We start from the raw sequence: 113,845 nt of genomic DNA on the forward strand, positions 1-113,845 counted from the left end.
CGATCTACCTGCCCACCGGAACGCTCGCGAACCACCTCGCGGTGCGCAAGCTCGCCGGGGACGATCGTCGCGTGCTCGTGCAGGCGGAAAGCCACTTCTACAACGACAGCGGCGACTGCGCGCAGACCCTGAGCGGGCTGAACCTCGTGCCCCTGGCCGAAGGAGGCAGCACCCTCCCCATCGAGGACGTGGAGCGCTGGCTGGCGCGCTCAAACAGCGGCCGGGTCGAGACCCGCGTCGGCGTGATCGGGATCGAATCGCCGGTGCGTCGGCGCCATCACGAAATGGCCGACTTCGAAGAGCTCCGCCGCGTCAGCAGCCTCGCCCGCGAGCGCGGGATCCGCCTGCACCTGGACGGCGCACGGATGTTCAACCTGCCGCTCCATTCGGGCAAGAGTCTCCACGAGTACAGCGCTCTGTTCGACACCGTGTACGTCTCGCTTTGGAAGCACTTCAACGCCGCCTCCGGGGCGATCCTCGCCGGGGATGCCGGCTTCATCGAGGGTCTGTACCACCAGCGGCGCATGTTCGGCGGCGCCCTGCCCCACGCCTGGCCGGCGGCCGCGGTGGCCCTGCGGTTCGTCGACAGCTACCTGGCGGACTACGCGAAGTCCTGGCAGGTGGCTGACCGGGTGATCGCACTGCTGCAGGACGACAGCCGGTTCTCGTTCGAGAAGCTCCCGCAGGGCACCAGCCGTTTCTTCATGACGGTGACCGGGGTGGGCGCTGACCTGCTCCGCGAACGCCTCGCGAAGCAGGATGTCGTGCTGTCCCACGGCCATCCGGACCGCGGCAGGTTCGCGATGCAGGTCAACCCGACGCTGTTGCGGGTATCGGCGGAAACCCTGGCGGGGAAGTTCATCAGTGCGGCTGGTGGTAGAGCAGGTTGATCCGGGCGAGGACGGCGCATCGGAAACAGCCGTCAGGCGACCACGCTGCGGCGCGAGACCCAGGCATGGATCAGCCCGGCCTGGAAGAACTGGACTGGCGTGTCGAAGCCGCCGGAAGCGATGATGGATGCCACCTCCGCCGGCGGCAGGACCGCCACGTCCCGGGTGTAGGCGACGCGGGCGCGTTCGATGGCCTCTGCCGGCACCTCCGCCGCGGACATCATCCGCAGCCAGGCCGGCAGCAGCACCCCGTAAGCGGGCGAAGCCACGTCGGAGGCGAGGTCCGAACTCGCCAGCAGGCCGCCGGGGCGCAGGCGGGCGGCGATGTCGGCGAAGAAGCGCACGCGCTGCACGCGGTCGACAAGGAACTGCGACACCAGGAAACAGGTGGCGGCGTCGTAGTTCGTCCCGGCCGGCAGCGAGTCGACGAAGCCTTCGTGGAAGTGGCAGCGATCGGCGAATCCCTCCGCCGCGGCGCGGGCGCGGCAGGCCTCGAGCATCCGGCCCGATGGCTCCAGCGCGGTAAAGGTCCACTTCGGGAACGCCCGCGCCAGGTGCGCCATTTCCACCCCCGTGCCCACGCCCACGCACAGCACCCGTGCATCGGCAGGCAGCCCGGCGAGCATGGGATCGAGCAGGAAGTAGAGGCAGTCGCGGATGGCGACGGTGCGCGACCACTGCTGGTCGTAGCCCGGCGCCTGCTGGTCGAACAGTTCGACGATCTGAGTGGCATCCATGCGGGCGACTTTAACCGCCCGCAGGCTACAGCCGGAACCGACCGGGGGTCGGGCTGGGCGGGTGCGAATCGCGCACGCAAAACCCGCAGCCTGGTGTCGGGACGGCTGGGCTATTCTCCAGTCGGGGAACGAGGAGCAGGCGTTGAACGGATCAGCCAGGAAGTGCGCCTGCGCGAAGACGCGCGCGCGAAGGCCGTGGCGGATGCGCGCGAGAAGGCAGGCGGCCTGGCGACGGCGTTTGGCGGGCGACTCGGGCCCGTGTACAGCATCAACAGCCTGAACTCGATGCAGTCGGATGGTTACGGGAACACCACGCTGGATCGCATCCAGGTCACGGGCTCACGCATGGACAGCGGACGCTACCTGCAGCCGACGATCGAATTCACCGAGCGGGTGTCGGCGGTGTTCGAAATTTCGCGGTGAGGCCGGGTGCAGGTGTTTGGGCAAGGCGGGCCGATGCCCGCCTCCCCGGTGACGGTCAGTCGTCCTGCGTGCAGCCCAGCGAGACCCGGGCATGCGAATAGCCGGTCGCCGGGTCGATCCATTCATCGAGGACGGTGATGTCCTGGTCGGACTGGCCCCAGCTCAGGTAGCACTGCCTGTCGGCGTCGCGCCACGCGTTGTCGATCGCCTCTTCGGCGCTGCGACCGTAGGACTCGCCGATCACCTGGATGTAGTGCCGCGCAGCCATCGCGTCCGCGCTGTAGCCGGCGGCCATCAGGACGACCGCCGCAGAAAGGGTCCACTTGTTCATCGCACGCTCCTTGCCTGGTTGGGAGCCTCACCCTAATCCAGCGCGAACGGCGCGAACCGTGCACAACGCATGAAATATCGATGACAAGCATGACCCGGATCCCGTTTCCGGCTTCCGGCTCCCGCCCGCGTGTGAGCCATGCTGGAGAACAGACCGTGGCCAGGAGCACGCTTCCAGCGCGGGACGTATTCGAATGGAGCTGGGGTCTACCCTACCTGTTGCGTGCCCATGCCCGCCGCGAACATGGGACACCCCACACCGGTCGAATATCTGCCATGTACGACATCCTCATGACCCCCGACGCAGGGGCGCCAAGCCCGACCACTCCGTCCTGCAATGCGGTCGATGTCGACCAGGCGGTGGACAACGTCCTGGAGGCACAGGGACGCGGCGACCCCACGGCCGTACTGCTGGAGGAGCTTTCCAAGTGCTGCACGCCCGAAGAGGCCAAGGCGATCCTCGACGAACTGCAGCGCCGAGAGCCGGATCGCTGGACCGATATCATCAACACATCCAGCCTCGCCGCCCAAGAAGGCAGCGGCTACCCGCGAAGCGGCATGACCGCCCTTGCCGACGCGATCGCCGCCAAGCACGCGGAAGGTTCGCTCAGCCAGGACGAACTCTATGACGTGTTCGGCCTGGGCATTGGCGGTTTCGGTCCGCAGCAGGAGCGTGGCGCACAGATGCTGTTCGGCGCATCCAACAGCCAGGTCATGCAGGATTTCGAGGAGGCGATGGCCACCCAGGCACTGGACACCCTCGCCGGTGCCGATCGCCACAAGGCCGCGCACGGCACCGAGGTACCGATCACCGGTTGGGCGAACATCGTGGTCGCAGGCTTGGGCGGCGACGGACTGAGCCGCCAGGCCCTGTACAACGCCTATGCATCCCCCGAGCGCAGTGCCGCCGAGCGCCAGCACATCCGGGAGCTCCTGGCCGACAAGGATTCCGTTGGCTATGACACACATTCACCCGATGCCCTCGCCGGCCTGATCGTCGCCGTCGCCGAGGCCGGTGGCCCCCGAAGCACCGAGCTGGCCGTGGAGATAGCCAACTGGGCCGGCGACAACCAGGAATACTTCGTCCAGAACGACGTCTTCTCCCAGCGCACCTCCGACCCCCGGACCGAAGCCCTGTCGCGCCTGATGATCAGCCATTCCGACGCGATCTTCGACGACCTCACCGACGGTTACGAAAACCCGGACCAGTACGCCGCCGACGACTCCCGGCGCCTCGGCTTCCTGCTCGGCGTGACCGCCTTCAACGGGGACAATGCCTACGGCGAAGCCGTGGCCAACAAGCTCGATGCCTATACCCAGGAACAGGCGGACATCGTGGGCGTGGATCCGCGGTCCGCCGAAGCACAGGACGCACTGGGGCGCCTGGAGATCCTGTCACCCGCCCTGCTGATCGCGCAGGCCATGCCCTTCCTGGGCGACCTGGAATCGAACGAGGCCCGCGTCAACGGCATCCTGCGAATCATCGACACGGTGGTCACCATCGGCAGCCTTGTCCCGACCGGCAAGTTCGCCGACTTCCTCATCGACCTGTACGGCACCGCCGAAGGACTGAGCGATTCCCAGATCGAGGCGGGCCTGAGGGAGTACCTCACCGAGCTGATGTCCGGCTCGCCCGAAGAGATCGAGGCCGGCCTGCAGGAACTGGCGGACATGGTCGATGCGGGCATCCAGGCTGAGTACGGCGACAACCCGGTGGTCGCGGGCGCGATGTCACGCCGCCTGGAGGACACGCTCTACGGCATGTTGCTGGCCATCGCCAATAATGATGTGTCGGGTTATCTGGAGACGCATCACGACGGGTGATGCCGCCGAGCGAACCCCAGACGCACAACGAGGACCTCCAGCATGGAACCCCTGAAGATGCCGTCGGGACAGCTCACTGTCTCCGTGGGTCGACCGGCAGTTCAGGCGTCGATTCCCGCAAAATTTCCATGGATTCGGCATTACGTTTCCGCCATGCCTCCATTTCGGCTGGCGACTGCTGGTGGATCACTGGAGCGCTTGGCCTCGACTGGTACGCATTCGCGCTGCTTCTCCGTGCCGCTTCAGCCCCTGCCCCAGGACTCGAAGGCGCCTCCGCGGGCTGCGTCTTATCAACAGCGGCGGCAGGTGTCGGCGCGATGTTCCGAATAGCACGCTGAAGAATCGTGCTCCCGAAGTAAAGCAGTGCCAGCGCGAACAGCAGCTTCAGCAGGATCACCGCAAGCCCAGCCCCGACGCTGCTGGCGATCATTGATCTCCCGCGTCGCTTTCCGCCGTGGCGGATCCGCTCTTCCGCGGCAGAAACAAGCCGCTCCGCCGCATAGACGCCAAAGCTTCCGGCCGTGGTTCCCCAGCGTCCACCGCTGTCCCGGCCCTGCCCCTGCACCGTGCGCTCGAAGCCCTCCATCTGCGGCCCCAGCATCCGACGGAGATCTCCACCGTCGACCAGCTCGACATGGCCATGCCGCCTGGCCGCCTCGATCGCGGCCCTTGTGAACTCGCCGCTGGTAACCAGAATCGCCGCGGTCGCCTGTTCATTGACCATGACCCCAAGCAGTTCATGGACGGCGTTGTGCGGCACCTGGTAGACATTCCAGTGCTTGCACTGCACCACGACGCGCTCGGCATCGCGCTGCAGACGAAGGTCCACGCCACCATCGAAGCGGGTTCCACTTGCGCCAGTGCCGCAATGATCCACGGCGTAGCCCTGACGGCGGTAGTAGTCCGCAAGCAGCTGCTCGACGCGCGCCCAGCCCTCTCCGGCCAAGGCGTCGTTGCGCCGCTCCTCGACGCGTTTCAGTCCAGATCGCATGCGTTTAACCATCCTTGAGACGAGAGTGTTGTCCTTAGAGACGCGCCAGGATCTCAGCCTTCTTCCCGGCAAACTCTTCAGGAGTGATCAGCTCGGCGTCCAGCAACCGCTTGAGCTGTGCGAGAGCTGCCAGCGGGTCTTCGGCAGGGATCGCAGCAGCAGCTGGCAGCTGCGCAGCCACGGGTGCGTGGAGGACGACGCCACCAGCGGAAGCCCGCATTTTCTCCAGCTCGACCTGCTGACGCTTCTCGTAGGCCTGCTCCTCGATCTGCTGGGCGTACGAATACACGCGCCGCGCCTGCTTCTTGGGCAGGCTCTCAAGCGCGACGGTCTTTCCAGTCGTGGTCTTGCAGGTCAGCGTCGCACCGAGCATCTGCTCGCTCATGTGAACGTTGTCGACCTCACGCCACGGAAAATCCTGGAACTTCATCCCGAACATGCTCGGCTGCACCAGGATGAACCGCTTGTTGGTAAGCACGATCGCGTCGGGCGAAAGATTCACGACAAGTTTCTTCTGCACCGCGATGTACTCGACGGTTTCATCCTTCGTGAGCAGCTCGGACACCTTCGGCAGGATCTTCCGAACTGCGGATTCGTCCTGCTCGTCTGACAGGAACTGCTTGATCGATTGCATATCTCGCCCCCTTCCACATGTACGTGCTTGAGCCCCTTGGCCCGAAGGCCGATGTAGTCCAAGCAAGGAGCGGGCCAAGCCAGGAGTTCAATCCACCACACCCCCAAACGGCTCCGGCCCATCAATATCCACCCCCAGCACCTTCGCCATCAGCTCTTCACTGCGGTCGGTGGTGAACTCCACCCACAGCGGCAAGTGGTCGCTCACGCGCGGTGAGACCTGGGCGTTAGACAGCTCCCGGAACACAGCGCCTGCGAAGTCGATGCTGCCAGCCCGGCCGCTGGGCCGCAGACCGAAGTCCTCGCCTTGGAACCAGGCGATGCGTGCTCCATTCCCGGAGCACATGGTGTGGCATGCAACAAACATGCCAGCGCTGTGGGCAGCTACCCTTCACCGCACATCGGCGTGTCGAGCTTCACCCTCGGGACTACAAATCGCAGTTCGGCGACAGTGCGACGTCCCACTTGCCCGCCGCCGTCTGCATTCGGCTCACCATCAATTCCACTGAGCCCCACACGTTTAGGGTGAAGTCTTCGCGCTTGGCCGGTCGCAGTCCCAGGAGCTCATGAAAGGCGTGGTCAAGGTCCGAGGGGTCTTCGCCCACAGACTCCCAGTGCGCCTCGCACAACGCCGGGACACCGATTTGCTCGGCCACGAACTGATCTGCCCATTCCAGACAGGGACGGATGGCGCCTTCTGCGTGCGGATCCTGCCCGGAGAGCAACAGGCACCCTGCCGTCTTGAAGTTGCCTGCGTCCCGGTACACGTACTCAAACACTGTGAACTTTCCTTCCATGGTGCTCTCCTCCCAAGTCGTGCGAATGGGAGGAGGGTAAGAAGCGGCGTTCTCATAGCCTGCGAAGGGGGCCAACGATCTTGGTCCCCAAACTGCTAGCCTGGACGCCATATGTCAGGACTCCACCGCGGGCTCTACGAGCAACTAGTCACCGAAGGGCTCGAAGAGGCCCTGTCGGCGCTGGACCCGAAGCATCGAGCCCAGCGTGTCGATCTCCACCCGGAGGAGGCCGCCGACCGGATTGCGTTCCATTTGGCCGCTCTCGTCCGCCGCAGCGTTGCCGCGCTTGACGCCCGCCAGCGCACTGAGGTCGGAGCCCGGCTCGCGCGTGAGGTGACCCGACTGCTGGCGGCCGAGAGCAAGGGCGTCGACGCCACTGACGCTCTCTCAGCAACCGGCGACGTTCTCCGCGCCATTGGCGCCCTCCGCCCCGACGGCCAGCCCGAGGAGGTCCCGCTCCCGGCCACTCCGCTCCTTGACACCACGCTGCTGACCAATGCACCGGGCGAGCCGCGCATTGGTTACCAGCTCAACTCTGAAGTGGCTTCGGCCGACCGCATCGACGTGCTGATGGCCTTCGTGCGCCAGACGGGCATCCGGCCGATGCTCGACCTCCTGCGCCGGCACGTCGACGGCGGGCGCCCGCTGCGTCTACTGACTACCACGTACACCAACTCCACCGAACTCGCCGCGCTCGAAGCCCTGCGCGACCTTGGCGCCCAGATCCGCGTGTCTTACGACACCTCCACCACCCGGCTCCATGCCAAGGCCTGGCTGTTTCACCGCCATACCGGGTTTTCCACCGCGTACATCGGCTCGTCCAACCTGACCTACTCAGCCCAGGTCACCGGCCTTGAGTGGAACGTCCGGGTGTCAGGAGCCCGTAACCCCGACGTCATCGACAAGTTCTCGGCGGTCTTCGAAAGCTATTGGCAAAACGACGACTTCCGTGAGTTTGACGTTGAGGAGTTCCGCGAGCTCACCAAGACGCGAGCCGATGGCCCGCGGATCTACTTAAGCCCCGTCGAAATTCGCCCGGAGCCGTTCCAGTCACGCCTACTGGAACTGATCGAGCTCTCCCGCTTGCAGGGCCACCACCGGAACCTGCTGGTCTCGGCGACCGGCACGGGAAAAACGGTCATGGCCGCCCTGGACTACCAGCGGCTGCGGAAACGCCTGCCTCGCTCGAGGCTGCTGTTCGTCGCCCACCGGAAGGAGATCCTCGACCAGAGTCTGGCCACCTTCAGGCACGCGCTCCGCGATGCAGCCTTTGGCGAGCTGTGGGTGGGCCGCGACCGCCCTACCCGCTTCGAGCATGTGTTCGCGTCCATCCAAAGCCTTAGCGCCCAGGGACTGAACAACTTGCCGCCCGACCACTTCGATGTCGTGATCATCGACGAGTTCCACCATGCGGCAGCACCAACCTACAAGGCACTACTGGATCACCTGCTGCCGCGAGAGCTGCTCGGATTGACCGCCACGCCCGAGCGCGGCGATGACGAGCCCATCCTGCAATGGTTTGGCGGCCGGATAGCCGCTGAGCTGCGGCTCTGGGATGCGATCGACCAGCACCGGCTGGTGCCGTTCGCCTACTACGGGATCGCCGACGGCGCCGACTATCGAAACGTCAGCTGGCGCCGAGGGCGCGGGTACGACCCGCAGGAACTCAGCCAGCTCGTCACCGGCGACCACATCCTCGCGCGGCGGATCATCGCCAACGCGCTCAAGACGGTCCCCAACCCGGACACCATGCGCGCGCTCGGGTTCTGCGTCTCCGTGGCGCATGCAAGATTTATGGCGCAGCAGTTCAACGCGGCCAACCTTCCCGCCGTGGCAGTTTCAGCCGACACACCGCGCGAAGAGCGAGAGCAGGCGCTACAAGCACTGGCCGCGGGGGAGGTCCGCATCGTCTTTTCGGTGGATCTCTTCAACGAGGGCGTCGATATTCCTTCGGTCGACACCTTGCTGCTCCTGAGGCCTACCGACAGCCCCACGGTGTTCCTGCAGCAACTTGGACGCGGGCTGCGGCGCGAACTCAACAAGAGCGTCTGCACTGTGCTGGATTTTGTCGGCCAGCACCGCAAAGAGTTTCGGATGCACCGTCGCTACGCCGCCCTGCTTGGGGGGAGCCGGAAACAGATCGAACGCACCATCGAACAAGGCTTCCCGTACTTGCCAAGCGGCTGCCATATGCAGCTCGACGCCGTGGCGTCGCAGCACGTGCTGGCGAACATCCGCCAGAGCATCCCGAACACCTGGCCGGCCCGTGCACAGGAGCTGCGACGCGTGGCCGAGGCTGACCCAACGATCACGCTCAAGAACTTCCTTGAACAGACTGGGATCGAGCTGGGGGAGATTTACTCCAACAACAGGAGCTGGTCGGATCTCCTCGAAACCGGCGGCGTCCCCACGATTCCTTCCGGACCACACGAAGCAACGCTGCGCCGGGCTGTCGGGCGCCTGCTGCACATCGACGATGCACTGCGTATCGACCAGTACCGGGCTTTTGCCAAGACTCCGACTGCGCCAAACGTGGGCGCACTGGACGTTCGGACACGCCGACTGTTCCACATGCTCGCAACAGTGCTCACCGAGGCCGTGCTGAAGAGCAATGAGACGCTACAGGAGGCAGCCGACCTCATTTGGGCACATCCGCAAGTCCTGGCCGAGCTCTGCCAGCTTCTGGATGTGTTGGCAGACCGCGTCGAGCACGTGCAGCAATCTCTTTCGACGCACCCTGACGTACCTCTCTGCGTCCACGCCAGGTACACCCGTCGCGAAGCGCTGGCGGCCTTCGCGACTGGATACGGCCTGAAGGTCCCCGAATGGCGCGAAGGTGTGCGCTGGCTGGCCGAGGCCCAGGTCGACTTGCTGGCGTTTACTTTGGACAAGACTAGCGGCCACTTCTCGCCTACTACTCGCTACCGGGACTATGCGATCAGCCCGACGCTTCTTCATTGGGACAGCCAGTCAGGAACTCGCGAAGCAAGCGAGGCAGGGCGGCGATACCAGACCCATGAGGCCCATGGCAGCGTGGTGCTGCCTTTCGCCCGCCTGACTACCGATGATCGTGCATTCTGGCTACTGGGCCCGGCTACCTATGTGAGCCACGAGGGTGAGCGGCCAATGGCCATTAACTGGCGTCTTTCGCACGAACTTCCCGGGGACCTATTTGCCAGCTTCGGCGCAGCAATTGCTTAAGTCCCAATTGTTCGCTGGGTAGTCGTCTCGCCCGGCCCTGCATCATCGCTGGGCAACACCGTCCCATTACCAATACGCTTCTGAGCCATTTTTAGTCCGCGCTATGCTTGCCCGATGGCGGTGCGAGCGGTGGCTCATGCCAGTCCTCCTGAAGCCCCACTAGCGCATCGCCCCAGCGACGGTCATCTGCTTGAGTTTTTCTCGCGAGCCACCTGACGCCCTACGCACTCGCTCTGGCGATGTCCACGGAAGGAACCTGCCCGACGCCTGGACCTCCGACGCCTCGTCAGAAAAGTAAATTTGACCCATTCTCTTTCTGGCAATCAGATCCCGACCGAGGCCATCTCCGAGCTAGCACGCGCCCGAATTGAACGCTGATAAGTTCGATAGGAGTTATAGGCGATACCCGAGTGACCGTCCTCACCACTTAAACGAAACAGTGCAAACAACGATGTAAACCTTGCTTTGTCGTTAGACCAAGTCCCGTCAAGAACGCCAAAATCCACCCATCTGTCGACCGCCTGATCGGCAATAGACCTGTTGACCGCGCGCACGACATTATGCGCGACCTTGAGAACCTCGAAGACGAGTGACTTCCTGAACAATATCTTCCGAGGTGACCTTCCCGGCAAGCCTAGCTCTCTACTTGCCTTCAGACCGACATAGCCGTTCGCATGGACCAGGCAGTGGCGCAACTCGCAAAGCTTGTCGAAGTCAGCAAGCACAACCTCTACTGACCGATCCGACGCTATCTTCAAGCCCAGGTACTTCTCGCAATAAGCCTTGATTTTCTTCGAGTCTGCCAAGCTCTCGTGCTCAAAAGCACTAAGCAGGTATGGATGCCCAGTGCCGGCATGGAAAGAGAGGCCGCCCAAGGGGGCCGCAACAAGCTCTGAGTGGCGCTGGGAAAGCGGGCACAACAAGTAGACGTGCGCAAACAGGCTTCGAATATAAAACTCAAGAGCAGAGATCACTCCGATTACAAGAAGCCCCAAGGTTGCCGCATCTTCCTCTCCCGCACTCAAGAGCTTTCTCTTCAGGTGCTCGGTGACCTCAAAGTATCGGGATATTGGATTTTGTCCGTCGCCGCCTGAGAGCTCCACCAAGAACTCGTCAATTATCCAAGCTACCGACTCTTCACTCGAACAGACCTCCAATTGTCCGTGCCTAGACACTGAACCACTCCTCCGCAGCGTTCACGATTCTGGCTGCCCAAACCTTACCAATTGAGCTTCCTTGCTTCCTAAAGCCCTGGCTCTCATCCGAAACAACTTGTGCCACTTTTAAGTAGCCTTGATCTTTCAACGCGGCTATCTTTCTCTGGGGAAGAGGTAGCCGATCGACTGTTGCGTCTAATAGATCTTTGTACACCGACGCAGATTTGAGTTCCTGCCCGCAGTTCATACAGAACTTCTGGCCTTCCGATGTCCGCAATGTGCTGCAGTTAGGACAAGGGGGCAATGCGAGAACGCATTCGCTGGCATAGTTCTTCCCAAGCAAGGTCTCCGCTCGGGTCTTTACCAGAGAATGTGAGTTAATCTTAGCTAGGGCCTCAACGATGTCGGAAACCCGATAACTTCGACCCAAGGACAAACTATTACTTGATATCAAAAGAGAATAATGAACCACATATCTCTTATACGAGCCCTTTATTCCCTTCGACAGTGTTCCCTCGAGCGGTCTCAGCAAGCCCGCGTACTCCATGAATCTGATAACTCGCCGCAGCCCTTCTTCGATCGGCTCGGAAAGAGCAACAACGACAGCTTTCGACCGCAGGTCTTTATTCTTGTTGAAATCCCTGAGCGCAGAGAGCATCGCGCGATCCAGACTTTCGCCGACCTCAATATAGTGCTTGAATCTAGGCAGCCTATCCGCAATATTCTGAAAAACGGTCCTTGTTATCTCCGCAGACGTCGCCACCGTCGAAACAAGCGATGCACGAACATTGGTATTGACCTTTGACTCTTCATGCAGGTCGTAACACAAATTGAGGAAGGAACGCGGAAGCCCAAACGAAGCGAGAGCCAACGCATCCACCACGGCCGGGTCTTTGGGTTTGAACTGCGGGAAACGAGAGGCGACGACCTGTCTCATCGTTCCGAGATAGCCCGGCTCATCTGGTCGGAACCAGGCTTCCAGCAGCTCGGCTTCATGGCCAACTTGAAACATTGGAGAAAAGCTAGTGACCCCAGGATATATTGCGGCTTTTCCTGACAGTTCTCTCGATCTAAGCTCGCGAAAAATCTCGAAAAACTCTTTCTGCTGAGGTACGGAGAACGCATGCGCTGCGTCGTCGAGCAGTAGTACGCAGCGAGTTACCCCAGCACGCTTAGCGAGCCCCACCAAGATCTCTGCCACCACGGAAGGCCCTAAGCTCCCATCGTTGGTAGCATCGCCAGATTGCAGTGCTTTTATGTAGCAATCGCACTTGTGTACTAGCTCGGCCTCCGCCGTCGTCAGCGCGATTCCCCAAATATTGGTGGCTTCCGCAACTGCGTAAATTATTTTCGCAAGCACCCATTGCCGAAATATGCCAGTGGCGTTCGCGTGCGTGTGAAAGAGCGGCTCAATGGCCAAGGCTCTTGAATAGTTTACATATACTGCGAATGAAGCCTTGGTCTTAAAAGCTTCGTAGAACGCCGTTCTGAGAAGCGTAGACTTTCCACTTCCGCGGGGCCCCGACAATAGCTTCGCCCCTGGGCCAACCAGTTTCCTTACTATTCTTCTTTCAGCATCAGAAAGAACCGTCCACTGCTCCAGTTCGGTCCTCGACAGGTTTTCCGCACGTTCCTCGAAAGACACCTCGGACTGCAGCGGCTGATTCATTCCGTTCCCCCGAATCTATAAATGACGTCACATATTCCGCCGATATTCCCCACCCACGTCATACAGCGCATGACTGATCTGCCCCAGGCTATGCGTCTTCACCGCCTCCATCAGCGCCTCGAACACATTGCGCCTCTCCCGCGCCGTGTTTTGAAGGTACGCCAGCCCATGCCCGTCGTGCACCATCTCCGGCTCCTCGTCCGACGCCGCCTGATGCGCGTGTGACGTCTCGCCGGCCGGCGCCAGGGCGTTGCGCCCCTGCTGCCACAGCTCCACGTTGGCGATCTGCTGGCCCTTCTCTTCTTCCGTGCTGCGGATCAGTTCAATCTCGGTGGCGATCTCGCCGGCGTGCTCCTTCGGCAGGAACGTGTTCACGCCCACCAGCGGCAGGCTGCCGTCGTGCTTCTTGTGTTCGTAGTACAGGCTCTCTTCCTGGATCTTGCCGCGCTGGTACATGGTGTCCATGGCGCCCAGCACGCCGCCGCGCTCGCTGATGGCTTCGAACTCCTTGTACACGGCCTCTTCCACCATGCCGGTCAGGTAGTCGACGGCAAAGCTGCCCTGCCAGGGGTTCTCGTTGAAGTTGAGCCCCAGCTCCTTGTTGATGATCATCTGGATGGCCACGGCGCGGCGCACGCTCTCTTCGGTCGGCGTGGTGATGGCTTCGTCGTAGGCGTTGGTGTGCAGGGAGTTGCAGTTGTCGAACAGCGCGTACAGCGCCTGCAGCGTGGTGCGGATGTCGTTGAACTGGATCTCCTGCGCGTGCAGGCTGCGGCCGCTGGTCTGGATGTGGTACTTCATCATCTGGCTGCGTTCGTTGGCGCCGTAGCGCTCGCGCATGGCGCGCGCCCAGATGCGGCGGGCCACGCGGCCGATCACGGTGTACTCGGGGTCCATGCCGTTGGAGAAGAAGAACGACAGGTTGGGCGCGAAGTCGTCGATCTTCATGCCGCGCGCCAGGTAGTACTCGACGATCGTGAAGCCGTTGGAAAGCGTAAAAGCGAGCTGGCTGATCGGGTTCGCCCCGGCTTCGGCAATGTGGTACCCGCTGATGCTCACCGAGTAGAAGTTGCGCACGCCGTTGTCGACGAAGTACTGCTGGATGTCGCCCATCATGCGCAGCGCGAACTCGGTGCTGAAGATGCAGGTGTTCTGCGCCTGGTCCTCTTTCAGGATGTCGGCCTGCACGGTGCCGCGCACGGTCTTGAGGGTCTCGGCCTTGATGCGGGCGTAGGTCTCGGCATCCACCATCTCGTTGCCGGTGACGCCCAGCAGGCCCAGGCCGAGGCCGTCGTTGGTGGGCGGCAGGTCGCCGTGGTAGCGCGGGCGCTCCTTGCCTTCAAACACCTTGGCGAGCTTCTGTTCGGCGGCCGCCCAGCGCGCGGAGTCGGCCTTCAGGTATTTCTCCACCTGCTGGTCCACGGCGCAGTTCATGAACATCGCCAGGATCATCGGCGCGGGGCCGTTGATGGTCATCGACACGCTGGTGGTGGGCGCGCACAGGTCGAAGCCGGAGTACAGCTTCTTCATGTCGTCGAGCGTGGGCACGTTCACACCGGAATTGCCGATCTTGCCGTAGATGTCGGGGCGCGGCGCGGGGTCTTCGCCATACAGCGTGACCGAGTCGAAGGCAGTGGACAGGCGCGCGGCGGGCTGGCCGACGGAGAGGTAATGGAAGCGGCGGTTGGTGCGCTCCGGCGTGCCTTCGCCGGCGAACATGCGGATCGGGTCCTCGCCGGTGCGGCGGTACGGGTACACGCCGCCGGTGTAGGGGTAGCTGCCCGGCAGGTTCTCCTTGCCGAGGAAGGTCAGCAGTTCGCCCCAGGACTTGTAGGTGGGGGCGGCGATCTTGGGGATCTTCTGGTGGCTCAGGGACTCGCGGTAATTCTCGACGCGGATCGCCTTGCCACGCACTTCGTATTCGGTGACCTCGTCGGTGATCGACTTCAGGCGCTGCGGCCAGGCGCGCAGCAGGTTGAGCGAATCCGGGGTGAGGGACTGGAGGGCGTCGTTGTAGCGCTGGCGGAGCGTCAGGAGACTGCGGTCACTCGCGCCTTCGGGCGCCACGTCGGCGGCGGCGTAAAGGTCCAGCGCGTTCGGCAGCCTGTCATCACCGAGCTCGTGCAGCGACTGCCAGAACGCCTGAGCACGATCCGCGGCTTCGGCCTGCTTCTCGATGCTGGCGTTGATGGCCCTGCCCTGCTCGGCGATCTCGGCCAGGTAGCGCACGCGGGCGCCGGGGATCAGCACGGTGGCGCGCGGCTCTTTCAGGGTGGTGTCGAGGTTCGGGGTCCAGCGTTCGGCGGGCAGCGACAGCTTCTCGCGCAGCAGGCGGCACAGGTTGGCGAACATCCAGCTGATGCCGGGGTCGTTGAACTGGCTGGCGATGGTGGGATAGACCGGGACGTCCTCGTCGGCGGTCTTGAACGCCACGCGATTGCGCTTCCACTGCTTGCGGATGTCGCGCAGGGCGTCTTCGGCGCCGCGCTTGTCGTACTTGTTGAGCACGATCAGCTCGGCGAAGTCGATCATGTCGATCTTCTCGAGCTGGCTGGCCGCGCCGTAGTCGCTGGTCATGACGTACATCGGGAAGTCGACCATGTCGACGATCTCCGAGTCCGACTGGCCGATGCCGGCGGTCTCCACGATCACCAGGCCAAAGCCGAGGCCGCGCAGGTAGGCGATGCAGTCCTTGAGCACGGCATTGGTGGCCACGTTCTGGCGGCGCGTGGCCATGGAGCGCATGTACACGCGGTGGCTGCGCAGCGAGTTCATGCGGATGCGGTCGCCGAGCAGCGCACCGCCGGTGCGGCGGCGGGTGGGATCAACCGAGACCACGGCGATGCGGATGTCCGGGAAGCTGGCCAGGAACCGGTTCAGCAGCTCGTCCGTCACCGACGACTTGCCGGCGCCGCCGGTGCCGGTGATGCCGATCACCGGCGCATGCGTGCCCACGGCCCACTGCTTGCGCAGGGCGGTCAATTCCGTCTCGCTGTAGGTGCCGGCTTCGATCGCCGACAGCGCGTGGCCAATGGCGACCTGGTCCGGGTCCGCGTGCGTCGGACCGATGCGGGCGATGACGTCATCCGCCGGCGGCAGGTGCGCCTGGCCGCGCTGCTCGCGGGCGGCGGTGACCCGCGCCACCACGTCTTCGATCATCTCCACCAGGCCCAGCTTCATGCCGTCGTTGGGGTGGTAGATGCGCTCGACGCCGTAGTCCTGCAGCTCGCGGATCTCTTCCGGGGTGATGGTGCCGCCACCGCCGGCGACCACGCGGATGTGGCCGGCGTTGTGCTCGCGGAGCATGTCGACCATGTACTTCATGTACTCGACGTGCCCGCCCTGGTAGCTGGACAGGGCGATGGCGTCGGCGTCTTCCTGCAGCGCGGCACGCACCACGTCTTCCACCGAGCGGTTGTGGCCCAGGTGGATCACCTCCGCGCCCTGTGACTGGATCAGGCGCCGCATGATGTTGATCGCGGCGTCGTGGCCGTCGAACAGGCTCGCGGCGGTGACGAAGCGCAGCGGTGCGGCTTCGGCGCGGGCGGTGGCGATCGGGTGGCTGGCGGGGACGCTCATGAGGCAGTTCCAGGGGCGAAAACGGATTCATTCGATTGTAACCCGCGCCCCTGCAGGCGCTTTCGCGTGACGATCGGCCCGGGAAACGGCCTGCCCCGTCCGCCTAGAGTGGCGCCTGGTCCAGTCCGGAACACGCCGATGACCCTCACGTCGCTCCTGCGCTCCCTTGCCGTAGCCGGCGCGCTCGTCACGGCCGCCTTTCCGGCGTCCGCCGCCCCGCCCGAGCCCCTGTCCGTGGAAGCCACCGAGGCGCTCGCCGCCATCGAACGCGCCGGGCGCGACAGCCACAGCGATGCGCTGCTGGTGATGCGCGATGGCGACGTCCTGCTCGAGCAGTACGGCGAAGGCGAGCGCGGGCCGATCGAGCTGATGTCGGCCACCAAGTCGGTGGTGGCGCTGGGCATCGGCCTGCTGCTGGCCGATGGCCATCTGGACTCGCTCGATGCGCCGGTGTCCACCTGGTATCCGGAGTGGCGCCAGGGCCGCAAGGCCGACATCACCGTGCGCATGCTGCTCGAGCACACCTCGGGCCTGCAGAACAGCCCCAACGCCGGCGCCGAGATCTATCCCGCGCCGGACGTGGTGCAGCTTGCGCTCGCTGCCGAGCTCACCACTGCGCCAGGCGAGGCGTTCGCCTACAACAACAAGGCCACCAACCTGCTTGCCGGGGTGATCCACCGCGCTTCCGGGCAGCCGATGGACCAGTACCTGGGATCGCGCCTGTTCGCGCCGTTGGGCATGCAGGCCGGTGAGTGGCATCGCGACGACGCAGGCAACCCGCATGCCATGGCCGGCCTGCCCCTGAGCGCGCGCGATGCGGCGAGGCTCGGCCAGCTGCTGCTCGATGGCGGCCGCCTTGCCGATGGCACGCGACTGCTGCCGGAAGGATTCGTGCACGACCTGTTCGCACCGTCCGCCCACTCCCAGCGCGTGGGCCTGTTGTGGTGGCGCCTGCCGGAATGGGAGCGCGTCACCCTGCGCGACGGCGCCGCCGATCGCATGGCCGCGAAAGGCGTGGATACCGGACTCATCACGGCCCTGGAAACGCTCGACGGCCGCAGCTTCGGCAGCGTGACTGACGCCCTGCAGGCCGCGCTGGGCGACGACTACGCCGATCGCTACATGTCCGGTATCGCCGCGCGCGACCTGAAGCGGGCGGACCTGTTCGACGAGACCCTGGGCCCGGTGGTGGCGTACGAGGCCAACGGCTACCTGGGCCAGTACATCGTGGTGGTGCCGGAACAGCGCCTGGTCGCGGTGCGGCAGATCCGCAGCCGCGAAGCCAAGGGCACGCACCCGGCCGACAGCGGCTACGCACGCTTCTCCCGCGATGTGATCGCGCTGGGGCAGGCGCTGGCCGGCGACGCCGCCGGTCCCCGGGCCTGGCTGGTGCGGCACGCCGAAGCCGGCAGCGGTCCCGACCCCGCGCTCACGCCGGCAGGCGTCGCCCGCGCCGACGCGTGGTACGCCACGCTGGGATCACCCGCGCTGCGCCGCGTGTATGCGACCGACACCGGCCGTTCGCGCGAGACCGCGGGCGCAATCGCGGCCGACGCCGGGGTCGAAATCGACATCTACGACCCCGCGCACCCGGAGGCGCTGGTGCAGCGGCTGCTGGAACGCGGGGAGCCGGCGGTGGTGGTGGCGCACTCCAACACGCTCAATGAGCTTGCCCAGGCCATGGGCGCTGACCTGCACCTGCCGGCGATCGCCCACGACGAGCACGACCGTGTCTACGCGATGCCGCTCGGCAAAGCCGCGAAAGCGCGGGCGCAGGACGCGCGCGACGCGCGGTAGCCGCCGGCGCCGGCCAGCACGCCCCTGACTGCACCCAACCCCGCCCCGCCTACGAACCCACCTCCACCAACCCCTCCAGCACCCGATTGCGATGCCCTTCCAGCGCACCCGCCGTGCGCTTCACGTCCACATCCGCATCCCCCGCCGCCCGGCCGAGGATGAACGCGATCAAGGCCTGCACCGTCGCCGGATCATCATCGAAACCGCCGTGCGTGGTGGCGCGCGATGCACCGGCATCCCCCAGCGGCCGGTCGTTCGGCGCCTGCACCCACGCCAGCCGCCCGCGCGCGATCAGGTCCCCCACGCGCTCGTGGCCCCAGGCCTGGTCGGCGGGTGTCGCGGCCTCGATGAAGCGCGCCATGCCGGCGATCGGCGTGCCCTGGCGCAGGCGGTTGTCGATCCAGCTGCGCGGCTGCTTCTCGAACGCGCGCGCCACCAGGTACAGCAGCGACTTGTTGTAGATCCGCAGGCAGTGGTCGTCCTGCTCGGCGCTATCGGTGAGGGTGAAGAGCGACGCCCGCGCCACCGCACGCGATGAGATCGCCGGGACATAGGCCTGGATGAAGGTGTCCATGTCGACCGCCGGCGCCCACAGGGTGAGGCTGGCCAACCGCCCGCCCATGCCGAGCATGCCGCGCGCGGGGCCACCAATGACCTGGCCGGGGCGCGTGAACAGCTGCACCAGCGGCGCCATCAGGATGCTGCCGGCGCTGTGCGCGGCGACGTGGATCTCGACCGAGGGATCCTCGCCCCGCCATTCGTTGAGCAGGCGCGCCACCTGCGCCGCGCCGCCGTGCTCGATGGTGCCGCCGCCAGGCTGCAGGCGCACGGCGGTGGTGGCGAGCAGCGCGTTCTCCTTCATCTCGTCCCACATCGCCTTGCCGCCGATGGCGCGCGCCAGCGGCTCGATGGTGTCGTCGAGGCGGTCGAGCAACAGGTCCTTGGCCTTGTCGAACAGGCCTTCGCTGCGCGGGTGCGCGGCGTCTTTCAGGATGTTGCCGAGGGTGGTCCAGAGGTCGGTCTTCCAGACGAAGCACAGCGGGTAGATGTCCTCGCGCAGCATGGCTTCGCGGTAGTCGGCCACGCGCTGGATGGCGGCGGCCTCCGGCACCAGGCCGCCGTGCGCGTACAGCAACACGCGCTTCTTCTTCCAGTCCTTCGTGATCGCGCGCATGTCGCGGCGCACGATGTTGCGCACGTCGTCCTGGGTGCAGGCGAAGCGGCCTTCGCAGCGCAGGGCACCGTTGTTGCCGAGGCTGATGACGTGCGGGCGCAGGTCTGCCTGGGAATAGCCGACCGACTGCCGGCCCAGCGGTGAATTGCTGACCGCCACCGAGCTTGCGCGGTCAAGCTCCACCGGCACCGCCAGGCGTGCGACCCAGACGTCGCTGCCGCGTTCCAGCCATTCGTCATAGCTGACGTGGCCGTAACCGGCGCGGCCCCAGCGCGTGCCCCAGGAATTCTGGATCCAGAAGCCGTTGCGGTCGTAGCCGATGACGGCGAAGGCGTGCCAGCCGACCACCGGCTGCCGCGCCCAGGCGATGCGGCCGTTGTCGGGCGGCGCGTGCCAGCCTTCGTGCACGGCGGACGAGGCGTAGAGCACGCCGGTTTCGGCGAAGGCGGCGTGCATGGCGACCAGGTCGCGGTGGTTCACGCGCGCGTAGGCGCCCAGCGGATTGCGCAGGGCGTCGCGCGCGCGTTCGTCGGTATACGGCTCGACGTGCAGGCCCGGGGTCCAGGGCCAGAGGTCTTCGGCGCAGACACCATGGCGGTGCCAGGCCTTCATCGCGCCGCGGCAGCTGGAGCCGGAATAGCTTTCGCCCTCCCACTCGTCATAGCGGCGGGCCATGTCGTAAAGCATGCGGGTGCTGACGATGCCGGGGTCGGCCTCGGGGCGGCGGCGGCGCAGCAGCGCATGGGCGACGGTGGCCAGGCCGAAGGCGGTGCAGGCGCCGTCCGCGCCTTGGTCGAGCACCGGCACGCCCTGGTCGATGAAGGCGGCAAGCGGTGCGTCGGTCGGCACATCGACCAGGGTGGGCTCGAACATGCGGTCGCGGAAGTCGGCGGTGTCGGGCCGGGCGTCGAAGAGCCGGCGCTTGCCGGTGTTGAAGCCCGCGATCGCGGGCGGTGGAGCGGGTGTGGACACGGCCATGCCTGGTATCTCCCTCGCCTACCTCAGCCAAGCCCCTGTAGGAGCAGCTATAGCTGCGACCGGCATCTGCCGCAACCCTGGGCGCATGCGGCGATCGCGGCTATAGCCGCTCCCACAAAGGGGCTGAGGCTATAGCTGCTCCCACAAGGGCGGTAAAGTGTCGGGATTCGCGGGATGGGGGTTGCGGGTGATTACACGGGCACGGCGCATCGCGCTCTGGGGGGCGTTCTCACTCTTGATGTTGGTCGGCAGCGGCCTGCTGCTGGCCGATCGCCTGACGCCGCCGAACACGGGCGAGCCGTCATACACCCTGCCCCTTGCCGCGGACCACACCGCGCTTGACCGCGAACTCGTGCCGCTGCTGGCGCGCAATCCCGGCAAGACCGGTGCGCTGACGCTCGTCGACGGAATCGACGCCTTCGCCGCGCGCGCGATGTCGGCGCGGCAGGCGGGCCGCAGCCTGGACCTGCAGTACTACATCTGGCACGACGACCTCACCGGCCGCCTGCTCGCGCGCGAGGCCTGGGCCGCCGCCGAGCGCGGGGTGCGCGTGCGCCTGCTGCTCGACGACATCAACGCCGGCGGCAAGGACACGCCGCTGCTGGTGCTTGATGGCCACCCCAACATCCAGGTGCGCCTGTACAACCCCTTCCGCAACCGCAGCGGCATCGCGCGGCTGCTGGAGATGCTGCAGCGTGGCTTCAGCCTCAACCACCGCATGCACAACAAGGCCTGGATCGCCGATGGGCGGGTGGCGATCGTCGGCGGGCGCAACGTCGGGCTGGAGTATTTCAGCGCGTCGGAAAGCAGCAACTTCCACGACCTCGACCTGCTGCTGTTCGGGCCGGAAGTCGCGCAGGCCAGCGCGATCTTCGACGCGTTCTGGAATTCCGATGCCGTGGTGCCGCTGTCGGACCTCGGCCAGCTCGGCATGGATGACATCCGCGCGGTGGCCGACACCATCGGCACCGAAGCCCGCACCCCCGCGGCGCAGCGCTACCTGCAGCGGGTGGACAGCTCCCCCAGCGTGCGCGCCTATCTCGACGATGCGCTGTCGCCGCACTGGAGCGAGCACATCCGCGTGGTATCCGACCCGCCGGTGAAGCGCCCCGGCGAGGACACCTCGGGCTGGCTGGTGGAACGCGTGGACGCCAGCCTCCGCGGCGCGGAGCAGGCGGCGCTGCTGGTGTCGCCCTACTTCGTGCCGGGCGACGACACTTCCGCCGTGCTCACCGGCCTGGCCGCGGACGGCGTGCACGTGGGCGTGATCACCAACTCGCTGGCCGCCAACGACGTGGTCGCCGTGCACGGCGGCTATGCGAAGTACCGCAAGCGACTGCTCGCCGGGGGCGTGCACCTGTACGAATTGCGCCCGGAAGCCGCGGCGGGGGACGGCAACGGCGACGGCAGCGCGGCAACCGCCATCCCGCGTCCGCGCGGCGGCGGGTCCGGCAGCAGCGGCGCGAGCCTGCACACCAAGGCCTTCCTGGTGGACGGGACCCAGGGCTTCATCGGGTCCTACAACCTCGACCCGCGCTCGGCGTACCTCAATACCGAGATGGGGGTGTTCTTCGACGATCCGGGCCTGGCGGCCGACCTGCGCGCCGAGTACCTGCACCTGGCCGGCCCCGCCATCAGCTGGAAAGTGGGCCTGGACGGCGACGGCGACCTGGCCTGGCTGGACGCCGCGGGACCGGAGCCGCGCCTGCTCCACAACGAGCCCCAGGCCAGCCGCTGGCGCCGCCTGCAGGCCTTCGTGTTCCGCTGGCTCCCGCTGGAGTCGCAGCTCTAGCAACTGCGGACTGGATGCTGCGCTGCGGCATGGACGCCACGGGCAATTGGCCGGGCGGCGGCGTAGAATGCCGCGGCTGTCGCACGGCACTTGTGACGTCGGGCGATCCTGGCGACTGATACGAATCAGCAACTTACCTAAACCACCGGCCGCCGGTCGCGCTCAGCGCGGTGACGTGCGCCGGCTGCGGAGTCCGGAATGATCTTTGAGCATCTCGATACCTACGGCCACGAGCAGGTCGTCTTCTGCCACAACAAGGATGCGGGCCTGAAGGCCATCATCGCGATCCACAACACCGTGCTGGGCCCCGCGCTGGGCGGCACCCGCATGTGGCCGTACAAGACCGAGGCCGACGCGCTCAACGACGTGCTGCGCCTGTCGCGCGGCATGACCTACAAGAACGCGGTGGCCGGCCTCGACATCGGCGGCGGCAAGGCCGTGATCATCGGCAACCCGGCCACCGACAAGTCCGAGGCCCTGTTCCGCGCCTTCGGCAAGGCCGTGCAGTCGCTGGGCGGCCGCTACATCACCGCCGAGGACGTCGGCATCGACGTCAACGACATGGAGCACGTCTACAAGGAGACGGAGTTCGTCACCGGCGTGCACCAGGTCCACGGCGGCTCGGGCGATCCGTCGCCGTTCACCGCCTACGGCACCCTGCAGGGCCTGATGGCCGCGCTGAACGCCAAGTTCGGCAATGAAGAAGTCGGCAACTACAGCTACAGCGTCCAGGGCCTGGGCCATGTCGGCATGGAGTACGTGAAGCTGCTCAAGGAGCGCGGCGCGAAGATCTTCGTCACCGACATCAACCAGGCGCTGGTCGACAAGGCCGTGAACGAGTACGGCTGCGAGGCCGTGGGCCTGGACGAGATCTACGACGTCGACGCCGACGTGTACTCGCCCTGCGCGCTGGGCGGCACCGTGAACGAAGAAACCCTGCCGCGCCTGAAGGCCAAGATCATCTGCGGCTCGGCCAACAACCAGCTGGCCAACAACGCCATCGGCGACGAGCTCGAAAAGCGCGGCATGCTGTATGCGCCCGACTACGCCGTCAACGCGGGCGGCGTGATGAACGTGGCGCTGGAGATGACCGGCTACAACCGCGAGCGCGCCATGCGCCAGATGCGCACGATCTACCACAACCTGACGCGCATCTTCGAGATCGCCCAGCGCGACGGCATCCCGACCTACAAGGCCGCCGACCGCATGGCCGAAGAGCGCATCGAAGTGATGGGCAAGCTCAAGCTGCCGATGGGCCGCACCGCGCCACGCTTCCACGGCCGCATCCGCGGCGGTGCGTAAACTGCCGCTACGCTGAAGACGACGGGGCCTGGCGCCCCGTCGTTGTTTCTGGACACCGCGCCGGCGCAGGACGCGCCGGTTGCCATGATGGGAGACACGAACATGCGCACCTTCCCGCTGGGTGAGGAACTCGACGCGCTTCGCGACGCCGTGCGCCGCTTCGCCGAAGCCGAGATCGCGCCGCTGGCCGAGGCCGTGGACCACGACAATGCCTTCCCGCAGGCGCTGTGGCCGAAGCTCGGCGACATGGGCCTGCTGGGCATGACCGTGCCGGGCGAGTTCGGCGGCAGCGAGATGGGCTACCTGGCACACCTGGTGGCGATGGAGGAGATCTCGCGCGCCTCGGGTTCGATCGGCCTGAGCTACGGCGCGCACTCCAACCTGTGCGTGAACAACCTGCACCACAACGGCAGCGACGCCCAGCGCGCGAAGTACCTGCCGAAGCTGTGCAGCGGCGAGTGGAAGGGCGCGCTGGCGATGAGCGAGCCGGGCGCGGGCTCCGACGTGGTCGGTTCGATGGCCTGCCGCGCGGAGCTTCGCGATGGCGTCTGGATCGCCAACGGCAGCAAGATGTGGATCACCAACGGCCCCGAGGCCGACGTGCTGGTGGTGTACATGCGCACCGCGGGCAAGGACGCCGGCAGCCGCTGCATGACCGCCTTCATCGTCGAGCGCGGCATAAAGGGCTTCAGCACCGCGCAGAAGCTGGACAAGCTCGGCATGCGAGGCAGCAATACCTGCGAGCTGGTGTTCAAGGACTGCGAGATCCCGGCCGAAAACGTGCTGGGCGAAGTGAACCAGGGCGTCAAGGTGCTGATGTCGGGCCTCGACACCGAGCGCCTGGTGCTGACCGGCGGCCCGCTGGGCCTGATGCAGGCCGCGCTCGACGCCGCCCTGCCCTACGTGCGCGAGCGCAGGCAGTTCGACGCCGCCATCGGCACGTTCGGGATCATGCAGGCCAAGATCGCCGACATGTACACCGCGCTGCAGTCCAGCCGCGCCTACGCCTACCAGGTCGCACGCGACTACGACGCCGGCCACCGCTCCCGCATCGACCCGGCCAGCTGCCTGCTGCACGCCTCGGAAGCGGCGGTGCAGGTGGCGCTGGAGGGCATCCAGGCCCTGGGCGGAAACGGTTACATCAACGAATACCCCACCGGCCGCATCCTGCGCGACGCCAAGCTGTACGCGATCGGCGCGGGCACCAACGAAATCCGCCGGATGCTGATCGGCCGGGAGCTGTTCGAGGGTCGCGACTGAGACCGTGCTCCATTGTGGGCGCGGCTCCCACAGAGGAAGAGGCGCGGCCCCGGACCAATGGGCGATGGCGGAGCCATGTTGCAGTGCGATAATGGCCGCACACATCCACCGGAGTTCCCCCCATGACCGACGTCGTCATCGTCGGTGCCAAGCGCACCGCCATCGGTTCCATGCTCGGCCAGTTCACCGGGGTGCCGACCCCCACCCTGGGCGCCGCGGCCATCGGCGGCGCGCTCGACCATGCCCGCGTGGCCGCCGACCAGGTCGATGAAGTGATCATGGGCTGCGTGCTGCCGGCCGGCCTCGGCCAGGCGCCGGCGCGCCAGGCCTCGCGCGCGGCGGGCATCCCCGATGCCGCGGGCGCGACCACCATCAACAAGGTCTGCGGCTCGGGCATGAAGGCGATCATGCTGGCCACCGACATCATCAAGGCCGGCTCGGCCAACGTGGTCGTGGCCGGCGGCATGGAGTCGATGACCAACGCCCCGCACCTGCTCAACGGCTCGCGCACCGGCATCCGTTACGGCACTGCCAACTTCCTCGACCACATGGCCCATGACGGCCTGACCAACCCCGACGATGGCCAGGCCATGGGCGTGTTCGGCGATGCGACCTGCGCGAAGCTCGGCTTCAGCCGCGAGGCTGTCGACGCGTTCTCGGCCGAGAGCGCGCGCCGCGCGCAGAAAGCGATCGCCGACGGCACGTTCAAGGACGAGATCGCGCCGGTAACGGTCAAGACCCGCAAGGGCGACGTGGTGGCCGACACCGACGAGGAGCCGGGCAAGGTCAACCTCGAGAAGATCCCCGGCCTGCGCGCGGCCTTCGGCAAGGAGGGCGTGCTGACCGCGGCTTCGTCGTCGAAGATCTCCGACGGCGCCGCCGCCACCGTGCTGATGTCGGCCGCGGAAGCCGCAAACCGCGGATTGCAGCCGCTGGCCCGCATCGTCGCCCACGCCACCCATGCCCAGGCCCCGGAGTGGTTCACCACTGCGCCGATCCAGGCGATCGAAAAGGTGCTGGAAAAGGCGGGCTGGACGGTGCAGGACGTCGATCTCTTCGAGATCAACGAAGCCTTCTCCGTGGTGGCCATGGCGCCGATGCAGGAACTCGGCATTCCCCACGACCGGGTGAACGTCAACGGCGGCGCGGTCGCCCTGGGCCACCCCATCGGCGCCAGCGGCGCGCGCCTGGTGGTGACACTGCTGCACGCCCTGAAAGCCCGCGGCGGCAAGCGCGGCGTGGCATCGCTGTGCATCGGCGGCGGCGAGGCGACGGCGATTGCGGTCGAACTTGCCTGAACCGTTAACACGACCTTTACGGTGCCCGATTCAAACTTCCGCTTGACAGTCGCAAGCGGCTTGTCATCATGATATCCGGCGCACTTGTGTGCGTTGACCTGATACCACGACGAGGATAAGAAACAATGAGCATGAACAAGCTGCTGATCGCGCTGGCGCTGGGCCTTGGCCTGGCCGCCTGCTCGAACCAGGACCAGGCTGCCAACGCTGCCGCCGACGCTGCCGAGGCCGCCGACCAGGCTGCCGCTGACGCCGCGCTGGCCGGCACCACGGCTGCCGACGCCGCTGCCGACAGCGCCGCTGCCGCCGCTGACGCGGCTGCCGACGCTGCCGCCGACGCCGCCACCGCGGTCGAAGGTTCGGCTGCCGACGCCGCTGCCGACGTTGCTGACGAGGCCGCCGACGCTGCCGAAGCCGCCGCCGACGCGACGGAAGAAGCCGCCGACGAGGCCGTGGACCAGTAATCACTGGTTCCACAGGTTCGAGAGTTGCAAAGCAATACGGACGGCCGCTGGTTTCCAGCGGCCTTTCCGTTCCTGACCCCGGGCCGAGACAACGGTCCTTCCATGACGAGGATCCATCCATGAAGATCAAGACCGCCCTCCTGGCCACCGCCTGCATCTTTGTCCTGGCCGCCTGCCAGAACGAAACCGCCACCGCGCAGCAGGAAACCGCCGAAGCCGAAGCCGCCCTGGAGCAGGCCGGTGACGCCGCCCAGGACGCCGCCGTTGCCGCTGGCGATGCCGCCGAAGCCGGCTGGGACGCCACTGCCGCCGCCACCGGCGAAGCCGCCGCCGAAGTCGGCGCTGCCGCTGACGAGGCTGCTGCCGACGCCGAAGTCGCCGCGCAGAACGCCAGCGAAGAGGCACGCGCCGCCGCCGCCGAGGCCGAAGCCAGCGCCCGCGAAGCCAGCGCCGACGCGCTGAAGAAGGCTTCCGAGGCCGCCGACCGCGCCGCCGAAGACGTCCGCAACTGATCCACGCGGTTCGCTTTGGAAGGGCCCGCTCCGGCGGGCCCTTTTTTTGGGTTCTTCTCCCAACTGAGGGAATGGCGCGATAGCGCGGGTGCCGGGTGCCAAGGCCCTTGAGCGCTCATGTCCCCCGGCGCTGGCCTGCGGCCATCGCCTCCTCCTTGACTTCGCTCTCAAGGGCCTTGGCCCCCGGTTCGCAGCAGTACGCGGTGGCCCGGGAGCAAAGCCCGGGGCCTCGCGCAATTGCAGCCGAAGCCGAGCCCCGTCGTGGCCGGGAGGCCTTCGCGGGGAAGTAAAGGAGGAGGCATTCGCCGCCAGGCGGATGCCGGGGGACATGAGCCGCGAAGGCCTCCCGGCCGCGGCGGGGCCCTCCAGGTCACGGTGAGGCATAGCGAAAGAAGCAGGCACTCCTCGTCGAAGCGGCTTCCCCGGACTTGGGAGATGAACCTTTTTTTGTGCCCGGCCACGCGCGGGAACGCTCCCGGTATGCTGTTGCGCCTTCCACGCACTCGACCGGCCACCGCATGCCCGCACTTGGTTCCAGCCTCGATCCGCGCTCGCAGGACTTCCAGGACAACGTCGCCTGGCACCGCGCCCTGGTGGACGAACTCGACGCCCGCCTGGCGCGTGCCGCCGACGGCGGTGGCGAAAAGGCGCGTGACCGGCACGTTGCGCGCGGCAAGCTGCTCCCGCGCGAGCGCATCGCCGCCCTGCTCGACCCGGGCTCGCCCTTCCTCGAGCTCGCACCGCTGGCCGCCGAAGAGATGTACGACGGCGCCGCGCCCGCGGCCGGCATGGTCTGCGGCATCGGCCGGGTGATGGGACAGGAGGTCGTGGTCGTGGCCAACGACGCCACGGTCAAGGGCGGCACCTACTTCCCGATGACGGTGAAGAAGCACCTGCGCGCGCAGGAAGTGGCGCGCGAGAACCACCTGCCCTGCGTGTACCTGGTCGACTCCGGCGGCGCGTTCCTGCCGCTGCAGGACGAGGTCTTCCCCGACAAGGAGCACTTCGGCCGCATCTTCTACAACCAGGCGCGCATGAGCGCCGAGAACATCCCGCAGGTGGCGGTGGTGATGGGCTCGTGCACCGCCGGGGGCGCATACGTGCCGGCGATGTGCGACGAGTCGGTGATCGTCAAGGAACAGGGCACGATCTTCCTCGGCGGCCCGCCGCTGGTGAAGGCGGCTACCGGCGAAGTGGTCGATGCCGAATCGCTGGGCGGTGCCGACGTGCACACGTCCGTGTCCGGCGTGGCCGATCATTTCGCCGAGGACGACCGCCATGCGCTGCAGATCGCGCGGGACATCGTCGGCACGTTCAACCGCCGCAAGGTCTTGCGGGTGGCCACGCGCCCGGTGGTGGAACCGCGGTTCGCAGCCGAGGAGCTGTACGGCATCGTGCCGAAGGACACGCGCCGCCCGTTCGACATCCGCGAGGTGATCGCGCGCATCGTCGACGGCAGCGAGTTCCAGGAGTTCAAGGCGCGCTACGGCAAGACGCTCGTCACCGGCTTCGCGCACCTGCACGGCTATCCGGTCGGCATCGTCGCCAACAACGGCATCCTGTTCTCGGAGTCGGCGCTCAAGGGCGCGCACTTCATCGAGCTGTGCAACCAGCGCGGCATTCCGCTGGTGTTCCTGCAGAACATCACCGGCTTCATGGTCGGCCGCAAGTACGAGAACGCCGGCATCGCCAAGGACGGCGCGAAGATGGTGACGGCCGTGGCGTGCTCGAGCGTGCCCAAGTTCACCGTGGTCATCGGCGGCAGCTTCGGCGCCGGCAACTATGCGATGTGCGGCCGCGCCTACGGCGGCCGCTTCCTGTGGATGTGGCCGAACGCGCGCATCAGCGTCATGGGCGGCGAGCAGGCGGCGAGCGTGCTGGCCACGGTGAAGCGCGACGGCATCGAAGCCCGCGGCGGCGACTGGAGCGGCGACGAGGAAGCCGCCTTCAAGGCACCGATCCGCGACCGGTACGAACACCAGGGCAGCCCGTGGTACTCCACCGCGCGGCTCTGGGACGACGGCATCATCGACCCCGCCGATACCCGGCGGGTGCTTGGGCTGGGCCTCTCCGCCTCGCTGAACGCGCCGATCGAACCCGCCCGCTTCGGCGTCTTCCGAATGTAGGAGCGCCGAAAGGGCGGGAATCCACTCAGCCGACGTCGCTAAGTCCTTGTCGGGCTTCGGATTTGGTGAGCCACGTCACAGGCGTGTGAAGGCGGCCGCGTGCTAATGTCGGAGTTCCCCTACCCCCCGACTGCACCGAGGAAAACACCGCGCCATGGCCATCTTCCCGCAAGGCTCCGCCAAGAAAGACAGCTCCCTGCCCTTCGGCAAGGACTCCACCCCGCCCGCGCGCGAGCCAAGCCCCGCCGTCGCCGACTTCCAGCCGGCCGAAGTCCCGTTCCAGACCACCCGCCCGGCCCCAGCGGCGGCACCACAGGCCAAGGAATCCGTGATCGCCTCCGACCTCACCATCGAGGGCAAGATTTCCGGCAGCGGCCATGTCCGCATCGCCGGCAAGTTCAAGGGCGACGTCAACGTCGAAGGCGACCTGACCATCGACAGCGGCGCCCGACTCAATGGCGGCGTGCGCGCCAAGCGCGTGACCGTGGCCGGCGAGCTCGAAGGCAACATCGAGTCCGCCGAGCGCGTCGAGCTGCAGCCTTCCGCCGTGCTGATCGGCGACGTCAAGGCCGGCACCCTCACCGTTGCTTCCGGCTCGCGCATTCGCGGCAACGTCGAGTGCGGCTGGGACGACGGCGCCGTCGCCGGCAAGGCCAAGGACGACAAGTCGCAGAAGGACAAGCCCGGCATCGACGTCGTCCAGTGAGCGCACGACCCGGTGCGGCAGGTGCCACGCGCACCTGCCCCCACTGCAAGACCACCATCCTGGAGAGCGCGACGGTCTGTCCGTCGTGCCGCCACTACCTGCGCTTCGAAGACAAGTCCGAGCCGGCCCAGGTCACCCGCGCGCTGCAGGTGGAGGGCGAGATCCGACATCCTTCAGAAGGCGGCGCGTGGGAGTACTCGGTGGTGCTGACCATCCGCGATGATGAAGGCACCGAGGTCTCGCACCAGGTGGTTGGCGTCGGCGCCATCCACCCCGGCGACGCCCGCACCTTCACCCTGGCGGTTGAGCTCATGCCCACCAACGACATGCGCCGCATGCCGAAGAAGCCCACCTCGCGGCACTGACCTGGACTGCGGGGCTGCTCAATCGCAGCCCCCGCAGCTTCCGCAGCCCGCCCCGCCTGCAAGCACGGGCGGCGCGATCCTGCGCCCCACCGCCCGCAGCCACGCCGGCCTGCCCTCGCGCACCATGGGGATCGCCAGCGCCACGCGCATCCGGCGCGCCGCCGCCGGGAACTGCCGTCGCAGCACCATCATTGCGCTGAGCGCGACAACCACCGCGACCACCACGTACTGCAGCACGAGGCCGGGCTCCATCAGCCTGCCCCCAGGGCCGCGGCAAGCTGATAGGTGAACAGCGACGCCAGGTAGGCGAGCGCGAACAGGAACGCGGCATTGCCGGCCATCAGCTTCCACGAACCGGTTTCGCGGCGGATCGCCGCCCAGGTCGCGATGCACTGCGGCGCGTAGATGAACCACACCAGCAGCGACAGGCCCGTGGCCAGTGACCAGCCATCGCTGATCACGGGCAGCAGCGCCGCGCTGGCCGCCTCGTCGTCCGCCGCCGACAGCGCGTATACCGTCGCCAGCGAGGACACCGCGACCTCGCGTGCCGCCAGGCCCGGGATCAGCGCGATGCAGATCTGCCAGTTGAAGCCGATCGGCGCGAACACCGCCGCCAGCGCGTGGCCGATGCGGCCGGCGAAGCTGTAGTCGATCGCCGCGCCGGTGGCGCCTTCAGGCGCGCCGGGGAACGACAGCAGGAACCACAGCAGCACGGTGAGCGCGAAGATGATCCCGCCCACGCGCTTGAGGAAAATCATGCCGCGCTCGTACAGGCCGATCAGCAGGTCGCGCGGATGCGGCAGCCGGTACGAGGGCAACTCGAGCATCAGCGCATGCTCGCCCTGGTCGCGGCGCCAGCGCTTCATCATCCACGACACGGCCAGCGCACTGAGGATGCCCGCCATGTACAGGCCGAACAGCACCAGCCCCTGCAGGTTGAACAGGCCGGCCACGGCCTGACGGGGAATGAAGGCGCCGATGAGCAGCGCGTACACCGGCAACCGCGCCGAACAGGTCATCAGCGGCGCGACCATGATCGTGGCGATGCGGTCACGCGGGTCCTGGATCGAACGCGTGGACATGATCCCGGGCACCGCGCAGGCAAAGCTCGACAGCAAGGGGATGAAGGAGCGACCGGACAGGCCGGCGGCGGCCATCATGCGGTCGAGCAGGAAGGCCGCGCGCGGCAGATAGCCGGATTCCTCCAGCGCCAGGATGAAGGCGAACAGCACCAGGATCTGCGGCAGGAACACGACCACGCCACCAAGCCCGGCGATGAGGCCATCGACCAGCAAGCTCCGTAGCGGACCCTCGGGAAGCGTGGCGCCCACGGCGCCGCCCAGCCACGCGGTACCGGCCTCGATCAGGTCCATCGCCGGCGTTGCCCAGGCGTACACCGCCTGGAAGATGAGGAACATCACCGCAGCCAGCGCCATCAGGCCGAACACCGGATGCAGCAGCCAGCGGTCAAGCGCGTCGTCGATGCGCGCAGTGCGCGCGGGCATGCTGACGGCGAGCGTGAGCAGGCGCCGCGTCTCTGCGTGCAGCGCATCCTCGCCGGCCGACGCGCCGGCCTGGCCCAGGCGCGCGGCGGGCGGGCGTGGAGTGCGCGCCATGGCCTCGATCTGTTCGACCAGTGCACCTGTGCCATTGCGGCGCACGGCCACGGTCTCGACCACCGGCACGCCGAGTTCGGCTTCGAGCGCGGCACGGTCCACGCGCACGCCACGGCGCCGGGCGACATCGACCATGTTCAGCGCCAGCACCATCGGCAGGCCGAGCTCGCGCACCTCGAGCGCGAAGCGCAGGTGCAGGCGCAGGTTGGTGGCGTCGACCACGCAGATGATGACGTCGGGCGCAGGCTCGCCGGGATAGAAACCGCGGCAGAGGTCGCGGGTGATCGCTTCGTCCAGGCTCGACGGCACCAGGCTGTAGGCACCTGGCAGGTCGAGCACGGCGTAGGCGCGGCCCGAGGGTGCGAGCAGCCGCCCTTCCTTGCGCTCGACGGTGACGCCGCTGTAGTTCGCGACCTTCTGCCGGCTGCCGGTGAGCTGGTTGAACAGAGCGGTCTTGCCGCAGTTGGGATTGCCGACCAGGGCCAGGCGCGGGATCAGTCCCGTACCCGCGCTCATGGCTGCTCGATGTCCGCGAGCACCACGCGGGCGGCCTCGGCCCGGCGCAGCGCGAAGCGCGTGTAGCCCACCTGCACCAGCAGCGGTTCGGCGCCGAGGGGTCCGGTGGCGGTGATCCGCACCTCTTCCCCGGCAACGAAGCCCAGGTCCCGCAGGCGCCGTGCGATGACATCGTTCCCGGAGCGCGCTTCCACGCGCTCGACCACGCCGCGCACCTGGCGCGGAAGTTCTGTGAGCCTCACGGGCGGGTCCAGATGGGAACTGTTCTCATTATAGCGCCGTCCGGAGCTGCCACCGCTATCATCCGGACTCTTCCGTGGAGCCCTGACGATGTCGGCAAACCTCACCCTGACCCGGCACGGCGCAGTCGCGCACCTGTGCATGGACCGCCCCGCCCTCCACAACGCCTTCGACGACGCCCTGATCGCCGGACTGACCGCGGCGCTCGAGGACCTGGGACGCGACGAGGCGGTGCGGGCGGTGGTGCTCGAAGGATCGGGCGCCTCGTTCTCGGCCGGCGCCGACCTCAACTGGATGCGCGGCATGGCCGGCGCCAGCGAGGACGCCAACCGCGAGGACTCGCTGCGCCTGGCAAAGCTGATGCGCACGCTCGACGAGCTGCCCAAGCCGACCATCGCGCGGGTGCAGGGCGCGGCCTTCGGCGGCGGCGTGGGCCTGGTGGCCTGCTGCGACATCGCGATCGCCGCTGAAGAGGCGAAGTTCGGCCTGACCGAAAGCCGCCTGGGCCTGCTGCCCGCGGTGATCTCGCCCTACGTCATCGCCGCCATCGGCGCCCGCAACGCGCGACGCTACTTCGCCACCGCCGAGATCTTCGACGCCGCCGAAGCCCTGCGTATCGGCCTGCTGCACGAGGTGGTGGCCGCGGATGAGCTGGATGCGGCAGTCGACCGCCAGCTCATGTTGCTGCTCAAAGCCGCCCCCCACGCCTCGGCCGACGCCAAGCGCCTGGTACGCACCGTTGCCGCCACCACCGACCGCGACCGCCTCGACCACGACAACGCCGCCCTCATCGCCAGCCTGCGCGTCTCCTCCGAAGGTCAAGAAGGCCTGGGGGCGTTTCTCGACAAGCGGAAGGCTTCGTGGGCAGGGTGAGAGAAAAGGCTTTTTCGGCCACGGATTTGCGCGGATAAACGCGGATAGAGCAAAGGCAGGACAAAGGGGATGGCGCATGGATGCGGCTGTTGAAAGGTTGGTGCTTCGGGCGCTCAGAAAAAAAGTCATCGGTGCCTTTTTTGATACGTACAACGAGTTGGGGCACGGGTTTCTGGACAGCGTGTATGAGTCGGCGTTCGCAATACGACAGGACGAATGTGGGCTCAGTTTCGAGCGGCGGGTCGGGATTGCTGTAAGGCCACGCGCATCCAGGTCGGCCTCCTCTTCAACTTCGGTCCCCGCCCGGAGTTCCGCCGCCGCGTTTTCTCCTAAACTCCTTGCTCTTATCCGCGTTTATCCGCGCAAATCCGTGGCCAAAAAAATGCTCTCCAGAATCCTCATCGCCAACCGCGGCGAAATCGCCTGCCGCGTCATCCGCACCGCGCGCCGGCTCGGCATCGCCACGGTCGCCGTGTATTCGGAGGCCGATGCCACGGCGCAGCACGTGCGCCTGGCCGATGAGGCGTACCCGATCGGTGGGCCGCGCCCGCAGGACAGCTACCTGCGCGGCGACGCGATCATCGAAGCGGCGCTGGCCAGCGGCGCGCAGGCGATCCATCCGGGCTACGGGTTCCTGAGCGAGAACGCGGATTTCGCGGATGCGGTCGAGGCCGCGGGGATGGTGTTCATCGGGCCGAAGGCGGAGTCGATGCGGCGCATGGGCAGCAAGGCCGGCGCGAAGGACCTGATGGCCGCGGCCGGGGTGCCGGTGGTGCCAGGCTACACGGGCGAGGAGCAGGCGCCGGAGCTGCTCGCGCGCGAGGCCGGGCGCGTCGGCTTCCCGCTGATGATCAAGGCCGCGTTCGGCGGTGGCGGCAAGGGCATGCGCATCGTGCGCGCGGCCGATGAATTCCTGCCAGCGCTGGAAAGCTGCCAGCGCGAGGCGCGCAACGCCTTCGGCCGCGACCGCGTGCTGCTGGAGCGCTACATCGAGTCGCCGCGGCACATCGAGATCCAGGTGTTCGCGGATTCGCAGGGCAACACCATCCATTTGAACGAGCGCGAGTGCTCGGCGCAGCGCCGCTACCAGAAGGTGCTGGAAGAGGCGCCCTCGCCCTTCCTGACGCCGGAGCTGCGCGCGCGCATGGGCGAGGCGGCGGTGCTGGCCGCGCGCGCGATCGGCTATGCCAACGCCGGCACGGTGGAGTTCATCGTGGCGCCGTCGGGCGACTTCTTCTTCATGGAGATCAACACGCGGCTGCAGGTGGAGCATCCGGTGACCGAGATGGTGACCGGCCTCGACCTGGTCGAGTGGCAGCTGCGGGTGGCCGCAGGTGAGACGCTGCCGCTGGTGCAGGACGAGATCCCGCAGCGCGGGCATGCGATCGAAGTGCGCCTCTACGCGGAGGATCCCGATGCCGGCTTCCTGCCCGGCTCGGGCCGCCTGCAGCGCCTGCGCCTTCCGGCCAATGCCGAGGGCGTGCGCATTGATTCGGGCGTGGTCGAGGGCGACGTGGTCTCGATCTTCTACGATCCGATGATCGCCAAGCTCATCGTCCACGCCGCGGACCGCGACGGCGCACTGGCGCGCCTGCGCTCGGCATTGGCCGGCTGCGTGGTGGAAGGGCCGAAGTCGAACATCGCCTTCCTCGAGCGCCTGGCGCGGCATCCGGCCGTGGTCGAGGGCCGCATCGATACGGGCTATCTCGATCGCCACCTCGACGAGTTCATCGGCGACAGCGACGCGCACGCGCAGGGCCATGCCGAAGCGCGCGCCGCCGCCGCGGTGGCGATGCTGCTCGGCGCCGAAGCCGACGCCCGCTGCGCGGCGGCCGGCAGCAGCGACCCCGGCTCGCCCTGGGCGATCGCCGATGGCTGGCGCCTGGGCCATGCCGGCCTGCGCCGGGTGGTCCTGGGCGAAGGCGAGGTGCGCCACGTGGTGGTCGCGCACGGCGCCGGCGGTGATTACCGCATCGGCTTCGAGGGCGGTGAGCCGCTGCTGGTCGAGGGCGCCACGGTGGCCTCCGGGGCCCTGCAAGCACGTTTCAACGGGCGGGGAATGCGCTTTCCGATCGACGCCGAGGGCAGTGCCATCCTGGTCCACGATGGCCGCCGCCGCTGGCGCTTCGAGCGCATCGCCGCCTACGAGTCCACGCGCAGCGGCGAGGCCGGGGGTGGCAACCGGGTTGCGGCGCCGATGCCGGGGCGTATCGTGGTCACCAGGGTGACGCCCGGCGACCGCGTCGACGAGGGGCAGGAACTGCTGGTCATGGAGGCGATGAAGATGGAACTCGCGCTCAAGGCGCCGCGCGACGGCGTGGTCGCGGAGGTGCTCGCCCGCGAGGGTGACTTCGTCGATGCCGACGCCGTGCTGGTCACCCTGGAGGACTGAGGTGACGCTTCCCGGGCAGGTGCGCATCGTCGAGGTCGGTCCGCGCGACGGACTCCAGAACGAATCCACCCTCGTGCCCACGGCCGCCAAGATCGAACTGATCGACCGGCTGTCCGCGACCGGGCTGCAGACCGTGGAAGCCACCAGCTTCGTCAGCCCCAAGTGGGTGCCGCAGCTGGCCGATGCTGCCGAGGTCTACGCCGGCATCACGCGCCGCGCCGACGTGCGCTATCCGGTGCTGGTGCCCAACCTGCAGGGCTACGAACGCGCCCGCGCCGCCGGCGCCGACGAGGTTGCCGTGTTCACCGCGGCCTCGGAAACCTTCAACCGCCGCAACACCAATGCCGGCATCGACGAGTCGCTGGAGCGTTTCGCGCCGGTGCTCGAGCGCGCGCAGGCCGATGGCGTGCGGGTGCGTGGCTACGTCTCCACCGTGCTCGGCTGCCCCTACCAGGGCGAGGTGCCGCTGGCCGACGTGGTGCGCGTGGCGCGCGCGCTGCATGCGATGGGCTGCTACGAGATCTCGCTCGGCGACACCATCGGCGTGGGCACGCCCGCCAAGGCGCGCGCGATGCTGCTGGCCGTGGCCGCCGAGGTGCCGATGCCGGCGCTGGCGGTGCATTTCCACGACACCTACGGCCAGGCGCTGGCCAATGTGCTGGCCTGCCTGGGCGAAGGCGTGGCGGTGGTCGATGCCGCGGTCTCCGGCACCGGCGGCTGCCCCTATGCCCGCGGCGCGAGCGGCAACCTCGCCACCGAGGACCTGGTCTACATGCTGCACGGCCTGGGCGTGGAGACCGGCGTCGACCTCGACGCCCTGGTCGAAACCGGCACGTGGCTGGCCGGCATCCTCGGGCGCGAAACGGGCAGCAAGGTCACCCGGGCGCGGACCGCGGGGTGAGCAGGCCGCTGCCGTCGGATCCACCGCTGCTTCCGTCAAGCGATGGCGACAGCGGGCGGATTCTGGCGGCGCTGGATAGCGCCGGCCACGACCCCGCGCTGTCCGCATCGATCCGCGCCCTGCTCCAACAGGCCGCCGACGCCCTGCGCGCGGCGAGCGCCGACGTGCAGCACGCGGAGCTGCGCTACCAGGCCCTGTTCCACGCCGTGCCCGATCCGGTGAGCGTGATCTCCGCCGACGGCACCGTGCTCGATCTCAACAAGGCCGGTGTGGTGGCCTACCGCCGACCGCGAAGCGAGATCGTCGGCCAGCCGATCCACGTGCTCAATCCCGACCTGCCGGGCGACCACATGGCGCCGGTGCTCGAAGCGGTGGACCGCGGCGAGACTTATGTCATCGAGGTCAGCAACATGCGCGTCGATGGCACGCGCTTCCCGGTGGAAGTGCACTCGGCCGGGTTCGAGCACGAGGGTCAACGCTGCGTGGTGGCCGTGGCCCGCGACCTGAGTCGTCGACGCGAGGCCGAGGCCCGCTACCGCGACCTGCTCGAGGTGATCGACAAGGGCATCCTTATCCAGGATTCGGACGGTTCGCTGGTGCATGCCAACACCGCCGCGCTGCGGATGATCGGCGCCCACCAGGGCGAACCTTCGCCGCACGGCGGCGGGCTGTTCGAACACTGGATGCTGCTGCACGCGGATGGCAGCGAGATGCCGATGTCCGCTTTCCCGGCCATGCGGGCACTGCGAGAAGGCCATCAGGTCGGCAGCACCCTGGTCGGGCTGTACCACCGCGCCCGCAGGCAGCTGCTGTGGCTGTCGGTGACCTCGATCCCCCACTACGCGGCCGGGGCCGACCGTCCGGAGCAGGTGCTGTCGCTGCTGTCCGACGTCACCGAGCTCAAGCGCGACAGCGCCCTGTTCGACCGCGTGCAGCTGCTGGCCAGCATCGGCGGCTGGGAGTGGGACCGCGCGAGCGGCAAGCTCTACCTCACCGACGAAGCCGTGCGGATCCTCTCCGGCACGCAGCCGCCGGCATCGATGGACGGCGTGGCCGACTACCTGCTGCCCGCCGACCGGGTGCGCCTGCGCCAGGCGCTGGACGTGGTCTCGGGAGGCACCGGATTCGAGCTCGACCTTCAGGGCGTGCGCGGCGACGGCCGGCCGTTCTGGGTCCGCGTGATCGGCGAGAGCGGCACCGGCGTGGCCGGCACCGCGCGCATCACCGGCACCCTGCAGGACATCACCGTGAGCAAGCGCGGCGAGCAGAGCCTGCGCGTGCTGGCGCGCAGCGACCCGCTCACCGGCCTGCTCAACCGCGACGCCATGCTCGACGAGATCGCCAGCCGGCTCGACGCCGCGCAGGACGCGCAGGTGGCGGTGCTGTACATCGACCTGGACCGCTTCAAGCTGGTCAACGACGTGCTCGGCCACGCCGCCGGCGACAGCCTGCTCTCGGCCGCGGCCGACCGCCTGCGCGCATCGGTGGGCGACCAGGGGCTGATCGCGCGCTTCGGTGGCGACGAGTTCCTGGTGGCCTGTCTGTGTGGCGACGATGCCGCACGGCCGGAGCGGCTTGCCGACGCGATCCTGGAGGCCTTTGCGGTGGGCTTCGGCTTCGACACGGACGAGTTCGTGGTGACCGCAAGCATCGGCATCGCGCGCTCGCCGCAGGACGGCTCCGACACGCAGACGCTGATCCAGCACGCCGACGCCGCCATGTACGAAAGCAAGCGGCGCACGCGGAACGGCCGCCTGGCCTATACGCCGGCGCTGGCGCAGTCGCAGCGCGAGCGGCTGCAGTTCGAGACCCAGCTGCGGCATGCCGCCGACAACGGCGAGTTCCACCTCGTGTACCAGCCGCAGGTGGACCTCGCGAGCGGCCGCATCCTTGGCGCCGAGGCCCTGATCCGCTGGAACAACGAGCGCCTGGGCGAGATGCGACCGGACCATTTCATCGCCCAGGCCGAGGGCACCGGCGACATCGTGCGCATCGGCGACTGGGTGCTGCGCGAAGCCTGCCGCCAGGCCGCCGCGTGGCGCGACCACGGCCTGGGCATCGTGCGGGTGGCGGTGAACGTGTCCTACCGGCAGCTGCTGGGCAGCGACCTGACGGCGTCGGTCCGCGGCCTGTTGCAGGAGTTCGACCTGCCCGGCTCCGCGCTTGAACTGGAGTTCACCGAGCGGGTGCTGATCGAGGATGCGCCGGAGACCCTGGGCAACTTCGCGGCGCTGCGCGCGCTCGGCGTGACCCTGACCATCGACGACTTCGGCGAGGGCTACAGCGCGCTCAACTACCTGCGCCGGCTGCCGATCCAGGGGCTGAAGCTCAGCCAGCTGTTCGTAGCCGGCGTGCCCCGGAACGAGTCCGACGTCGCGGTCTGCCAGGCGGTGGCGGGCATCGCGCGCAGCCTTGGCCTGGGCCTGGTGGCGGAAGGCATCGAGACCGAAGAGCAGCGGCGCTTCCTGCTGGAGCTCGAGGTGCCGGTGGGCCAGGGCTTCCTGTTCGCGCCCGGGCTGGCGCCTGACGAACTGGCGCGCCGGCTCAAGCGGGGCGAAACCCCAAGCTCTGGTTGAGGATCGGCCATTCGGGAGCAAGCGGCAGCGGCAATCGCCGACGGTCCGTTTACTTTATGCGTGACATGCCGTTACATACTCCCGCCCGCGGATCGACCGCGTGGCTGGACCGACGGTCCGTCAACACAGGGGAAATCAAATGCTCGTTCCAAATGGCCTGCGCGGTCTCCGCGCGGTGGCAGCCGCGCTTGTCGTCTGCATTTCGCTCTCGGGCTGCCTCAGCGCCCGCATGTACGTCGACCCGACCCTGCCCGTGGTGGGCAGCGAGGACTTCACCACGCCGACCGATCCGCAGTCAGCCAACGTGCTGTTCGAGTTCCGCACCAAGGGCAATGCCAACGCCCGCGCCACGCAGGAAACCAGGTTGATCGCTCTGGAAGCCGTGCGAAAGTCGGGGCTCTTCAGCGACATCGTCGACGGCGGCGCCAAGGCTGCCGACTCGCAGTTGAAGATCGTCATCGACAACGTGCCGGTAACCGAGAACGCAGCCGCGAAGGGCGTGGGAACCGGGCTGACCCTGGGGCTGGCTGGGAGCATGGTCACCGACGGCTACCTCTGCACCGCCAGCTACACCAGCGGCGGCGTGACCACGGAGACCACGGTCGAGCACGCCCTGCACACTACGATCGGCAACCATGGCGGTCCCGAGGGACTGCAGCCGGTGCCAGCGCAGCAGGCCGTCGAGACCATCGTCAGCCAGATGGTACTCAACGCCTTGAAGCAGCTTGGCGACGACAACGCCTTCGGCGCGCCGTGAACATGAGCTTCGTCCGCATCATCCTGGCCGCGCTAGTCGCGGCCTCGCTCACCGCTTGCGTGTCGATGCCGGCACCGACCTACCAGCCGTCGGTGGACACCAGCCAAGCGCTGCTGGCCTCCGCCGGAAGCACGATCCATGTCGGCCACTTCACCGCCGCCGAGGGCGTCGAGAACACTTCGCTCGGCGTCCGCGGTTCGCGATTGGAGCCGGGCCGCGACGGCACCTATGCCGGCTACTTGCGCGACGCTCTGATCACCGAGTTGAAGGCGGCGGGCCGACACGACGACGCATCGGGGATCCACGTCACCGGCGTCTTGACCGACAACACGCTCGGCTCTGGCGCCAAGACCGGCCGTGCGTCGATTGGCGCCCATTTCCGGGTCGAACGCGACGGAGGGGTGGTCCTCGACCGCACCCTGCAGGTCGAGCATGAGTGGGAGTCGTCGTTCATGGGAGCGATCGCGATCCCGGCCGCCTTCGACAACTACGCGACCACAGTGCAGAAGCTGCTGCAGAGGCTCTTCACCGACCCGGAGTTCATTGCAGTCACCGCGCCAGCGGAGGGCTGAGCAGCCAGTACCGAGGTTCCGGAAGGGCGGCATGATCGCTTAAAATGCTGCCTTTCCCGCATCAGGTGCTTTCATGCAGCCTCAGCAGATCCGCGCCCTCGTCACCGGCGGCGTCTCCGGACTCGGACTCGCCGTCGCCACCCGCATCGTCGCCGATGGCGGCCGTGTCGCCCTGTTCGACGTCAATGACGACAAGGGCGCGGCCGCCGTCGCCGCGCTCGGCCATGCCAACGCGCGCTATTTCGCCACCGACGTCACCAGCGAGGACGCCGTAGCGGCCAACATGGCGGCGGCGAAGGACTTCCTCGGCGGCCTGAACATGGTGGTCAACTGCGCCGGCATCCTCGGCGCCGGGCGCGTGCTCGGCCGCGAGGGCGCGATGCCGCTGGCGCGCTTCCAGTCGACGGTGATGGTGAACCTGGTCGGCAGCTTCAACGTTGCCAAGGCCGGCGCCGCGCTGATGCAGGACAACGAAGCGGGCGAGGACGGCGAGCGCGGGCTGATCGTCAACACCGCGTCGGTGGCGGCCTACGAAGGGCAAATCGGCCAGGCGGCGTATTCGGCGTCCAAGGGCGGCGTGGTCGGCATGACGCTGCCGATGGCGCGCGAGCTCGCCCGCTTCGGCATCCGCGTGAACACCATCGCCCCGGGGATCTTCTGGACGCCCATGGTCGATGGCATGCCGGACGACGTGCAGCAGTCGCTGTCGGCCTCCATCCCCTTCCCGTCGCGCCTGGGCCGCCCGGAGGAATTCGCCGACGTGGTCGCATACATCGCCGGCAACCGCTACATCAACGGCGAAACCATCCGCCTGGACGGCGCCGTGCGCCTGGCCCCCAAGTAAGGAACAACGATGAAGGCTTACGACGTCAAGAAGGGCAACGTGGTCGAGCACAACGGCACCGTGTACCAGGTGCGCGACATCGAGCGCAGCTCGCCGCAGGGCCGCGGCGGCAACGTGCGCTTCCGCTTCACCATGTACAGCGTGCCGGGCGGCAACAAGACCGACGCCTCGTTCGACGGCGACGACGAGCTGAAGGAAGTCGAGCTGCTGCGCCGCCAGGCGAGCTTCTCGTACAAGGATGGCGAGGCCTTCGTGTTCATGGACGACGAGGACTACACGCCCTACACCCTCGACGCCGACGTGGTCGGTGACGACGCCGGTTACATCAGCGATGGCCTGGGCGGATGCTTCGTGCAGATCATCGACGACATGCCGATCGCGGTGCAGCTGCCGCAGACGGTGGCGCTGGAGGTGGTGGAGACGCCGCCGGAGCTGAAAGGCGGCACGGCGACCAAGCGCCCGAAGCCGGCGCGCCTGTCGACCGGCCTCGAGATCCAGGTGCCGGAATACATCGCCAACGGCGAGCGCGTGCTGGTGAACACCACCAGCGGCGAATTCTCCGGACGCGCGGACTGACGGCCCGAGCGACTGTTCTTTTGTGGGAGCTGCTATAGCGGCGATTCGACCTGCCGCCCTGTGGGAGCCGCTATAGCGGCGATTCGACCTGCCGCCACTGTTCGGGGCTGCCGATCGCCGCTATAGCGGCTCCTACAGAAGCAGACCGCCTTGGGCTTCGTGCAGCGCGCGCAGGCGGGCGCCGAGGGCGGCGATATTGGCTTCGGCCTGTTCCAGAGACGCCCTGTTCGCAGGCGGCAGCCAGTCGCGTGCAGCCGCGCGAAGCCGTGCGTCCAGCGCGCGCAGGCGAGTGGCGCGCCCAGTGGCTCCGGAACGCGCCTGCTCGCGCTCCGCGGCCTGCGGCAGTCCGTAGCCCGGCAGCGACAGCAGGCTTGAAGGACTCGCCAGCACGCCGCCTTCGCGCAGCGCCTCGGCGAGCAACGGCAGCAGCGCGCCGTCCGTGACGCCATCGACATCAGCATCGGCACCGGGATGGGCATCGGCAGCCAGACCGGCTTCGCCGCGTTCACTGCCGGTGCTGCCGTCGCCAACGGCGCGAAACGCCAGGCGCTTGAGTGCATCGCGCGCGTGCTGCTCCTCGCGGCGCAGAGCGGCTTCTTCAAGCAGCAGCAAGGCCGCGGACGCGCGCATGTCGGCGCGCTGCAGCCAGGGCGCGCGCTCCAGCGGCGCCATGCGCAGCCAATCCTCGACATCCGCCGGCTCGAGCGCCAGGCCTTCGCGCGCGGTGTCGTACAGCGACTGGTAGTACGTGCTCCAGGGTTCGAAGCGGTAGCCCAGCCGGAGCGCTTCGCCCGCGTCGGCCGGCACCTGCGCATCATCCACCAGCCCCGCGCGACGCAGCCGCCGCAGCAGGCCCTTCGGCGTGATGCTCGCAAGCCCCGCGTCCGCGGCGCGCGGCACGCCGTCATGCAGCAGCTTCCAGGTTTCGACCGCGCAGTTGTTGCCGATGAAGCGATAGCGGCCGTCATAGCTCCAGTGCACCCGCGCGGCCCGCTCCAGCAGCGCCCGGATCTCGCCCGCCGACAGCCGCAGCGGGATCGAGTCCAGCGGACGCAGCTCCACGCGTGCGTACTCGTCCACCACCTGCTGCAGCGGCAGCACGAACAGCCGCGATGGATACCCGCCGGTCAGCCCGTGCCAACTCGACAGCTGCAGGTCCTCTACAAAGGCGCGGAAGGACAGCACGCGGTGATGGTCGAGATCGAGGCGGCACTCCGGGCCCGGCGTTCGACCCGGCGCACAGATCACCAGGCGCAGCATCGAATGGCCCCAGCGACTCATCACCGCTTCGCCATCGCCCGCCAGCAGGTAGTCGACCGCGAACACGCGTGCCGGATCGACCTCGAGCAGCGGCGACGCATCGGCGTCGGCCAGCACCCCGGCATCGACGTAGGGCAGCGTGGCCGCGCAGTCCGATGCGCCCGGCGCCCAAGCGAAGTGCGCCTCGAAATACGCGTGCAGCGCCGGCCGCCGGCAGGCGTAGCCGGGATCAAGCAGGAAGTGCTCGAGGTTCACCGCCACGAACTCGGCCGGCGAATGCAGTTCGTACGCATCCGGACTGCGTGAGCTGAAGGCGTTGTCGCGGTTCCTTCCAGGCCACAGCGGCCGCACCTGCCAGCCGGCGAGATCGAGCAGCCGGGGATCGCGCGACAGGCCGTGGGTGCGATCCCAGTGATGGGCGAGCTCGTGAAGCAGCGCGGCGACCGCGGCACGTTCCGGTCGGGATGGCGTGTCGGTGCCCTGCCCGACTGCAGCGCCCGCCTCGGCTGCGGCACGCGTGGTCGCGACTGCGGTGGTTTCGGCCGCACCGAGCATCCCTTCCAGCAGCTCCCTGGACAGCGCAATCCGGTCTCCGCGGATGCGCCCATGCACATCGACCGGGAGGTCGTCCCGCCAGGACAGCCGCAGCGACACCTCCTGCGCCCGCCAGCGCGGCGGCAGTCGGGCCAGCGTGTCGTCGATCAGCGCGCGGGTTGCGGCGGCTTCGGCTTCGGGCAGCGCATCCGCGACCTCGACCCGCAGCGCCGTCGCCATCGCCGCCACTGGCGCAGGCGCCAACGCCAGCGCGACCGTCAGCATGATCGCGCTTCCGCAAAGCCTGCGAATGCGGCGCGTCTTCACCGGGGCTGCTCCATCCGCGTCGGGAGGATGTCGTGAATCAGAGTCTCCCGTGTGCTTGGTTTCAGAGGCGCGGGAATGGCGAGGGCGGCGGGGTGGTCGGGTACGCAGCACGCATAATGAGCAGCGCAGCTGCCCAGCGTGCGGAGTACCTGAACACCCCGCCGTACCACGACCAGATCAACGCGCCAGGATCGCCCGCGCGAGCTCGATGTCGCTGGCGTCGCGCGCCTCGACGGACTGTTCGCGCAGATGACGCAGGGCGGCCTCGAGCCGCGCGCCGCGGATGTGGCCGTCGCTGGCGACGAAGCCCGCGGCGTCCTCGCGCGCGTTGAGCACGACTTTGTCGTTGCCTGACGTCGAACCTGACGACGCCCCGCTGGACGCCGAGCCCGCACCGGCGCTGGTGCCGGCGAAGCTGGAGGCGTGGACGGGAGCGGCGATGGCGGTGGCGAGCGCGAGGGCGCAGCCGAAGGCGATACGGATCATGTGTGGCTACCAGATGGGGGATCGAAAAGCTTTCCGGGGTTGAGGATACCGGCGGGGTCGAGCGCCGCGCGGACCGCACGCATCACCGCGATCTCGGCCGCGCTGCGCGTGGAGTCGAGGTAGGCCTTCTTGACCAGGCCGATCCCGTGCTCGGCGGAGATGGTGCCAGCGTGGCGCTGAACCAGCCCCGCCAGGTGCGCGGTGACATCGCCGCAGCGCGCGACGAATGTGTCCTGCGCGAGGTCCGCCGGCTTCAGCACGTTGATGTGCAGGTTGCCGTCGCCGATGTGCCCGAACCAGACCACCTCGAATCCGGGGTATTCCGCGGCCAGCAGCGCCTGCGCGTCGGCAAGGAACGCCGGCATCGTGGAGACCCGCACGGCGACGTCGTTCTTGTACGGCAGATGCGGCGCGAGCGCCTCGGTGATGCCTTCGCGCAGGCGCCACAGCTGCGCCGCCTGCGCCTGGGACTGGGCGACCACGCCGTCCTCGACCCAGCCCTGGCCTGCGCAATGTTCGAACGCATCGAGCAGGCGCGCGTCGTCGGGACCATCGGCCGCGGCGTCCACGACCACGTAGTAGGGATGCGCGTGCTCGAACGGCGCCTGCGCCCCGTGCGCGAGCACGTGGCGCAGGGCGACATCGGTGAAGAACTCGAAGGCTTCCAGCGCGAGGCGCTCGCGCAGCGCTTGGAACACCTGCATCAGGACGTCGAACGATGGCAGCGCGAGCAGAAGCGTCGCGATGGGCGGTGGCGGCGGCGCCAGCTTCAGCGTGGCTTCGACAACCACGCCCAGCGTGCCTTCGGATGCGATGGCGAGGTGGCGCAGGTCGTAGCCGCTGGAGTTCTTGACCAGGCCGCGGTTGAGGTCGAGCAGTTCGCCGGTGGCGGTGACGAGCTTCAGGCCGGCGACCCATTCGCGGGTGTTGCCGTAGCGCAGTACGCGGATGCCGCCGGCGTTGGTGGCGATGTTGCCGCCGATGGTGCAGGAGCCGCGCGCGGCGAAGTCGACCGGGTATTGCAGGCCGTGGCCGCGTGCGGCGCCCTGCACGGCTTCCAGCGGCGCGCCGGCCTCGACGGTGAGCGTGCGATCGACGGGATCGAAGGCGAGCACGCGGCGCATGCGCTCCAGGCTCAGCACGAGCTCGCCGTTCGCGGCGACGGCGCCGCCCGACAGTCCGGTGCGGCCACCGGACGGCACCACCGCCACGCCTTCGGCGCTCGCCCAGCGCAGCACCGCCCGCACCTCGTCGATGCTGGCGGGCAGCGCGACGGCCAGCGGTGCAGGCGTCCAGCGGCGCGTCCAGTCGCGGCCGTAGTGCAGCAGCTCGTCGGGCGCAGTGGCCAGGCGCAGGCCGGGGGCCGCGCGGCACAGGGATTCGAGTCTCGGGTCGCTCATCGCGTGGTCGCCAGGGTGGAGGCTGCAGCCTGCCAGCGGCGCCGGCCAGCGTCCAGCGCTGCAGTGCAACATCGCACGCGCGCTGGCACACTGCGGGCCTACCCCACCGCCTGCCGACGATGAAGACGACCTCCTACCCCCGCAAGGACATCCGCGTGCTGTTGCTTGAAGGCGTGAGCCCGAGCGCGGTCGCCGTGTTCCATGACGCCGGCTATTCCAGCATCGAGAACCACGCCGGCTCGCTGACCGGGGATGTCCTGCTCGAACGGGTCCGCGAGGCGCACATCATCGGCATCCGCTCGCGCACGCAGCTGAGCGCCGAGGTGTTCGCCGAGGCGCGCCGCCTGATGGCGGTGGGCTGCTTCTGCATCGGCACCAACCAGGTCGACCTGGAGGCCGCGGCGCGCGCCGGCGTGCCGGTGTTCAACGCGCCCTACTCCAACACCCGCAGCGTGGCCGAGCTGGTGCTGGCCGAGGTCATCATGCTGATGCGCGGCGTGCCGGCGCGCCACGCCGCCTGCCTGCGCGGCGGCTGGCTGAAGTCGGCCACGGGCAGCCACGAGGTGCGCGGCAAGACGCTCGGCATCGTGGGCTACGGCCACATCGGTACCCAGGTCGGGCTGCTGGCCGAGGGTCTGGGCATGCGGGTGCTGTTCCACGACATCGAGGCCAAGCTGTCGCTCGGCAATGCGCGTGCGGCCAGCGGGCTCGACGACCTGCTCGCGCGCGCGGACGTGGTCACGCTGCACGTGCCGGAAACCACGGCCACGCAGATGATGATCGGCGCGGCGGAACTCGCCGCGATGAAGCCCGGCGCGCACCTGGTCAATGCCTCCCGCGGCACCGTGGTCGACATCGACGCGCTGGCCGCGGCCCTGGAGAGTGGCCACGTCGGCGGCGCCGCGGTCGATGTGTTCCCGGTCGAACCGAAGGGCAACGACGAAGCCTTCGCGTCGCCACTGACCCGCTTCGACAACGTGATCCTCACCCCGCACGTCGGCGGCAGCACGCTGGAAGCGCAGGACAATATCGGCCTCGAGGTCGCGGCCAAGCTGGTGCGCTACAGCGACAACGGCGGCACGCTGTCGGCGGTCAACTTCCCCGAGGTCGCGCTGCCGGGCCACGAGGGCAGCCAGCGCATCCTGCACATCCACCGCAACGTGCCGGGCGTGCTGTCGCGGATCAACGAAGTGTTCTCGCAGGCGGGGCTCAACATCGACGGCCAGTTCCTTCGCACCGATGCGAACGTCGGCTACGTGGTGATCGACGTCGGTGCCACGCCGGAGCAGGCGCGGGCGCTGCGCGCGCAGCTGGCCGAGGTGCCGGACACGCTGCGCACCCGCATCCTCTACTAGTACTGGATTCTGTTGGTACTGGATTTTGTGGGAGCGGCTATAGCCGCGATGTCCCTGCCAGCGTGTATCGCGGCTATAGCCGCTCCCACAGGAGGCGGGGCATCGCAGCTGTAGCTGCTCCTACACGGGCTGGGTGCGTGCAAGCCACTTGCGCGCCATGCGGCGCAAGGAGGGATCCATCGCCTCGTCGGCGGCGATCGCTTCGACGGCCAGCCAGGCGAGGTCGTGCGATTCCTCGCCGACCACGAACGCTTCGTCGGCACCGGCGCGCACCACGTAGCGCACGTCGTGGTGCCAGTGCCCCGGCACGTCCTTGCGCTCCGGGATCCAGTGGCGGTCGAGGTCGAAGATCCCGCCCTCGACGTGCAGGCCGCCGAGCCCGCTCTCCTCGCTCGCCTCGCGCAGCGCCACGCGCGCCAGGTCGATGTCGCCGTCGGCGTGGCCGCCGGGCTGCAGCCAGCGGTCGAGCTTGCGGTGGTGGGTGAGCAGCGCACGGCGGCCGTCAGCGCTGACCAGCCACGACGACGCGGTGAAGTGGCCGTCCAGCCGGTCTCGCACGAAGGGATTGATCGCATCGTGCAGCAGCGCGATGAACAGCCGTGACTCTTCTGCCTCGCCGGGCCACGCGAGTGCGTGGGCGATGAATGCGGATTCGAGCGGTGTGGGTGCTGCCTGCGTCATGCTGCATTGCCGCATGCGCGGCGCGTTCGGGAATGGACGCCCATTATCGCCGCGAGTCGCGCTGCACTGCCGCTTGTGTGCGCGCAAGCGCTTTGGCAAGGTACGGCAGCCGTGGCGCCCTGCGCCATCCATCGCGGCACGGCTTCAGGGGATGTCGTGCCGCGGCAACAACCATCGAGGGGAGAAGCCGCGGATGTTGAGATCGCTCATGAGGGTCAAGCCGGTCGAGCCGGCGCCACACGTCGACGCCGGCGAGCCCGTTGAAGGCAGCCTGCAGGGCGAAGCCACCCTCAAGCGAACGCTGACCGCACGCCACCTGGTGCTGCTGGGCGTGGGTGCCGTGATCGGCGCCGGCATCTTCGTGCTGACCGGCCAGGCCGCGGCCGTCCACGCCGGCCCGGCAATCATGCTCAGCTTCGTGCTTGCCGGCCTGGCCTGCGCGTTCGCAGGCCTGTGCTACGCCGAGTTCGCGGCGATGATGCCGGTCTCGGGCAGCGCCTATTCCTATTCGTACGCCACCCTGGGCGAGTACGTCGCCTGGTTCATCGGCTGGTGCCTGGTGCTGGAGTACCTGTTCGCATCGAGCACGGTCGCGGTCGGCTGGTCCGGCTATCTCGTGAGCTTCCTCACCGGCACGCTCGGCCTGCCATTCCCGGCCGAGCTGGCTTCGGCACCGATCACGTGGGACGGCAGCGGGTTCGTCAGGACCGCGGGCATCATCAACCTGCCGGCAATCGCGATCGTGGCAGCGGTCAGCGGCCTGTGCTACGTCGGCATCACCCAGTCGGCCTTCGTCAACGGCATCGTGGTGGCGATCAAGGTCGCCGTGATCGCGGCCTTCCTGGGCTTCGGCATCCAGTACATCGACCCGGCGAACTTCACCCCGTTCATCCCTGAAAACGAAGGTCCCGGCCGCTTCGGCATGGAGGGCGTGTTCCGCGCCGCGACGATCGTGTTCTTCGCCTACATCGGCTTCGACGCCGTCTCCACCGCCGCCGGCGAAGCCAAGAACCCGCAGCGCGACATGCCCATCGGCATCCTCGGCTCGCTGGTGGCGTGCACGCTGGTCTATATCGCGGTGTGCGCGGTGCTGGTCGGCATTGCCCCCTACGCCCAGCTCGACACCGCCAAGCCGGTGGCCACGGCGATCGAGCTGGCCATGCTTGCCAACCCCGGCGCCAATCTGGGCTGGCTGAAGACGGCCGTCGAGATCGGCGCGATCGCCGGTCTGTCGTCGGTGATCCTGGTGATGCTGATGGCACAGCCCCGCATCTTCTATTCGATGGCGCGCGACGGCCTGATGCCGAAGATGTTCGGCAAGGTGCACCAGAAGCACCGCACGCCGTACGTGGGCACGATCGTGGTCGGCGCCGCCGCATGCCTGCTTGCCGGCTTCATGCCGCTGAGCGTGCTTGGCGAACTGGTGTCGATGGGCACGCTGATCGCATTCGCCACCGTGTGCCTGGGCGTGCTCGTGCTGCGCTACACGCGCCCCGACCTTGCGCGTCCGTTCCGGGTGCCGTTCTTCTGGCTGATCTGCCCGCTCGGCGTGATCTCCTGCCTGTTCCTGTTCATGCAGTCGTTCATGGAGCACTGGAAGATATTCGTGGCCTGGACCCTCCTCGGCCAGGTGATCTACTTCGCCTACGGCTATCGCAACAGCAAGCTGCGCAAGACCGCCTGACAGGGGAACACAGCGATGTCCAAGGCAGCAGCGGCCGCGAAGATCGGGCCGGTCCTGGCGACCTTCGTGGTGGCCAACAACATGATCGGTTCGGGGTTCTTCCTGCTGCCGGCGTCGCTGGCGGAGTCGGGCGGAGTGACCGCGTTCTCCTGGCTGCTGGGCACGATCCTGGCGGTCGCGCTGGGTGGCGCGTTCGCGCGCCTGGTCCGGCAGTACCCGGACCTCAATTGTCCGGACGACTATGTGCGGCCGTCGCTGGGCCGCGACATGGGCTTCCTCGCCACGACGCTGTACTGGATCTCGTCGTGGATGGGCAACAACGCGATCGCGGTCGCCGCCTTCGGCTATCTGGTCATCCTGCTGCCAATCGACGACGGCGGGCTGGTGCGCCTGGGCGGACAGGTCGCGCTGATCTGGCTGATGTTCGCGCTCAACCTGATGGGGCCGCGCTCGATCGCGCGCTTCCAGTCGTTCTGCGTGGTGTTCGGCCTGCTGCCGGTCGCCGCGGTGCTGGCCGGAGGCTGGGGCAGCTTCGACTCCGACATCTACCGCGCGTCGTGGAACGTCACAGAACAGTCGGACGTGGCCGTGGTGTTCGGCACTTTGGCGCCGGTGTTCTGGGCGTTCGTGGGCCTCGAGACCGGCGCGATGGTGGCCGGCGTGGTGCGCGAGCCGAACCGCAACGTGCCGATCGCCACCCTGGGCGGCATCCTGATCGCGGGCGTGGTCTACCTGGTGTCGTCGGTGCTGATGATGGGCATCGTGCCCGCGGCGGAGATGGCGGAATCCAGCGCGCCCTTCGCCCTCGTGGCAGGAAAGATGTTCGGCCCCTGGGCGATCCCGATCATCGCGGCCGCGGCCGCGCTCAAGGCCACCGGCACGCTTGGCGGGTGGATGCTGGTCACCGGTGAATCCGGCGCGCGTGCCGCGCAGCGCGGCTTCCTGCCCGGGATCTTCGGCCGCCTTCGGCCCAACGGCGCGGCGGGAAGCGGGCTATTCATCATCGCGCTGTCGATGACGGGGATCGCGATCATCACCCAGGCACCGACGGTCTCGGGCCAATTCACGACCATCATCGACATGGTGGTCACCCTGGTGGTGATGGCCTACATCGCCGCCGGCCTGAGCCTGCTGCTTGGCACGCGCGAACGCCCGGCCAGCAAGAGCGACCGCCTGCTCGGCATGGGCGCCCTGCTTGCCTGCGGCCTGCTGGTCTATTCAACCCCGGTGGAGACCGTGGTCGGCGCCGTGGTCATCGCCCTGCTCGCCCTCGCCGCCTACCGCGGCTTCGCCCGCCGCCGGCCCACGGCGGCGTAAAAGCCAACGCCGCCTGCGTCGACCGCTGCCGGGAATGGAGCGCGCGCTACGTCCCGCTGCCGTCCACCAACACGTATTCCCGTCCCCTGCTCTTCCAGGTGGGGGTGTCGCCATCCAGCCGGATGCAGGGCCGGCCACCGCAGGACGTGGCTTCGACATGCTGCCAGGCGCGCCGCACCTCGGCCGAGACTTCGGCCGCGTCGGCCCGGGCCTGGGCATCCTGCAGGCGCGTGTACTCGTGCTTGAGCAGCAACAGCATGCCCAGGTAGAGCACCACGAACACCGCGCCCAGGGCGGCGAGCACCTGCCAGGTCCGGACCATCGACCGGCGTTGCGCGGCCTCGGTTTTCTCCTGCAGGTCGGCGAACATCGCCGCCATGCCCTGCCTGAGCAGGACTTCTTCGTGTCGCCGGGCGTCGTCGAGCGCGACGGTCGCCGCCGCGGCCTGCTGCGGCAGTTCCGCCGCCTGCCGCGCGTGCTGTGCCTGCGCCTGGACGGTGTCCTCCATCCGCTGGATGGCGACCATCAGTCGGCGGACGGTGGCGGTCTCGGTCATTGCGGTTCCCGTGCTCACATCGCCATCCCGCGCACCTGCTGTTCCTGCCGCTGCTGGACTTCGACGGCCTGCTCCACCTGGCGCGCGGGCTCGTCATCGGTCTGTTGGATGGTTCCGGCGCGCGGCTCGGCGACGGCGTCGGCCCACAGGCGCTGGCCCTCAGGCGAACGGGTGAAGGCCTGCTGCACGCTCCTGGCCATGTCGTAGTCGCCATCCTGCAGTGCGTCGATCCAGCGGTCGACCACGGGGTCGCCGCTGGGCGGGATGTGCTCCGCCGCCCGGATCTGGTCGCCGCTGGTGGTGGCGGCGATCCGGTAGGTGCGACCGTCGTCTTCCAGCCGCATGCTGTCGATCCGGCTGTCGGGTCCGTACCGCCCCTCGGCGTCGGGTCCGATCGCCAGCGCCGTGGTGTTCGGGTCGAGTCCGTTGGCCGCCAGGGTGGCACGTACCGCCGTGGCCGCGGCCGCGATGCGCTCCGGCGACGCCTCGACGCCGGCGTTGAGGTAGGCCCCGGCAACCGTATCGCGCAACCGGTCCTCGTCGGTCATCGGCGGAGGCACCGTGATCTCGCGCGGCGAGGGCAGGCGCTCCGCCAGCACGGCGCGCGAAGCCTCGAGCTCAGCCTGCAATCGACCGTCGGCCGTGGAATCGAAGAACACGCCCTCGCTGACCCAGCGCCCGTCGGGCTGCCGCGCGTAGCGGTCGTTGTCGGAGGCCACCAGGATGTCGATGTCGGTGCGCGCGTTGCCCACCGCGTCGGGCATCGGGCCGAACCGTGCCCAGCCGTTGCGGATGTACGCGTCCTCGTAGCGCGCGGCAATGGACGCCCGGCTGTTGCCGGCGTTCTCGACCACGACCTGCGCCGCGGCAAGGTCGAGCTGGGCGGCGCGTTCGGGCGAGGCCGTTTCCAGGTGCGATGGTGTCATGCCGCGCTCGACGAAGGGCCCGTACACCCGGCGGGTCCACTGTCCGCCATCGGGGTCGTGCTGCCAGCTGGAGGGACGGCTGCTTCGCGTGTCGCCCTCGCCCGACGGCTGGGTGAAGGGGTCGCGCTGCGCCGGTGGGCCGCCGATAACCAGCTCCGCCGACGTCGACGTGGCCTTGTAGTCCAGCTCGTTCGCCAGCGCGGGCGAAGCGCGCAGGCCACCGCGCCGGGCGTTGTCGATGCCGTCGTCGCTGGCGTCGATGCGGGCGTCGCGCATCCATCGGTGATCCGGCTGCTCCGGGTCGAACCGCCAGCGGTTGCCGTGGCCGTCCTCCTGGTTGTAGATCCGCCGGTTGTCGGTCCATTCGGCGAACTTCTCGCCCCCGAACACGCCGATCACGCCGCCCACGCCGCCGCCCACCAGCACGCCCGGGCCCGACCAGGACGTGGCCAGCCCACCGGCGCCGGCGCCGACGGCCGCGCCACCCAGGCCGCCGATGCTGCGGCTGCCGAAATGGATCAGCTCGGATTCGGCCGCCGTCTCGTTGCCCTCGCCGCGCAACCGGCCGACGGTCCGATAGGTCTGCGCACCGTCGTACGCTTCCAGGGCAAGGCCAGCGATGCCCAGGGCGCGGCCGGCGCCGCCCAAGCGCGGAACGCGGCCGCGGTCGGGCGCGCCCTCGGCGATCGCGGCAATCGGTGCGCCGAGCCCCCGGCCCGCGACCAGGTCCTGGTGCAGCGAGAGGTCATTGCCGATGCTGCCGATCCGGACGGCGTCGCTGTAGAGGCCGCGGTTGGGGACCAGGTACTGCTCGGCCCCGCCCGGCTTGGTCACGCGGCCCCCGAGCTCGGACGACGGCGCAACCGTATTGACGAAGACTTCGGTGGGGCCGTTCGGCCGGATCTGGTGGATATCGTAGACCTGTGCCTCGCTCCGCACGGGAAGCGCGAAGTGTTCGGACAGGTTGTGGCCACGCGCGATGGCGTCTTCGAAGGCCGATTGCCTGGCGAAAAAAGGAGAATGAGGCGATACGGAGTCACCGCGCGGGACGATCTTCACCAGCGGCTCGTCGATCGCTTCCATGCGCGGGAGTTCGCGACCCGAGCGCAGCTGGCCTATCGCGCGCGCTTCCAGCAGGTCGGGCCGCAAGGTCGGCTGCGCACGGGTTACTTGCTCAAGGTATCGCTCACCGGCAGGAGTTTCGAGAAAATCACGCGCTTGATTCTCAGTGACCCCGTTGGTCGAAAATGTTTCCGCCTCCACCACCTGAGTAGCGTGATTCTTCCTGATCACATCAGAAGTCAAGCCGGGATCAGCCATGACTGCTGGATCCATTGATGGAGGCTTGCATCGCAGCAATACGAGCGATAATGCGCTTGTCCTGCTCTGTCAATCCGCCCTTCAGCTCGGTCCTAAAGCTTGTGTAAGCCTCGTCAACACTCGGATCTTCATACGGAATGTACATTCCGTCGGCAAAATTGTAAGCGCCGGGCACGTCCTTGCTGTCTACGATTTGTCGGACTCTTCCGGCTTCGGCGTCTTCGATCAATGGTGTGAGTGCTTCAAGGAGCATCCGCACATCATCACTTTCCGGATACTGCAACAGCACCCATCTAAGACGCACCGCTGCGAGCTTAAGCTTGACGGGGTCAATGGTCTGAGTCATACGAATTTCCTCCAAAAAGATGACACGTTCAAAGCGAAGTCGCCTGTTCTTACGCTGGCCTCCTAAAGGCCATGCGCCATCTGTGTCGCGAACTCGCTGTTCGGGTAATGCTGCAGCACCCACTCCGGATGCTCGGCGGCAGCCTTGAGGTCGACGGATCGATGGCCCGAATCACAAAGTGCACGCCGTGAACGACGCCCCCGGAATGCTGGAATGCCATCCCCGTGCCGCTATTGCACCATTGCCGAGGCGATAGCCGCTCACAACCGGGTCTCCAGCAGAGCCTGCCTGAACGCCTCCATTTCAGCGTGTTGCTTCTTGTCCTGCTCGGTCAATCCGCCACCGAGCTCTACTTTGAACTTCGCGTACGCATCTTCGACACTAGGATTTCTGTACGGGATATAGACTCCGTCGGCATTGGCGTAGGTACCCGGCACCCGGCCACTATCGATGGGTTCCTTGATGAGACCAGCTTTGGCATCTTCGATCAGTGGCCCAAGGGCGCGCAGCAAACCCTGCACGTCCGCACTGTCCGGGTACTGCAACAGCACCCATTCAAGATGCTCGGCGGCGGCCCTTAATCGGATCGGAGCGATGGTCTGCGTCACGATTTCTGCATCTCTTCGATGCGCTCGTGCAACATTCCTTCCTCCTCCGTCAGGCCACCCCGGAGTTCGATGGAAAAAGCCACATAGGCGTCGTGCACATCGGGCGCCTTGCAGGGCGTGTAGAGACCGTCAGCAAGGTTGTATGTGCCGGGAATCTCCCATCGATCCAAAGGCGACGACAGATCCATGCCAGTCGCGGCGCCAAGGAGCGGCTCAAGTGCATGCAGGAGGTCTTGCACGTCCTCGCAGTCAGGGTACTGCCGCAGCACCCACTCAAGACGCTCGGCGGCGGCCTTGAGCTTGACGGGATCGATGGTCCGGGGCATGCGGCTATCCTTGCTGCAGGGGGCCAGGTGGCAACGATATCGTAATCCCGAGGGCCGGTGATCGGGCATCGCCTGCCGGGCGGATGCTCGCCCGGGGCCCCTGCTCGTGCGCCCCGGCAGGCGGTAGACTTGGCCCATGGACAACGCCCCTCCCTACGATATGCACCGCCTGCGCGAGCTGGCCGGGGAGATCATCGTCAACGTGCGCGAGCTGGCCGCCCTGGGCTGGACGCCGGCGACCAGCAGCAACTTCTCGCATCGGCTTGATGATCGCCATGCGGCGATCACGGTGTCAGGGCGCGACAAGGGCAAGCTGCGTGAGGACGACATCATGGTCGTCGATTTCGACGGCCGCGCCGTCGGCAGCGACCACCGGCCATCCGCGGAGACCCTGCTGCACACGCAGCTCTATTCGCGCTTCCCCGATGTCGGCTGCGTACTGCATACGCATTCGCGCGCGCAGACGATCGCGTCGCGGCTGTTCGCGGGCAGCGGCCACGTGCGCCTGGAAGGCTACGAGCTGCTGAAGGCCTTCCGCGGCAACGCCACGCACGAGACCGCCATCGACGTGCCGGTGCTGCCCAACTCGCAGGACATGCCGACGCTGGCCGCTCAGGTGGACGCGCTGCTCGACCGCGGCCCGATGTGGGGCTACCTGATCGACGGCCACGGCCTGTATGCCTGGGGTCGCGACATGGGTGAAGCCCGCCGCCACCTGGATGCCTTCGAATTCCTGCTCGACTGCGAGCTGGAGCTGCGCCGGCTGACCGCCGGCCACTGAGCCCGCGCCGGCGGACGCACAGCGTTCCGCAGGCGAAACCACACGCCCCGCGACGGCTGCTACGCTGCTTCGCCATCCCACTGGAGGTCCGCCATGAGCCGCCTGCGCATCTTCGCCGACGACGCGCCCGACACCGCCCTGCTCGACACCAGCGACGGCGACGCCATCGCCCGCGAACTGGAAATGATCGGCGTCACCTTCGAACGCTGGCAGGCCAGCCGGCCCATCGCCGCCGGCGCGTCGCAGGACGAGGTCCTGGCCGCCTACCGCGAAGACATCGACCGCATCAGCGCCGAGCGCGGCTTCACCGCGGTCGATGTGGTCAACATCGCCCCGGACAACCCGAAGCGCGACCAGATGCGCGCGACATTCCTCGACGAACACTTCCACAAGGAAGACGAAGTCCGCTTCTTCGTCGCCGGCTCCGGCCTGTTCACCCTGCACGTCGGCGATCGCGTCTACGAGATCGAGTGCGTCAAGGACGACCTGATCGCCGTGCCCGACGGCACCACGCACTGGTTCGACATGGGCCCCGAGCCCGAGTTCATCGCCATCCGCTTCTTCCAGCAGCCCGACGGCTGGGTCGGCCACTTCACCGGTACCGACATCGCCCGGAAGTTCCCGCGCTACGAGAAGGGCGTGCGCTGAAAGGCGGAAGAGCTTTAAAAGCTCTTGCTCTTCGCCCGTTGATCCTGGCTCTTGATCCGCGTCCATCCGCGTAAATCCGTGGCAAGAAGGCTTTTATGAAAACCACCATCCTGACCGATATCGAAGGCACCGCCGGCAGCATCTCGTTCGTGCGCGAGGTGCTGTTTCCCTATGCGCGGCGCGAACTGCCGCGGTTCGTGCGCGAACACGGCCGGGAGCCCGAGGTGCGGCGCTGGCTGGACCAGGTCGCGACCGAACACGGAGCGGTGTGCGACGACGCGGTGATCGTCGAAGTGCTGCAGGGATGGATCGACGAGGACCGCAAGCACACGGCGCTGAAGGCGCTGCAGGGGCTGATGTGGACGGAAGGGTATCGGCGCGCGGACTTCACCGCGCACGTGTACCCCGACGCCGTCGAAGGCCTGCGCCGCTGGCACGACGCCGGGCACCGGCTGGCGGTGTATTCCTCGGGCTCGGTGCCTGCGCAGAAGATGTTCTTCGGGCATTCCGACGCCGGCGACCTGCTGCCCCTGTTCGAGGCCTTCTTCGACACCGAAGTGGGCGGCAAGCGCGAGGCCGCGAGCTATGCGCGCATCGCGACGGAACTCGGCCGTGAAGCGGGTTCGATCCTGTTCCTCTCCGACGTGGTCGCCGAACTCGACGCCGCCCGCGACGCCGGCCTGCGCACCGTGCTGGTGGACCGGCTGGAAGACTATCCGCAGCCGCGCACCGGCGATGCATGCAACGGCCACGCGCGCGTGGAGGACTTTGGCCAGATCACTCCCTAGCAGCGAATCGCAGCAAAAGCTGCGGCAGGGCAAAGCGCGCCGCGCTCCTGCTGTTCCAACGGCCTGCGGGAAGGCGTTGCCAGGCGGGCTGGTGGGTACGCAGTGGGCATAAAGGCCCGCTGCAAGCGGGACAGCCCACGGAGTACCCACCAGCCCGCCGCCCTGCACGCCTGCACTGCACGTCTGCAAGCCTGTACGCCCCCGAACCCGCCGCCGGCGACCCACCCGGGCTCGAGTTCCATCGCGGCCATGGCCGCTCCCACAAGGGCGGGGCCAACTCAGGGTGTATCCGGCCACTCCGCCAACCGGTAGCTGGTCATGGCGCGCTGCTCACCGTGCCAGCGGTCGAAGACACGGACCTCGACCGGGTGCTCGCCCGCATCCAGGTCCGTCGGCAATGCCCCGCGCCACAGATGTACCGACGGCTCGGCCTCCGGCGACCGGTCGTAGCCACGCAATGCCTCGGCCGCATCGTCGCGCGCGTTCTCGGCCATGAGCCAGGGATCCGGCCGCTCCACGCGCAGCATCGGCCTCCATTCGCCCTCGCCCACCCGGTACTCGACGCGCGTGTCCGCCTCGCCCATGTAGACGTTGGCGTACACCGCCCACGCCGGATAAGCGCCGCGCCGCAGCACGCGCGGCGTGTGTAGGTGCATGGCCTGCGTGCGCGCGGGATCGTCGGCCGGCAGGCGCGCGGGATGCCACGCAAGTCGATAGCTGCCATCGCCACCGATCTCGAGCAGGGCGTGGCCGTTGGGCGTGCCGTCGGCCATCGTCGCGTCCGGAATGCCCTCGGCATCGGGCGCACCGGACCAGAACGCGCCGCTGGCGGCGCCGACGTTGAACTCGTGCAGGGGCTTCGCGCCGTGCCAGCCGTCGGCCGGACCATGGCGATGGTGGCGCTGCGTGTGGCGGTGGCCGCTCAGCACGAGCAGCTTCGGGAAGTCCTGCAGCAGTGCGAACAGGCGCTCGCGGTCGGCGCTGCGGAAGGTCTCCGCGCGGCCCTTCGCCGCGGTGTCGAACAGCGGCACATGCACCCCGAGCACCAGCAGCCGGTCCTTCGGCACGGTCGGCAGCCAGGCCTCGAGGAAGTCGAACTGGTCCTCGCGCAGGCCGCCGACATACGCCGGTCGCTGTCCCGGCAGCTGCACCACATCGTCCAGTACGAGGAAGGTGGCCGCGCCTTCCTCCCAGGCAAAGGTGTCGGGACCGTAGCTGTCCCGGAACGCCGACAGCGAAGTGGCGTCGGCCGCTGCATCGGGATCGATGTCGTGGTTGCCCGGCACATGCAGCCAGGGCACGCCCAGGCGCGCGGTGACGGCGTTGATTTGCGGGTACAGGTCGACCACGTCGTCAACGATGTCGCCCAGGCTGATCCCGAGGTCGGCGTCGCTGCCACCCTTGGCGAGCAGCGGGGCAACGATGTCGCGGGCGTAGTAGTCGATGTCGGCCTGTGACTTCACCTGCGGGTCGGCGAGCACCAGGACCGACAGCGTGCGGTCGCCGGGCGCGGCCTCGCGCTGCAGCGCGAAATCCCCACGGCGCCCACCGCCCTGCGATCGCGCCCCGTGCCAGGCCGCCCGCAGGCCGTCCTCGCGCACGCCTAGCCGCCAGCCGGCGGGCTTCACCAAGAACACCGGCGCATCGGCACGCGCCTCGAGGCGGTAGTGCCCGCTGTCATCGGTCAATGCGATGCTGCGGCCATCCGAGACCACGACGCCCGGGAGCCCGGGTTCACCGGGGCCGGCCAGGCCGTCGCCATCGCGGTCCTCGAACACCCGGCCCTGCCACTGCGCGGCGCCGGCGACCCCGGACAGGGCGACCAGCAGCAGCACGGCCAGCGGGCGACGGATGGTTTTCATCGGGACTCCAGGGCGGCGGATGGCCCATTATGCCGCCGGCTCCCGTGTATCCCTGAGTTGCCGACAGGCATATGATCGGGTCGAGTGATGTCGGCCGGGGAAGCCATGGACGCGTCTGAGGGGACGTCAGGATGAACGTCGCAAGGCCCTGGATGGCTTGGATGACCGCTGCGCTCGCGGTGCTGCTGGCGCTGCCGGCCGCGGCCGCCGTCATCGAACTCTCGCCCGAGATGGGCGAGTTGGCACTGTCGCCGCACGTCACCTACCACCACGACCTCGAGGCCACGCAAAGCGTGGACGACGCCTGGCGCCAGCTTGAAGCCGGCGGCTTCGCGCCCCTGCCTGGCGGCAACCCCGCCTTCGGCTTCCAGTCCGGCGCCTTCTGGGTGCATGCGAAGGTCGTGAACCGCAACCCGGCCGAACCGCGCTGGCTGCTGGTGCAGACCTATCCGCTCAGCGACCACATCGACATCTACCTGCGCTACCCCGACGGCCGCATCGACCACCAGGTCGGCGGCGACACCCTGCCCTTCGGCGACCGCGCGATCCGCTATCGCCACCCCAACTTCCTGCTCGACCTGCCGGTCGACCAGCCGGTCGACATCCTGTTCCGCGTGCAGAGCCAGAGTTCGATGCAGGTGCCGCTGGTGCTGTACACGCCCGGCGCCTTCACCGAACTCTCCCGCGACGCGCAGTTCGCCATTGGCCTGTACTACGGCATCCTGCTGGCGCTGTTCTTCTACAACCTGGTGCTGTGGCTGGTGCTGCGCGACGCCAGCTATTTCTGGTACCTGTTCCACATCAGCGCCTTCGGCCTGGTGCTGTTCTGCCTCAACGGGCTGGGCTTCGAATACCTGTGGCCCGACAACATCTGGCTCGCCGACAAATCCGTGCCGCTGTCGATCAGCCTGGCGCTGATCGGCATGCACCAGTTCGCGCGCGTGTTCCTGGGCCTGGGCGAACGCTGGCCGGCCGGCAACCGGGTGAGCATCGTCGCGATCGCAGCCTTCGTCGCCTTCGGCATCGCCGCTGTCTTCGTGCCGTACCGGTTGATCACGCCGGTGGTGTCGCTGGCCGTGCTGGCGAGCATCGTGTGGATCACCGTGGTCAGCGTGGCCGCGGTGCGCAAGAAGTACGCACCGGCGAAGCTCTTCCTGCTGTCGTGGTCGATGTTCCTGGCCGGGACCGCGATCTACACCCTGGTCGCCTTCGGCGTGATCCCGAAGACGTTCTACACCGAGTACGGCGTGCAGATCGGTTCCGCGCTGGAGATGCTGTTCCTGTCGATCGCGCTGAGCTATCGCTACGCTTCGCTGCGCACCGAAAACGAGCGCATCGTCAGCGAGGCCAACATCCAGCTCGAACGCAAGGTCGCGCAGCGTACGCGAGAACTGCGCAGCACGCTCGACAAGCTGGAAGAAGCCCATTCACGGCTGCGCGAGTCCAGCCGCCGCGATGGCCTCACCGGCCTGTACAACCGCTCGTATTTCCACGACGCCTTCGAACACCTGCTGGTGTCCTGCAACCAGGACCGGCGCCCTCTGTCGCTGCTGATGGTCGACCTGGATCTGTTCAAGTCGATCAACGACGAGCATGGCCACCTGGTGGGCGACGACGTGCTGCGCTCGTCGGCGCAGCGCATCGGGCGTGCGCTGCGGCCCTACGACGCGCTGCTCGCGCGCTTTGGCGGCGAGGAGTTCGTGATCGTTCTGCCGGACACCGACCTGCGTGCCGCGGTCGCGGTGGCCGAAGAGGTACGCCGCGCGATTTCCTCGGCGCCTTGCGAGTCCCAGCACGGTCCCGACGTGCGCGTGTCAGGCAGCGTCGGCGTGCACACCGTGGTGCCGGGTACCGTGGACGACATCGAGGATGCGCTGCAGGTCGCCGACCAGGCGCTGTACGCAGCGAAGGCCAACGGGCGCGACTGCGTCAGGACTTCCATCTCGGCGGCCTGAGGCATCGCTTCGGCACGGAATGCGCATGAGTCACCTGATCCAGTCGGCACTGCTTTCTGCCTTGCTCGCAACCTGTCCCGCGGTTCTCACCGCGGGCTCTCCCGACTGCGGCTTGGATGCCGATGGCGCGGCCTCCCCGATCACGTCACGCGCCAGGCTCGACGCGTGGCTCGCCGCACGATGCCCGTCGCCGCTGGACGTGATGCCCCGGAGCTCGCGCGCCCGCTTCCTTGACGGGCTCGAGTTCAATGACAGGGGCCTGTCCAGGTTTTCCACCGCAGAACTCGACACTGAACTCACCCACGACGAACTACGCGAGGTCATGGGCCTGTTTGGTCTCAGGGCACCGGCCATGCTCGGGCTGCTGCAGGATGAAGCGGACAGGCTGCGTGCGGCCCGCGCCGCAGATCCGGCGTCGGACGGTGGGATCGAGGCAAGGTTCGACGCCCTGCAAACAGCGCTTGATGCGTTGCCAGCCGAGGACCCGGCGCTTGCGGGTGCCCACTACGCTTCGCTGTTCCCGGAAGACGGCCGGAAAGCACAGGTCGCTGCTGCCGGCAGCCATGAACTCCGCCTGCTGTACCGGGCAGCCCGGGCAACCGCATGGCACAGCCGGTCCGATGCCCACCTGGACGCCATGACCGATGCGCTTGACGAGATGGAGCGGCGCGGGCTGGCCACCCGGAGCGAAATCAGGGCCATGAACGACATGCTGATCAGGGCCGGCCGGCTGCAAGACTCCCGCGAATTCTCCAGTCGGCATGTCGCGGCCGGCCTGCGCCCGCTTCCGCCGGTGATTGAACCCGGCGCCGTTGCAAACGGTGTTCCCAGCGCCCTGGACGTCTCCACATCGGAACATGCACTGCTGCACGAGGCCGTGGAACTGGCGCCACTGAGGATCATTGTCGTCGCGAGCCCCGGCTGCGGATTCAGCCGGGCTGCTTCAAAGGCCATCCCGATGGATCCCGAGCTCGGCCCCATCTTCCGCGAGCACGCCTTGTGGCTCGCGGCACCAGAGGAGCTCGCCATGATCGACGCACTGCGAAGCTGGAACCAGGACAATCCCGAGGCGGCACTGATGGTCGCTGCTTCGACCGTGCGCTGGCCAATGATCGCCTTGGACAGCTACCCGCAGTTCCACGTCTTCCGCGACGGCCAGCTGCTGCAGAGCGTATCCGGATGGCCGACCCGCGAAGGCAACCGCGATGCCGTCCTGGCGGCGCTGCGAACTGCGGGAGTGATCGACGCTCCCCGGCCGGCACACCCCCCCGGCGAATGAAGATCAGCGTGGTTCGTCGCGACCTGTCGTACCGCGGTGCTTCGCCATCCACCCCAGGGCGACCCCGGTGAGGGCACCCAGCACCTCCATAAGCACGCGCGCACCCAGTCCATCCGGGTCGTGGATCTTCGACAGCGCGATGCGCGCATAAACCGGGGATTCAAGCTTCACCACGCCCAGGTAGAACAGGTTCCAGAGATCGATCCCGGCGCCGATCGCCACCGCGCCCAGGCAGGCCCATCCAACGGAATGGCCCGGGTTCCAGGCGAATCGCGCGGACAGCGCGTGGAAAACGAAGAACAGCGCGAAGCCGATCGCCAGGGCAATCAGGCCGGCTTCCAGTGCGCCGGCCCAGCCCAGGTGCAGCGGCAGGTTCATCCGCCCTCGCCCGCCTCCGCCCGGCGTGCCGCTTGCAGCAGGCTGCCGTCGACCACCAGGCGCACCGCCTCGGCCACCTCGCCGTCGAGCGCGCGGTCGCGGTCGAGGAAGCCGATCCGCTCGCGCAGCGCGGCGTGCGCGGCGGCGACGGCGACGCCCGGATGGTAGGGCTCGGACGCGGCGAGCTCGGCGCGCAGCGCATCCACTTCTTCCACGAACTGGGCGTGGTCGCGATGCCCGGCGACAGGCGCGCCCTGCACCTTGGCGGAAAAGCCTGCCGCGTCACCGCTGCGCGCCAGGTCGCGCGCGGCGTTGATCATGTCGCGACGGAAATCCAGCGCCTGCGCCGCGGTGTACAGCTCCAGCGCCAGCACCTTGCCGAGATCCGCCGACATCGACAGCACGTGCCGGGCCTCGTTCGCGCCCATGGACACGTGGTCTTCCGCGTTGGCGCTGGTCGGCACCGAGTACACGCTGGCCGGATGCGCGCGGGTGGCGAGGTCGTTGACGATCGCGGCGGCCGTGTACTGCACGATCATGTGGCCGGATTCGGTGCCGTCCTCGTTGCCGATCAGGAAGGCCGGCAGGCCGTCGCTGGTGGACGGGTCGACCAGCTTGTTGAGCCGGCGCTCGGAGATCGATGCCAGCACCGGGATGGCCGCTTTCACGTAGCTCAGCGCCAGCGCCAGCGGCATGCCGTGGAAGTGGCCGGCGGAGATCACCTGCTCTTCGACGTGCTCGGCCTGCTTGTCGGGGAAGACCAGCGGGTTGTCGGTGACGGCGTTGAGTTCGATATCGAACACACGATGCGCCTGCTCGACCGCGTCGCGCACCGCGCCGTGCACCTGGGGGATGCAGCGCAGCGAATAGCTGTCCTGCGGCTGGTGCTTCTTGCCGCCGCGGAAGGGCTTGAAGCGCAGGTAGAACTTCTCGCGGCCGTGGCGCTGGCTGGCCGGCACCCAGTCCCAGCCGATGTCGAAGCTCAGCGCCTGCGCGTCCGGCGTCTGCCAGCTATCGGGCAGCCACTGCCGGAAGCGCGGCACCAGGTGGTAGGGGATGTCCGCGAGCGTGGAGCCCTGCAGCAGCGCGCGCAGGCGCGCGGCCACGTCCACCTGCCCGGGATGCGGACGCAGTGCGTGCACTTCTTCGGCGAAGGCGCCCAGGCGGCCGGCGAAGGCATCAATGGTCATCGCCGCGGCCAGGTCGGCGGTTTCCAGCAGGCGGTCCAGGCGATCCAGCGCCAGCACGCCCATGGCCAGCATCTGCGCGGTGCCGTTGTTGAGCGCCAGGCCTTCCTTGTAGGAGAGCGTGACCGGCTCGAGCCCAACGCGGCGCAGCGCCTCCGCACCCGGCATGCGCTCGCCCTCGACGAAGGCCTCGCCGCCGCCCAGCAGCACGATCGCCAGGTGCGACAGCGGCGCCAGGTCGCCCGAGGCGCCCACCGAGCCCAGCTCCGGCACCACCGGCACCACGCCGGCGTTGAGCATCGCCGTCAGCGCCTGCAGGGTCTGCACGCGGATGCCGGAATGGCCCTTGAGCAGGGTATTGATGCGGATGCACAGCATCGCCCGCACCACTTCCGGAGACATCGGCTCGCCGACGCACACCGCATGGGTGACGACCAGGTTCTGCTGCAGCTCGGCGTGCAGCGAGCGGCCCGAGGGCTTCGCACCCGGCAGTTCGTCGCGCAGCGGATGCGCGCCCAGCAGCTTGTCGGCGTTGCTGCCGAAGCCGGTGGACACGCCATAGATCGGTTCCTCGCGGCGCACCTGTTCGGCGAGGAAGGCCGCGGCGCGCTCGACCGCCTGCAGCGCGACGGGATCGAGTTCGACCGAGGCGCCGTTGGCGATCATCACCAGCTGCGAGCGAGTGAGGGACCTGCCGTCGAGACGGATGTGCTTCATGTCGTTAGCCTTTCTTGTCCGGGGGCGCGCCGTCAGGCGCCGTGTGCGCGCAGCTGCTCGAGCTCTACCCGCAGGGTGCTGCCAAGCTCGTCTTCCGCCACTTCAAACTGCTCGCCGCGACGCAGGTCCTTGACCGCCACCACGCCCCTGGCGGCCTCGTCGCCGCCGCGGATCACCACGAAGCGGATGCCCGCACGGTCGGCATACTGCAGCTGCTTGGCCAGCTTGCGCGGCTCCATCTGCGTTTCCACGTTCAGGCCGGCGGCGCGCAGGCGCTGCGACAGGGCCAGCGCGTGCTCGAGGCCGTCATCGTCGAGCAGCACGACCAGCGCGTCCACGGTGCTTTCGGCGGTACCCACCAGGCCGGCCTCGCGCAGCTGCCAGAACAACCGCGTCAGGCCGATGGAAATGCCGACGCCGGGCAATGTCGACTTCGTGTAGTGGCTGGCGAGGTCGTCGTAGCGGCCGCCGGAGCAGATCGAGCCGATGTCCGGGTGCGCGTCCAGCGTGGTCTCGTAGACCATGCCGGTGTAGTAATCGAGGCCGCGCGCGATCGACAGGTTGATGGCGTAGCGCGACTCGGGCACGCCCATGGACTTGAGCATGCCGAGCAGCGCACGCAGCTCGTTGCGGCCTTCTTCGAAGAGCTGCGTGCCGGCGCCGAGCGCGTCCAGCCGCGCCAGCGCATCGTCGTGCCCGGAAGAGCGCACGCGCGAGAACTCCAGCAGCCGGTCCGCGACCTCGGGAGCAAGGCCGAAGGCTTCGCCCACCAGGGTCGCGCGCACCGCGTCTTCCCCGCGCTTGTCGAGCTTGTCGATCTCGCGCAGCACCAGCGGCTGCGCCTCGTCGCCGATGCCCTGGCCCGCGAAGAAGCCGCGCAGCAGCTTGCGGTGGTTGAGCTGGATCGTGAACTCGCCGATGCCCAGGGCCTCGAACACGGCGTTGATCACCGCCGGCACCTCGGCCTCGAAGCGCGGCGACAGCGTGTCCTTGCCGATCACGTCGATGTCGCACTGGTAGAACTCGCGGAAGCGGCCGCGCTGGGCGCGCTCGCCGCGGTAGACGCGCTGCATCTGGTAGCGGCGGAACGGGAACGCGAGATCGTGTTCATGCTCGGCGACGTAACGCGCCAGCGGCACGGTCAGGTCGAAGCGCAGCGCCATTTCCGGCCGCCCCTGGTCTTCCCCGCCCTCCCGGGCTTTCTCGAGCGCGCCCGTGGACTGCACGAAATAGACCTGGCGCTCGGTCTCGCCCCCGGTCTTGGTCAGCAGCACGTCGGAGAGCTCGAACACCGGCGTTTCCACCGGCAGGAAGCCGTAGGCCTCGAAGGTGCGACGGATGGTGTCGAGCATGCGCTGGAAGGCGACCTGCTCGCGCGGGAGCAGTTCAAGGACGCCCGGGGGCGTGCGGGGCTTGATCAAAGCGGGTCTCCGGTTCGGACCATGGCCGGGTGGCCCGCCATTCTAGCGGCTGCGGCCGGGCTTCCCGGGTCCGCGAGCCGGAGTACTTGCCCTTCCTGCCCCTGAGTCCCTAAAATACGCAGCTCACCTGTCGGGGTGTAGCTCAGCCTGGTAGAGCGCTACGTTCGGGACGTAGAAGTCGCAGGTTCAAATCCTGTCTCCCCGACCACTTGGTGAAATGGCCAGAAGGCTCCGAAAACCGCGAAAGCGCGGGAATTTCGGGGCCTTTTTGCTGTACTGAATTGCAGGGCGGACGCGCCCCCGACTCGACGCCGGCCCGCCGAGGCCCCCCGGCCAGCGACCCGAGCCTTTACAGACCGGCCGAAGATCGGGCACGCATGTGCTGCTGCCTGTCACCTTGCCGCCCCGCCTTCATATCCACGTTCGCGACATCGAGGGCCGGCGTCAATCATCTCCGTGAGAAGACGCTCTTGGCACCGCGATTGGCAGTCCAACGAGAAAGATTGGGCTTCGTTCCTGCCAGGAATGCAGGACTTCTCCGGCTTCCACGTTGGGCGCTGGAATTCAGGCGGCAATCCCCCAAGGCCCTCGTCCCCGGCATCTGGCGCCGGCACCCGTCTCGACGAGCCCCCGTCACCAAGTCAGATAGTCCTTGCAGGGAAAAGAGCAGAACCGGAGGCCCGACCTTGGCTACTCTCCAAGGTACCTGCATCGACGAACACGACCCACCATGGATGCCAGCACTCTCCGCCCCATCCCGGCCCTGCAGAGCGGCATGGCGCGATCCGCGCCGCGACTTGCCCGCTACACACCACTCCCCAACAGGTACACGGCCCTTCTTGCTGCGCTATTGGTTCTCATCCTGAGCGGCCTCGGCATGGTCCGCGATGCCCACTCCGCAACGCCTTCGGCCATCCCTTCGACCCGGTTGAACCCACGAAGCCAGCCGGCCGCGCTCCCAACGGCAGTGCACGGAGTGTGGCACCGGGATGACGCCGCGGGCCGCGCACAATGTGAAAGATACCTTGCGTTACCCGAAGACATCGGTGAAACCGACGAAGGGTGGATGTCGATGGTTGGAAGCATCGTGATCACGCCGACGCTGATCCACGAGTATTCCGAATACGGCGAAGGCAATTTCAACGTGGTCAAGGAAATCGCGGATCTCGGCGATGGCTCCTGGCTGGTATCGGTACAAGTCGGCTTCGACTTCATACCAGCCGCCGACGACAACTTTGGCGTTGACACATACCGTTTGGATCTCCAGCAACAGACACTCCGTTGGGAGCCCAGAAGATTCGAAGGGGAGCAAGAACCAGGCTACTTCAGATGCGGAGATCTGCGTGCAGACCTTCAATACGAGTGAAAAGAAATCCGTGTCGCATCGTTGCCTGATCCTTCAATCCATTCCACCATCGGGACGCGAAGTTCCCGGTTGAAGACTTCGGCAGGCCATGCTGCAATGCGCCGGAGGACAGGATGTCGGATCCTGCTCCACAGGCTCGTCAGAACCTGAAAATGACCCCCTGAAACCGGTCGCCGTGCCGGTTTTCTGCTTTCTGCGCCTCTCGGCGCCTGGACACCCTGCATGTCGGCCTCCCCCACCCACGCCGGCGGTACTGCTGCCCGCGGCTGGCTCCTGGCGCTCGTGGGCATCACGCTGGCCGCCTTCAACCTGCGCACTGCGGTGACGTCGATCACGCCGCTGCTCGACGTGGTCGGCCGCGAGTTCGGCTTCGGCGCCACCATGGCCGGCTTCATCGGCATGCTGCCGGCGGCGGCGTTCGCGGCCTTCGGCGCCGCCACCCCCACCCTTGCGCGCCGCATCGGACTCGAACGCACCGTGCTGCTGGCGATGGCACTTGCCGCCATCGGCCTGGTGCTGCGTTCGCTGGCCGGCGGCATGGGCCTGCTGGTTGCCGGATCACTGGTTTCGCTGGCCGGCATGGGCATCGGCAACGTGGTGCTGCCGCCGCTGGTGAAGCGCTGGTTCCCGCACCGTATCGGCATGCTGAGCGTGGTCTACATCACTGCGCTGCAGGCGGGCACGATCATGGCCGCGCTGCTGGCGGTGCCGCTGGCGAACGCCTTCGGCTGGCGCCTGTCGATGGGCGCGTGGGCGCTGACGGCGCTGGTGGCGATGCTGCCGTGGCTCGTGCTGCTGCGCCACGGAGCGGCCTCGGCGGTGACAGGCCGGGGCGTGACCAGGGCCGGATCCCACGCCAATGCAGCCACATCAGCCGAAGCTGCGCGGGAAGCCCGCAACGACCATGACGACGCTCCCGCCGCGGGCGCGACCGAGCTTGAATCCACGCCGGCCTCGCGCAACCGCGTCTGGCACACCTCGCTGGGCTGGGGCATGGCGCTGATGTTCGGCATGAGCTCGCTGGCCACCTACGCGATGTTCACCTGGATGCCGCGGATCTTCACCGACGCCGGCGCCTCGCCGGCCTTTGGCGGCGCGATGGTGGCGCTGTACACCGGCTTCAGCCTGCTCGGTGGCCTGGTGGTGCCGACGCTGGCCGTGCGCATGCCCAACACGTTCGTGCTCGCGCTCGGCTGCGCAGTGGCGCAGTTCGCCGGGTTCGCCGGCCTGTGGCTGGCGCCGATGGCGGCGCCATGGCTGTGGGCCACCCTGGTCGGCATCGGCGGCTGCACCTTCCCGCTCGGCCTGACCCTGATCAACCTGCGCACGCGCACGCCGACCGGATCGGCGGCGCTGTCGGGTTTCACCCAGGGCGTGGGCTACTCGCTGGCCTGCCTCGGACCGCTGCTGTTCGGCATCCTCAAGGATTCCACCGGGGGCTTGGCCTGGCCATTCGCGATGCTCGCCACGAGCGTGGTGCTGATGCTGGCGGGTGCCTGGCAGGCGTGCCAGCCGCGCTATCTCGAGGACATCCGGTAAGCGGCCAGGCGCGCGGGCACCGGCGTCGTAAACGACGGCAATCGTTGACGCATGCCGACACTTGGAAACAAGGCTCTGACGATCTGCTCGGATCGCCGCCCGAGCCGGCAGAGCTCAACGGAAAGACGCGATATCGACGGTCGAATGCTTGCCCACCAGGGCGGCGTCGCCCGCCAGCCACTCCTGGGTCCGGCTGCGGCCATGGTCACGCAGGGTTTCGAGGAACGGCAGGCTCGTGGTCGACTTCGAGTCGTCGTCGAGCTGCGCCATCAGCTCGTCGTCGGCGATGAGGTGCAGGCGCTTGCGGCGCACCGGATGCTCCTTGACCAGCCAGGGCACGACCGAGCGGCGCATGAACTCGCGCATGCGAATCAGGCTGCGCATCTCGGCGAGGAAGGCGGCATTGAACGCCAGCGCCTGCGAGCGGTCGCGGATCTCGGACGCGGTGCGCGGCGTGTCGCCGTGCGTGGCCGGACTCAGCAGCACCATCAGCACGTCCTCCACCCGGCACTCGGCCAGCAGCGGCAGCACCGGCGGGTTGGCCGCGAAGGCGCCATCCCAGTAGGGTTCACCGTCGATTTCCACCGCCTCGTAAAGCGCCGGCAGGCAGGCCGAGGCCAGCACTGCATCCGCGCTCATTTCCGGGGTGCGGAACAGCCGCAGGCGACCGGTGTTGGCATGGGTGGCGGCAATGAACAGGTCGAAGCGGCGCTGCGCACGCAGGCGTTCGAAATCGACCTGCGACTCGACGATGCCGCGCAGCGGGTCGTAGCCCAAGGGGTTGAACTGCGCCGGCGCGAGGAAGCCACTCCACTGCAGCATCAGGGCGGCCATCGGCGAGGGCCGGCCATCGCTGGTCCCGGAGCCGGCGTGCAACAGCGATCCACTCCCGCCGACCGCGCTCCAGAAGCGGGCCAGGGCTTCACGTGCGCCGTCACGGCCGCCTTCAAGCAGTCCGTGCGCGAGCACCACGGCGTTCATCGCGCCGGCACTGGTGCCGCTGGCGCCGCGCAGGTCGAAGCGGCCGTCCTCCAGCAGGGCGTCGAGCACGCCCCAGGTGAATGCTCCGTGGGCGCCGCCGCCTTGCAGCGCGAGGCTGAGAGGCCGGGCTGCGGTGCGCTTCCGCCGCTTCGACGTGGCTTGGCTCACCGCCTGGTCATCCGGGTCCGCATGCGGGCATTGTCACGCGGATATGTCGTCAGCGCGAACACGCGCAGGGGCCAGCATGAGCGCGCGCCGGGATCAGGAAATGGCCAGCGCCTGCAGCCGTGCGCGCAGCGCGTCCAGGCGCAGTCCGCCCGACGCACCCGGCGACACCCGCGCCGCCAGGCTGGCAGCCGGATCGCCCTCCGCCCAGCGCGCCGGATCGGCGGCCTGCCGGTAGGCATCGCGGAACGGAATGCCTTCGCGCGCCATATCGACGGCCAGGTCGGTCGCATACATCGAGGGCTCCAGCGCCCCGCGCATGCGGTCCACGTCCCAGTCGAGGTTGCGCAGCAGGTCGGGCAGCAGCGCCAGCGCCTGCAGGCCCTTGCCGAAACCATGGAACAGCGCGCCCTTCGACAGCTGCAGGTCGCGGTGATAGCCGGAGGGCAGCGACAGCAGCTGTTCGATCTCGCAGCGCGCGGCGGCCACGCTGGCGTAGGTCGCGCGCATCAGCTCGATGACGTCGGGGTTGCGCTTGTTGGGCATGATCGAGCTGCCGGTGGTGTACTGCGCCGGGAGCTTCACGAAGCCGAACTCGCCGGCGGTGAACAGGCTCAGGTCCCAGGCCAGGCGGCGCAGGTCGAGCATCGCGCTGGACAGCGCTTCAATCGCCGCCATCTCGAACTTGCCGCGCGACAGCTGGGCATAGGTCGCCGCCAGCTGCATGCGGCCGAAGCCGAGCGCGGCGGTGGTGTGCTCGCGGTCCAGCGGCAGGTTCACGCCGTAACCGGCAGCGCTGCCGAGCGGATTGGCGTCGATCCAGGCAAGCGTGTCGCGGGCGCGCACGGCGTTGTCGATGAACGCCTCGGCCCAGGCCGCCCACCACATGCCGAGCGACGAAACCACCGCACGTTGCAGGTGGGTGTAGCCCGGCAGGGGCACGTCGGCTTCGGCCTGCGCGCGGTCGAGCGCGATGCCGGCGGCCTCCACGCACAGCGCTTGCGCACGCGCCAGCTTCTCCTTCAGCCACAGCCGCGTCGCCACCAACACCTGGTCGTTGCGGCTGCGCCCGGTGTGGATGCGGCGGCCGGCATCGCCCAGGCGTTCGGTCAGCCGCGCCTCGATCGCCGAGTGGCCGTCCTCGTAGCGCGCGTCGAGCACGAAGCGGCCGTCGCTGAAATCCGTGGCCAGCGCATCGAGTTCGCGCGCGATGCCGGCGAGCTCGTCCCCAGTGAGGATGCCGATGCGCTGCAGGCCCTCGGCGTGCGCGCGGCTGGCCTGGATGTCGTGCAGGAAGAAGTCGCGGTCCAGCACCACGTCGTCGCCGGCCAGGAAGGCCTGGATGTCGGCATCGACGGTGACGCCGGGTTTCTGCCACAGGAGGTCGGACATGGTGCGTGCTCTCCGGAACGTGGGGTGTCGCTTCTGTGGGAGCGGCTATAGCCGCGATTGCAACATCCTGGAGGAATCCGATCGCAGCTATAGCTGCTCCCACAGGGATTGGGTCGCAGCTATAGCTGCTCCTACAGGGGGTGGGATAGTGGTTGGGACAGCGGGTGTGATGGGACGCTGTCCGTGGCGGCCGCGGCATCCAGCGGAATGCCAAGGACCTCTTCGAAACCGAAGGCAAGGTTGAGGTTCTGCAGCGCCTGCGTGGCGGCGCCCTTGAGCAGGTTGTCGAGCGTGGCCACCACCACCAGCCTGCGGCCGTCGGCGGACAGCGTGAAGCCGCCGATCTCGACGCCGTGGCGGCCGGCGATGTGGCTCACCCAGGGCGCGTCGCCGGTGACGCGCAGCAGGGGCTCGTCACGATAGCGTTCACGGTAGCGCGCCTCCACCGCATCGCGATGCATCGGCGTGCGCAGGTGCATGTTCGCCGTCAGGGTGATGCCGCGGAAGTGCGGCGCCACGTGCGGCATGAACTCCACCGGCGTGCCGAGGTGGCGCGTGACCTCGCGCTCGTGCAGGTGGTCGACCAGCGCGTAGGGCATGAGGTTGTCGCGGAGTTTGTCGGCATCGTTGCGGTCCGACGGGGTGGTGCCCGCGCCGGAGTAACCGGAGACGCCGAAGCACTGCACGGGGCCTTCGACCAGGTCGTGCACAGGCGCGATGGCGAGCTGCATGGCGCTGGCATAGCAGCCGGGGTTGGCGATGCGGCGCTGTCCTGCATAGGTGTTGCGGGTCAGCTCCGGAAGGCCGTAGTACCAGCCGTCGTTGAAGCGGTGGTCGGCGGACAGATCGACGATTACAGGCTCTGCGTCGGATGCTGCAAGCGACGCGACGCAGGCGTCGGACTTGCCGTTGGGCAGCGCGAGTACCCACGCATCGAGCCCGAGGCTTCCGAGTTCGTCGTGCGCCAGGCTGGCATAGCGCAGCCCGCCCTGGAAGCCGGACACGTGGTCGGCCACGCGCTGGCCATCGAGTTCGCGCGACGACACCGCGGCCAGCTCGAAGCCCGGGTGCGCGGCGAGCAGGCGGATCAGCTCTGCGCCGGTGTGGCCTCGCGCGCCGACGATACCGACGGTCCTAGCCATGGCTTGCCTCCTGCCTGTCGGCGAGTGTCGCCGGACGCTGGGCGCAGTGCGCGACCGCGCGCTCGATCATCGGGAACCCGTCCATGCCGTACCAGAATACCTTCCACGGCCCTTGCTTCAGGCAGCCATCGGATTCGGCGTAGTAGAAGGCATTCGCGCCGTTGCTGTTGCGCGAGCGCCAGAACAGCGTCGGCGTCTCTTCGTGCATCACCTGCCAGACCGCGCGCCCCAGGCCTTCGCCCTGGGCGTCGTCGAGCACCGCGAACTTGTCGAGGTAAGGCACGCCGTCGACCTCGGTCAGGATCACCGCGGTGCGGTAGTTCTCGCTCACGTAGGCCCGCAGCAGCGGCGTGCGCTCGAAGTAGTCCGGCAGCAGCGCACGCCCGAAGGCCGACTCGATCAGCGCACGCAGGCGTGGCAGGTCCAGCGAGTCCCAGGCCGTCGCGCGCAGCACGCGCTCGCCCCGCCGCACCAGCGTGCCCGACCCCTTGTGCGTGAACAGCTCGCGCGCCAGCTGGTCGGGCCGCGTGATCGACACCGACGATGAATGCGGCAGCGCCATCAGCAGATCGTGGATCTGCTCGATCTTCACGCGCATGCCCGAATGCAGCCAGGGCTGCGCCATCAGCTCCGCGTACTCGGTGCTGAGGTTGATCGAGTCGATCACCTTGTCGTCGGGACCAAGCAGGCCGCCGGTCCCGGTGAGGAACACGATCTTGTACGGCTGCAGGGTCTTGATCAGCTCGTTCGCGGCCCAGTCGGCGTTGACGTTGACGATCTGCCCGTCGGCGGTTTCGCCCAGCGAAGTGATTACAGGAATCGACCCGGCCTTGATCGCCGCGCCGATGCCATCGGTATCCACGCGCGCGACCTGCCCCACCAGCCCATAGCGGGCCTGATCGAGGAAGGCACACTCGAACACGCCCGACTGGATCGACGTCGCGCGCACGCCCTCGACCTGCAGCGCTTCGACCAGGCGCAGGTTCTGCTGCCGCATCACGCGCCGGACGATGGCCAGCCCAGTCGCATCGGTATAGCGCAGGTTGTCGACCGTCCGTTTCTCGATCCCGGCCTCGCGCATGGCCTCGTCCAGCTGCGGTCCCGCGCCATGCACCACGATCGGGGTCAGCCCGACCTGCTGCAGGAACGCCAGCGACGACGTCAGCGCATCCAGGTCGTCGCGCAGCACAGCGCCCCCGACCTTCACCACCGCGAAGCGCTTCGCATCCAGCTGCGAAAACCGCTTCAGGTACTGGCTGATCTCTTTCGCGCTGCCCATCCCCGACAACAGTCGAACAATGGTCTGGCGGGTCTGTACGTGTGCTTGCATGTGTTGCTGCTTCGTGAGGTCTGGATGGAGAGGGGGAAGAGCTTTTTGCCACGGATTTGCGCGGATTTGCGCGGATAAGCGCGGATAAGCGCGGATAGAGCAAAAGCTTTTTCTGCCACGGATTGGCGCGGATTACGCGGATTTGGCTGAGGCAAGTTCGAAGCGGGAATCCTTGTTGGAAAAAATGCGTTGTGGAGAAGGGCGCGGTGATCCAGCTGGCCTCGCTCTGATCCGCGTAATCCGCGCCAATCCGTGGCAAAGAACGCTTCTATTTTTCTGCCTTTGCTCTATCCGCGCTTATCCGCGTAAATCCGTGGCTGAAATGCCCTTGCCTTCAATGATCCGCGCCACCGCCGCGGCATAGGTACGCAGCTGGTCAAGCGCGACCCATTCGTCGGCGGTGTGGGCTTGGGCGATGTGGCCGGGGCCGAAGACGATGGCGTCGAAGCCGGCGGCGGAGAAGAGCGAGGCTTCGGTCCAGAAGTCGACCGCGGGGCCGATAGGCAGCCCGAGGTCGTCGGCGAGGTCGCGTGCCGCCAGGCGGCGCTCCTCGGCGCTGGCGGTGTCGCCGGCGGGCAGCGAGGGGCCGTGGAAGGTGGCGGCGTAGTCGCTGCATTCGGCTGCGAGCGCGGCGAAACGCGCGTGCAGGTCGTCGACGTCATGCGAGGGCAACGGGCGGAAGCCGAAGCGGACTTCGGCCGCGGGCGCGATGACATTCGCCTTGATGCCGCCCTCGACGCGACCGATGTTGAAGCGCAGGCCGGTCAGGCCGCCGAAGCGCTGGTGCGCCTCGGCTTCGGCCAGAGCCAGCGCGTCGACGCCCCAGCGCATCGCCTTGTGCACGGCGCTCGCCGACAGCGCCTGGGCTCCGGATGCGTGACCCGCCTCGCCGTGGAAGCGCAGTTGCACCGCGGCGATGCCGCGATGCGCGAGCACGGCCTCACAGCCGGTGGGCTCGGCCACCAGCACCTGGCGGAAACCGTGGTCGCTGGCCAGGAAGGCGGCGATGCAGCGCGGGTCATTGGCCTCTTCGTCGCTGCTGAACAGGAAGGCGGCATCGCCCGGCACCGCCTGGGCGGCGGCGATCAGCGCGGCGGCCGCGCCTTTGATGTCGCAGGCGCCAAGGCCGATCGCGCGCCCGTCCGTCACCCGCAGCACGTGCGGGTCCGCGGTCCACGCCGGGGAGTCGGGCACGGTGTCGAGGTGCACGTTGAACAGCAATGACGGCTGGCCACGACGCGCGAACAGCGACACCGCGCCAGCGCCGTGGTCGGTCACGGTGACCTCGAAGTCCTGCAGCTGCGCGCGGATGTAATCGAAGATGCCGCCGGTATCGATCGCCCGCGGCGGATTGCGGGTATCGAAGGACACCAGCGCGGCGAGGTGCTCCAGGACCCTGTCAATCACGACGGGAACTCCAGTGGGAGCGGCTCACGACTTGTTGATCTCGGCCCACAGGGTGCTGCTCATTCCGAAGAGTTTGATGAAGCCCTCGGCCTCTTCCACGCCCCAGTCGGCGGACTGCGCGTAGGTGGCGCCGCTGGCGTTGAGGATGTGCGGGGATCGCACGGCGACCGCGTCGACGCGGCCGCCGCGGGTCTCGAGCATCACCTCGCCGTTGACCATGCGCTGCGACGAGGCCAGGAAGGCCTCGAGGTCGGTCTTCAGCGGGTCGTGGTAGAAGCCTTCGTACACCAGTTCGACCCACTTGCGGCCGACCTCGGGCTTGTAGCGGTTCTGCTGCTTGCTCAGCACCGCTTCTTCCAGCGCGCGATGCGCGGCCAGCAGCGCGGTCAGGCCGGGCGCCTCGTACACGATGCGGCCCTTCAGGCCGATGGTGGTGTCACCGGTATAGACCCCGCGGCCCACGCCGTAGGACGAAAACATGGTGTTCAGCCGGCCCAGCAGCTGCGCGCCCGGCGTCTCTTCGCCATCGATCGCCACCGCTTCGCCACCGACGAAGCGCAGCCAGACCTGCAGCGGCTCGGTCGGCCAGGCGCTGCGCGGCGCGCACCAGCCGCGGGCACCTTCGCCCGGTGCTTCCCAGCGATCGATCTCGCCGCCCGACAGGGTCACGCCCAGCAGGTTCTCGTTGATCGTGTAGCTCTTCTGCCGCGTCTGCACGCCGAAGCCGCGTTCCTCCAGGTAGGCCTGCTCGTAGGCGCGAGTCTGGGTGTGTTCCTTCTGGATCTCGCGGACCGGCGCCACGATGCGGTAGCCGCCCGACGCCTTCACCGCCAGGTCAAAGCGCACCTGGTCGTTGCCCATGCCGGTGCAGCCATGCGCGATCGCGTTCGTTCCCAGATCCCTCGCGCGTGCCAGTGCGGCGTCGACGATCAAGTAGCGGTCGGACACCAGCAGCGGGTACTGGCCCTGGTAGGCCTCGCCGGCCTGGACGAAGGGCTTCACGAAGCCGTCCCAGATCGCCGGGCCGCCATCGATGGTGACGTGGCTTGCAACGCCGAGCTCCGCGGCGCGCTTCTCGATCGCCTCGCGCTCGTCGGCGCCCACGCCGCCGGTATCGGCGAACACGGTGTGCACGGCCCAGCCGCGCTCCTTCAGCCACGGCACGCAGAAGCTGGTGTCGAGGCCGCCGGAAAAGGCGAGGACGATGTCTTTGGATTCGGAGGCGGAAGCAGCGTTCATTTCGGATCTCTGGATGGGGGGATGGTGGGTGGCCGTCAGGTGGGCCGTCAGTGCGCGCCAGCCAGCGTGCGCATCACCGCCTTCTGCACGTGCAGCCGGTTTCCCGCCTCCTGCACGGCGATGCAACGCGGCGAATCCATCACCGCGTCGCTGGCCTTGACGTTGCGCCGCAGCGGCAGGCAGTGGCTGAAGACGCCGTCGCGGGTCAGCGCCATCTTGGCTTCGTCGACCATGAAGTGCTTGTACTGGTCGCGGATCGGCTTCTCCGGCGCCCAGTTGCCGAAGTACGGCAGCGCGCCCCAGCTCTTGGCATAGACCACGTCGGCGCCCGCGTAGGCGCTGTCGATGTCGTGGCTGACGCTCAGCGAGCCGCCGCTCTCGGCGACGTTGGCCTCGGCCCAGTCCATGTAGCGCTCGTCGAGGATGTACTCGGGCGTCGGACACAGCAGGGTCACGTCCATGCCCATGCGCGTGGCGATGGTCAGCGCCGAGTTGGCGACTGCGGTGTTGAGCGGCTTGGGGTGGTAGGTCCAGGTCAGCACGTACTTCTTTCCGCGCAGGTCGGCGCTGCCGAAGTGCTCCTGCAGCGCCAGCACATGCGCCAGCTCCTGGCAGGGATGGGTGATGGTTTCCATGTTGATCACCGGCACCGTTGCGTATTTCGCGAAGCCCTTGAGCACGCGGTCTTCGCGGTCGACCGACCAGTCGATGAACTTCGGGAAGGCGCGCACGCCGATCAGGTCGACGTACTGGCTCAGCACCCGCGCGACCTCGGCGATGTGCTCCTCGGTCTCGCCGTCCATCACCGTGCCCAGCTCGAACTCGATCGGCCAGGCATCCTTGCCCGGCTGCAGCACCACGGCGTGGCCGCCCAGCTGGAAGGCACCCAGCTCGAAGCTGGTGCGGGTGCGCATCGAGGGATTGAAGAACACCAGGGCGATGGACTTGCCCCTGAGCGCGTCGCCGATCGGCTCGCGCTTCATGCGCGCGGCGTCCGCGAGGACGGCGTCGAGCTGGGCGCGGGTCCAGTCCTGGGTGTTGAGGAAGTGCTGCGGTGCGGAGGTCATGGCGGAGTCCATGGAATCGAAAACGAAAAAACCCGGCTCGGGCCGGGCTTCTGAAGACGGAAAACAGGCGTTGTCCGGTCCTAACCCAGGGGAACGTGGGCTTCCGGTCGACGCGCGCGCGAGGTCATGCCAGCCGCCATGCGGGCGGAGGTGAGGAGACCATGGACGAGGGCGCGGACGTGCTGCATTGCGGCAATCTTCCCACGCGGCGGAGCGGCCCGCAAGCGGTCCGCACGGCCCGTCATTCGACGTTGCCCCCCGCCACCACGGGGGTCACGGCCACCTTCACCCGCAGCCGGTTGCCGGGATCGTTCGGCAGCCGCGAGCGGTATTTGACGCCACGGACCAGGTAATCGACGTCATAGGCGATCGGCCGTCGGAACTCGCGCTCCACCGGCACCATCCGGCAATCGTCGTCGACCTCGCCGTCGCCGACGACCTCGCGCGCACTGTCGTTGCGATTGGGCGTAAGCACGTCGCGGACGGCGCCCACGACGCGGGACAGGCCGCGCCGTTCCTCGCCTTCCTCGGGGCCGACCATGCTCGACTGCTCGCAGCGCTCGATCACGCTCGTGGCGCGCAGGGTCTGGTAGACCGGCTCGGCGCGCAGGACCTGGGCGTATTCGTAGCGCACGTTCTCGGCCTGGATCACCGTGTGCTGGGCCCACGCGGGCGCCGCCGCGAGCGCAGGCGCGAGCAGCAGCGGCAGCCACCGGGTCGTGGGCGGGAAGGAGTGCATGCGATCCGCGAGTGTAGGCGCTGGCAGCGGCCAACGGCTGAATCGTGGCTGTCACGACGCCCCGCCGGTAGAATCGATGGCCTGCCGACGGCCTTCGAAATGACCCTCAGACTCTTCAACAGCCTCACCCGCCGGGTCGAGGACTTCCAGCCCCGCGACCCTGCGCGCACCACGATGTACGTGTGTGGACCCACGGTCTACAACTACGTGCACATCGGCAACGCGCGCGGGCCGGTGGTGTTCGACGTGCTGGCCGGCCTGCTGCGCCGCCGCTTCGGCCCCTTGGCCTACGCCCGCAACATCACCGACGTCGACGACAAGATCAACGCCGCCGCCGCCGAACAGGGCGTGCCGATTTCGGCCATCACCGACCGCTTCGCCGCCGCCTACCGCGAGGACATGGCGGCGCTGGGCGTGGCGCCCCCGGACATCGAGCCCGAGGCCACCGCGCACATCGCGCAGATCGTGGCGATGATCGAGCGCCTGGTCGAACGCGGCCACGCCTATGCCGCCGAGGGCCACGTGCTGTTCTCGGTCGGGAGCTTCGATGGCTACGGCAAGCTCTCTCGCCGCGAGCTCGAGGACATGCTGGCCGGGGCGCGGGTCGAAGTGGCCCCGTACAAGCGCGACCCGGGCGACTTCGTGCTCTGGAAGCCGTCGACCGGCGACCTGCCCGGCTGGGCATCGCCCTGGGGCCATGGCCGGCCGGGCTGGCACATCGAATGCTCGGCGATGGCCGCCGCCCACCTGGGCGAGACCATCGACATCCACGCCGGCGGCGTCGACCTTCAGTTCCCGCACCATGAGAACGAGATCGCGCAGAGCGAATGCGCCCATGGCGGCGCAGTGTTCGCGCGCTTCTGGCTGCACAACGGCATGCTCAACTTCGGCGGCGCCAAGATGTCGAAGTCGGTGGGCAACATCGAAAAGGTGCACGACCTGGTGCGCCAACACCCACCCGAGGCGCTGCGGCACGCACTGATGTCGGCGCATTACCGGCAGCCGCTGGAGTGGTCGGACGGCCTGGTCGAGCAGAGCGTGCGCACCCTGGACCGGCTCTACGGAACGCTGCGCGACATCGATGCGCTGGTGCCGGCGGGCACGGCCCCGGACGCCGCGATTCCCGACGCGATCGAAGGCGCGCTCGACGACGACCTCAACACGCCACAGGCCCTGGCGGAGCTCGCGGCCATCGCCGGCAACGCACGCGTACTGCGCAACGCGATCGCACACGGCGATGCGACCGGCGACGGCCCGCTGCTCGCGCTGGCCACCCTCGGCGCCAGCCTGCGTGCCGGTGGCCGCGCCCTGGGCCTGCTGCAGCAGGCGCCGGCCGCCTGGTTCGGGCGCGGCACCTCCGGCGACGACGACACCCGCATCCAGGCGCTGGTCGAGGAACGCACCGCCGCCAAGCAGGCGCGCGACTTCGCCCGCGCCGACGCCATCCGCGACCAGCTCGCCGGCGAAGGCGTGATCCTGGAAGACACGCCCCAGGGCGTACGCTGGAAGCGAGGCTGAAACAATGGACGCCAGCACCCACTTTCCGCTTGAACCCACGGCCGCCGAGGCCCAGGCCGCGATCCGCGACGAGTTCGCCTTCTTCGGCGACTGGTCCGAGCGCTACCAGTACCTGATCGACCTCGGCCGCAAGCTGCCGCACTTCCCGGATGACTTCCGCACCGAGGCCCATCGCCTGCACGGCTGCCAGTCGATGGTCTGGATCGTGCCCGCCGGCGACGCCGAGCGCATGGACTTCGCCGCCGCCAGCGACTCGGCCATCGTGTCCGGGCTGGTCTACCTCGCACTGCGCGTGTATTCCGGGCGCAGCGCGCGCGAGATCCTCGACAACGATCCGTCCTATATCGCCGACATCGGGCTGGCCAAGCACCTGTCGCCCACCCGCAACAACGGCCTGGCGTCCCTGCTCGCCTTCATCCGCGACGCGGCCCAGCGCGCCCTGGCGTGAGCACGGCGGGGCCCGGCACCACGGCCGGTCCAGGCCAGGGAAGGCGTCCTCCTGCGCGACGCAGCGTCCCGTGCAAGCCCCCGGGCGCTGCCGTTACCCTGTGATTTCCCACGCCAGTGCCCGCCCACCACCATGACCACGCAGCCGGAAATCCCCCCCAGCCACGTCCGCGGGGACACCTCGCAACCGCTGCTGCGCGAGACCGTCGGCGGCATGCTGGCGCGGATCGCGCGCACCTGGCCTGAGGGGTCGGCACTGGTGGTGCCGCCGCAGGGCGTGCGCTGGACCTGGCGCGAGTTCGACGACGCCGTCAGCCGCCTGGCGGCCGGACTCCTGGCGCTGGGCCTGGAGCGCGGCGACCGCATCGGCATCTGGTCGCTCAATCGCGTGGAATGGGTGGTGCTGCAGTTCGCCAGCGCACGCGCGGGGCTGGTGATGGTCAACATCAATCCGGCCTACCGCACCCACGAGCTGGAGTACGCGCTCGCCCAGGTCGGCTGCAAGGCGCTGGTGCTGGTACGCGCCTACAAGACGTCGGACTACGTCGGGATGCTGCAGGAGGTGGCGCCCGAGCTCGGCGACGCCGCGCCGGGCACGCTGCGCGCCGCGCGACTTCCCGACCTGCGCCACGTGATCGTGCTTGGCGACGGCGACGCGGTCCCCGGCGCCTGGCGCTTCGACGACATCGCCGGCTGCGATGATCCGGATGCGCATGCCCGGCTCGACGCGCTGCAGCCGCTGCTCGACCCGCACGATGCGATCAACATCCAGTTCACCTCGGGAACCACGGGCGAGCCCAAGGGCGCCACGCTCACCCACCACAACGTGGTCAACAACGGGTTCTTCATCGGCGAGCGCATGCGCCTGACCGAAGACGACCGCCTGTGCATTCCGGTGCCCTTCTACCACTGCTTCGGCATGGTGCTGGGCAACATGGCCTGCGTGACCCACGGCAGCTGCATGGTGCTGCCCGGCGAGGGCTTCGATGCGCTGGCCACGCTGCAGGCGGTGCAGGAAGAACGCTGCACCGGCCTGCACGGGGTACCGACCATGTTCATCGCGATGCTCGACCACCCCCGCTTCGCCGAGTTCGACCTGTCCACGCTGCGCACCGGGATCATGGCCGGGTCCAACTGTCCGGTAGAACTCATGCGTCGGGTCATGGAACGGATGCACATGTCCGAGGTCACCATCTGCTACGGCATGACCGAAACCAGCCCGGTCAGCTTCCAGACCACGCACGACGATGCGCTCGAACGCCGCATCGACTCCGTCGGCCGCATCCATCCGCACGTCGAGGTGCGCATCGTCGATGGAGGCGGCAGCACCGTGCCCTGCGGCACGATCGGCGAACTGCTGACCCGCGGCTATTCGGTCATGCGCGGTTACTGGAACGACCCGGCGCGCACCGCCGAGGCGATCGACGGCGACGGCTGGATGCATACCGGCGACCTCGCCACCATCGACCAGGACGGCTACTGCCGCATCGTCGGCCGGCTCAAGGACATGCTGATCCGCGGCGGCGAGAACATCTATCCGCGCGAGATCGAGGAGTTCCTCCACACCCATCCCGGGATCGCCGACGTGCAGGTGTTCGGCGTGCCCGATGCCAAGTTCGGCGAGGAGGCCTGCGCCTGGATCCGCCGGGTCGACGGTGCCACCGTGGGCGCCGACGACATCCGCGCCTACTGCCGCGGCCGCATCGCCCACTACAAAATCCCGCGCTACATCGAGTTCGTCGACGGCTACCCGATGACGGTGTCGGGCAAGGTGCAGAAGCACCTCATGGCCTCGGAAATGGCAAAGCGGCTCGGCTGAGCGGCCACCGGACCGCCCAAAGAGAAAGCCCCGCATCAGCGGGGCTTTCCGGTCTACAACTGTCCAGCACGCAGCGGGATCAGTCGCCCATCTGCTTCTGCAGGTGCTCCCAGCGCTCCTGCTCGTCGATGGTGCGCTCGGCGGTGAGGCGCGCCTCGAGGCGGTCCAGGCCGATCTCTTCGCCGGAATCGACGCTGAAACCGTACTCGCCGGAGTCGACGCGCTTGAGCGTGCTGTCGATCTTGCCGATCAGCTTGCGGTAGCGGTCGCGGGTACGCAGTTCCAGCGAGTTCTCGGTTTCGCGGGTGGCGCGCTCGGCGTCGTCGCCGACGTCACGCACTTCGTCCTTGAGGTTCTCGATGGTCTGCTTGGACTCCTCAACCAGGTCGGCGCGCCAGTCCGCCAGGCGCTGGCGGAAGTACTCGAGCTGGAGCGCGCTCATGTACTCCTCGTCGGGGTCGGGCTTGTAGCCCTTGGGCAGGATCGGGCGGCCGGTAGCCTCGTCGATCTTGTGCGGAATGGTCTTGTAGCGCGTCTTCGGCGCGGGCGGCTGGGCCGGACGATTGGTCACCGCGACCGCGACCTTGCCCACCGTGCGCGGCGGCGCCTGGCGCGTCACGGGCACCGGCGCGACCTTGGTCGAGGGCTTGGCGCTGGCCTTCTTGGCCGAGGACTTCTTCGGCGGGGCTGCGGGTGCGGGCGCCGGCTTCGGCGTCACGGCCTTGGCGGCGGGCGCCTTGGCGGGAACTGGCTTCTTCACTGCGGGGGTCTTCACTGCGGGCTTCTTGGCAACCGCCGGCTTCGTCGCCTTGGCCGGCGCCTTGCTGGTGGATGTCTTCGCCACGGGCTTCACCGGGGCGACCTTCTTGACGGCGGCCTTCGTTGCGGGCGTCTTCTTCGCCACGGCCTTCTTCACCGCGGCCTTGGACGGAGCGGCCTTCTTCGCCGGAGCGGCCTTCTTCACCGCGGGCGCCTTGACGGCCTTCTTTGGAGCGGCCTTCTTCGCCACTGGCTTTTTCGCGGCCGCCTTCTTCGGAGCGGCCTTCGCAACCTTCTTGGCTGCGGGCTTGGCCGCCTTGGCGGCCTTCTTGACGGTCTTCTTCACTGCCACGTTCGGCGATCCTTCTTGGGAAGTGGGCGCCGACCGCGTTGCACGCGGCCGACCACCGTACAAGCGGTGGGAGCGGGGCATTCACCGATGCGTGGCCGCGGCGCGGCGACGATTGACGTATCCGGCCACCGGGAGCGCCCTGATGAACGCCCTGTGGCCGGTGCCACACTCCCGCGCTTGGACGGGAAAGCGGGCTGTTATACCCTGCCCTGACTATAGCGGCAACCGCGGCGCGCCGCGCCCCCGAATCCTGCCGACCTTCCCTTGATCGACCGCACCCTCATCGCGCTGCTGCGCGGCTACAAACGCTGGGTCAGCCCCCTGCTCGGCCCGCGCTGCCGTTTCCTGCCCTCCTGCTCGGAATACGCGATGCAGGCGATCTCGCTGCACGGCGCCCTGCGCGGCAGCTGGCTGGCCGCGAAGCGCGTCGGTCGCTGCCATCCCCTCCACCCCGGCGGCCTGGACCCCGTGCCGCCCCGCGACGACGGACCTTCCCCACGATGACCGACACCCTCATTCTCAACGCCCGCCTGGTCAACGAAGGCCGGGAGTTCAACGCCGACCTGCGCATCCGCGGCGGCCGCATCGACGCCATCGGCAGCCTCTCCCCGAGCGCCGGCGAGACCGTGGTCGACGCCGCCGGCCGCCGCCTGCTGCCGGGAATGATCGACGACCAGGTGCACTTCCGCGAGCCGGGGATGGAGTACAAGGCCGACATGGCCACGGAATCCGGCGCGGCCGTGGCCGGCGGCCTGACCAGCTTCATGGACATGCCCAACACCAGCCCGCCGACGCTCGACGCCGCGGCCCTGGAAAACAAGTACGCCCGCGCCGCCGGCCGCGCACGTGCCAACCACGGCTTCTACATGGGCGCCAGCAACGACAACCTCGCCGCCGTGCGCGCCATCGACCCGCGCGCCACCCCGGGGCTGAAGGTGTTCATGGGCGCGTCTACCGGCAACATGCTGGTCGACGATCCGGACACGCTCGACGCGATCTTCCGCGACACGCCGGTGCCGATCATCACCCACTGCGAGGACACGCCGATGATCGACGCGGCGCTGTCGGCGGCCCGCGCGCAGTACGGCGAGGACATCCCCGCGGAGCTGCACCCGGATATCCGCTCGCGCGAGGCCTGCATCAAGTCCACGCGCCTGGCGCTGGAACTGGCGCGCCGCCACGACACCCGCCTGCACGTGCTGCACATCTCCACCGCCGACGAGCTGGCGCTGTTCGAGCGCGGCCCGCTGGTCGACGCCGACGGCCGCCTGCGCAAGCGCATCACCGCCGAGACCTGCATCCACTTCCTGCGCTTCGACCGCGCCGACTACGCGCGCCTGGGCCACCAGATCAAGTGCAACCCCGCGATCAAGGACGCCAGCGACCGCGAGGCGCTGCTGCGCGCGCTGGCCGACGATGTGATCGACGTGCTCGCCACCGACCACGCCCCGCACACCTGGGAGGAGAAGCAGGCGCCGTATGTGCGTGCCCCCAGCGGGCTGCCGCTGGTGCAGTACGCGCTGGTGGCGGCGCTGGAGTGCGTGCACGAGGGCCACTTCGACACCGCGCGCGTGGTGCAGAAGTTCGCGCATGCGCCGGCACAGCTGTTCGACGTGGCCGAGCGCGGCTTCCTGCGCGAGGGCTACCACGCCGACCTGGTGTTGGTGGAGGACACCCCGTTCACCGTGAAGCGCGCGGACGTGCTGTCCAAGTGCGGCTGGTCGCCGTTCGAGGGCACCACCTTCCGCTCGCGTATCGCGTCGACCTGGGTCAACGGCGAACTGGCCTGGGACGGAAGCGCACTGGTCGGTGCGCCGAACGGCCGTCGCCTGGATTTCGCGCGATGAAGTTTGGCGGCGTGCTGGTGGTCGGGCTGCTGTCCACCCTGCCCTGGGCGCTGGCCCTGGCGCAGGCGGTGCCGGCGATGGCATCGCCCGCGGCCGCGGCCGATATGCGCGTGGTGTTTCCGGAACGCGTGCAGCAGGGTGCCCTGGTGCTGGGCAAGGTGCCGCATGGCAGCCGCGTCGAATTTGGCGACCGCGTGCTGCGCAGCACCGGCTACGGCACGGTGGTGTTCGGCGTCGGCCGCGATGCGACGGGTCCGTTGCGGGTGGCGGTCATCCGCCCCGACGGCAGCCGGACCGACGCCACCATCCTGGTGGACCCGCGCGACTGGCCGATGGAGCGCGTCAACGGCGTGCCCCCGAAGACCGTCGACCCGCCGCCGGCAATCGCCGAGCGCATCCGCCGCGAGCAGGCGCGCGTCACCGCCGTGCGCACGCGCGACGACGACCGCGCGGACTTCGCCCAGCGTTTCATCCGCCCGGTCGAGGGCCGCATCAGTGGCCGCTTCGGCAGTGGCCGCATCTACAACGGCAAGCCGGGCGCCGGGCACTCCGGCATGGACATCGCCGCGCCCACCGGCACGCCCGTCAAGGCGCCGGCCGCCGGCGTGGTCACCTTTGCCGATCCCGGCCTGTACCTCACCGGCGGCACCGTGGTGATTGACCACGGCCACGGCGTCAGCTCCAACTTCCTGCATCTCTCGCGCATCGACGTCGCCGAGGGCGACCGCGTCGAACAGGGCCAGGTCTTCGCCGCCGTCGGCGCCACCGGCCGCGCCACCGGCCCGCACCTGCATTGGGGCATGAACTGGTTCGACGTCCGCGTCGACCCGCTGCTTGTCCTGGAGCGTCCCTAGTTGCGGGCATCAGAGCCAAAGCGTTGCCACGGATTCACGCGGATGAGACGGATTCACGCGGATAGAGCAGGGGCACTCAAGCTGCCTTTTGCCTGATCCGCGTCATCCACGCAGATCCGTGGCAAAAAAGCTCTTCAAGTGCCTGGCCGATCAGGTCTGGAGCGGCGACGGAGTTGCGACCACGGGCCGGGACTCTCCGGGACCGGCCGCGGTCGCGCGATTGCGGCCGGCCTGCTTGCTGGCATACAGCGCGGCATCGGCGCGCTCCACCAGCGCTTCGGCACTTTCGCCGGGAGAGAGTTCGGCCACGCCGATGCTCAGGGTGCCGTCCAGCCGTACGGCGTGGATCGTCAGCGGGCGGCTGTTGACCGACTCCAGCATCCGCCCGGCCACGGCCAGTGCGTCACCCAAGGGAGTCTGCGGCAGGATCACGAGGAATTCGTCGCCGCCATAGCGGCCGATGATGTCGCCGCCGCGCAGCTGGTTGCGGATGCGCTGGGACACGATGCGCAGGCACTGGTCGCCGATGCTGTGCCCGTATTCGTCGTTGACCGGCTTGAAGTTGTCGACATCGACGAAGGCGATGCTGACCGGCGCGGCGCGCGTGGCGACCAGCGCCATGACCTTCCGCAGCTCGGCCTCGATGCCCGCGCGGTTGAGCATGCCGGTCAGCTCGTCCTTCCGCGCCAGTGCGCTGGCGTGGTCGCGATCGCGCCGCAGCTCGAGCAGCTTGTCGGCCAGGCCGATGGTCAGCAGCAGCCCGGCCAGCGCGAAGCTGCCGGCCAGTCCCTGCGCCATCCATGGGGGGCCGGCCCACAGCCCCATCATCTCGGTCGCCATCAATGTGGTGAACACCATCAGCGGCAGCCAGGACGCCATCACCACGCGCCCGGCGCGATCGCCACGCAGCGCTAGCACGGTGCTCCCGGCCAGGAGCAGGGCCGCGGACAGCACCAGGCCGATGTTGCCCACCAGCGCCAGCCAGCGGGCGTCGCCGAGGAAGCTTCCGACCCCCGCGACCGCCGCCAGCGCGGTACCGACCCAGAGCGCTCCGTCCAGGCGCGGCAGCTTGCCGCGCAGGTCGAGGTAGGCACGCTGGAACAGGTTGCTGCACACCACGCCCAGCCCGCCCACGATGCGGTTGGCGCGGGTGGAACTTCCGAACACCGTGTCCGCCCCGGGCAGCAGGCGGAGGTCCCCGCCGATCGACACCAGGTAGAGCACCGAGAAGCACAGCATCGCCCCGAACCAGGTGAAGCTGGAATCGCCCGTGCCGAACCGGAAAGCAAAGGCCAGCAGCGCCAGCACGCACAGCACGGACAGGACGAAGACCCGCCACGCGACGTAGGCGAGATCCTGGCGGTGCACCTGGTCGAGCGACTCGATCGAGACCGGCATCTGCAGCGAGGAGCTGGTGGCCACGCGCAGCCATACGGCTTCGCCCGGCGGAATGCCCTGCGGCAGGTCCACCACCAGGGCGCGCGACGAATACCTGGAGTCCGCATGCTCGCCATACAGGGCATGGGTTGCCGGCGCGCCGCTCCCCGGCACCCAGGCCTGCACCTGGTTGATCAAGGGCGAACGGAGCACCAGCCTGGGCTGGGCATCGGCGGTCAATGGCGTGGCAGCGGTGATGCGCCACCAGCCCACTTCGCCTCGACTGCCCCGGATCACGGTCACCGGCGGCTCGAGCCGATCGTCGAGCCTGCCCGACAGCACATCGGCGGCATCGGCATCGCCACCGGGCAGGGCCCGCAGCTCAACCGGCACGCCGGCCGACGCGAATCCGGCGCACAGCAGGAGCATGCACAGCCACAGGCTGCACCACCCCGGTTGGCGCTTCGGATCCCCCTTCCGCATGGCGCGATCCTACCAGTGCCCGCGGCCCACGCGGGCGCCGCGGCAGCCGGACGGCAGGAACGGAAGGCGAAGAGCTTTTGGCCACGGATCCACGCGGATGACGCGGATCAAAAAGCGAAAGCCCTTGCCCGCATCCGCTTTATCTTCAACGACCGTTTGGGATTGCGCGGACCTTTGGCCTGGCCCCGCCCCTATCCGCGCAAATCCGTGTCATCCGCGTCATCCGCGGCAAACGCTTCTCGAGCTTTTCAGCCCGTGACCCGCGCCACCGCGTCATGCGCGTGCAGGCTCTCGAAGTGCGACACGGTGACGTCGAACCGGGCCACGCGGGGGCTGGTCGACACGACAGCGGCAACCCGGCGGGCCGCGTCTTCGCAGAACATCAGGTTGTCGGCGTTGGCGCGCGCGAACGCCTGCTCGTCCTCGCGCTTCACGGCCGTCTGCACCGGGGTGCCGAGCGCGGCTTCCACGGCGTCGACCAGTTCCAGCAAGGGCAATGCGTCGACGTCGTTGCGCAGGGCCACGCGCACATCGGCGCGGCTGCGCTGCGCGTGCGGGGTGGCGGCCAGGCCGCGCCCCGACGCGAGCCACTCCAGCATCGCGACCTTGGACGGCGCATCGTCACCGGCGAAGTCGGCCTCGAAGCGATCGGCGTTGGCGCGGCGCGACAGCGCGGCAGAAGCCGGGCAGGTGCTCGAATATTCGACGCCGAAGGCGAGCACGATCTCGGTGCCCGAAGGCGACACCGTGGCGTCGACCTCGACCGGGTACGCCTTCCAGCCGGCGTTGTCGCTGGCCAGCGCGCGGCGGCGAAGCAACTGCTCCCAGCGCAGCGTCAGGCGCGCGGTGGTGGCCAGGCCTGCCTGCGAATCGATGCACTCGCGCAGCAGCGCGCGCAGCGCCGTCGATGTCAGCGGCGCGTCCGAGAAAGCGTCCTGCAGCAGCAGGTACAGCCGCGACATGTGGATGCCGCGCGTCTCGGCGCTGGCCAGGTCCACGCCGATGTCCACCGAAGCCGCCACCAGCTGCGGCGCACCACCCTCCCCGGCCACGCGCAGCGGCAGCGCGACCCGGCGCATGCCGACCCAGTCGAGCGGGCAGGCGGCGGCAGCGCGGTCATAGGCGACGTCGGGCAGCGTCGGGGACGGATTGGAAGAGGTCACGCGAAAGCCTGCAAATGAGAACGGTCCGCAATTCTAACCGCGCACCGGTCCGGCACCTGCGCAACGCTGCATGCCGTGCGCGGCGCGCAATGCGCGGTTCAGCCGGCGGAACGCGCGCCGCGCCATGCGGCGAAGAGCGCGCGCAGCGGTGACAGCGGCGCGGCGGGACGCGCCAATCGCGCGCCGACCAGGGCCGCCTGCACCCCGCGTGGCCGGGATGCGGGGCGTCCCGCTCCGGGCACGCCATCGACCGGAGCTATGGGATCCATTGCCGCAGCGCGCAGCAGGGCGCGTTCGCCGAGCAGGCTGGACAGCACCGCGGATGCCGCATCCGCGTCGGGTGCGCGCCCACCGAACAGTGCCGCCTCGCAGTCCGCGACCGCGGCGGCAAAGGTCTTGCCGGCCACCGCGTCGCCATGCCCGGCGCCTGCCCCGGCGGGCCTTGCGTCGCCACCGCTGCCGTCATCGCGCAGGGCACGCAGGTCCGGCAGCGCCCTGCCCAGCTCCAGCCACGGCGCCGGCTGCGGCTGCAGCAGCGCGCCCAGCGGATGGCGGCGCGCGCCCTTGGCCCAGCCGCCGAGCTCTTCCTGCCACCACGCAAGCTTGGCCAGGCCGGGCGTCGGGTCGCCGCCACCCCAGGCGGCATCGGTCAGCTCCTGCAACAGCGTGAACCAGGCCTCGGCCAAGGGCTGGCGATCGCCCGGCACGAACACCATCGCCACCGCCCACTCCGGCCAGCGCGCGCGCCACTTGTCGACGAACATGGCCGCGTCGTCGCGGAGGTCGACGCTCACGGCCAGGCGTCCGGATCCAGCAGGTCGGCGGGCGTCTCCACCATGGCATCGGCCAGCCACGTCAGCGGGTCGTCGTGCTGCAGCCGGTAGCCCCACAGCGCGACCAGCGAACGCATGCCGGCCGCGCGCGCGGCGAGGATGTCGCGCTCGTCGTCGCCGACGTAGACGCAGTCGGCGATCGCGAAGCCCATCGCCTGCGCGGCGTGCAGCAGCGGCAGCGGATGCGGCTTGCGCTCGGCCAGGGTGTCGCCTCCGATCAGCACGCCGCTGCGCTGCTCCCAACCCAGCGAAGGCATCAGCGCGCGTGCCAGGGATTCCGGCTTGTTGGTGACGATGCCCCAGCGCGCGCCGTCGGCCTCCAGCGCGGACAGCATCGCCTCGATGCCGTCGAAGGCGGCGCCGTGGCGGCCCAGCTCTTCGGCATAGACCGCAAGGAACTCCTTGACCATGTCCGGCGGCACCTCGCCGCCCAGTTCGGGGAACGCCGCCGCACTCATGGCACGCGCACCCTTGGAGACGTGCGGGCGCAGGTCGGCCAGCGGCATCGGCGGCACACCGCGCGTCGCGCGCATGCGGTTCACGGTCGCGGCCATGTCGGGCGCGCTGTCGAGGAGCGTGCCGTCAAGGTCGAACAGCACGCAGCGCGGGAAGCGCCCGACCGGCGCGCTCACGATGCGTCCGGCTTGCGGGCCGCGACCAGGTAGTTGACGTCGGTGCGCGAGGACAGCCGCGCGCGGTTGGCCCAGGGCTCATAGGCCAGCCCCGCGACGTCGTCGAGCTCCAGCCCGGCCTCGCGCAGCCAGGCGGCGAGTTCGGAGGGGCGGATGAAATCGCGGTACTGGTGGGTGCCGCGCGGCAGCAGCCGGGCCACGTACTCGGCGCCGACGATCGCCAGCGCGAAGGCGGCCGGCGTGCGGTTGAGCGTGGACACGAACAGGTGGCCGCCCGGCTTCAGCAGCCGCGCGCAGGCTTCGATGATCGCGCCGGGATCGGGCACGTGCTCCAGCATTTCCATGCAGGTCACGACGTCGAAGCTGCCCGGCGCCTCGTCGGCCAGCGCCTCCACCGGCTGCAGCCGGTAGTCGACCGTCACGCCCGATTCCAGCGCATGCAGGCGCGCGACCTTGACCAGGTCAGCCGCGAGGTCGATCGCGGTGACCTCGGCCCCGGCGCGCACCATGGCCTCGCTCAGCAGCCCGCCGCCGCAGCCGACGTCGAGCACGCGGGCGCCGGCCAGCGGCCGCCGTGCGGCGACGTAGTCCAGGCGCACCGGATTCAGCGCATGCAGCGGCTTCTGCGGACCTTCGGGATCCCACCAGCGGTTGGCCAGCTCGGCGAACTTGTCGAGCTCGGACTGGCGGAAGTTGGTGCTGCTCGCGGGGGTGGTCATGACGGCCTGCTTGGGAAGGGTGGCGCGCGCCGGCGCCTTCAGTTGGCGCCGGTGCGGATGCCGGCCATGCGCGTGCGCCACTGGCGGGCGTTGGCGACCACGGCGGCGGTATCGATGTCGACGAGTTCGCGCCCGCGCAGCTTGGCCACGCCGGCAATCCAGACGTCGCCGACCTGGTGGCGGCCGGCGGCATAGACCAGCTGCGAGACCACGTGGTGCAGGGGCTGCGTCTCCAGGTCGCTGAAATCGAAGCAGGCCATGTCGGCCTGCTTGCCCGGCTCCAGCGATCCGGCCAGGTGGTCGAAGCCCATCGCCTTCGCACCGCCCAGGGTGGCCGCCCGCAGCGCGGTGAACGCGTCGAACGCGGACGCGTCCTGCGCTACCGCCTTCGCCAGCTGCGCCGCGGTGCGCGTCTCGCCGACCATGTCAAGGTCGTTGTTGCTGGCGCAGCCGTCGGTGCCGATGGCGAGGTTCACGCCCGCGCGCTCCAGCGCGCAGGCCGGGCAGAAGCCCGAGGCCAGCTTGAGGTTGGACTCCGGGCAGTGCACCACGCTCACGCCGCGCTCGGCGCAGAGGTGGATCTCGGCCTCGGTCAGCTGGGTCATGTGCACGGCGATCAGGCGGTCGTTCACCAGACCCAGACGGTCCAGGCGCGCCAGCGGGCGCTGGCCGTGGTCCTTGATCGACTGCTCGACCTCCTGCGCGGTCTCGTGCAGGTGCAGGTGCACGGGGACATCGAGCTGGTCGGCGAGCATGCGCACGCGCTCGAAGTTGGCGTCGTTGACGGTGTACGGCGCGTGCGGCGCGAAGGCCATGGCGATCAGCGGGTCGCCGCGCCACTGGTCGTGCACGGCACCGGCCTTGTCAAAGTATTCGTCATCGCCCGCCGCCCACGCGGTCGGGAAATCGATGACCGGCAGGCCGATCCGCGCGCGGAAGCCGTGGCGCTTGTAGACCGCGGCCTGCACGTCGGGAAAGAAGTAGTTCTCGTTGCAGGAGGTCGTGCCCCCGCGCAGCATTTCGGCGATCGCGAGCGTGACGCCGTCGGCGACGAAGTCCGGGGCCATCACCGCGGCCTCGATCGGCCAGATGTGCTGCTGCAGCCAGGTCTTCAGCGGCAGGTCGTCGGCGATGCCGCGCATCAGTGTCATCGGGTTGTGGGTGTGGGCGTTGACGAAGCCCGGCACCAGCACGCCGTCGGGACGCGACACCACCTCGGCCGGCGCGAAGCGCCCGCGCGCCTCGGCCCGCGGCAGCAGCGCGACGATCACGCCGTCGCGCACGGCCACGGCGTGGTCTTCAAGCACCACCCCATGTGGCTCCACCGGGACGACGTGCCCGGCCTCGACCAGCAGGTCGCAGGCCTCGGGCACCACCTCTTGTCCCACCATTACTTGACCCGGCTGACGTATTCGCCAGAGCGGGTGTCGACCTTGATCAGCTCGTCCTGGTTGACGAACAGCGGCACGCGGACCACCGCGCCGGTTTCCAGGGTGGCTGGCTTGCCGCCGCCGCCCGAGGTGTCGCCGCGCACGCCGGGATCGGTCTCGGTGATCTTGAGTTCGACGAAGTTCGGCGGCGTGACCTGGATCGGGGTGCCGTTCCACAGGGTCACCACGCAGTCTTCCTCGCCCTTGAGCCACTTCTCGGCGCCACCCATGCCGGCCTTGTCGGCCTGCACCTGCTCGAAGTTCTCCGGGTCCATGAAGTGCCAGTACTCGCCGTCCGAATACAGGTAGCGCATGTCGGTGTCGAGGACGTCGGCGGCGTCCATCGAGTCGGTCGCCTTCATGGTGACTTCCTGCACGCGGCCCGACTTGATCAGGCGGTACTTCACGCGCGTGAACGCCTGGCCCTTGCCCGGCTTGACGTACTCGGTGTCGGTGATGATCGCGGGTTCCGCGTTGACGAGGATCTTCATCCCGTTCTTGACGTCGTTCATGCCATAGCTGGCCATGCGTGCTCCTGCAGGGTTCGTCGGGGTGGGCCGCGCGAGCGGCTAGACTGTGCGGGAAATGATACTCGCAGCCCCCCTTTCCATGCAGCCACGCGGCTGGCAGCAGGCCTGGCGCGCGTCCGTCCGCGACCCGCGCGAGCTGCTGCGCCTGCTTGGCCTGGAGGCGGAAGCCGCGGCGGTGCCGGAGGCGGCGGTCTCGGCGTTCGCGCTGCGCGTGCCCCGGGGCTTCATCGCCCGGATGCGGCCGGGCGACCCGCACGACCCCCTGCTGCGCCAGGTGCTGCCGCTGGCCGACGAACTGCGGACCGTGCCGGGATTCGGCCTGGACGCGGTTGGTGACGGTGCCGCGAAACTGGCGCGCGGCGTCATCCACAAGTACGCCGGCCGCGCGCTGCTGGTGGCGACCGGCAGCTGCGCGATCAACTGCCGCTACTGCTTCCGGCGCCATTTCCCCTATGCCGAAGAGACCGCGGCCGCCGGCGGCTGGGCCGAAGCGGTGGCGGCGATCGCGGCCGACCCGGGCATCACCGAGGTCATCCTGTCAGGCGGCGATCCGCTGTCCCTGGCCACGGGCAAGCTGGCCGACCTGACCGCCCTGCTGCGCGAGGTACCCCACGTCCGCCGCCTGCGCCTCCACAGCCGGCTGCCGGTGGTCCTGCCCGAGCGCATCGACGACGAGTTCCTGGCCTGGCTGCGCGACCTGCCCTGGCCGGTGGCGGTGGTGGTGCACGCCAACCACGCCCGCGAGTTCGACGCCTCCGTCGATGCCGCGATGGCGGCCTTGCGCGACGCCGGCGCCAGCGTCCTCAACCAGGCGGTGCTGCTAGCCGGGGTCAACGATTCCGTCGACGCCCTGGCCGACCTGTGCGAGCGCGGCTTCGAGGCCGGCGTGCTGCCCTACTACCTGCACCAGCTCGACCGCGTCGCCGGCACCGCGCACTTCGAGGTCGGCGACGACCGCGCCCGCGCGCTGCATGCAGCGCTGGTGGCGCGCCTGCCCGGCTATCTCGTGCCGAAGCTGGTGCGCGAAATCGCCGGCGATGCGTCCAAGCGCCCGCTGTGACGCCCGTCGCCGCGGCGGCGGACCTGGACCCTGTTGCCATGCCGCCGCCGTGGACGCCACGCGCCGCGGCATGGCATAACGCCGCTTCACGGAGAAACGCATGACGAAGAGTCAGGAAAACGCGCTGCGGCTGATGATCGTTGACGACAGTCCCGAGGCCGCCGAAGCCATCGTCAGCACGCTGCGCAATGCCGGCATCGCCGTGCGCCCGCTGCGTCCCGCTTCAGCGGAGGAGTTCGCGGGCATGGTAGGCGCGCAGCCGATCGACGTGGTCGTCGCCCAGCGGGACTCGGCGGTGCTGCCGCTGACCACCGTGCTGCAGCAGGTGGCGGCCACCGGCAAGGACATCCCCGTGGTCGCGGTGGCCGACGCCATCGACCAGGAGGCCTACGTCCAGGCAATGACCGCCGGCGCGCGCGCACTGGCCCTGCGCGAACCGGCGTCGCTGCTGCTGACCGTGATCCGCGACGCCTGGGCCGACCTCGACGCGCGCCGCGCCCAGCGCCGCTTGGAGGCGCGCCTGCGCGAGACCGAGCGCCGCTGCGACGCCCTCATCGATTCCTCGCGCGATCCCATCGCCTACGTCCACGAAGGCATGCACATCCGCGCCAACCAGGCCTACCTGGAGATGTTCGGCTACGACGACTTCGAGGACATCGAAGGCATGTCGCTGCTGGACATGGTCGCGCCGCAGCACGTCGAGGGCTTCCGGCAGCTGCTCAAGGCGCTGGCCCAGGGCGAGGCGCCGCCGCCGCGGTACGAGTTGCAGGCGCGCGACATCGACGGCAACGTCTTCCCCGCGGCGATGGAATTCATCCAGGCCCAGTACGAAGGCGAACCCTGCGTGCAGGTGGTGATCCGCCGCCAGGAGCTCGATCCCGAGCTCGCCCAGGAAATCGAGGAGCTGCGCCAGCGCGACCAGGCCACCGGCCTGTACAACCGCGCCACCTTCCTGCACGCGCTCGAGGGCGCGGTGGACGGCGCCGCCCAGGACGGCGCACGCCACGGCATGCTGCTGATCGAACCCGACCACTACCAGCACCTGCTGGCCGACATCGGCCTGGACTCGGCCGACGACCTGCTGGCCGCCACCGCCACGCGGCTCACCGCCGCCGCCAAAGGCCTGGACGCGATCGTTGCCCGCTTCGGCGAGCACACCCTGGCCCTGCTGGTGCGCAACAGCGACCACGAAGGCACCCAGGCCGTGGCGAACCGGGTGCTCGCGGCCTTCTCCGCCGACCTGTTCGAGATCGGCTCGCGCTCCAGCGTGATCACCGCCAGCATCGGCGCGGTCCAGGTCGGCGAGAAGATCGCCAGCGTCAGCCAGGTCCTGGCCAAGGCCACGCAGGCGGTCGCTTCGGCCAGCGCCACCGGCGGCAACCGCTTCGAACTGTTCGACCCCAGCGCGGTCGACCGCGCCGAGGAGGAGCACATCCAGGCCTGGGTGACGCGCCTGCGCGACGCGCTCGACCACGAGGGCTTCGTGCTCCATTACCAGCCGGTGATCAGCCTGCAGGGCGACACCGGCCCTGTGTACGAGGCCTTCCTGCGCCTGAAGGGCGCGGACGGCGAGCTGATCAAGCCGCTGAGCTTCCTGCAGATCGCGGAGGAGCACGGCCTGCTCTGGGAAATCGACCGCTACGTGGTCGGCCGCGCGATCGCGATCATCGGCGAGCGCATCCGCGCCAACAAGCCGACCACCCTGCTGGTCAAGGTCAGCCAGGCCTCGCTGGCCGACGACAGCCTGCCGCGTTACGTCGCCGAACAGCTGATGGCGCACGGCGTGCCGGGCGAGTACCTGGTGATCGAACTCGCAGAGGCCAAGGTGTTCACCCACCTCAAGGCCGCGCAGGAGTTCGCGGCGGCGGCGGCGCGCCTGGACTGCCGCATTGCCCTGGAGAACTTCGGCGCCGGCCTGGACTCGTTCCAGCTGCTCGCGCACCTGAAGCCGAACATGCTCAAGATCGATCCCGGCTTCATCGAGGATCTCACCGGCAACGCCGACAACCAGGAGCGCGTCCGCGAGATCGCGGCCAAGGCGCGGGAGCTGGGCATCCAGACCATGGCCGACTACGTGTCGGACGCGGCCTCGATGTCCGTGCTGTTCGGCACCGGCGTGGACTACGTATCGGGCAACTTCCTGGCCCCCTCGGGCTCCGACATGTCCTACGACTTCGAGTGACGTCGCGGCGCCGTGCTTGCGGCGCCGCGATGGAATCAGGCCAGCAGGCCCTGGCGCAGGGCGGCCTCGCCGTCGACGCTGCCGGCCTCGAGCGCGCGGATGCGCTCTTCCAGCGGCGGATGGCTGAGCAGCAGCCGGCGCAGGCCATGGCCAACTGCCCCGCTGATACCGAAGGCCGCGACCTGCTTGGGCAGGGTGTTCTGGCCCTGGTTGAGCGACAGGCGCTTGAGCGCGGCGATCATCTTCGGCCGGCCCGCCAGCGCGGCGGCGCCGGCATCGGCGCGGAATTCGCGGTGACGCGAGAACCACATCGCGATCATGCTCGCGAAGATGCCGAAGACCATGTCCAGCACGAACACGATGGCGAAATAGGCCAGCCCGCCGCCGCCGTTGTCACGGCCGCCGCTGAGGTAGCCGTCGACCGCGCGCCCGACCAGGCGCGCAAGCACGATCACGAAGGTGTTGAGCACGCCCTGCAGCAGCGCCATGGTGACCATGTCGCCGTTGGCGATATGGCTGACCTCGTGGGCGAGCACCGCCTCGGCCTCGTCCTGGTCCATCGAGCGGAGCAGGCCCGTGGACACCGCGACCAGCGCGTTGTTGCGGTTGGCGCCGGTGGCGAAGGCATTGATCTCGGGGGCGTCATAGATGGCGACCTCGGGCATGCCGATGCCGGCGGCCTGGGCCTGGCGGGCCACGGTGTCGACCAGCCAGCGCTCGACGTCGCTGCCGGGGCGCTCGATCACGTGCAGGCCGGCGGCGCGCTTGGCGACCCACTTCGACGACAGCAGCGAGATCAGCGAGCCGCCGAAGCCGAACAGCGCGGCCATGACCAGCAGGCCGCCCATCGACTGCGGGTTGATGCCGAAGACCGACATGATGATGCTGAGCAGGGCCAGCACCGCCAGGTTGGTGGCGAGGAAGAGGGCGACGCGCTTGAGCATGGGACGGGTTCCTGCAAATGTTCGGATGCGATACCGGAAGTGTGTCCTGCGGGCATTGAATTCAAGATGACGGCATGACGAATCCGCAGGCCGACAAGCCGACTCCCCCGGCAGCAACGCCCGTGCGCGGACGCTTCGCGCCATCGCCCACCGGCGCCCTCCACTTCGGCTCCCTGCTGGCCGCCTTCGGCAGCTGGCTGGCCGCGCGCAGCGCCGGCGGCGAGTGGCTGGTGCGCATGGAGGACGTGGACGCGGCGCGCGAGGTGCCCGGTGCCGGCGCCGCCCAGCTGCGCACGCTGGCCGCGTTCGGCCTGGCCCACGACGGCCCGGTGGCCTACCAGTCCCGGCGCGGGGATCTGTACGCCGCCGCGCTGCAGCGGCTTCTCGAGGCCGGACTGGCCTTCCAATGCCACTGCAGCCGCAGCGACGTGGCCGCGGCCGGCGGCGTCCACCGCGCCTGCCGCCCGGGTGCGCAGCGACCCGATCCCGCCGTGCGCCTGCGGGTACCTGACGGCAGCCGGAAGGCCTTCGACGACGCCGTCCACGGCCGCATCTCCCAGGATGTCGATCGCGAGGTCGGCGACTTCGTGCTTCGCCGTGCCGACGGCTGGTGGGCCTACCAGCTGGCCGTGGTGGTGGACGACGCCGACCAGGGCATCACCGATGTGGTGCGCGGCGCCGACCTGCTCGACTCCACTCCGCGCCAGCTGCTGCTGCAGCGCGCGCTGGGCCTGCCCCGCCCCCGCTACCTGCACCTGCCGCTGGTGCTCGACGACGATGGCCACAAGCTGTCGAAGTCGCGCGCATCCCTGCCCGTGGACGCTGCCGATCCCGTGCCTGCACTGCGAATCGCCTGGCACGCGCTGGGACAGGATCCGCGCCACCTGCACGCAGTCCCCTCCCTGGATGCCACCCTCGCCGCCGCCTTGCGCGGCTTCGACCCCGCCCGCATTCCGCGGGGCCCGTGGCCGGCCACCGCACTGCACAATGCCGCTGCAATGCCCGGCGCATAGAATCGAAGCGAAGCCGGCGCGCCGCGCCCGGGCATGGGGAGCGATGACATGACGTCTCGGGTTGCGTTGGTCACCGGTGGAACCGGTGGCATCGGCACTGCCATCTGCAAGCGCCTGGCCAAGGCGGGCCACAGGGTCGCGACCAACTACCGCAACGAAGAAAAAGCCCGCGCCTGGGAGAAGACGATGCGCGAGGAGGGCTTCGAGTTCACCCTCGTGCCCGGCGACGTGTCCTCCGCCGCCGAAGCCGAGGCGATGGTGCACCGGGTCGAGGAGGCGCTGGGACCGATCGAGATCCTGGTCAACAACGCCGGCATCACACGCGACTCCACCTTCCACAAGATGGCGCCGGACCAGTGGACCGATGTCATCACCACCAACCTCAACGCCTGCTACAACGTCACCCGCCCGGTGATCGAAGGCATGCGCGAGCGCAAGTGGGGCCGCATCGTGCAGATCAGCTCGATCAACGGCCAGAAGGGACAGTACGGCCAGGCCAACTACGCCGCCGCCAAGGCCGGCATGCACGGCTTCACAATTTCGCTTGCACAGGAAAACGCGAAGCTCGGCATCACCGTGAACACGGTGTCCCCGGGCTATATCGGCACCGACATGGTGATGGCCGTTCCGGAGGCTGTGCGCGAGAAGATCGTCGCCCAGATCCCGACCGGGCGCCTGGGCATGCCTGACGAAATCGCCTATGCCGTGGCTTTCTTCCTACCCGAAGAGGCGGCCTGGATCACCGGCGCCAACCTTGCCGCGAACGGCGGCCAGTACATGGGCTGGTAGCCGTCCCGCGCACGCCCAGTGTCCTGTTGCAAGCACTGTTGCGGTGCGTCATGCTGCGGTGAGTCACGAAATCCGAGCACCGCAGCATGGCCATGCGTGTCATCAAGAAGTATCCCAACCGCCGTCTGTACGACACCGAGATCTCGAGCTACATCACCATCGAGGATGTGCGCCAGCTGATCGTTGACGGCGAGGATTTCGAAGTCCGCGACGCCAAGAGCGGCGATGACCTCACCCGCCAGGTGCTGCTGCAGATCATCTCCGAGCAGGAGCAGGACGGCGAGCCGATCCTGTCGACGGAGCTGCTGAGCCAGATCATCCGGTTCTACGGCGACTCCCTGCAGGGCTTCATGGGCAGCTATCTCGAGCGCTCGATGCACACCTTCCTCGAGCAGCAACAGCAGTTCCGCCAGCAGATGGGCAGCATGCTCGGCCAGAGCCCGTGGTCGATGATGGGCCAGCTCACCGAGCGCAACATGGCCATGTGGCAGGAATTCCAGCGCAACCTGGCGTCAGCGGCCAAGCCGCCTGCGACGCCCGAGAAGCCGCGCAGCCCCGCAGGCGCCAAACGCAAGTAGTTTTCGCGGGGTGCGTTAGGGGCTGGCCACCGTCACATCACTCCGCCGCCACTCCAGAATCCGGCGCAACATGCCCGCCGCCCCCGCAAAACCCCGAAGCAACAACTATCGCGCCGACAGCGCTCCGTCCGCGCAGAAGCGCGCCCGGTACTCCATCGCCTTGGGCATGAGTGATTCCAGGTTCTGGATCCGCGTGCCCGGGTTCGGGTGCGTGGACGAGAACTCGGGCTGTGACTGCCCGCCGCTGGCCGCGCTCATGCGCTCCCACAGCGGAACCGACTCGCGCGGGTCGTAGCAGGCCGCGGCGGCCAGCATCAGGCCCACGTAGTCGGCCTCGGTTTCATGTTTGCGCGCGTAGGGCAGCAGGTAGCCATAGCCCATCGCGGCCATGACCATCTGCTGCTGCTGCGGATCCATTCCGCTCATCGCGCCGGCCATCTGCCCCATCTGCGACAGCTTCTGCTGGGCCATGCGCTGGGCGCCATGGCGCAGCAGGGCGTGCGCGATTTCATGGCCCATGACCACCGCCATCGCGTGCTCGTTCTCCGCCACCGGCACCAGGCCGGTATAGACCGCCATCTTGCCGCCGGGCAGGCAGAAGGCGTTGGCCTGGTCGGACTGGATCACGTTGACGTCCCAGTCGAAGGTCGACGAGAACCCGGTGGGCTGCTGGCCGTTCTCCGCCGCCAGCGCCGCCTCGATCTCCGGCACCTTCTCGATCAGGCGGCGCGCGATCTCGCGCACCTCGCGGGCGATCGGGGTGTTGGGATCCACCGGGCGCTCGGTCGACAGGATCTCTTCGTAGGCCTGCAGGCCCAGCGCCTTTTCGTCCTCCACCGACAGCGAGCGGTCGATCAGCACCTTTTCGCCGGTCACCGGGTCGAGGGTCTGGTTCGAGAACCAGTAGTACGCCCCGTAGCCGATGAAGGCGACGAGGATCAGGATCCTCGGATTGAAGCCGCGCCGGGGCGCCGCCGCCTGCTGCTGCCGCCCGCGCCTGAAAGGATCCTGTCGCATGCCCCACTCCTGCCTGTTTTCAGATGTCGCGCGCAACCCGGAAGCCGACGCGCGCGTTGGTGTTGTCCACCGGTGACGGCGCGCGCCACGAACTGCGCGTCTGCGGCGGCGAGCTGGCCCAGGCGCCGCCGCGCACCACCTGCATGCGGCAGCCCGGGTTGACCCAGGCGGCGCCCGATGCCGGTGCGCGCCGATAGCTGTCGTGCCAGCAGTCCGCGACCCACTCGCTGACGTTGCCTTCAAGATCATGCAGGCCGAATGCGTTGGGCGTGAAGCTGCCGACCGGGGCCGGGCCCCAGTGGCCGTCGTCGTGGTCCTTGAAGGCGTTGCTCCAGCCGCGGCCACCGGGCGAACGGTCCTTGCCGCCGGTGAGGTTGCCGGCGCGCTCCGGCGGATCGCCGTCGCCCCAGGGGAATCGCGTGTCGCCGCCGGCGCGCAGGGCGTATTCGAACTCCGCCTCGCTGGGCAGGCGATAGCGCTGACCGCTGACCTCGGCCAGCCAGTCGACATAGGCCTGGGCGTCGCGGGCGCTGATGTGGATCACGGGCAAGTTGGCCGCCGCCGGGGCACCGGCGAAGTCGGAGCGCCAGTCCACGCTGCTGCGGCGCACGAAGTTGCCGCTGCGCTCGTCATAGGCCATCGAGAAGCCGCGGCGCTCGGCGCGCGAGCGATAGCCGGTGGCGTCGACGAACCGGCGGAACTCGCCGACGGTGATCTCGTTGAGCGACAGCGCGAAGCCGCGTTCAAAGCGCAGGTTGCGCCGCGGGCGTTCGTTGTCCTCGGCATCGCTGTCGTCGTCCGTGGCGCCCATGCTGAAGCCGCCATGCGGCACCACCACCATCTGCGGCCCGCGGCCACCGCCGGCGGCGTCAGTGAAGCGCTGGCCGGGGCGGAAATTGCCGTAGTGCACGGCCAGGTCGATGCGCTCGCGCAGCTCCGCCACCGCCGCGTTGCCCGGCTCCGCCAGCACCAGCATGCGCGCCAGCGCGGTGCGCGCGCGCTCGATGCCGTCGGCCTGCGGCAGGGCGGCGATGCCTTCGTCGCGCAGGCGCAGGATCCAGGCGCGGCGGCGCGTGTCGACGCGATCGCGGGCGTCGGCGACGGTGGTGCTGTCGTCGCGCACCTTGCCAGCGTGTCCGAGCCAGGTGTCCGCGGTTTCGAAATCGCCCTCGCCCGCGGCCTTTTCGGCGCGCCGGATCATCGCGCTCTCGACGGCGGCGCGAAGCTGCAGCGCGCGCGGCTGCGCCTCGTCGATGGCCAGCACTTCGCGCACCTTGCCCAGCGCGCCGCCGCCGGACTCGCCCAGGCGGCCGGCTTGGAGCTCGGCCTCCGCCGCCCGGTTGACCTCCGCCAGCTGGTCGGCGCGATCGACGCCCACCAGGTAGGCATGGACCTGCTCTTCCGCAGGCCGCAGGCTGCGCGCCACCGCGGCGATCTCCCGCGCCCGGCGCAGCGCGGCGTCATCATCGCCCGCGCGTGCCAAGGCCTCATTGCCCTCGACCATCAGCGCGGCGAATGCGCGCTCGAGCCCGGCGGCGGCCGGTTCACTGTCGGGAACGCGTGCAAGCACGGCCTGGTACAGCGGGATCGCCGATTCCGCGCCCGCGTCGAGGTCGCCCGCCTCCAGCGCCTGCTCCGCACGCTCCAGCGCACCGGCCACGGCGTCCTCGCCCTCTTCCAGGTCGACCCGCGGCGTGCGCCAGGTGAGGCTGCCGGCCAGGCGGTCGTCGCCGCTGATGGTCACGCTGCCGTCGCCCGGGCCTTCGGCGGCTTCGGTCGGCGCCCCGCCATCGGGCGCCGCACCTTCGGGCGAACAGCCGACCGCGAGCAGCAGCGCAAATGCGGCGGCGAGCGCGGCCCGGCATGGCCAGGCCGAAGGGCTGGAAGGGAGCGGTCGACAATGGGTCACGGGCGCCAGATTACGGCAAGCGGCCGCGACCGCGCAGCCACCCCGCGACCGCCGGCGATTGCGGCGGGCGCGCGGCGGCCGGTACGCTGGCACCGATGGAACCTGACTTCAGCTGGCTGGCCGACCCCGCCGCCCTCCTCTCCCGCTTCGAAACCCGGCCCGATCGCATCGGCCTGGATACCGAATTCATCCGCGAACGCACCTGGTGGCCGCACCTGGCCTTGGCGCAACTCGCGGTCCACGACGAGATCCTGCTGGTCGACACGCAGGCCCCCGGCATGGCCCAGGCGCTGCACGGCATCCTGCTCGACCCGGGCATCACCAAGGTGATGCACAGCGCCAGCGAGGACCTGATCGCCCTGCAGCACGCCTGCGATGCCGTACCCGAGCCGCTGTTCGACACCCAGATCGCAGCGGCGATCGCGGGCATCGCGGCCGGCGCCGGCTACCAGCGCCTGGTGGCCGAGGTCACCGGCGTGGCCCTGGGCAAGGGCGAGACCCGTTCGGACTGGACCCGCCGCCCGCTGTCCGACGCCCAGCTCGCCTACGCCGCGGACGACGTGCGCCACTTGTTCGAACTCCACGACCACCTGCAGGCCCGCCTCGAGGCCCTGGGCCGCGAAGCCTGGCTGCGCGAAGACTGCGCGCGCATGGTCGCCAACGCCCGCGACGATTCGCTCGAACGCTGGCCGCACCTTCCGATCCGCGCCGCCCAGTACTTCAACCCGGCGGGCCAACACCGCCTGCTGCGCCTGCTGCGCTGGCGCGACGCCTGGGCGCGCGAGAATGACCGCCCGCGCAGCTGGGTGCTGGACAATGACCTGGCCGCGACCATCGCCCGTGACGCGTTGCCCGACCAGGGCGCACTGAAAGCGCTGATGGACCGCCATCCCAAAGCCCCCCGCAAGCTGCTGGCCGAGGTCTGGACCGCGCTGCTCACGCCCCTGGCCGACGAGGCCGAGGCCCCGCCCGTGCGCACCGAAGAGCGTGACAAGCGCGCCCTGCGCCAGCTGCAGGAAGCGGTGGCCGCACGCAGCGCCGAGCTGGGCCTGCCCGATGGCGTGCTCGCCTCGCGGCGCCGCCTGGAGTCGCTGCTCGACAGCGGCGACTGGAACGCGTTCGGCGACTGGCGCCGCGCGCAGCTGGAGCCGTTGCTGGCCCCGCTGCTGCCATAGGGCACGTGGTAATTGCCGAATGGCATGGTCGGCGTATAGAATGCTGCGCTTCGTGGGGCGGTAGCTCAGCTGGGAGAGCGTCGCGTTCGCATCGCGAAGGTCAGGGGTTCGATCCCCCTCCGCTCCACCACGAAAATCCCGGTAAAAAGCAGAGGGTTGGACGGGAAACCGGTCCAGCCCTTTGTCGTTCTGGGCGCGTGCCTCTTTGCGCCCCACCTCTTGCACCGGCTTTGCCCACGGCAGACACGGCGTGCCAGAATTGGCGGCGGCTGCCCCGTAGCTCAGCTGGCTAGAGCGTCCCCACCTGTTCATACACCTATTTCCGATCCAGCTTTCGACCCAGACATTCAAGCAATCGTTTGAATTCTGACGTCTGGTCCGGCACCTTGCATGCGGCTACGCCTGAGCGGCGTTAAGAGCAACAGACAGCCCGACGCAAAGTTCGAAAAAGAGCCACTCCTTTCGCCAGTGGCTTCCATGCCCCCTCTTGTATCTAAAGGTGTGGGAAAGCTAGACCGCTCCTTGATCTCGATGTACTTGTAGGTATCAAGTAGTTCGCGAAGATGAAAACGCGCCTCAGCCGCATTTTCTGCTTCTACCCCTATTACGGACCTCGCTGTGTCGATTGACGCAATCGACTCGATCCTGCGCTCAGCAAGCACTTTCATCACTTCATCACGAACAGCTTCAACCAGCGCAATAGGCCTAGGCACTGTTGCAGCCACGAAGTTTGGGTTAGCCGTGTATTGCGAAAGCTGAGCGCCCGCATTACCTGTGAAACGAAAGACGATATGATATTTCGGTGAATGGATCACCTCCATCCCACCATACGTCCCTGAGGCCTCATGCTTCGCTCTTGCGTTAATTTCTCCCGCAATACGACGAAGTTCAAGTCTTTCAAGTGCAACTTCTGGCGTTATGCCTTGGGCAGCCGCATAAGAAGCTAGCGATGGATCTCTAACACGGGCATCAGAAGCACTTGCTGTCCCCAGCGCAATACCTATGCAAATCGCAAGTATCGTTGCAGTTCTGCGTTTAAGGCTTCGGTTCGTTGTCATCTCGATCTCCTTTCTGTCGTGACATACGCGTAAGAACAGCAACTAATCGAGTATCTGGGCTGAGCAAGCACTCTGAAGAGATTTACACGTGGGTCAAGGCTCGTGGTGTTAAGCAGAATTTTCCACGAGGCACTGCTGAAGGCGTACAACAAGACATGCAGCTTTACGGGTATTACATTTTACGCATCCCTTGAGGCAGCCCACACAGTCCCCTGGTCGCTCGCGAATCCGTCCGAGCGCATGGATATACGTAATGGAGTTCTTCTAAACGGCCTGCATCACAAGCTTTTTGACCAGGGGTTTTTAACCGCCAGGCATGACCATCGCATCGCTTTCCACGATGCTCCGATGCAAGATGGCCATTACCCTGATTTCGATAAGTTGGTGTCCGTGAATCTCCATGGGCAATTGATGAATTTGCCACGACGCCTGAACAACCGCCCATCGAAATCTTCTCTTGAGCGCCATCATGCTTTGCATGAGCGGGAACCTGAACTGACTTCGATTGAATGCTCATAGCCTGCCGGGGAACTGCTGATCCGTTGCTAACGGCGGTGAATGCATCGATCGGAATCAGCGCCCTGCTGTGACCTAGACACCGGCTACATCGACGCCCTCAATCGTCTACAGCGTCCTGCCGCGACAGAAAGTGTGCGGGGATTGCCGCACCAAGACGCACATGGATCCCTTTACGGGTTGGGGTGAGCCCTGTGCCCTTGCTATCCTTACTGGCTGAAACGGCCCTGTAGCTCAACTGGATAGAGCGCATCCCTCCTAAGGATGAGGTTGGGGGTTCAAGTCCCTCCAGGGTCACCAAAAGCCGTGTGTGGGTCGTTGTTGAGGGAAGAATCAAGGTTTTGCCCCAACTTTTGACCCAGACGACAGAAAAAACATCGCAAAATATTGATTTTAAAGCCCTTTGGCCGATGGCGGCTTTTCCCTCCTAAGGGGAAGGTCGTGCGTTCGAATCGCGCCGGGGGCACCACGCGCTGCAGGCGATTTCGCGCCGCATCCATGACTTCCAGGAGCTTCCCCCATGACCCATCCCGTCCTCGCCGCCCTCGGCCTGTCCGCCACCGAATCCGGCACCTACCTCGGCCAGGGCGAATGGTCGTCGACCCGCGATGCCGGGATCCTGGAACCGGTGAACCCGACCGACGGCTCGGTGCTGGGCCAGGTGCATGCGGCTTCGGAAGCGGACTACGAGCGCATCGTCGAGCGCGCCCAGGCCGCGTTCAAGGTCTGGCGCACCACGCCGGCACCGCTGCGCGGCGAAGCCGTGCGCCTGTGCGCCAACGCGCTGCGCGCCAACAAGGACATGCTGGGGTCGCTGGTCGCGCTGGAAATGGGCAAGTCCAAGCCCGAGGGCGACGGCGAGGTGCAGGAAATGATCGACATCGGCGATTTCGCCGTCGGCCTGTCGCGCCAGCTCTACGGCCTGACCATGCATTCCGAGCGCCCCGGCCACCGCATGTACGAGCAGTGGCACCCGCTGGGCCTGGTCGGGATCATCTCGGCCTTCAACTTCCCCGTGGCGGTCTGGGCGTGGAATGCGCTCATTGCCGCGGCCTGCGGCGACATTTCGATCTGGAAGCCCTCGGGCAAGACCCCGCTGTCGGCGATCGCCTCGGTGCGCATCTGCAACGAAGCCCTGCGCGATGGCGGCTACCCGGACCTGTTCTTCCTGTTCAACGACACCGACAACGCGCTGGCCGAGCGCATGGTGGATGACAAGCGCATCGGTCTGGTCAGCTTCACCGGATCGACCAAGGTCGGCCGCACCGTGGGCGAGCGCGTCGCGCGCCGCCTGGGCCGTTCGCTGCTCGAGCTCGGCGGCAACAACGCCATGATCGTCGACGAGACCGCCGACCTGAAGCTCGCGATCCCGGCGATCGTGTTCGGCGCCGTCGGCACCGCCGGCCAGCGCTGCACCAGCACCCGCCGCGTCTTCATCCACGAGTCGATCCATGACGACGTGCTGGAGAAGCTCAAGACCGCCTATGCGCAGGTCGAAACGAAGATCGGCGACCCGACCGACGCCGCCAACCTGATGGGTCCGCTCAACAGCCAGTCCGCCGTGGATGCCTTCCTTGCGGCGATCGCGCAGGCCAAGGGGGCCGGCGGCACGATCGAGAGCGGCGGCACCGCCTTCACAGACCGCAAGGGCTTCTTCGTGCGCCCGGCGATCGTCACCGGCCTGTCCAACGATGCCGAAGTGGTGCAGACCGAAACCTTCGCCCCGATCCTGTACGTGATGAAGTACTCGGAGCTCGAGGACGCGATCGCCATGCAGAACGACGTGCCCCAGGGCCTGTCGTCGTCGATCTTCACCAGCAACCTCAAGCGCGCCGAAGCCTTCCTGTCGGCGGCAGGCTCGGACTGCGGCATCGCCAACGTCAACATCGGCACCTCCGGCGCCGAGATCGGCGGCGCCTTCGGCGGCGAGAAGGACACCGGCGGTGGCCGCGAATCGGGCTCGGACGCGTGGCGTGCCTATATGCGCCGGCAAACGAATACCATCAACTATTCCGACGCGCTGCCGCTGGCCCAGGGCATCAAGTTCGACATCTGAGGACATCCATGTACGGGTTGGCGCGGCCCTTCCTGTTCGCCCTCGACGCGGAGCGCGCGCACGGCCTCGGCTTGTCATCGATCGAGGCCCTGCACCGCCTGCGGATGCAGCGCGTGCTGGGCGGCAGGCCGCGGCCGTTCCCGACGAGCGTGTTCGGGCTGCGTTTCCCCAACCCGGTCGGCCTGGCCGCCGGGCTGGACAAGAACGGCGAGCACATCGACGCGCTGCTGGCGCTGGGTTTCGGCTTCGTGGAGGTCGGCACCGTCACGCCGCGGCCGCAGCCGGGCAACCAGAAGCCGCGCATGTTCCGCCTGCCGCAGCACCGGGCGATCATCAACCGCCTCGGCTTCAACAATGACGGCGTCGACGCACTGGTGCGCAACGTCCGCCGCGCGCGTCGCCGCGGCGACGGCCTGCTGGGCATCAACATCGGCAAGAACAAGGACACGCCGAACGAGTCGGCGCACACCGACTACATCCACTGCCTCGAGCGCGTTTACACGCTGGCCGACTACGTCACCGTCAACGTGTCCTCGCCCAACACCGCGGGCCTGCGCGAGCTGCAGGAAGAGCAGTCGCTGCGGCGCCTGGTGGGTGAACTGCGCGACGCGCAGGAACGCCTGGCCTCTCGCCATGGCCGCCGCGTGCCGCTGCTGGTGAAGGTCGCGCCCGACCTCACCGACGAGGACATCGACGCCGCCGCGCGCGTGCTCGGCGACCTTGGCGTCGACGGCGTGATCGCCACCAACACCACGGTGTCGCGCATCGCGGTGCAGGGCCACGCCCATGCGCACCAGACCGGCGGCCTGTCGGGCGAGCCGGTGATGAACAAGTCCACCGCGGTGCTGCGCATGCTGCGTACGCGCCTGCCCGGCGACATTCCGCTGATGGGCGTGGGCGGCATCCTCTCCGGCGCCGACGCCGCCAAGAAGACCGCGGCCGGCGCATCGCTGGTGCAGCTCTACACCGGCCTGGTGTACCGCGGACCGGAGCTGATCGGCGAGTGCGTCGAAGCCATCCGGCGGCGCAAGGAAGCCCCCAGCCGCGGCAACCTTCCCAACCTGTGAACGCAGCCGCCATCGATACCGATACCGCCGTGCGCTGGACGCAAGACGCCGACCTGCGCGGACGCACCAGCCTGCGCGTGCCCGCGCGTGCACGTTGGCTGGCCGAGGTCGCCGATGACGCCGCGCTGCCGGCGGTGCTTGCCGATCCGCGCATCGCCGAGGGCGAGCTGCTGGTGCTGGGCGGCGGCAGCAACCTCCTGTTCGCCGCCGACCTCGAAGGCGTGGCGCTGGCGCTGACCTGCGATGCCGTGTCCGTGGTTGCCGACGATGGCGACACGGTGGTGGTGCGCGCCGGAGCCGGGCGCGGCTGGCATGACTTCGTGCTGCAGTCCCTGGCACTTGGCCTCTCCGGCCTCGAGAACCTGTCGCTGATCCCGGGCACCGTCGGCGCCGCGCCGATCCAGAACATCGGCGCCTATGGCGTCGAACTCGACCGGCGCGTACACATGGTGGAGGCCTGGGACCGCGACGCGGGCGCCCTGGTGCGCCTGGCCGCCGCCGACTGCGGCTTCGCCTACCGCGACAGCCGCTTCAAGCGCGAGAAAGATCGCTGGATCGTCACCGCGGTGGAGTTCGCGCTCACGCGCCGGCCGCGTCTGGAGCTTTCGTATTCGGGCATCGGTGACGAGCTGGCGGCCATGGGCATCAGCGCGCCCACGCCGGCACAGGTGTCCGATGCCGTGTGCCGCATCCGCAGGCGCAAGCTCCCCGATCCGGTCCTGCTTGCCAACGCCGGCAGCTTTTTCAAGAACCCCATCGTGCCGGCGGCGCAGGCCGACGCCCTGGCCGCGGCCCACCCCGGCATGCCCGGCTTCGACGCCGGCATCCCGGGCCTGCGCAAACTGTCGGCCGCCTGGCTGATCGACGCATCCGGCTGGAAGGGCCATCGCGACGGCGATGCCGGCGTCGCGTCCGGGCATGCACTGGTGCTGGTCAACTACGGCGGTGCCAGCGGCGCGGAGCTGCTGGCGCTGGCGCGGCGCATCGCAAGCTCCGTGCAGTCACGCTTCGGTGTGGCACTGGAACCCGAACCGCGCCTTGTCGGCGCCCACTGGTGAGCGCGGCAAGCACCAGTCCGCAGGCGCGCGCCGCGCTGCTGATGCTGGGAAGCACCAGTTTCTTCGCGGCCATGGCGGTGACCATCCGCCTGGCCTCGGCGGACCTGTCGACCTACCAGATCGCGTTCTTCCGCAACTTCTTCGGCCTGCTGTTCCTGCTGCCCTTCCTGTTCCGCGGCAGCTGGCGGCTGCCGCGCACCAAGCAGCTGCCGCGCTACGTGCTGCGCTGCGCGATCGGCGTGGGCTCGATGCTGTGCGGCTTCTGGGCGCTGGGACACCTGCCGATGGCGCAGGCGGTGTCGCTGTCGTATGCCGCCCCGCTGTTCGCTACCGTGGCCGCGGTGTTCATCCTCGGCGAGACGGTGCGCCTGCGACGCTGGTCGGCGGTGGTGATCGGCCTGGTCGGCGTGCTGGTGATCGTGCGTCCCGGCAGCGCGGAGTTCAGCCTCGGCACCCTGGTGGCGCTGTCCGGCGCCCTGCTCTCGGCCCTGGTCGCGATCCAGATCAAACAGCTCTCGCGGGTGGATGCCGCCGACACGATCGTCTTCTACACCTACGTGTTCTGGGTGCCGATGTCGCTGGTGCCGGCGCTGTTCGCATGGGAGTGGCCGCAGGGCATCACCTGGCTGTGGCTGCTGCTGATCGGCGCGTTCGGCACCGGCGGCCAGCTGCTGTGGACGCGGGCGCTGAAGATCGGCGAGGTCTCGGCGCTGCAGCCGATCAGCTTCGTGCAGCTGCCCCTGGTGGCGCTGGCCGCGTGGCTGCTGTTCGGCGAGGAACCCACGCGCTGGACCCTGCTCGGCGCCGGCATCATCCTCGTCGCCAATGCCTATATCGCGCACCGCGAGGTGCAGCTGGGGCGGCGCGCGGCGACCACGGCGCCGGCCGAGGCTGCGAAGCCGGCGGAATAGCGTCGCCGCGTAGTCAGCCGCGGCGCCCGGGGTCGGCCAAGTCCTCGGCCAGCTTGCGCAGCGGCGGCGACAGTCCCTCGGGGTCGGCGGCCAGGAGCGGCGCGACCAGTTCCCTGCGCACCGCCGCGGCCTCGTCGACGCGCCCGACGGCATCCAGTGCGTCGGCCAGCTGCGCCGCGGTCCCGATCGTCACGTGGTGGTCGCCACCGAGCGACTCGCGCCGGTCGGCCAGCAGCTGCGCGAACGTCGTCGCGGCCGCCGCGTGGCTGCCGGTCTCCGCCTGGGCTTCACCCAGGATCTGCAGCGCCGCCTGCGCCTGGGGATGGCGGGCACCCAGGACTTCCCGCGCCAGTGGCGCCAGGGGTGCGACGGTCGCCAACGATTCCTCCGGTCGACCCGACTGCAGCAGCGTGCCCGCCCGGTTGATCGCGATGAAGACCGTGTCCGGATGCCCTGCCCCATACAGCCGCGTCCGCGCGTCCAGCACCTCCGCCTGCAGGGCGAGCGCGCCCCCGTGATCACCGATGCGCGCGAGTGCGGTCGCCCGGTTGACCTTGGCGCGCAGCGTGGCCCGATGGCCGGGACCATGCGCGCGCTCCAGCGCCGCGATCACCTCCTCGCCCAGCCTGAGCGACGCCTCGAACTCCCCCGCGTCGGCGAGGAACGCGACCAGGTTCTCTCGCGCGCCAAGGGTCGTGGCATGTTCCGCGCCGAGCTGCCGCGTGCGCAGTTCGACGACCCGGCGTTGCAGTTCGATCGCGCCTTCGGGGTCCCCGGTCATCATGCGCATCGGGGCGATGTTGTGGAGGGCGTTGGCCGTCTGCGGCGCTTCGGGTCCGGACACGCGCTCATGGATCGCCAGCAACTGCTCCATCGATGCCAGTCCGGACTGTGGGTCGCCCATCCGTGCCTGCAGCACCGCGAGTCCGCCCAGGATCGAGGTGGACTCGGGCGCCTCGGCCCCGAGTGCGGCGACTGCGCGAACGTGCAGCGCTTCCAGCCGACTCCGGGCCCCTGGGCGATCGCCCATCGAAGCCAGGACGTCCGCATCGGTCTGCTCGATTTTCAGCCGGAGCGGATCACCGGCCGGCAGCATCGCCGCCAGTGCCAGCGCGTCGTCGATGACCGTGCGCGCAGCCTCGAACTCGCCTGACGCCCGCAGCGACTCCGCCTGTTCGCGGCGGGCAGCCAGGGTGGCCGGCGCGCCCGGACCGAGTTCACGCGCGCGGATCGCCGCGGCCCGGGCGTAGCTGCGCGCCGCCGCCGCCTCCAGGCCCAGGGCCTTGCGCACCCCGGCGACCGATTCGGTCAGGTCGGCTTCGAGCAGCGGCTGTCCGGCGAAATCACGCGCGATGGCGTCCTCGGCGCGGGCCAGGATGTTGCCGTCAACCAGGCCCCGCGCGATGTCGGTGGTATCGGCATGGAACAGCACCGCGTCCAGCGCCGTGGCTGCATCGGGCCCGGCGCGTTCCAGCTGCTCGCGCAGCCCGGCGGCCAGCGCACCGCCCATGGCCTCGATGTCGACGTCCTCGAGCATGGACTGCTGGAACGCGGCCACGGTTTCCAGCTGCGCGCTCCGCTCTTCGGCGATGGCGCGCTGCGTACGCGCCTGCACCAGGCCGTGCACCGACATCGCCAGGCCGGCGACGAGCGCCACCGCGGCCACCGAGGCCGCCGCAATGCCCGCGCGATGCCTGCGGATGAATTTCCCGGCCACGTAGCGGCGCGAGGCCGGCACCGCGGCCAGCGCACGGCCATCGAGGAAGCGGCGGAGATCGTCGGCCAGGGCCGAGGCCGACGCGTAGCGGTCGCCGCGGTCATGCGCCATCGCGCGCGCGACCACCCAGTCCAGCTCATGGCGGAGCAGGCGGCGCATCCGCGGCACGCTCACGCCCTGCCCGCGCGCCAGGCGCTTGCCTTCGACCGGAGGTAGCGTCGCGAGCTGATGCGAAGGCAGGCGCTGCGTGTGCGCGGTGCCGGCCACGGTTTCGCCGGCAAGCGTCGGGCGCTGGCCGGTCAAGAGTTCGAACAGCACCACGCCCAGCGAGTAGACGTCGCTGCGCGTGTCCACGCGTGCCTGGTCGCCGGCCGCCTGCTCGGGGCTCATGTAGTCCGGCGTGCCCGCGACTTCCCGGCCCGCGACCCCGGCGCCCGCGGCCGCGGTGGCGATGCCGAAATCGATGATCTTCGGCATGGGCCGGCCGTCGACCTCGTCCACCAGCAGGTTGGCCGGCTTCAGGTCGCGATGCACCACGCCCTTCTGGTGCGCGTGCTGCACGCCTTCGCAGATGCCGACCAGCAGGCGCAAGCGCTCCGCGAGCGGCAGCTGCTTTGCTTCGCAGTAATCGGTGAGCGCACTTCCGGCGATGAACTCCATCGCGAAATAGGGCTGGCCGTCGGGCGTGGTGTCGGCGTCGAAGACCTGCGCGATCGCGGGGTGGCGCATCTGCGCCAACATCTGCCGCTCGACCTCGAAATACGCCAGGTGCCGCGCCTCGAGCCGCCGGCCGCGCATCAGCTTGAGCGCCACCGTGCGGCGCACCGGCTCCAGCTGCTCCGCGCGGTACACCTCGCCCATGCCGCCGCGACCGAGCAGCTCCACCACCCGGTATCGCCCGATGCGGGCGCCCGGCGGCAAGGCCGCGGCGTCGGCCACGACGGCGCCGGAGGCGCGCGTGGCCAGCAGTTCGGTGCGGTCCGGATCCTCGTCAACGCCCTGGATCATGCTGTTTTCCCCCTTCTGCCCATGCTACCGCGGGTGCCCGCCTGCGTGCGGGCGGCTACACTTGCGCGCTCACGAGAGGGGACGCCATCGATGGCGGACGAGACCACGCAACGCACCATGATCAGCGCAGGGCCCACGCGGCCTGCGCCGCGCACGGCGTGCCTGGTGGTCATCCATGGCGAAGGCCTGGGCCGGCGCGTCGACGTGGAGGATGCGCCGGTGCTCATCGGTCGCTCCCACGACGCCGACCTCTCCATCAGCCACAAGAGCGTGTCCCGGGAGCACTGCCGGGTGTGGCGCGAAGGCGACGCATATCGCATCCGCGACCTCGGTGCGACCAACCCGGTGCAGGTCAACGACCAGCGCATCGACGAGTGCGGGCTGGTCGACGGCGACCACGTCACCGTCGGCGAGAGCATCCTCAAGTTCATCAGCCAGACCAGCGTCGAAGCCCGCTACCACGAAGAGATCTACCAGCTCGCCACGCACGATGCCCTCAGCGAGCTGTTCAACCGCCGCCACTTCTGCGAGCTGGCCGACAAGGAAATCGCGCGATCGGTGCGCCATGGCCGCCTGCTGGCGCTGTGCATCATCGACGTCGACCTGTTCAAGCCGGTGAACGACCACTACGGCCATATCGAGGGCGA

The 113,845-nt window shown here is 68.5% G+C and carries 96 protein-coding genes, 3 tRNA genes and 1 pseudogene (1 of these 100 cut by a window edge); 54 read left to right on the forward strand and 46 right to left on the reverse strand.

Annotated elements, in window-relative coordinates; translation table 11 throughout:
* On the forward strand, nt 1–890 hold an 890-nt coding region (locus ACW5F0_RS10210), incomplete at its 5' end, for a threonine aldolase family protein (protein WP_456999669.1).
* Between the two features lie 32 nt (nt 891–922).
* Here ACW5F0_RS10210 and ACW5F0_RS10215 read toward each other — a convergent pair.
* Entirely contained in the window at nt 923–1,627 is a 705-nt protein-coding gene (locus ACW5F0_RS10215; RefSeq protein ID WP_456964861.1) for a class I SAM-dependent methyltransferase, read from the reverse strand.
* 162 nt (nt 1,628–1,789) lie between these two features.
* Between ACW5F0_RS10215 and ACW5F0_RS10220 the strand changes: the two genes are divergently transcribed.
* Nucleotides 1,790–2,050 (forward strand): SIMPL domain-containing protein, encoded by a 261-nt coding sequence (locus ACW5F0_RS10220; protein ID WP_456999670.1) that lies wholly within the window; start codon nt 1,790–1,792, stop codon nt 2,048–2,050.
* Between the two features lie 55 nt (nt 2,051–2,105).
* On the opposite strand, the gene ACW5F0_RS10225 is transcribed toward ACW5F0_RS10220, so the two are convergent.
* The gene (locus tag ACW5F0_RS10225) at nt 2,106–2,381 is read right to left on the reverse strand and encodes a hypothetical protein (protein ID WP_456999671.1); all 276 of its coding nucleotides are present in this window, start codon (nt 2,379–2,381) and stop codon (nt 2,106–2,108) included.
* Nucleotides 2,382–2,656: 275 nt separating this feature from the next.
* Between ACW5F0_RS10225 and ACW5F0_RS10230 the strand changes: the two genes are divergently transcribed.
* Nucleotides 2,657–4,204 carry a hypothetical protein gene (locus ACW5F0_RS10230; RefSeq protein ID WP_456999672.1) on the forward strand — a complete coding sequence of 516 codons (1,548 nt, stop codon included), beginning with the start codon at nt 2,657–2,659 and terminating at the stop codon, nt 4,202–4,204.
* A 73-nt stretch (nt 4,205–4,277) separates the two neighbouring features.
* Here the strand turns inward: ACW5F0_RS10230 and ACW5F0_RS10235 are convergent, their stop codons facing one another.
* The 3 genes from ACW5F0_RS10235 to ACW5F0_RS10245 all read right to left on the reverse strand — a co-directional run bounded on the left by ACW5F0_RS10235 (nt 4,278) and on the right by ACW5F0_RS10245 (nt 6,625).
* Complete coding sequence (locus tag ACW5F0_RS10235) at nt 4,278–5,195, reverse strand: restriction endonuclease (protein ID WP_456999673.1); 918 nt, start codon at nt 5,193–5,195, stop codon at nt 4,278–4,280.
* 34 nt (nt 5,196–5,229) lie between these two features.
* Nucleotides 5,230–5,829, reverse strand: a complete 600-nt coding sequence (locus tag ACW5F0_RS10240) for a PH domain-containing protein (protein ID WP_456999674.1) — start codon at nt 5,827–5,829, stop codon at nt 5,230–5,232.
* A gap of 427 nt (nt 5,830–6,256) precedes the next feature.
* Complete coding sequence (locus ACW5F0_RS10245) at nt 6,257–6,625, reverse strand: hypothetical protein (RefSeq protein WP_456999675.1); 369 nt, start codon at nt 6,623–6,625, stop codon at nt 6,257–6,259.
* A gap of 111 nt (nt 6,626–6,736) precedes the next feature.
* Between ACW5F0_RS10245 and ACW5F0_RS10250 the strand changes: the two genes are divergently transcribed.
* Entirely contained in the window at nt 6,737–9,826 is a 3,090-nt protein-coding gene (locus tag ACW5F0_RS10250) for a DUF3427 domain-containing protein (RefSeq protein WP_456999676.1), read from the forward strand.
* Nucleotides 9,827–10,149: 323 nt separating this feature from the next.
* Here the strand turns inward: ACW5F0_RS10250 and ACW5F0_RS10255 are convergent, their stop codons facing one another.
* From ACW5F0_RS10255 to ACW5F0_RS10265, 3 genes are all read right to left on the reverse strand, one after another.
* Nucleotides 10,150–10,929 carry a hypothetical protein gene (locus ACW5F0_RS10255; RefSeq protein ID WP_456999677.1) on the reverse strand — a complete coding sequence of 260 codons (780 nt, stop codon included), beginning with the start codon at nt 10,927–10,929 and terminating at the stop codon, nt 10,150–10,152.
* A gap of 64 nt (nt 10,930–10,993) precedes the next feature.
* Nucleotides 10,994–12,652 carry a hypothetical protein gene (locus tag ACW5F0_RS10260; protein WP_456999678.1) on the reverse strand — a complete coding sequence of 553 codons (1,659 nt, stop codon included), beginning with the start codon at nt 12,650–12,652 and terminating at the stop codon, nt 10,994–10,996.
* Nucleotides 12,653–12,679: 27 nt separating this feature from the next.
* The gene (locus tag ACW5F0_RS10265; RefSeq protein WP_456999679.1) at nt 12,680–16,231 is read right to left on the reverse strand and encodes a methylmalonyl-CoA mutase family protein; all 3,552 of its coding nucleotides are present in this window, start codon (nt 16,229–16,231) and stop codon (nt 12,680–12,682) included.
* A 138-nt stretch (nt 16,232–16,369) separates the two neighbouring features.
* Between ACW5F0_RS10265 and ACW5F0_RS10270 the strand changes: the two genes are divergently transcribed.
* Nucleotides 16,370–18,028: a serine hydrolase gene (locus ACW5F0_RS10270; protein ID WP_456999680.1), complete on the forward strand. Its 1,659-nt coding sequence runs from the start codon at nt 16,370–16,372 to the stop codon at nt 18,026–18,028.
* Between the two features lie 49 nt (nt 18,029–18,077).
* Here the strand turns inward: ACW5F0_RS10270 and ACW5F0_RS10275 are convergent, their stop codons facing one another.
* Nucleotides 18,078–20,180, reverse strand: a complete 2,103-nt coding sequence (locus ACW5F0_RS10275; protein WP_456999681.1) for a C1 family peptidase — start codon at nt 20,178–20,180, stop codon at nt 18,078–18,080.
* Nucleotides 20,181–20,418: 238 nt separating this feature from the next.
* Between ACW5F0_RS10275 and ACW5F0_RS10280 the strand changes: the two genes are divergently transcribed.
* The 9 genes from ACW5F0_RS10280 (at nt 20,419) to ACW5F0_RS10320 (ending at nt 30,005) form a co-directional block, all read left to right on the forward strand.
* Nucleotides 20,419–21,972 carry a phospholipase D family protein gene (locus ACW5F0_RS10280; protein WP_456965265.1) on the forward strand — a complete coding sequence of 518 codons (1,554 nt, stop codon included), beginning with the start codon at nt 20,419–20,421 and terminating at the stop codon, nt 21,970–21,972.
* A 198-nt stretch (nt 21,973–22,170) separates the two neighbouring features.
* Nucleotides 22,171–23,274: a Glu/Leu/Phe/Val dehydrogenase dimerization domain-containing protein gene (locus tag ACW5F0_RS10285; RefSeq protein ID WP_456964878.1), complete on the forward strand. Its 1,104-nt coding sequence runs from the start codon at nt 22,171–22,173 to the stop codon at nt 23,272–23,274.
* A 102-nt stretch (nt 23,275–23,376) separates the two neighbouring features.
* Nucleotides 23,377–24,534 (forward strand): isovaleryl-CoA dehydrogenase, encoded by a 1,158-nt coding sequence (locus ACW5F0_RS10290; protein WP_456999682.1) that lies wholly within the window; start codon nt 23,377–23,379, stop codon nt 24,532–24,534.
* Between the two features lie 122 nt (nt 24,535–24,656).
* Nucleotides 24,657–25,832, forward strand: coding sequence for a thiolase family protein (locus ACW5F0_RS10295; protein ID WP_456999683.1), 1,176 nt, complete (start codon nt 24,657–24,659; stop codon nt 25,830–25,832).
* A 125-nt stretch (nt 25,833–25,957) separates the two neighbouring features.
* The gene (locus ACW5F0_RS10300) at nt 25,958–26,296 is read left to right on the forward strand and encodes a hypothetical protein (RefSeq protein WP_456964881.1); all 339 of its coding nucleotides are present in this window, start codon (nt 25,958–25,960) and stop codon (nt 26,294–26,296) included.
* A 119-nt stretch (nt 26,297–26,415) separates the two neighbouring features.
* The gene (locus ACW5F0_RS10305) at nt 26,416–26,808 is read left to right on the forward strand and encodes a hypothetical protein (protein WP_456964882.1); all 393 of its coding nucleotides are present in this window, start codon (nt 26,416–26,418) and stop codon (nt 26,806–26,808) included.
* 518 nt (nt 26,809–27,326) lie between these two features.
* Nucleotides 27,327–28,934, forward strand: coding sequence for a carboxyl transferase domain-containing protein (locus ACW5F0_RS10310; RefSeq protein WP_456999684.1), 1,608 nt, complete (start codon nt 27,327–27,329; stop codon nt 28,932–28,934).
* 154 nt (nt 28,935–29,088) lie between these two features.
* A complete protein-coding gene (locus ACW5F0_RS10315; RefSeq protein ID WP_456966007.1) occupies nt 29,089–29,640 on the forward strand; it encodes a bactofilin family protein in 552 nt (183 codons plus the stop codon).
* A complete protein-coding gene (locus tag ACW5F0_RS10320) occupies nt 29,637–30,005 on the forward strand; it encodes a hypothetical protein (protein ID WP_456966006.1) in 369 nt (122 codons plus the stop codon). The genes ACW5F0_RS10315 and ACW5F0_RS10320 overlap by 4 nt, the downstream gene beginning before the upstream one ends.
* 18 nt (nt 30,006–30,023) lie before the next feature.
* Here ACW5F0_RS10320 and ACW5F0_RS10325 read toward each other — a convergent pair whose 3' ends face one another.
* From ACW5F0_RS10325 to ACW5F0_RS10335, 3 genes are read right to left on the reverse strand one after another with little or no spacing between them, the layout of a single operon-like run.
* On the reverse strand, nt 30,024–30,257 hold the full coding sequence (locus ACW5F0_RS10325; RefSeq protein WP_456966005.1) for a DUF6587 family protein: 234 nt from the start codon (nt 30,255–30,257) through the stop codon (nt 30,024–30,026).
* Nucleotides 30,257–32,137 carry a ferrous iron transporter B gene (gene feoB / locus ACW5F0_RS10330; RefSeq protein WP_456966004.1) on the reverse strand — a complete coding sequence of 627 codons (1,881 nt, stop codon included), beginning with the start codon at nt 32,135–32,137 and terminating at the stop codon, nt 30,257–30,259. The genes ACW5F0_RS10325 and feoB overlap by 1 nt, the downstream gene beginning before the upstream one ends.
* Nucleotides 32,134–32,379: a FeoA family protein gene (locus tag ACW5F0_RS10335; protein ID WP_456966003.1), complete on the reverse strand. Its 246-nt coding sequence runs from the start codon at nt 32,377–32,379 to the stop codon at nt 32,134–32,136. The genes feoB and ACW5F0_RS10335 overlap by 4 nt, the downstream gene beginning before the upstream one ends.
* A gap of 88 nt (nt 32,380–32,467) precedes the next feature.
* Here ACW5F0_RS10335 and ACW5F0_RS10340 point away from each other — a divergent pair, with 88 nt between their 5' ends.
* From ACW5F0_RS10340 to yeiP, 9 genes and pseudogenes are all read left to right on the forward strand, one after another.
* A complete protein-coding gene (locus tag ACW5F0_RS10340; protein ID WP_456999685.1) occupies nt 32,468–33,250 on the forward strand; it encodes an enoyl-CoA hydratase-related protein in 783 nt (260 codons plus the stop codon).
* Between the two features lie 76 nt (nt 33,251–33,326).
* A pseudogene (locus ACW5F0_RS10345) lies at nt 33,327–33,497 on the forward strand (GxxExxY protein); the annotation flags it as partial.
* A 135-nt stretch (nt 33,498–33,632) separates the two neighbouring features.
* Nucleotides 33,633–35,642 carry an acetyl-CoA carboxylase biotin carboxylase subunit gene (locus ACW5F0_RS10350; protein ID WP_456999791.1) on the forward strand — a complete coding sequence of 670 codons (2,010 nt, stop codon included), beginning with the start codon at nt 33,633–33,635 and terminating at the stop codon, nt 35,640–35,642.
* 1 nt (nt 35,643) lies between these two features.
* Nucleotides 35,644–36,543: a hydroxymethylglutaryl-CoA lyase gene (locus ACW5F0_RS10355; protein WP_456999686.1), complete on the forward strand. Its 900-nt coding sequence runs from the start codon at nt 35,644–35,646 to the stop codon at nt 36,541–36,543.
* A complete protein-coding gene (locus ACW5F0_RS10360) occupies nt 36,540–39,119 on the forward strand; it encodes a sensor domain-containing protein (protein WP_456999687.1) in 2,580 nt (859 codons plus the stop codon). The genes ACW5F0_RS10355 and ACW5F0_RS10360 overlap by 4 nt, the downstream gene beginning before the upstream one ends.
* 139 nt (nt 39,120–39,258) lie before the next feature.
* The gene (locus tag ACW5F0_RS10365) at nt 39,259–39,876 is read left to right on the forward strand and encodes a hypothetical protein (protein WP_456965997.1); all 618 of its coding nucleotides are present in this window, start codon (nt 39,259–39,261) and stop codon (nt 39,874–39,876) included.
* A 2-nt stretch (nt 39,877–39,878) separates the two neighbouring features.
* Complete coding sequence (locus tag ACW5F0_RS10370) at nt 39,879–40,448, forward strand: hypothetical protein (RefSeq protein ID WP_456965996.1); 570 nt, start codon at nt 39,879–39,881, stop codon at nt 40,446–40,448.
* Between the two features lie 73 nt (nt 40,449–40,521).
* On the forward strand, nt 40,522–41,292 hold the full coding sequence (locus ACW5F0_RS10375; RefSeq protein WP_456965995.1) for an SDR family NAD(P)-dependent oxidoreductase: 771 nt from the start codon (nt 40,522–40,524) through the stop codon (nt 41,290–41,292).
* A 9-nt stretch (nt 41,293–41,301) separates the two neighbouring features.
* Nucleotides 41,302–41,868, forward strand: coding sequence for an elongation factor P-like protein YeiP (gene yeiP / locus ACW5F0_RS10380; protein ID WP_456965994.1), 567 nt, complete (start codon nt 41,302–41,304; stop codon nt 41,866–41,868).
* A 132-nt stretch (nt 41,869–42,000) separates the two neighbouring features.
* Here yeiP and ACW5F0_RS10385 read toward each other — a convergent pair whose 3' ends face one another.
* The 3 genes from ACW5F0_RS10385 to ACW5F0_RS10395 all read right to left on the reverse strand — a co-directional run bounded on the left by ACW5F0_RS10385 (nt 42,001) and on the right by ACW5F0_RS10395 (nt 45,875).
* Complete coding sequence (locus ACW5F0_RS10385; RefSeq protein ID WP_456999792.1) at nt 42,001–43,947, reverse strand: DUF7844 domain-containing protein; 1,947 nt, start codon at nt 43,945–43,947, stop codon at nt 42,001–42,003.
* A gap of 219 nt (nt 43,948–44,166) precedes the next feature.
* The gene (locus ACW5F0_RS10390) at nt 44,167–44,475 is read right to left on the reverse strand and encodes a DUF2388 domain-containing protein (protein WP_456965992.1); all 309 of its coding nucleotides are present in this window, start codon (nt 44,473–44,475) and stop codon (nt 44,167–44,169) included.
* On the reverse strand, nt 44,472–45,875 hold the full coding sequence (locus ACW5F0_RS10395) for an FAD-binding oxidoreductase (protein WP_456999688.1): 1,404 nt from the start codon (nt 45,873–45,875) through the stop codon (nt 44,472–44,474). The genes ACW5F0_RS10390 and ACW5F0_RS10395 overlap by 4 nt, the downstream gene beginning before the upstream one ends.
* Before the next feature lie 119 nt (nt 45,876–45,994).
* Here ACW5F0_RS10395 and serA point away from each other — a divergent pair, with 119 nt between their 5' ends.
* A complete protein-coding gene (gene serA / locus ACW5F0_RS10400) occupies nt 45,995–47,230 on the forward strand; it encodes a phosphoglycerate dehydrogenase (RefSeq protein WP_456999689.1) in 1,236 nt (411 codons plus the stop codon).
* Nucleotides 47,231–47,350: 120 nt separating this feature from the next.
* Here the strand turns inward: serA and ACW5F0_RS10405 are convergent, their stop codons facing one another.
* A complete protein-coding gene (locus ACW5F0_RS10405) occupies nt 47,351–47,911 on the reverse strand; it encodes an NUDIX hydrolase (RefSeq protein WP_456965989.1) in 561 nt (186 codons plus the stop codon).
* 193 nt (nt 47,912–48,104) lie between these two features.
* On the opposite strand from ACW5F0_RS10405, the gene ACW5F0_RS10410 reads away from it, so the two are divergent.
* A complete protein-coding gene (locus tag ACW5F0_RS10410; protein ID WP_456965988.1) occupies nt 48,105–49,595 on the forward strand; it encodes an amino acid permease in 1,491 nt (496 codons plus the stop codon).
* 15 nt (nt 49,596–49,610) lie between these two features.
* On the forward strand, nt 49,611–50,912 hold the full coding sequence (locus ACW5F0_RS10415; RefSeq protein WP_456999690.1) for an amino acid permease: 1,302 nt from the start codon (nt 49,611–49,613) through the stop codon (nt 50,910–50,912).
* 46 nt (nt 50,913–50,958) lie between these two features.
* Here the strand turns inward: ACW5F0_RS10415 and ACW5F0_RS10420 are convergent, their stop codons facing one another.
* The 5 genes from ACW5F0_RS10420 to ACW5F0_RS10440 form a co-directional block, all read right to left on the reverse strand.
* A complete protein-coding gene (locus ACW5F0_RS10420) occupies nt 50,959–51,468 on the reverse strand; it encodes a hypothetical protein (RefSeq protein ID WP_456965986.1) in 510 nt (169 codons plus the stop codon).
* A 14-nt stretch (nt 51,469–51,482) separates the two neighbouring features.
* Nucleotides 51,483–53,543, reverse strand: a complete 2,061-nt coding sequence (locus ACW5F0_RS10425) for a hypothetical protein (protein ID WP_456999691.1) — start codon at nt 53,541–53,543, stop codon at nt 51,483–51,485.
* A 163-nt stretch (nt 53,544–53,706) separates the two neighbouring features.
* Entirely contained in the window at nt 53,707–54,060 is a 354-nt protein-coding gene (locus tag ACW5F0_RS10430; protein ID WP_456965984.1) for a hypothetical protein, read from the reverse strand.
* A gap of 260 nt (nt 54,061–54,320) precedes the next feature.
* A complete protein-coding gene (locus ACW5F0_RS10435; protein ID WP_456965983.1) occupies nt 54,321–54,668 on the reverse strand; it encodes a hypothetical protein in 348 nt (115 codons plus the stop codon).
* On the reverse strand, nt 54,665–54,994 hold the full coding sequence (locus tag ACW5F0_RS10440; RefSeq protein ID WP_456965982.1) for a hypothetical protein: 330 nt from the start codon (nt 54,992–54,994) through the stop codon (nt 54,665–54,667). The genes ACW5F0_RS10435 and ACW5F0_RS10440 overlap by 4 nt, the downstream gene beginning before the upstream one ends.
* A gap of 136 nt (nt 54,995–55,130) precedes the next feature.
* On the opposite strand from ACW5F0_RS10440, the gene ACW5F0_RS10445 reads away from it, so the two are divergent.
* The 3 genes from ACW5F0_RS10445 (at nt 55,131) to mtnC (ending at nt 57,211) form a co-directional block, all read left to right on the forward strand.
* Nucleotides 55,131–55,775, forward strand: coding sequence for a methylthioribulose 1-phosphate dehydratase (locus ACW5F0_RS10445; protein WP_456999692.1), 645 nt, complete (start codon nt 55,131–55,133; stop codon nt 55,773–55,775).
* Nucleotides 55,776–55,868: 93 nt separating this feature from the next.
* A complete protein-coding gene (locus tag ACW5F0_RS10450) occupies nt 55,869–56,423 on the forward strand; it encodes a 1,2-dihydroxy-3-keto-5-methylthiopentene dioxygenase (protein WP_456999693.1) in 555 nt (184 codons plus the stop codon).
* Nucleotides 56,424–56,518: 95 nt separating this feature from the next.
* Nucleotides 56,519–57,211 carry an acireductone synthase gene (gene mtnC, locus ACW5F0_RS10455; RefSeq protein ID WP_456999694.1) on the forward strand — a complete coding sequence of 231 codons (693 nt, stop codon included), beginning with the start codon at nt 56,519–56,521 and terminating at the stop codon, nt 57,209–57,211.
* 278 nt (nt 57,212–57,489) lie between these two features.
* On the opposite strand, the gene ACW5F0_RS10460 is transcribed toward mtnC, so the two are convergent.
* Nucleotides 57,490–59,073, reverse strand: coding sequence for a calcineurin-like phosphoesterase C-terminal domain-containing protein (locus ACW5F0_RS10460; protein WP_456965978.1), 1,584 nt, complete (start codon nt 59,071–59,073; stop codon nt 57,490–57,492).
* Between the two features lie 161 nt (nt 59,074–59,234).
* Here ACW5F0_RS10460 and ACW5F0_RS10465 point away from each other — a divergent pair, with 161 nt between their 5' ends.
* Both ACW5F0_RS10465 and ACW5F0_RS10470 read left to right on the forward strand, forming a co-directional pair.
* A complete protein-coding gene (locus tag ACW5F0_RS10465) occupies nt 59,235–61,028 on the forward strand; it encodes a sensor domain-containing diguanylate cyclase (RefSeq protein ID WP_456965977.1) in 1,794 nt (597 codons plus the stop codon).
* A gap of 25 nt (nt 61,029–61,053) precedes the next feature.
* On the forward strand, nt 61,054–62,307 hold the full coding sequence (locus tag ACW5F0_RS10470; RefSeq protein ID WP_456965976.1) for a hypothetical protein: 1,254 nt from the start codon (nt 61,054–61,056) through the stop codon (nt 62,305–62,307).
* A 3-nt stretch (nt 62,308–62,310) separates the two neighbouring features.
* Here ACW5F0_RS10470 and ACW5F0_RS10475 read toward each other — a convergent pair whose 3' ends face one another.
* The 3 genes from ACW5F0_RS10475 to hisS are packed head-to-tail and all read right to left on the reverse strand — an operon-like array spanning nt 62,311 to nt 66,010.
* The gene (locus ACW5F0_RS10475; protein WP_456965975.1) at nt 62,311–62,685 is read right to left on the reverse strand and encodes a hypothetical protein; all 375 of its coding nucleotides are present in this window, start codon (nt 62,683–62,685) and stop codon (nt 62,311–62,313) included.
* A complete protein-coding gene (locus tag ACW5F0_RS10480; protein ID WP_456965974.1) occupies nt 62,682–64,589 on the reverse strand; it encodes an HAL/PAL/TAL family ammonia-lyase in 1,908 nt (635 codons plus the stop codon). The genes ACW5F0_RS10475 and ACW5F0_RS10480 overlap by 4 nt, the downstream gene beginning before the upstream one ends.
* A gap of 32 nt (nt 64,590–64,621) precedes the next feature.
* Entirely contained in the window at nt 64,622–66,010 is a 1,389-nt protein-coding gene (gene hisS, locus ACW5F0_RS10485) for a histidine--tRNA ligase (protein WP_456965973.1), read from the reverse strand.
* 131 nt (nt 66,011–66,141) lie between these two features.
* On the opposite strand from hisS, the gene ACW5F0_RS10490 reads away from it, so the two are divergent.
* The 3 genes from ACW5F0_RS10490 (at nt 66,142) to ACW5F0_RS10500 (ending at nt 68,915) form a co-directional block, all read left to right on the forward strand.
* Nucleotides 66,142–66,218: transfer RNA gene (locus tag ACW5F0_RS10490), tRNA-Pro, on the forward strand.
* Nucleotides 66,219–66,740: 522 nt separating this feature from the next.
* Nucleotides 66,741–67,376 carry a hypothetical protein gene (locus ACW5F0_RS10495; protein ID WP_456999695.1) on the forward strand — a complete coding sequence of 212 codons (636 nt, stop codon included), beginning with the start codon at nt 66,741–66,743 and terminating at the stop codon, nt 67,374–67,376.
* A gap of 222 nt (nt 67,377–67,598) precedes the next feature.
* On the forward strand, nt 67,599–68,915 hold the full coding sequence (locus ACW5F0_RS10500; RefSeq protein ID WP_456999696.1) for an MFS transporter: 1,317 nt from the start codon (nt 67,599–67,601) through the stop codon (nt 68,913–68,915).
* Between the two features lie 114 nt (nt 68,916–69,029).
* Here the strand turns inward: ACW5F0_RS10500 and ACW5F0_RS10505 are convergent, their stop codons facing one another.
* The 8 genes from ACW5F0_RS10505 to ACW5F0_RS10540 form a co-directional block, all read right to left on the reverse strand.
* Nucleotides 69,030–70,064, reverse strand: a complete 1,035-nt coding sequence (locus ACW5F0_RS10505; RefSeq protein WP_456999697.1) for a patatin-like phospholipase family protein — start codon at nt 70,062–70,064, stop codon at nt 69,030–69,032.
* Nucleotides 70,065–70,157: 93 nt separating this feature from the next.
* Complete coding sequence (gene argH / locus ACW5F0_RS10510) at nt 70,158–71,453, reverse strand: argininosuccinate lyase (RefSeq protein WP_456999698.1); 1,296 nt, start codon at nt 71,451–71,453, stop codon at nt 70,158–70,160.
* 131 nt (nt 71,454–71,584) lie between these two features.
* Nucleotides 71,585–72,595: an N-acetyl-gamma-glutamyl-phosphate reductase gene (gene argC / locus ACW5F0_RS10515; RefSeq protein ID WP_456999699.1), complete on the reverse strand. Its 1,011-nt coding sequence runs from the start codon at nt 72,593–72,595 to the stop codon at nt 71,585–71,587.
* Complete coding sequence (locus ACW5F0_RS10520) at nt 72,588–73,925, reverse strand: acetylglutamate kinase (protein ID WP_456999700.1); 1,338 nt, start codon at nt 73,923–73,925, stop codon at nt 72,588–72,590. Before ACW5F0_RS10520 ends, argC begins: the two co-directional genes overlap by 8 nt.
* Before the next feature lie 297 nt (nt 73,926–74,222).
* Nucleotides 74,223–75,332: an acetylornithine deacetylase gene (locus tag ACW5F0_RS10525; RefSeq protein WP_456999701.1), complete on the reverse strand. Its 1,110-nt coding sequence runs from the start codon at nt 75,330–75,332 to the stop codon at nt 74,223–74,225.
* 24 nt (nt 75,333–75,356) lie between these two features.
* Nucleotides 75,357–76,571: an argininosuccinate synthase gene (locus ACW5F0_RS10530; protein ID WP_456999702.1), complete on the reverse strand. Its 1,215-nt coding sequence runs from the start codon at nt 76,569–76,571 to the stop codon at nt 75,357–75,359.
* 47 nt (nt 76,572–76,618) lie between these two features.
* On the reverse strand, nt 76,619–77,638 hold the full coding sequence (locus tag ACW5F0_RS10535) for an N-acetylornithine carbamoyltransferase (RefSeq protein WP_456999703.1): 1,020 nt from the start codon (nt 77,636–77,638) through the stop codon (nt 76,619–76,621).
* A 241-nt stretch (nt 77,639–77,879) separates the two neighbouring features.
* Entirely contained in the window at nt 77,880–78,377 is a 498-nt protein-coding gene (locus ACW5F0_RS10540; RefSeq protein WP_456965959.1) for a hypothetical protein, read from the reverse strand.
* A gap of 99 nt (nt 78,378–78,476) precedes the next feature.
* On the opposite strand from ACW5F0_RS10540, the gene cysS reads away from it, so the two are divergent.
* From cysS to ACW5F0_RS10555, 3 genes are all read left to right on the forward strand, one after another.
* Nucleotides 78,477–79,895 (forward strand): cysteine--tRNA ligase, encoded by a 1,419-nt coding sequence (cysS, locus tag ACW5F0_RS10545; protein ID WP_456999704.1) that lies wholly within the window; start codon nt 78,477–78,479, stop codon nt 79,893–79,895.
* A 4-nt stretch (nt 79,896–79,899) separates the two neighbouring features.
* On the forward strand, nt 79,900–80,343 hold the full coding sequence (locus tag ACW5F0_RS10550) for a SufE family protein (RefSeq protein ID WP_456999705.1): 444 nt from the start codon (nt 79,900–79,902) through the stop codon (nt 80,341–80,343).
* Between the two features lie 132 nt (nt 80,344–80,475).
* On the forward strand, nt 80,476–82,161 hold the full coding sequence (locus tag ACW5F0_RS10555; RefSeq protein WP_456999706.1) for an AMP-binding protein: 1,686 nt from the start codon (nt 80,476–80,478) through the stop codon (nt 82,159–82,161).
* A 79-nt stretch (nt 82,162–82,240) separates the two neighbouring features.
* Here ACW5F0_RS10555 and dksA read toward each other — a convergent pair whose 3' ends face one another.
* Nucleotides 82,241–83,272 carry an RNA polymerase-binding protein DksA gene (gene dksA, locus ACW5F0_RS10560; RefSeq protein ID WP_456965955.1) on the reverse strand — a complete coding sequence of 344 codons (1,032 nt, stop codon included), beginning with the start codon at nt 83,270–83,272 and terminating at the stop codon, nt 82,241–82,243.
* A gap of 264 nt (nt 83,273–83,536) precedes the next feature.
* Here dksA and yidD point away from each other — a divergent pair, with 264 nt between their 5' ends.
* From yidD to ACW5F0_RS10575, 3 genes are all read left to right on the forward strand, one after another.
* A complete protein-coding gene (gene yidD, locus ACW5F0_RS10565; RefSeq protein ID WP_456965954.1) occupies nt 83,537–83,776 on the forward strand; it encodes a membrane protein insertion efficiency factor YidD in 240 nt (79 codons plus the stop codon).
* Complete coding sequence (locus tag ACW5F0_RS10570; protein ID WP_456965953.1) at nt 83,773–85,119, forward strand: dihydroorotase; 1,347 nt, start codon at nt 83,773–83,775, stop codon at nt 85,117–85,119. Before yidD ends, ACW5F0_RS10570 begins: the two co-directional genes overlap by 4 nt.
* Nucleotides 85,120–85,196: 77 nt before the next feature.
* Nucleotides 85,197–85,973, forward strand: coding sequence for a M23 family metallopeptidase (locus ACW5F0_RS10575; RefSeq protein WP_456999793.1), 777 nt, complete (start codon nt 85,197–85,199; stop codon nt 85,971–85,973).
* Between the two features lie 150 nt (nt 85,974–86,123).
* On the opposite strand, the gene ACW5F0_RS10580 is transcribed toward ACW5F0_RS10575, so the two are convergent.
* The 7 genes from ACW5F0_RS10580 to efp all read right to left on the reverse strand — a co-directional run bounded on the left by ACW5F0_RS10580 (nt 86,124) and on the right by efp (nt 93,137).
* Entirely contained in the window at nt 86,124–87,779 is a 1,656-nt protein-coding gene (locus ACW5F0_RS10580) for a sensor domain-containing diguanylate cyclase (protein ID WP_456999707.1), read from the reverse strand.
* 302 nt (nt 87,780–88,081) lie between these two features.
* A complete protein-coding gene (gene folE2 / locus ACW5F0_RS10585; RefSeq protein WP_456999708.1) occupies nt 88,082–88,996 on the reverse strand; it encodes a GTP cyclohydrolase FolE2 in 915 nt (304 codons plus the stop codon).
* A 98-nt stretch (nt 88,997–89,094) separates the two neighbouring features.
* Nucleotides 89,095–89,790 carry a phytoene/squalene synthase family protein gene (locus ACW5F0_RS10590; protein ID WP_456999709.1) on the reverse strand — a complete coding sequence of 232 codons (696 nt, stop codon included), beginning with the start codon at nt 89,788–89,790 and terminating at the stop codon, nt 89,095–89,097.
* Nucleotides 89,787–90,461 carry a phosphoglycolate phosphatase gene (gph, locus tag ACW5F0_RS10595; protein ID WP_456999710.1) on the reverse strand — a complete coding sequence of 225 codons (675 nt, stop codon included), beginning with the start codon at nt 90,459–90,461 and terminating at the stop codon, nt 89,787–89,789. Before gph ends, ACW5F0_RS10590 begins: the two co-directional genes overlap by 4 nt.
* The gene (ubiG, locus tag ACW5F0_RS10600; protein ID WP_456999711.1) at nt 90,458–91,180 is read right to left on the reverse strand and encodes a bifunctional 2-polyprenyl-6-hydroxyphenol methylase/3-demethylubiquinol 3-O-methyltransferase UbiG; all 723 of its coding nucleotides are present in this window, start codon (nt 91,178–91,180) and stop codon (nt 90,458–90,460) included. The genes gph and ubiG overlap by 4 nt, the downstream gene beginning before the upstream one ends.
* 38 nt (nt 91,181–91,218) lie before the next feature.
* Nucleotides 91,219–92,571 carry a TRZ/ATZ family hydrolase gene (locus ACW5F0_RS10605; RefSeq protein ID WP_456999712.1) on the reverse strand — a complete coding sequence of 451 codons (1,353 nt, stop codon included), beginning with the start codon at nt 92,569–92,571 and terminating at the stop codon, nt 91,219–91,221.
* Nucleotides 92,571–93,137 carry an elongation factor P gene (efp, locus tag ACW5F0_RS10610; RefSeq protein ID WP_456999713.1) on the reverse strand — a complete coding sequence of 189 codons (567 nt, stop codon included), beginning with the start codon at nt 93,135–93,137 and terminating at the stop codon, nt 92,571–92,573. The genes ACW5F0_RS10605 and efp overlap by 1 nt, the downstream gene beginning before the upstream one ends.
* A gap of 58 nt (nt 93,138–93,195) precedes the next feature.
* On the opposite strand from efp, the gene epmB reads away from it, so the two are divergent.
* Both epmB and ACW5F0_RS10620 read left to right on the forward strand, forming a co-directional pair.
* Complete coding sequence (gene epmB / locus ACW5F0_RS10615; RefSeq protein ID WP_456999714.1) at nt 93,196–94,200, forward strand: EF-P beta-lysylation protein EpmB; 1,005 nt, start codon at nt 93,196–93,198, stop codon at nt 94,198–94,200.
* Between the two features lie 100 nt (nt 94,201–94,300).
* Entirely contained in the window at nt 94,301–96,382 is a 2,082-nt protein-coding gene (locus ACW5F0_RS10620; protein ID WP_456965943.1) for an EAL domain-containing protein, read from the forward strand.
* Between the two features lie 35 nt (nt 96,383–96,417).
* Here the strand turns inward: ACW5F0_RS10620 and htpX are convergent, their stop codons facing one another.
* A complete protein-coding gene (gene htpX / locus ACW5F0_RS10625) occupies nt 96,418–97,326 on the reverse strand; it encodes a protease HtpX (RefSeq protein ID WP_456965942.1) in 909 nt (302 codons plus the stop codon).
* A gap of 74 nt (nt 97,327–97,400) precedes the next feature.
* Here htpX and gluQRS point away from each other — a divergent pair, with 74 nt between their 5' ends.
* The 3 genes from gluQRS to phaR all read left to right on the forward strand — a co-directional run bounded on the left by gluQRS (nt 97,401) and on the right by phaR (nt 99,706).
* Complete coding sequence (gluQRS, locus tag ACW5F0_RS10630) at nt 97,401–98,339, forward strand: tRNA glutamyl-Q(34) synthetase GluQRS (RefSeq protein ID WP_456999715.1); 939 nt, start codon at nt 97,401–97,403, stop codon at nt 98,337–98,339.
* A gap of 48 nt (nt 98,340–98,387) precedes the next feature.
* Nucleotides 98,388–99,128 carry an acetoacetyl-CoA reductase gene (gene phbB, locus ACW5F0_RS10635; protein WP_456965940.1) on the forward strand — a complete coding sequence of 247 codons (741 nt, stop codon included), beginning with the start codon at nt 98,388–98,390 and terminating at the stop codon, nt 99,126–99,128.
* 86 nt (nt 99,129–99,214) lie between these two features.
* Complete coding sequence (phaR, locus tag ACW5F0_RS10640) at nt 99,215–99,706, forward strand: polyhydroxyalkanoate synthesis repressor PhaR (RefSeq protein ID WP_456965939.1); 492 nt, start codon at nt 99,215–99,217, stop codon at nt 99,704–99,706.
* Nucleotides 99,707–99,811: 105 nt separating this feature from the next.
* On the opposite strand, the gene ACW5F0_RS10645 is transcribed toward phaR, so the two are convergent.
* Together ACW5F0_RS10645 and ACW5F0_RS10650 are read right to left on the reverse strand one after the other, a co-directional pair.
* Complete coding sequence (locus ACW5F0_RS10645; RefSeq protein ID WP_456965938.1) at nt 99,812–100,723, reverse strand: M48 family metallopeptidase; 912 nt, start codon at nt 100,721–100,723, stop codon at nt 99,812–99,814.
* A 19-nt stretch (nt 100,724–100,742) separates the two neighbouring features.
* Complete coding sequence (locus ACW5F0_RS10650) at nt 100,743–102,632, reverse strand: SUMF1/EgtB/PvdO family nonheme iron enzyme (RefSeq protein WP_456999716.1); 1,890 nt, start codon at nt 102,630–102,632, stop codon at nt 100,743–100,745.
* 95 nt (nt 102,633–102,727) lie between these two features.
* Here ACW5F0_RS10650 and rnd point away from each other — a divergent pair, with 95 nt between their 5' ends.
* Complete coding sequence (rnd, locus tag ACW5F0_RS10655) at nt 102,728–103,807, forward strand: ribonuclease D (RefSeq protein WP_456965936.1); 1,080 nt, start codon at nt 102,728–102,730, stop codon at nt 103,805–103,807.
* A gap of 54 nt (nt 103,808–103,861) precedes the next feature.
* Nucleotides 103,862–103,937 (forward strand) — tRNA-Ala (locus ACW5F0_RS10660).
* Between the two features lie 217 nt (nt 103,938–104,154).
* Here ACW5F0_RS10660 and ACW5F0_RS10665 read toward each other — a convergent pair.
* On the reverse strand, nt 104,155–104,865 hold the full coding sequence (locus tag ACW5F0_RS10665; RefSeq protein WP_456965935.1) for a hypothetical protein: 711 nt from the start codon (nt 104,863–104,865) through the stop codon (nt 104,155–104,157).
* Between the two features lie 105 nt (nt 104,866–104,970).
* Between ACW5F0_RS10665 and ACW5F0_RS10670 the strand changes: the two genes are divergently transcribed.
* The 6 genes from ACW5F0_RS10670 to ACW5F0_RS10695 all read left to right on the forward strand — a co-directional run bounded on the left by ACW5F0_RS10670 (nt 104,971) and on the right by ACW5F0_RS10695 (nt 110,473).
* Nucleotides 104,971–105,384: an HNH endonuclease gene (locus ACW5F0_RS10670; protein ID WP_456999717.1), complete on the forward strand. Its 414-nt coding sequence runs from the start codon at nt 104,971–104,973 to the stop codon at nt 105,382–105,384.
* A 220-nt stretch (nt 105,385–105,604) separates the two neighbouring features.
* A tRNA-Arg gene (locus ACW5F0_RS10675) sits at nt 105,605–105,681 on the forward strand.
* A gap of 220 nt (nt 105,682–105,901) precedes the next feature.
* On the forward strand, nt 105,902–107,437 hold the full coding sequence (gene amaB, locus ACW5F0_RS10680; RefSeq protein WP_456965933.1) for an L-piperidine-6-carboxylate dehydrogenase: 1,536 nt from the start codon (nt 105,902–105,904) through the stop codon (nt 107,435–107,437).
* 8 nt (nt 107,438–107,445) lie between these two features.
* Nucleotides 107,446–108,504 (forward strand): quinone-dependent dihydroorotate dehydrogenase, encoded by a 1,059-nt coding sequence (locus ACW5F0_RS10685; protein WP_456965932.1) that lies wholly within the window; start codon nt 107,446–107,448, stop codon nt 108,502–108,504.
* Complete coding sequence (gene murB, locus ACW5F0_RS10690; protein WP_456999718.1) at nt 108,501–109,562, forward strand: UDP-N-acetylmuramate dehydrogenase; 1,062 nt, start codon at nt 108,501–108,503, stop codon at nt 109,560–109,562. Before ACW5F0_RS10685 ends, murB begins: the two co-directional genes overlap by 4 nt.
* A 41-nt stretch (nt 109,563–109,603) precedes the next feature.
* Complete coding sequence (locus ACW5F0_RS10695) at nt 109,604–110,473, forward strand: DMT family transporter (protein ID WP_456966022.1); 870 nt, start codon at nt 109,604–109,606, stop codon at nt 110,471–110,473.
* Between the two features lie 13 nt (nt 110,474–110,486).
* Here the strand turns inward: ACW5F0_RS10695 and ACW5F0_RS10700 are convergent, their stop codons facing one another.
* On the reverse strand, nt 110,487–113,198 hold the full coding sequence (locus tag ACW5F0_RS10700) for a protein kinase domain-containing protein (protein WP_456999719.1): 2,712 nt from the start codon (nt 113,196–113,198) through the stop codon (nt 110,487–110,489).
* Nucleotides 113,199–113,288: 90 nt separating this feature from the next.
* Between ACW5F0_RS10700 and ACW5F0_RS10705 the strand changes: the two genes are divergently transcribed.
* On the forward strand, nt 113,289–113,845 hold the 5' portion of the coding sequence (locus ACW5F0_RS10705; protein ID WP_456999720.1) for a diguanylate cyclase. 325 nt of this gene lie beyond the right edge of the window; only the first 557 of its 882 coding nucleotides appear in the window; the start codon lies at nt 113,289–113,291; its stop codon lies off the right edge, out of view.

It is taken from the genome of Luteimonas sp. A534, assembly GCF_054072805.1.

What these genes read in the sequence shown, in the direction of transcription:
- ACW5F0_RS10215 (WP_456964861.1), bottom strand. Translation starts at nt 1,627, where the DNA reads ATGGATGCCACTCAGATCGTCGAACTGTTCGACCAGCAGGCGCCGGGC.
- ACW5F0_RS10225 (WP_456999671.1), bottom strand. Translation starts at nt 2,381, where the DNA reads ATGAACAAGTGGACCCTTTCTGCGGCGGTCGTCCTGATGGCCGCCGGC.
- ACW5F0_RS10230 (WP_456999672.1), top strand. Translation starts at nt 2,657, where the DNA reads ATGTACGACATCCTCATGACCCCCGACGCAGGGGCGCCAAGCCCGACC.
- ACW5F0_RS10235 (WP_456999673.1), bottom strand. Translation starts at nt 5,195, where the DNA reads ATGCGATCTGGACTGAAACGCGTCGAGGAGCGGCGCAACGACGCCTTG.
- ACW5F0_RS10240 (WP_456999674.1), bottom strand. Translation starts at nt 5,829, where the DNA reads ATGCAATCGATCAAGCAGTTCCTGTCAGACGAGCAGGACGAATCCGCA.
- ACW5F0_RS10245 (WP_456999675.1), bottom strand. Translation starts at nt 6,625, where the DNA reads ATGGAAGGAAAGTTCACAGTGTTTGAGTACGTGTACCGGGACGCAGGC.
- ACW5F0_RS10250 (WP_456999676.1), top strand. Translation starts at nt 6,737, where the DNA reads ATGTCAGGACTCCACCGCGGGCTCTACGAGCAACTAGTCACCGAAGGG.
- ACW5F0_RS10260 (WP_456999678.1), bottom strand. Translation starts at nt 12,652, where the DNA reads ATGAATCAGCCGCTGCAGTCCGAGGTGTCTTTCGAGGAACGTGCGGAA.
- ACW5F0_RS10265 (WP_456999679.1), bottom strand. Translation starts at nt 16,231, where the DNA reads ATGAGCGTCCCCGCCAGCCACCCGATCGCCACCGCCCGCGCCGAAGCC.
- ACW5F0_RS10270 (WP_456999680.1), top strand. Translation starts at nt 16,370, where the DNA reads ATGACCCTCACGTCGCTCCTGCGCTCCCTTGCCGTAGCCGGCGCGCTC.
- ACW5F0_RS10275 (WP_456999681.1), bottom strand. Translation starts at nt 20,180, where the DNA reads ATGGCCGTGTCCACACCCGCTCCACCGCCCGCGATCGCGGGCTTCAAC.
- ACW5F0_RS10280 (WP_456965265.1), top strand. Translation starts at nt 20,419, where the DNA reads ATGTTGGTCGGCAGCGGCCTGCTGCTGGCCGATCGCCTGACGCCGCCG.
- ACW5F0_RS10285 (WP_456964878.1), top strand. Translation starts at nt 22,171, where the DNA reads ATGATCTTTGAGCATCTCGATACCTACGGCCACGAGCAGGTCGTCTTC.
- ACW5F0_RS10290 (WP_456999682.1), top strand. Translation starts at nt 23,377, where the DNA reads ATGCGCACCTTCCCGCTGGGTGAGGAACTCGACGCGCTTCGCGACGCC.
- ACW5F0_RS10295 (WP_456999683.1), top strand. Translation starts at nt 24,657, where the DNA reads ATGACCGACGTCGTCATCGTCGGTGCCAAGCGCACCGCCATCGGTTCC.
- ACW5F0_RS10300 (WP_456964881.1), top strand. Translation starts at nt 25,958, where the DNA reads ATGAGCATGAACAAGCTGCTGATCGCGCTGGCGCTGGGCCTTGGCCTG.
- ACW5F0_RS10305 (WP_456964882.1), top strand. Translation starts at nt 26,416, where the DNA reads ATGAAGATCAAGACCGCCCTCCTGGCCACCGCCTGCATCTTTGTCCTG.
- ACW5F0_RS10310 (WP_456999684.1), top strand. Translation starts at nt 27,327, where the DNA reads ATGCCCGCACTTGGTTCCAGCCTCGATCCGCGCTCGCAGGACTTCCAG.
- ACW5F0_RS10315 (WP_456966007.1), top strand. Translation starts at nt 29,089, where the DNA reads ATGGCCATCTTCCCGCAAGGCTCCGCCAAGAAAGACAGCTCCCTGCCC.
- ACW5F0_RS10325 (WP_456966005.1), bottom strand. Translation starts at nt 30,257, where the DNA reads ATGGAGCCCGGCCTCGTGCTGCAGTACGTGGTGGTCGCGGTGGTTGTC.
- feoB (WP_456966004.1), bottom strand. Translation starts at nt 32,137, where the DNA reads ATGAGCGCGGGTACGGGACTGATCCCGCGCCTGGCCCTGGTCGGCAAT.
- ACW5F0_RS10340 (WP_456999685.1), top strand. Translation starts at nt 32,468, where the DNA reads ATGTCGGCAAACCTCACCCTGACCCGGCACGGCGCAGTCGCGCACCTG.
- ACW5F0_RS10350 (WP_456999791.1), top strand. Translation starts at nt 33,633, where the DNA reads ATGCTCTCCAGAATCCTCATCGCCAACCGCGGCGAAATCGCCTGCCGC.
- ACW5F0_RS10365 (WP_456965997.1), top strand. Translation starts at nt 39,259, where the DNA reads ATGCTCGTTCCAAATGGCCTGCGCGGTCTCCGCGCGGTGGCAGCCGCG.
- ACW5F0_RS10370 (WP_456965996.1), top strand. Translation starts at nt 39,879, where the DNA reads ATGAGCTTCGTCCGCATCATCCTGGCCGCGCTAGTCGCGGCCTCGCTC.
- ACW5F0_RS10375 (WP_456965995.1), top strand. Translation starts at nt 40,522, where the DNA reads ATGCAGCCTCAGCAGATCCGCGCCCTCGTCACCGGCGGCGTCTCCGGA.
- yeiP (WP_456965994.1), top strand. Translation starts at nt 41,302, where the DNA reads ATGAAGGCTTACGACGTCAAGAAGGGCAACGTGGTCGAGCACAACGGC.
- ACW5F0_RS10385 (WP_456999792.1), bottom strand. Translation starts at nt 43,947, where the DNA reads ATGCTGACGGTCGCGCTGGCGTTGGCGCCTGCGCCAGTGGCGGCGATG.
- ACW5F0_RS10390 (WP_456965992.1), bottom strand. Translation starts at nt 44,475, where the DNA reads ATGATCCGTATCGCCTTCGGCTGCGCCCTCGCGCTCGCCACCGCCATC.
- ACW5F0_RS10395 (WP_456999688.1), bottom strand. Translation starts at nt 45,875, where the DNA reads ATGAGCGACCCGAGACTCGAATCCCTGTGCCGCGCGGCCCCCGGCCTG.
- serA (WP_456999689.1), top strand. Translation starts at nt 45,995, where the DNA reads ATGAAGACGACCTCCTACCCCCGCAAGGACATCCGCGTGCTGTTGCTT.
- ACW5F0_RS10405 (WP_456965989.1), bottom strand. Translation starts at nt 47,911, where the DNA reads ATGACGCAGGCAGCACCCACACCGCTCGAATCCGCATTCATCGCCCAC.
- ACW5F0_RS10410 (WP_456965988.1), top strand. Translation starts at nt 48,105, where the DNA reads ATGTTGAGATCGCTCATGAGGGTCAAGCCGGTCGAGCCGGCGCCACAC.
- ACW5F0_RS10415 (WP_456999690.1), top strand. Translation starts at nt 49,611, where the DNA reads ATGTCCAAGGCAGCAGCGGCCGCGAAGATCGGGCCGGTCCTGGCGACC.
- ACW5F0_RS10420 (WP_456965986.1), bottom strand. Translation starts at nt 51,468, where the DNA reads ATGACCGAGACCGCCACCGTCCGCCGACTGATGGTCGCCATCCAGCGG.
- ACW5F0_RS10430 (WP_456965984.1), bottom strand. Translation starts at nt 54,060, where the DNA reads ATGACTCAGACCATTGACCCCGTCAAGCTTAAGCTCGCAGCGGTGCGT.
- ACW5F0_RS10440 (WP_456965982.1), bottom strand. Translation starts at nt 54,994, where the DNA reads ATGCCCCGGACCATCGATCCCGTCAAGCTCAAGGCCGCCGCCGAGCGT.
- ACW5F0_RS10445 (WP_456999692.1), top strand. Translation starts at nt 55,131, where the DNA reads ATGGACAACGCCCCTCCCTACGATATGCACCGCCTGCGCGAGCTGGCC.
- ACW5F0_RS10450 (WP_456999693.1), top strand. Translation starts at nt 55,869, where the DNA reads ATGAGCCGCCTGCGCATCTTCGCCGACGACGCGCCCGACACCGCCCTG.
- mtnC (WP_456999694.1), top strand. Translation starts at nt 56,519, where the DNA reads ATGAAAACCACCATCCTGACCGATATCGAAGGCACCGCCGGCAGCATC.
- ACW5F0_RS10460 (WP_456965978.1), bottom strand. Translation starts at nt 59,073, where the DNA reads ATGAAAACCATCCGTCGCCCGCTGGCCGTGCTGCTGCTGGTCGCCCTG.
- ACW5F0_RS10465 (WP_456965977.1), top strand. Translation starts at nt 59,235, where the DNA reads ATGACCGCTGCGCTCGCGGTGCTGCTGGCGCTGCCGGCCGCGGCCGCC.
- ACW5F0_RS10470 (WP_456965976.1), top strand. Translation starts at nt 61,054, where the DNA reads ATGAGTCACCTGATCCAGTCGGCACTGCTTTCTGCCTTGCTCGCAACC.
- ACW5F0_RS10475 (WP_456965975.1), bottom strand. Translation starts at nt 62,685, where the DNA reads ATGAACCTGCCGCTGCACCTGGGCTGGGCCGGCGCACTGGAAGCCGGC.
- ACW5F0_RS10480 (WP_456965974.1), bottom strand. Translation starts at nt 64,589, where the DNA reads ATGAAGCACATCCGTCTCGACGGCAGGTCCCTCACTCGCTCGCAGCTG.
- ACW5F0_RS10495 (WP_456999695.1), top strand. Translation starts at nt 66,741, where the DNA reads ATGGATGCCAGCACTCTCCGCCCCATCCCGGCCCTGCAGAGCGGCATG.
- ACW5F0_RS10500 (WP_456999696.1), top strand. Translation starts at nt 67,599, where the DNA reads ATGTCGGCCTCCCCCACCCACGCCGGCGGTACTGCTGCCCGCGGCTGG.
- argH (WP_456999698.1), bottom strand. Translation starts at nt 71,453, where the DNA reads ATGTCCGACCTCCTGTGGCAGAAACCCGGCGTCACCGTCGATGCCGAC.
- argC (WP_456999699.1), bottom strand. Translation starts at nt 72,595, where the DNA reads ATGGCTAGGACCGTCGGTATCGTCGGCGCGCGAGGCCACACCGGCGCA.
- ACW5F0_RS10520 (WP_456999700.1), bottom strand. Translation starts at nt 73,925, where the DNA reads ATGCAAGCACACGTACAGACCCGCCAGACCATTGTTCGACTGTTGTCG.
- ACW5F0_RS10530 (WP_456999702.1), bottom strand. Translation starts at nt 76,571, where the DNA reads ATGAACGCTGCTTCCGCCTCCGAATCCAAAGACATCGTCCTCGCCTTT.
- ACW5F0_RS10535 (WP_456999703.1), bottom strand. Translation starts at nt 77,638, where the DNA reads ATGACCTCCGCACCGCAGCACTTCCTCAACACCCAGGACTGGACCCGC.
- ACW5F0_RS10540 (WP_456965959.1), bottom strand. Translation starts at nt 78,377, where the DNA reads ATGCACTCCTTCCCGCCCACGACCCGGTGGCTGCCGCTGCTGCTCGCG.
- cysS (WP_456999704.1), top strand. Translation starts at nt 78,477, where the DNA reads ATGACCCTCAGACTCTTCAACAGCCTCACCCGCCGGGTCGAGGACTTC.
- ACW5F0_RS10550 (WP_456999705.1), top strand. Translation starts at nt 79,900, where the DNA reads ATGGACGCCAGCACCCACTTTCCGCTTGAACCCACGGCCGCCGAGGCC.
- ACW5F0_RS10555 (WP_456999706.1), top strand. Translation starts at nt 80,476, where the DNA reads ATGACCACGCAGCCGGAAATCCCCCCCAGCCACGTCCGCGGGGACACC.
- ACW5F0_RS10570 (WP_456965953.1), top strand. Translation starts at nt 83,773, where the DNA reads ATGACCGACACCCTCATTCTCAACGCCCGCCTGGTCAACGAAGGCCGG.
- ACW5F0_RS10575 (WP_456999793.1), top strand. Translation starts at nt 85,197, where the DNA reads ATGGCATCGCCCGCGGCCGCGGCCGATATGCGCGTGGTGTTTCCGGAA.
- ACW5F0_RS10580 (WP_456999707.1), bottom strand. Translation starts at nt 87,779, where the DNA reads ATGCTCCTGCTGTGCGCCGGATTCGCGTCGGCCGGCGTGCCGGTTGAG.
- ubiG (WP_456999711.1), bottom strand. Translation starts at nt 91,180, where the DNA reads ATGACCACCCCCGCGAGCAGCACCAACTTCCGCCAGTCCGAGCTCGAC.
- ACW5F0_RS10605 (WP_456999712.1), bottom strand. Translation starts at nt 92,571, where the DNA reads ATGGTGGGACAAGAGGTGGTGCCCGAGGCCTGCGACCTGCTGGTCGAG.
- efp (WP_456999713.1), bottom strand. Translation starts at nt 93,137, where the DNA reads ATGGCCAGCTATGGCATGAACGACGTCAAGAACGGGATGAAGATCCTC.
- epmB (WP_456999714.1), top strand. Translation starts at nt 93,196, where the DNA reads ATGATACTCGCAGCCCCCCTTTCCATGCAGCCACGCGGCTGGCAGCAG.
- ACW5F0_RS10620 (WP_456965943.1), top strand. Translation starts at nt 94,301, where the DNA reads ATGACGAAGAGTCAGGAAAACGCGCTGCGGCTGATGATCGTTGACGAC.
- htpX (WP_456965942.1), bottom strand. Translation starts at nt 97,326, where the DNA reads ATGCTCAAGCGCGTCGCCCTCTTCCTCGCCACCAACCTGGCGGTGCTG.
- gluQRS (WP_456999715.1), top strand. Translation starts at nt 97,401, where the DNA reads ATGACGAATCCGCAGGCCGACAAGCCGACTCCCCCGGCAGCAACGCCC.
- phbB (WP_456965940.1), top strand. Translation starts at nt 98,388, where the DNA reads ATGACGTCTCGGGTTGCGTTGGTCACCGGTGGAACCGGTGGCATCGGC.
- phaR (WP_456965939.1), top strand. Translation starts at nt 99,215, where the DNA reads ATGGCCATGCGTGTCATCAAGAAGTATCCCAACCGCCGTCTGTACGAC.
- ACW5F0_RS10645 (WP_456965938.1), bottom strand. Translation starts at nt 100,723, where the DNA reads ATGCGACAGGATCCTTTCAGGCGCGGGCGGCAGCAGCAGGCGGCGGCG.
- rnd (WP_456965936.1), top strand. Translation starts at nt 102,728, where the DNA reads ATGGAACCTGACTTCAGCTGGCTGGCCGACCCCGCCGCCCTCCTCTCC.
- ACW5F0_RS10665 (WP_456965935.1), bottom strand. Translation starts at nt 104,865, where the DNA reads ATGACAACGAACCGAAGCCTTAAACGCAGAACTGCAACGATACTTGCG.
- amaB (WP_456965933.1), top strand. Translation starts at nt 105,902, where the DNA reads ATGACCCATCCCGTCCTCGCCGCCCTCGGCCTGTCCGCCACCGAATCC.
- ACW5F0_RS10685 (WP_456965932.1), top strand. Translation starts at nt 107,446, where the DNA reads ATGTACGGGTTGGCGCGGCCCTTCCTGTTCGCCCTCGACGCGGAGCGC.
- ACW5F0_RS10695 (WP_456966022.1), top strand. Translation starts at nt 109,604, where the DNA reads ATGCTGGGAAGCACCAGTTTCTTCGCGGCCATGGCGGTGACCATCCGC.
- ACW5F0_RS10700 (WP_456999719.1), bottom strand. Translation starts at nt 113,198, where the DNA reads ATGATCCAGGGCGTTGACGAGGATCCGGACCGCACCGAACTGCTGGCC.